General features: G+C 36.3%; 79 protein-coding genes, 1 tRNA gene and 13 pseudogenes (1 of these 93 running past the window's edge). 64 read left to right on the top strand and 29 right to left on the bottom strand.

The window, feature by feature from the left end:
• The 12 genes and pseudogenes from HX13_RS17870 to argS all read left to right on the top strand — a co-directional run.
• A protein-coding gene (locus tag HX13_RS17870; RefSeq protein ID WP_128572490.1) for a SusD/RagB family nutrient-binding outer membrane lipoprotein crosses the window boundary here: on the top strand, positions 1–16 show its end. Its footprint begins 1,610 nt before the window's first position; 16 of the gene's 1,626 nt are visible here — the last part of the coding sequence; its start codon lies beyond the left edge, outside the window; its stop codon occupies positions 14–16.
• Between the two features lie 406 nt (positions 17–422).
• Positions 423–3,350 (top strand): SusC/RagA family TonB-linked outer membrane protein, encoded by a 2,928-nt coding sequence (locus tag HX13_RS17865; RefSeq protein ID WP_050022188.1) that lies wholly within the window; start codon positions 423–425, stop codon positions 3,348–3,350.
• A 6-nt stretch (positions 3,351–3,356) separates the two neighbouring features.
• Positions 3,357–4,949, top strand: a complete 1,593-nt coding sequence (locus HX13_RS17860) for a SusD/RagB family nutrient-binding outer membrane lipoprotein (protein ID WP_053327243.1) — start codon at positions 3,357–3,359, stop codon at positions 4,947–4,949.
• Between the two features lie 420 nt (positions 4,950–5,369).
• On the top strand, positions 5,370–7,151 hold the full coding sequence (locus HX13_RS24775; protein ID WP_238555477.1) for a TonB-dependent receptor plug domain-containing protein: 1,782 nt from the start codon (positions 5,370–5,372) through the stop codon (positions 7,149–7,151).
• Positions 7,081–8,370 carry a TonB-dependent receptor domain-containing protein gene (locus tag HX13_RS24770; protein WP_410493159.1) on the top strand — a complete coding sequence of 430 codons (1,290 nt, stop codon included), beginning with the start codon at positions 7,081–7,083 and terminating at the stop codon, positions 8,368–8,370. The genes HX13_RS24775 and HX13_RS24770 overlap by 71 nt, the downstream gene beginning before the upstream one ends.
• A gap of 11 nt (positions 8,371–8,381) precedes the next feature.
• The gene (locus tag HX13_RS17850) at positions 8,382–9,806 is read left to right on the top strand and encodes a SusD/RagB family nutrient-binding outer membrane lipoprotein (protein WP_050022186.1); all 1,425 of its coding nucleotides are present in this window, start codon (positions 8,382–8,384) and stop codon (positions 9,804–9,806) included.
• Positions 9,807–10,128: 322 nt separating this feature from the next.
• Positions 10,129–10,620 (top strand): TonB-dependent receptor plug domain-containing protein, encoded by a 492-nt coding sequence (locus HX13_RS17845; protein WP_050022185.1) that lies wholly within the window; start codon positions 10,129–10,131, stop codon positions 10,618–10,620.
• Between the two features lie 58 nt (positions 10,621–10,678).
• Positions 10,679–10,999: a hypothetical protein gene (locus HX13_RS17840; RefSeq protein WP_128572489.1), complete on the top strand. Its 321-nt coding sequence runs from the start codon at positions 10,679–10,681 to the stop codon at positions 10,997–10,999.
• On the top strand, positions 10,947–12,281 hold the full coding sequence (locus HX13_RS17835) for a hypothetical protein (protein WP_128572488.1): 1,335 nt from the start codon (positions 10,947–10,949) through the stop codon (positions 12,279–12,281). The genes HX13_RS17840 and HX13_RS17835 overlap by 53 nt, the downstream gene beginning before the upstream one ends.
• Positions 12,282–12,304: 23 nt before the next feature.
• Entirely contained in the window at positions 12,305–13,192 is an 888-nt protein-coding gene (locus tag HX13_RS17830; protein ID WP_050022182.1) for a hypothetical protein, read from the top strand.
• Between the two features lie 10 nt (positions 13,193–13,202).
• Entirely contained in the window at positions 13,203–14,774 is a 1,572-nt protein-coding gene (locus tag HX13_RS17825; protein ID WP_157837466.1) for a SusD/RagB family nutrient-binding outer membrane lipoprotein, read from the top strand.
• A 133-nt stretch (positions 14,775–14,907) separates the two neighbouring features.
• A pseudogene (gene argS, locus HX13_RS17820) lies at positions 14,908–16,669 on the top strand (arginine--tRNA ligase).
• An 87-nt stretch (positions 16,670–16,756) separates the two neighbouring features.
• On the opposite strand, the gene HX13_RS17815 reads toward argS, so the two are convergent.
• The 5 genes and pseudogenes from HX13_RS17815 to ccoN form a co-directional block, all read right to left on the bottom strand.
• A complete protein-coding gene (locus tag HX13_RS17815) occupies positions 16,757–17,707 on the bottom strand; it encodes a YihY/virulence factor BrkB family protein (protein ID WP_050022180.1) in 951 nt (316 codons plus the stop codon).
• A gap of 11 nt (positions 17,708–17,718) precedes the next feature.
• Positions 17,719–20,047 (bottom strand): annotated as a pseudogene (locus HX13_RS17810) (BamA/TamA family outer membrane protein).
• Positions 20,047–25,070: pseudogene (locus HX13_RS17805) on the bottom strand (translocation/assembly module TamB domain-containing protein). The pseudogenes HX13_RS17810 and HX13_RS17805 overlap by 1 nt, the downstream one beginning before the upstream one ends.
• A gap of 287 nt (positions 25,071–25,357) precedes the next feature.
• Positions 25,358–26,245, bottom strand: a complete 888-nt coding sequence (locus HX13_RS17800) for a cbb3-type cytochrome c oxidase N-terminal domain-containing protein (RefSeq protein ID WP_050022179.1) — start codon at positions 26,243–26,245, stop codon at positions 25,358–25,360.
• Positions 26,246–26,264: 19 nt separating this feature from the next.
• Complete coding sequence (ccoN, locus tag HX13_RS17795) at positions 26,265–28,544, bottom strand: cytochrome-c oxidase, cbb3-type subunit I (protein ID WP_050022366.1); 2,280 nt, start codon at positions 28,542–28,544, stop codon at positions 26,265–26,267.
• Positions 28,545–28,726: 182 nt separating this feature from the next.
• Here ccoN and HX13_RS17790 point away from each other — a divergent pair, with 182 nt between their 5' ends.
• From HX13_RS17790 to HX13_RS17670, 25 genes and pseudogenes are all read left to right on the top strand, one after another.
• Complete coding sequence (locus HX13_RS17790; protein ID WP_050022178.1) at positions 28,727–29,020, top strand: helix-turn-helix domain-containing protein; 294 nt, start codon at positions 28,727–28,729, stop codon at positions 29,018–29,020.
• 452 nt (positions 29,021–29,472) lie between these two features.
• On the top strand, positions 29,473–30,417 hold the full coding sequence (locus HX13_RS17785; protein ID WP_050022177.1) for a hypothetical protein: 945 nt from the start codon (positions 29,473–29,475) through the stop codon (positions 30,415–30,417).
• Positions 30,418–30,501: 84 nt separating this feature from the next.
• Positions 30,502–31,566 carry a DUF5074 domain-containing protein gene (locus HX13_RS17780; RefSeq protein ID WP_128572487.1) on the top strand — a complete coding sequence of 355 codons (1,065 nt, stop codon included), beginning with the start codon at positions 30,502–30,504 and terminating at the stop codon, positions 31,564–31,566.
• A gap of 39 nt (positions 31,567–31,605) precedes the next feature.
• Positions 31,606–31,740, top strand: a complete 135-nt coding sequence (locus HX13_RS25700; protein ID WP_262483569.1) for a hypothetical protein — start codon at positions 31,606–31,608, stop codon at positions 31,738–31,740.
• A gap of 64 nt (positions 31,741–31,804) precedes the next feature.
• Positions 31,805–32,209, top strand: a complete 405-nt coding sequence (locus HX13_RS17775; RefSeq protein ID WP_157837465.1) for a sensor histidine kinase — start codon at positions 31,805–31,807, stop codon at positions 32,207–32,209.
• 62 nt (positions 32,210–32,271) lie between these two features.
• Positions 32,272–32,886 (top strand): response regulator transcription factor, encoded by a 615-nt coding sequence (locus HX13_RS17770; protein WP_050022174.1) that lies wholly within the window; start codon positions 32,272–32,274, stop codon positions 32,884–32,886.
• Between the two features lie 178 nt (positions 32,887–33,064).
• Positions 33,065–33,994 (top strand): hypothetical protein, encoded by a 930-nt coding sequence (locus tag HX13_RS17765; RefSeq protein WP_128572485.1) that lies wholly within the window; start codon positions 33,065–33,067, stop codon positions 33,992–33,994.
• Between the two features lie 240 nt (positions 33,995–34,234).
• Positions 34,235–35,656, top strand: a pseudogene (locus HX13_RS17760) (amino acid permease).
• A 263-nt stretch (positions 35,657–35,919) separates the two neighbouring features.
• Positions 35,920–36,531 carry an HdeD family acid-resistance protein gene (locus HX13_RS17755; protein ID WP_238555475.1) on the top strand — a complete coding sequence of 204 codons (612 nt, stop codon included), beginning with the start codon at positions 35,920–35,922 and terminating at the stop codon, positions 36,529–36,531.
• Between the two features lie 199 nt (positions 36,532–36,730).
• Complete coding sequence (locus HX13_RS17750) at positions 36,731–37,690, top strand: hypothetical protein (RefSeq protein WP_238555474.1); 960 nt, start codon at positions 36,731–36,733, stop codon at positions 37,688–37,690.
• Positions 37,691–37,940: 250 nt separating this feature from the next.
• Positions 37,941–38,813, top strand: coding sequence for a hypothetical protein (locus tag HX13_RS24765; RefSeq protein ID WP_050022172.1), 873 nt, complete (start codon positions 37,941–37,943; stop codon positions 38,811–38,813).
• 89 nt (positions 38,814–38,902) lie between these two features.
• The gene (locus HX13_RS17740) at positions 38,903–39,889 is read left to right on the top strand and encodes a hypothetical protein (protein ID WP_050022171.1); all 987 of its coding nucleotides are present in this window, start codon (positions 38,903–38,905) and stop codon (positions 39,887–39,889) included.
• A gap of 6 nt (positions 39,890–39,895) precedes the next feature.
• On the top strand, positions 39,896–40,381 hold the full coding sequence (locus tag HX13_RS17735) for a hypothetical protein (RefSeq protein ID WP_050022170.1): 486 nt from the start codon (positions 39,896–39,898) through the stop codon (positions 40,379–40,381).
• 100 nt (positions 40,382–40,481) lie between these two features.
• Positions 40,482–44,582 (top strand): SpvB/TcaC N-terminal domain-containing protein, encoded by a 4,101-nt coding sequence (locus HX13_RS17730; RefSeq protein ID WP_128572484.1) that lies wholly within the window; start codon positions 40,482–40,484, stop codon positions 44,580–44,582.
• Positions 44,536–45,153 carry a hypothetical protein gene (locus HX13_RS17725; protein WP_050022168.1) on the top strand — a complete coding sequence of 206 codons (618 nt, stop codon included), beginning with the start codon at positions 44,536–44,538 and terminating at the stop codon, positions 45,151–45,153. Before HX13_RS17730 ends, HX13_RS17725 begins: the two co-directional genes overlap by 47 nt.
• On the top strand, positions 45,089–46,144 hold the full coding sequence (locus HX13_RS17720) for a hypothetical protein (RefSeq protein WP_128572483.1): 1,056 nt from the start codon (positions 45,089–45,091) through the stop codon (positions 46,142–46,144). The genes HX13_RS17725 and HX13_RS17720 overlap by 65 nt, the downstream gene beginning before the upstream one ends.
• 34 nt (positions 46,145–46,178) lie before the next feature.
• Positions 46,179–47,075 carry an RHS repeat domain-containing protein gene (locus tag HX13_RS17715; protein WP_050022166.1) on the top strand — a complete coding sequence of 299 codons (897 nt, stop codon included), beginning with the start codon at positions 46,179–46,181 and terminating at the stop codon, positions 47,073–47,075.
• Between the two features lie 10 nt (positions 47,076–47,085).
• On the top strand, positions 47,086–47,403 hold the full coding sequence (locus HX13_RS17710; RefSeq protein ID WP_050022165.1) for a hypothetical protein: 318 nt from the start codon (positions 47,086–47,088) through the stop codon (positions 47,401–47,403).
• A gap of 2 nt (positions 47,404–47,405) precedes the next feature.
• Positions 47,406–48,077 carry a hypothetical protein gene (locus HX13_RS17705; protein WP_050022164.1) on the top strand — a complete coding sequence of 224 codons (672 nt, stop codon included), beginning with the start codon at positions 47,406–47,408 and terminating at the stop codon, positions 48,075–48,077.
• 450 nt (positions 48,078–48,527) lie between these two features.
• The gene (locus tag HX13_RS17700; protein WP_082129135.1) at positions 48,528–49,364 is read left to right on the top strand and encodes a hypothetical protein; all 837 of its coding nucleotides are present in this window, start codon (positions 48,528–48,530) and stop codon (positions 49,362–49,364) included.
• Positions 49,365–49,366: 2 nt separating this feature from the next.
• A complete protein-coding gene (locus tag HX13_RS17695; protein ID WP_050022162.1) occupies positions 49,367–49,852 on the top strand; it encodes a hypothetical protein in 486 nt (161 codons plus the stop codon).
• Between the two features lie 92 nt (positions 49,853–49,944).
• Positions 49,945–53,700 carry an FG-GAP-like repeat-containing protein gene (locus tag HX13_RS17690; RefSeq protein WP_128572481.1) on the top strand — a complete coding sequence of 1,252 codons (3,756 nt, stop codon included), beginning with the start codon at positions 49,945–49,947 and terminating at the stop codon, positions 53,698–53,700.
• A complete protein-coding gene (locus HX13_RS17685) occupies positions 53,687–54,508 on the top strand; it encodes an RHS repeat protein (RefSeq protein ID WP_050022160.1) in 822 nt (273 codons plus the stop codon). Before HX13_RS17690 ends, HX13_RS17685 begins: the two co-directional genes overlap by 14 nt.
• Positions 54,462–57,056, top strand: a complete 2,595-nt coding sequence (locus HX13_RS24760) for an RHS repeat-associated core domain-containing protein (RefSeq protein ID WP_157837464.1) — start codon at positions 54,462–54,464, stop codon at positions 57,054–57,056. The genes HX13_RS17685 and HX13_RS24760 overlap by 47 nt, the downstream gene beginning before the upstream one ends.
• Positions 57,057–57,498: 442 nt before the next feature.
• Positions 57,499–57,774, top strand: a complete 276-nt coding sequence (locus HX13_RS17670) for a hypothetical protein (protein ID WP_050022157.1) — start codon at positions 57,499–57,501, stop codon at positions 57,772–57,774.
• Positions 57,775–58,105: 331 nt separating this feature from the next.
• Here the strand turns inward: HX13_RS17670 and HX13_RS17665 are convergent.
• Positions 58,106–58,176, bottom strand: a tRNA-Gln gene (locus tag HX13_RS17665).
• Positions 58,177–58,332: 156 nt separating this feature from the next.
• On the opposite strand from HX13_RS17665, the gene HX13_RS17660 reads away from it, so the two are divergent.
• The 5 genes and pseudogenes from HX13_RS17660 (at position 58,333) to HX13_RS17640 (ending at position 62,426) form a co-directional block, all read left to right on the top strand.
• A complete protein-coding gene (locus HX13_RS17660; RefSeq protein ID WP_316931351.1) occupies positions 58,333–59,211 on the top strand; it encodes an AMP-binding protein in 879 nt (292 codons plus the stop codon).
• 132 nt (positions 59,212–59,343) lie between these two features.
• The gene (locus HX13_RS17655) at positions 59,344–59,688 is read left to right on the top strand and encodes a peptide chain release factor-like protein (protein WP_238555473.1); all 345 of its coding nucleotides are present in this window, start codon (positions 59,344–59,346) and stop codon (positions 59,686–59,688) included.
• A 92-nt stretch (positions 59,689–59,780) separates the two neighbouring features.
• Positions 59,781–60,425: a hypothetical protein gene (locus HX13_RS17650; protein ID WP_050022156.1), complete on the top strand. Its 645-nt coding sequence runs from the start codon at positions 59,781–59,783 to the stop codon at positions 60,423–60,425.
• A gap of 290 nt (positions 60,426–60,715) precedes the next feature.
• Positions 60,716–61,097 (top strand): annotated as a pseudogene (locus HX13_RS17645) (GreA/GreB family elongation factor).
• 354 nt (positions 61,098–61,451) lie between these two features.
• Complete coding sequence (locus HX13_RS17640; RefSeq protein ID WP_050022155.1) at positions 61,452–62,426, top strand: deoxyhypusine synthase family protein; 975 nt, start codon at positions 61,452–61,454, stop codon at positions 62,424–62,426.
• Between the two features lie 436 nt (positions 62,427–62,862).
• Here the strand turns inward: HX13_RS17640 and HX13_RS22845 are convergent, their stop codons facing one another.
• Complete coding sequence (locus tag HX13_RS22845) at positions 62,863–63,009, bottom strand: hypothetical protein (RefSeq protein ID WP_185113619.1); 147 nt, start codon at positions 63,007–63,009, stop codon at positions 62,863–62,865.
• Between the two features lie 95 nt (positions 63,010–63,104).
• On the opposite strand from HX13_RS22845, the gene HX13_RS17635 reads away from it, so the two are divergent.
• The gene (locus tag HX13_RS17635) at positions 63,105–63,401 is read left to right on the top strand and encodes an MGMT family protein (RefSeq protein ID WP_050022154.1); all 297 of its coding nucleotides are present in this window, start codon (positions 63,105–63,107) and stop codon (positions 63,399–63,401) included.
• A 169-nt stretch (positions 63,402–63,570) separates the two neighbouring features.
• Here HX13_RS17635 and HX13_RS17630 read toward each other — a convergent pair whose 3' ends face one another.
• Both HX13_RS17630 and htpG read right to left on the bottom strand, forming a co-directional pair.
• Positions 63,571–63,942 carry a helix-turn-helix domain-containing protein gene (locus HX13_RS17630; protein ID WP_050022153.1) on the bottom strand — a complete coding sequence of 124 codons (372 nt, stop codon included), beginning with the start codon at positions 63,940–63,942 and terminating at the stop codon, positions 63,571–63,573.
• A gap of 305 nt (positions 63,943–64,247) precedes the next feature.
• Positions 64,248–66,141 (bottom strand): annotated as a pseudogene (gene htpG / locus HX13_RS17625) (molecular chaperone HtpG).
• A 158-nt stretch (positions 66,142–66,299) separates the two neighbouring features.
• Between htpG and HX13_RS24755 the strand changes: the two are divergent.
• From HX13_RS24755 to HX13_RS17615, 3 genes are all read left to right on the top strand, one after another.
• Positions 66,300–66,950, top strand: coding sequence for a hypothetical protein (locus HX13_RS24755; RefSeq protein WP_238555472.1), 651 nt, complete (start codon positions 66,300–66,302; stop codon positions 66,948–66,950).
• 155 nt (positions 66,951–67,105) lie between these two features.
• Positions 67,106–69,193 carry an alpha/beta hydrolase family protein gene (locus HX13_RS17620; RefSeq protein WP_238555471.1) on the top strand — a complete coding sequence of 696 codons (2,088 nt, stop codon included), beginning with the start codon at positions 67,106–67,108 and terminating at the stop codon, positions 69,191–69,193.
• Between the two features lie 291 nt (positions 69,194–69,484).
• Positions 69,485–70,792, top strand: a complete 1,308-nt coding sequence (locus tag HX13_RS17615) for a hypothetical protein (protein ID WP_050022152.1) — start codon at positions 69,485–69,487, stop codon at positions 70,790–70,792.
• 244 nt (positions 70,793–71,036) lie between these two features.
• On the opposite strand, the pseudogene recA reads toward HX13_RS17615, so the two are convergent.
• The 3 genes and pseudogenes from recA to HX13_RS24745 all read right to left on the bottom strand — a co-directional run bounded on the left by recA (position 71,037) and on the right by HX13_RS24745 (position 73,524).
• Positions 71,037–72,043, bottom strand: a pseudogene (recA, locus tag HX13_RS17610) (recombinase RecA).
• 295 nt (positions 72,044–72,338) lie between these two features.
• Complete coding sequence (locus HX13_RS24750) at positions 72,339–73,004, bottom strand: oxygenase MpaB family protein (protein WP_238555513.1); 666 nt, start codon at positions 73,002–73,004, stop codon at positions 72,339–72,341.
• A 4-nt stretch (positions 73,005–73,008) separates the two neighbouring features.
• Complete coding sequence (locus tag HX13_RS24745; protein ID WP_238555470.1) at positions 73,009–73,524, bottom strand: hypothetical protein; 516 nt, start codon at positions 73,522–73,524, stop codon at positions 73,009–73,011.
• A 178-nt stretch (positions 73,525–73,702) separates the two neighbouring features.
• Between HX13_RS24745 and HX13_RS17600 the strand changes: the two genes are divergently transcribed.
• Positions 73,703–74,254, top strand: a complete 552-nt coding sequence (locus HX13_RS17600; protein ID WP_050022151.1) for a hypothetical protein — start codon at positions 73,703–73,705, stop codon at positions 74,252–74,254.
• A gap of 97 nt (positions 74,255–74,351) precedes the next feature.
• Here the strand turns inward: HX13_RS17600 and gap are convergent.
• The 5 genes and pseudogenes from gap to HX13_RS17570 all read right to left on the bottom strand — a co-directional run bounded on the left by gap (position 74,352) and on the right by HX13_RS17570 (position 80,539).
• Positions 74,352–75,357: pseudogene (gene gap, locus HX13_RS17595) on the bottom strand (type I glyceraldehyde-3-phosphate dehydrogenase).
• 33 nt (positions 75,358–75,390) lie between these two features.
• Positions 75,391–76,317 carry a 6-phosphofructokinase gene (gene pfkA / locus HX13_RS17590; protein WP_050022150.1) on the bottom strand — a complete coding sequence of 309 codons (927 nt, stop codon included), beginning with the start codon at positions 76,315–76,317 and terminating at the stop codon, positions 75,391–75,393.
• A 144-nt stretch (positions 76,318–76,461) separates the two neighbouring features.
• Positions 76,462–77,334 carry a DUF4846 domain-containing protein gene (locus tag HX13_RS17585; RefSeq protein WP_050022149.1) on the bottom strand — a complete coding sequence of 291 codons (873 nt, stop codon included), beginning with the start codon at positions 77,332–77,334 and terminating at the stop codon, positions 76,462–76,464.
• Positions 77,335–78,409: 1,075 nt separating this feature from the next.
• A complete protein-coding gene (locus HX13_RS17575) occupies positions 78,410–78,958 on the bottom strand; it encodes a TIGR03915 family putative DNA repair protein (RefSeq protein WP_238555512.1) in 549 nt (182 codons plus the stop codon).
• Between the two features lie 321 nt (positions 78,959–79,279).
• Positions 79,280–80,539, bottom strand: coding sequence for a putative DNA modification/repair radical SAM protein (locus HX13_RS17570; protein ID WP_050022365.1), 1,260 nt, complete (start codon positions 80,537–80,539; stop codon positions 79,280–79,282).
• 155 nt (positions 80,540–80,694) lie between these two features.
• On the opposite strand from HX13_RS17570, the pseudogene HX13_RS17565 reads away from it, so the two are divergent.
• The 5 genes and pseudogenes from HX13_RS17565 to sucC all read left to right on the top strand — a co-directional run bounded on the left by HX13_RS17565 (position 80,695) and on the right by sucC (position 86,252).
• A pseudogene (locus tag HX13_RS17565) lies at positions 80,695–82,024 on the top strand (hydroxymethylglutaryl-CoA reductase, degradative).
• Between the two features lie 166 nt (positions 82,025–82,190).
• Positions 82,191–83,261, top strand: coding sequence for a hypothetical protein (locus HX13_RS17560; protein ID WP_050022147.1), 1,071 nt, complete (start codon positions 82,191–82,193; stop codon positions 83,259–83,261).
• A 1-nt stretch (position 83,262) separates the two neighbouring features.
• Complete coding sequence (locus HX13_RS17555) at positions 83,263–83,649, top strand: DUF423 domain-containing protein (protein WP_050022146.1); 387 nt, start codon at positions 83,263–83,265, stop codon at positions 83,647–83,649.
• A 2-nt stretch (positions 83,650–83,651) separates the two neighbouring features.
• A pseudogene (locus tag HX13_RS17550) lies at positions 83,652–84,930 on the top strand (chloride channel protein).
• Positions 84,931–85,061: 131 nt separating this feature from the next.
• Positions 85,062–86,252 carry an ADP-forming succinate--CoA ligase subunit beta gene (gene sucC, locus HX13_RS17545; RefSeq protein WP_050022145.1) on the top strand — a complete coding sequence of 397 codons (1,191 nt, stop codon included), beginning with the start codon at positions 85,062–85,064 and terminating at the stop codon, positions 86,250–86,252.
• A 204-nt stretch (positions 86,253–86,456) separates the two neighbouring features.
• Here the strand turns inward: sucC and HX13_RS17540 are convergent, their stop codons facing one another.
• Positions 86,457–87,317 (bottom strand): mechanosensitive ion channel family protein, encoded by an 861-nt coding sequence (locus HX13_RS17540; protein WP_238555469.1) that lies wholly within the window; start codon positions 87,315–87,317, stop codon positions 86,457–86,459.
• A 122-nt stretch (positions 87,318–87,439) separates the two neighbouring features.
• Here HX13_RS17540 and HX13_RS17535 point away from each other — a divergent pair, with 122 nt between their 5' ends.
• Positions 87,440–88,075 (top strand): peroxiredoxin, encoded by a 636-nt coding sequence (locus HX13_RS17535; RefSeq protein ID WP_050022144.1) that lies wholly within the window; start codon positions 87,440–87,442, stop codon positions 88,073–88,075.
• Positions 88,076–88,167: 92 nt separating this feature from the next.
• Here HX13_RS17535 and HX13_RS17530 read toward each other — a convergent pair whose 3' ends face one another.
• The 4 genes from HX13_RS17530 to HX13_RS24735 form a co-directional block, all read right to left on the bottom strand.
• The gene (locus tag HX13_RS17530; protein ID WP_050022143.1) at positions 88,168–88,761 is read right to left on the bottom strand and encodes a hypothetical protein; all 594 of its coding nucleotides are present in this window, start codon (positions 88,759–88,761) and stop codon (positions 88,168–88,170) included.
• A gap of 298 nt (positions 88,762–89,059) precedes the next feature.
• Entirely contained in the window at positions 89,060–89,575 is a 516-nt protein-coding gene (locus HX13_RS17525) for a hypothetical protein (RefSeq protein ID WP_050022364.1), read from the bottom strand.
• Positions 89,576–89,660: 85 nt separating this feature from the next.
• Positions 89,661–90,785 (bottom strand): TonB-dependent siderophore receptor, encoded by a 1,125-nt coding sequence (locus HX13_RS24740; protein ID WP_238555468.1) that lies wholly within the window; start codon positions 90,783–90,785, stop codon positions 89,661–89,663.
• Positions 90,748–91,776: a TonB-dependent siderophore receptor gene (locus HX13_RS24735; protein WP_238555467.1), complete on the bottom strand. Its 1,029-nt coding sequence runs from the start codon at positions 91,774–91,776 to the stop codon at positions 90,748–90,750. The genes HX13_RS24740 and HX13_RS24735 overlap by 38 nt, the downstream gene beginning before the upstream one ends.
• 354 nt (positions 91,777–92,130) lie before the next feature.
• Between HX13_RS24735 and HX13_RS17515 the strand changes: the two genes are divergently transcribed.
• On the top strand, positions 92,131–93,186 hold the full coding sequence (locus HX13_RS17515; RefSeq protein WP_050022142.1) for a Gfo/Idh/MocA family oxidoreductase: 1,056 nt from the start codon (positions 92,131–92,133) through the stop codon (positions 93,184–93,186).
• A gap of 108 nt (positions 93,187–93,294) precedes the next feature.
• Here HX13_RS17515 and HX13_RS17510 read toward each other — a convergent pair whose 3' ends face one another.
• Positions 93,295–95,190: an ABC-F family ATP-binding cassette domain-containing protein gene (locus HX13_RS17510; protein ID WP_050022141.1), complete on the bottom strand. Its 1,896-nt coding sequence runs from the start codon at positions 95,188–95,190 to the stop codon at positions 93,295–93,297.
• 257 nt (positions 95,191–95,447) lie between these two features.
• On the opposite strand from HX13_RS17510, the gene HX13_RS17505 reads away from it, so the two are divergent.
• Positions 95,448–96,152, top strand: a complete 705-nt coding sequence (locus tag HX13_RS17505; RefSeq protein ID WP_050022140.1) for a carboxypeptidase-like regulatory domain-containing protein — start codon at positions 95,448–95,450, stop codon at positions 96,150–96,152.
• Positions 96,153–96,226: 74 nt separating this feature from the next.
• Positions 96,227–97,105, top strand: a complete 879-nt coding sequence (locus HX13_RS17500; protein WP_157837463.1) for an alpha/beta fold hydrolase — start codon at positions 96,227–96,229, stop codon at positions 97,103–97,105.
• Positions 97,106–97,241: 136 nt separating this feature from the next.
• Here the strand turns inward: HX13_RS17500 and HX13_RS17495 are convergent, their stop codons facing one another.
• Positions 97,242–98,024, bottom strand: coding sequence for a glycoside hydrolase family 25 protein (locus HX13_RS17495; RefSeq protein ID WP_050022138.1), 783 nt, complete (start codon positions 98,022–98,024; stop codon positions 97,242–97,244).
• 119 nt (positions 98,025–98,143) lie between these two features.
• On the opposite strand from HX13_RS17495, the pseudogene HX13_RS17490 reads away from it, so the two are divergent.
• From HX13_RS17490 to deoC, 5 genes and pseudogenes are all read left to right on the top strand, one after another.
• Positions 98,144–99,440 (top strand): annotated as a pseudogene (locus tag HX13_RS17490) (NAD(P)/FAD-dependent oxidoreductase).
• Positions 99,437–100,108 carry a tRNA (guanosine(37)-N1)-methyltransferase TrmD gene (gene trmD, locus HX13_RS17485; protein WP_050022137.1) on the top strand — a complete coding sequence of 224 codons (672 nt, stop codon included), beginning with the start codon at positions 99,437–99,439 and terminating at the stop codon, positions 100,106–100,108. The pseudogene HX13_RS17490 and the gene trmD overlap by 4 nt, the downstream one beginning before the upstream one ends.
• Positions 100,109–100,476: 368 nt before the next feature.
• The gene (locus tag HX13_RS17480; RefSeq protein ID WP_316931350.1) at positions 100,477–101,418 is read left to right on the top strand and encodes an endonuclease/exonuclease/phosphatase family protein; all 942 of its coding nucleotides are present in this window, start codon (positions 100,477–100,479) and stop codon (positions 101,416–101,418) included.
• Between the two features lie 28 nt (positions 101,419–101,446).
• Positions 101,447–101,918 (top strand): annotated as a pseudogene (locus HX13_RS17475) (Lrp/AsnC ligand binding domain-containing protein).
• Positions 101,919–101,927: 9 nt separating this feature from the next.
• On the top strand, positions 101,928–102,671 hold the full coding sequence (deoC, locus tag HX13_RS17470) for a deoxyribose-phosphate aldolase (protein WP_050022136.1): 744 nt from the start codon (positions 101,928–101,930) through the stop codon (positions 102,669–102,671).
• A 59-nt stretch (positions 102,672–102,730) separates the two neighbouring features.
• Here the strand turns inward: deoC and dusB are convergent.
• Positions 102,731–103,727 (bottom strand): annotated as a pseudogene (dusB, locus tag HX13_RS17465) (tRNA dihydrouridine synthase DusB).
• Positions 103,728–103,849: 122 nt separating this feature from the next.
• Positions 103,850–107,080, bottom strand: a complete 3,231-nt coding sequence (locus HX13_RS17460; protein WP_082129129.1) for a hypothetical protein — start codon at positions 107,078–107,080, stop codon at positions 103,850–103,852.
• A gap of 154 nt (positions 107,081–107,234) precedes the next feature.
• On the opposite strand from HX13_RS17460, the gene HX13_RS17455 reads away from it, so the two are divergent.
• Positions 107,235–108,173, top strand: a complete 939-nt coding sequence (locus tag HX13_RS17455) for a T9SS type A sorting domain-containing protein (protein WP_238555465.1) — start codon at positions 107,235–107,237, stop codon at positions 108,171–108,173.
• Positions 108,174–108,364: 191 nt separating this feature from the next.
• On the top strand, positions 108,365–109,177 hold the full coding sequence (locus tag HX13_RS17450; RefSeq protein ID WP_228377688.1) for a lamin tail domain-containing protein: 813 nt from the start codon (positions 108,365–108,367) through the stop codon (positions 109,175–109,177).
• A gap of 90 nt (positions 109,178–109,267) precedes the next feature.
• On the opposite strand, the gene HX13_RS24730 is transcribed toward HX13_RS17450, so the two are convergent.
• The 3 genes from HX13_RS24730 to pyrF are packed head-to-tail and all read right to left on the bottom strand — an operon-like array spanning position 109,268 to position 113,526.
• Positions 109,268–109,915, bottom strand: coding sequence for a hypothetical protein (locus HX13_RS24730; RefSeq protein WP_238555464.1), 648 nt, complete (start codon positions 109,913–109,915; stop codon positions 109,268–109,270).
• A gap of 23 nt (positions 109,916–109,938) precedes the next feature.
• A complete protein-coding gene (locus HX13_RS17445; protein WP_238555463.1) occupies positions 109,939–112,113 on the bottom strand; it encodes an aminopeptidase in 2,175 nt (724 codons plus the stop codon).
• A 33-nt stretch (positions 112,114–112,146) separates the two neighbouring features.
• Positions 112,147–113,526: an orotidine-5'-phosphate decarboxylase gene (gene pyrF, locus HX13_RS17440; RefSeq protein ID WP_050022134.1), complete on the bottom strand. Its 1,380-nt coding sequence runs from the start codon at positions 113,524–113,526 to the stop codon at positions 112,147–112,149.
• A gap of 283 nt (positions 113,527–113,809) precedes the next feature.
• On the opposite strand from pyrF, the gene HX13_RS17435 reads away from it, so the two are divergent.
• On the top strand, positions 113,810–115,343 hold a 1,534-nt coding region (locus HX13_RS17435; protein ID WP_050022360.1), incomplete at its 3' end, for a T9SS type A sorting domain-containing protein.

The raw sequence follows: 115,343 nt of genomic DNA, 5'->3' as shown, positions 1-115,343 counted from the left end.
CTGGGCTAGAAACTAACATTGAGTTTATTATGCTTTAATATATTTAACCGCCTTCGGGCGGTTTTTTTTTGTGTCTTTTACTTCTTTTTAATATTGAAAGTAATATGCGCAGCATTGTTTTTTGTTGTGATTAATTTATTAAGTAAGGGTAAAAAAAGTCTTTTTATGTTGATTATTAGCTAGTTGTATGTTTTTTTTTAAGAAATATAGATAATGTCGATGTTAACGATTGTTATTGTTTCTTAAAAAAAAGTAACGTTTTAATATTTTGGTTTTGTTAAAAAATGTTTTTTTAACTTAATTTATTGTTTTTTGTTTAATTTTTGTTCGTAATTATTAAAAAAAGTATAAATTTTTTGTTTTTTTCTTTGTGTTGTTAAGAAAGTTTTACAAATTTGTAACAATACAAAATTAATTTGATTATGAAGAAACTAACAACAGGTCTTCTTGTTTTAGTATTGACTTCTTCTATAGCTGTTGCAAATGCCCAGCAAAAGAAAAGTGATACTGTTACAGAGACTAAGGAGATTGAGGGTGTAGTGGTGACTGCACTAGGTATTAAGAGAGAAAAGAAAGCTCTTGGATATGCTTCCCAGGAAGTAAAAGGTGAAATTCTTTCTGATGCTGGCCAAACTAATGCCGTAAGTGCATTATCTGGAAATGTTGCGGGAGTTCAGATTACAGCGCCAAGTACAATGGGAGGGTCTACCAGAATTACTATGAGAGGTATTAGTTCGATTACTGGTGAGAACCGACCGTTGATTATTGTAGATGGTGTGCCTTTGGATAATTCAAATGTTAACAATATTGATACCCAAAGAGGAGCTGGAGGTAGAGATTATGGAGATGCTTCTTTTGATATTAACCCTGATGATATTGAGAGTGTAACTGTATTGAAAGGAGGGCCTGCTGCTGCTCTATACGGTTCAAGAGCAGGAAATGGTGCTATATTATATACTACAAAATCGGCTAAAAAAGGTAGAACTGATATTCAGTTAAATACAGGAGTTTCCTTTGAAAATATATACATCAGACCCAGACTTCAAAACTTGTATGGAGGAGGCTCTCAGTTTACATTGCCGACTCAAACTATCAATGGTGTTACTTATAATATTCAGGAATATCAAACAGATGGATCATGGGGGCCGCGATACAATTCAAACTTAATGTATCTTCCTTGGTATGCATTTGATCCTGAATTTTCAAATGATTATTTAAAACCGGTTCCATGGGTAGCTCCGAACAAAGATGTTGATTCTTTCTTTAATACAGGGGTTACTTATACAAATAACTTGTCTGTTGCAAAATCTTTTGGGGATACAAATGTTAGGTTATCTTATACCAATACTAATATTAGCGGTATTATTCCAACATCGAAAATTAAAAAAGATAATTTTAGTATTAATTTGAATTCAAAATTATCGGAAAAATTAAAGGCTGAAGCTGTTATTAATTATGTTCATACAGAAGGATTTAATAGGCCGGAAGTTGGATATGGAGATAACTCTGTAGCTCAAAAATTCTATCAATTTGGACAAAGAAACCTTGATTTTGCTAAATTAAGAGATTATAAATTAGCAAATGGTGCACAAAGAACATGGAACAGAACCTCCTGGAGTAACGGAGCGCCTAAGTATTCAGATAACCCATATTGGACAATTAATGAAAATACTTCAGATGATAGCAGGAATAGATTCTTTGGTAATGCAGGGTTAACATATAATTTTAATAAGAATTTTTATATTGTTGGAAAAGTGTACGGTGATACCTATACTCAAAATATAAGTTCTAGAGTGGCAGTAGGTTCACAAGCAGTTTCAAATTATTCTATTGAGAAAAGGAATGTTTCTGAATTCAATTATGAAGGTAGGGCACATTATAATAATAATTGGGGCGATTTTAGTTTGAATGCTTTTGCCGGATTTAACATTAGAGATAATAAATTAAGCTGGTTAAGAGGTACAACGGTCGGTGGACTTATTATTCCAGGCTTATATAATTTGAATAATGGTAGGGAGAACTCCTTAGCAACTAATTATTCTGAACATTCATCAATAAAAAGTTTATTTGGATCAGTTTCTTTGGGATATAAAGATATGTTATTTTTAGAAGCAACAGGAAGAAATGACTGGTTCTCAATGCTAAATGATGATCAGTTTTATCCTTCTGTAACGGGTAGTTTTGTTTTTTCGAAAGTACTTCAAGCAGATTGGTTGTCTTTTGGTAAAATAAGGGCCGGTTGGTCAAGTATAGCTGCAGGAACAGCTCCTTATAGCAGGTTAACTTATACTGAAATCGGACTGCCTTTCAATGGATCACCACAATATTCGAACCCTAACACATCTAATGATCCAAACATTAAGCCGGAAGTTAAAACAACACAAGAACTCGGACTTGAGGCAAGTTTCTTTAAAAATAGATTGAGTGTTGATTTTACCTATTACGAAACTAAATCAAAAGATCTTATTATTGCACTTCCTGTAGATCCTGCAACCGGATTTTTATTTAAGAGAATAAATGCAGGGGAGATGACCAATAAAGGAATTGAAGCTATGGTGAATATTACACCAATTAAGAATGAAAACTTTTCATGGGATCTGACATGGAACTTTGCTAGAAACCGAAATAAATTAATGAACCTGTATCAGGACTTACAAAACTATGTACTTACAAATGCGCCATTTAGAGCTCAGTTGGTAGCACAGGTTGGACAAGCTTATGGGACGATTCTGGGAACAGACTATGTGTATGATAGTAATGGAAATAAAGTTGTAGATGAAAATGGCTTCTATAAGGCTTCTGAAATTAAATCTTTAGGATCTATCCTTCCTGATTATAATATGGGCTTTAGAAATACTATCAAGTATAAATCATTAAGTTTATCATTCTTAATTGACATTCAACAAGGTGGGAAATATTTCTCAACTACACATATGTGGGGAATGTATTCGGGTATGCTGGAAGAAACTGCATTAAATGGAAATAGAGAAGCTGGAGTTATTCTTCCTGGAGTAAAAGAAGATGGAACTCCAAATGATATTCTTCTGGATGCTCAAACTTGGGGTAGTACATATTATAATACGGTTGATGCTCAAAATGTTTTCGATGCAAGTTACATTAAATTAAGAGATATTACTATTGGCTATGATTTACCTAAGACGCTTATTGGTAATGCTTTCCAAGGGATCAGAATTTCTGCATTTGCTAGAAACTTATTTGCCTGGAATCTTGCTTTTAAAGGTGTTGACCCTGAGAATACATCTTATGGATCGGGTAATATTCAAGGTATGGAAGGTGGTTCGTTGCCATCAACAAGGACTTTTGGAGTCAATGTTAACTTTAAATTTTAATAAGAAATGAAAAAAATAATTTTAATACTATCTGTACTGACGATATCTGTTGTATCAAATAGCTGTTCAGATAAATTCGATGAAATTGATATAAATCCAAACTCGACAGATAAGCCACTGACATATGGAATATTTAACAGTGCTAATAAAGAGCTCATGGATAATACACGAGATGAATGGCAATCAGGTAGAATAACATTACCATGGGTGCAGTATTCTGCGCAGACTGGATATACTGAGGAAGATAGATATCAATACAGGTTATCAACAGGGGTCTCTCTATGGAGTTTTTCCTATAGAGTGGCTCAGGATTATAAGCAAATTATAGACTTGAATACGGATCCTGTTACAAAAGTACAGATGGCTAACTTTGGTCCAAATAATAATCAGATTGCTGCGGCAAGAGTCATGTTATCATATGTATTTCTTACTCTAGCGGATTCTTTTGGAGATATTCCATATTATTCATACGGAAATAAAGATGCTGATTTTCAGGCATTGAATATTGATGGAACTTTACAGCCAAAATTTGCAAGCCAACAAAAGGTGTATGCGGATATTTTAAAAGAGCTAAAAGAAGCATCTGAAATGGTAGATGTTAACTCACCTGTATTTACTTCTGGAGATAATTTATTTTCATATTTAGAAAATGGCGTAAGGGTAAGTAAAGGTATTAAGCTTAAGAAATTTGCCAATTCTTTGAGATTGAGAATCGCAACAAGAGTGAAGGGGATAGTTCCGGGAGCTGAAGCCCATATAACTGATGCTATTAATTCTGGTGTAATGACTTCTAATGCTGATAATGTTGGGCTTAAATATGAAGACAATCTTGTGAATCCATCTCCATTATTTGATAATTTCCGTACTAGAACTGATTTTGCAATTTCTAAGACTTTTGTACAGCTTCTAAAAGGGCAGACAGGAAATTATACATTGGATCCACGTTTATTTAAATTTGCAAGTCCTGTGGGAACCACTCAAAGTGATATTTTAGACGGAACATCTGTTGAATCTACAGACCCTGATGATTTTAATGGTATGCCGTATGGTATTCCTAGCTCACTAACAGCGAGTCAAACAGAAACAGCTAACTTCTTTAGCAAAAATATCCTAAAACCAGGATATACAGAAGTCTTAATGGAATATTCCGAAGTTGAGTTTTTACTAAGTGAAAAAAATGGTTGGTCGCAAGCAAATTATATAAATGGAGTAAAAGCTTCTATGGAAAAATGGGGTGTAGCTCCCGCGGATATCAATACATATGTTAGTGCCTTACCGGCTGCTTCTAAGGAAAATGTTCTTACGCAAAAATATATTGCTTTGTTTATGCAGCCTTATGAGGCCTGGGCGGAATATAGAAGAACGGGTTATCCAAATACTTTACTTAAGCCTGGGCAAACAGCTAATCTGAATGTTGCAACAACGGGCGGACAAACTACATATACATTTACATCATTAATTTCCGGGTTAACTGATTTACCTAATAGACTATATTATCCGACAAGTGTTCAAACATTAAATACAGCTAATTATCAGGCTGCATCAAATGCTATCGGAGGAGATAAGATGAATACCAAATTAATTTGGGATGTAAACTAAGACACATTTTTAATAACATTCATATATACCGCCTTCGGGCGGTTTTTTTATTATAAGGTGTTTTTTTTGGATTTTCTGTTGTTAAAAAAATTAATATGTATAGCATTGTATTTATAGTTTGTTTTTAACCTGTTTTATACTTTTTAATTTCAATGTGTTGATTATTAGTTTATTGTTTTGTTGACTTATTTTTTTTAATATAGACAATATCAATTTTAATAATCGTTATTATTTCTTGAAAAAAAATAATATTTATTTGCTTTATTTTTGTTAAAAAATATTTTTTTTAACTTAATTTGTTATTTTTTATATATTATTTTTTCATAATTATTGAATATGTTTCATTTTTTCTTAATTTTTCTTTGTGTTGTTGATAAAGTTTTACAAATTTGTACGGTACAAAATTAATTTAGATTAGATATGAAGAAACTAACAACAGGTCTTCTTGTTTTAGTAGTGTCTTCCTCCCTTGCTGTGGCGAATGCCCAGGAAAAGAAAGATACTCTTAAAACAAAAGAAATCGAAGGGGTAGTAGTAACTGCGCTTGGAATCAAGAGAGAGAAAAAATCTTTGGGATATGCTTCCCAGGAAATTAAAGGAGGTGCGCTTTCAGATGGGACGACAAATACCGGAAATATTGCCGCACAATTATCAGGTAAGGTAGCAGGGCTTAATGTTACGACTAATAATAATTTTGGAGGTTCTTCCAATTTGTTGATTAGAGGGATGAAAACGTTAGGAGGAGGAAACCCGTTAATCGTTATTGACGGATCACCTGTCAATAATTCCAATACTCAAGAAAAAAATATAGATTATGGTAATGCCCTTTCTGATATCAATCAGGATGACATTGAATCTATCAACGTACTGAAAGGAGCTGCAGCATCTGCCTTATACGGAGAAAGAGGTTTAAATGGGGTTATTGTAATCACCACTAAAAATGGAAAAGGAAAGGATGACGGGTCCTGGGGAGTGACCTTCTCGTCTGCCATTCAGGTAGGATTTATTGATAAATCGACCTTTCCTGAATACCAGACTAGATATGGGGCCGGTTATTCTCAAAAATTTGGAACACAGGCGTCTAACGGTTTAAACAATGCTAACTTTAATGCTGATGCATCTTGGGGACCAAAATTTGACCCTAATTTATTAGTTTATCAATGGGATTCATTTGATCCTTTTTCACCTAATTATGGAAAAGCAACTCCTTGGGTTGCTGCTAAAAACGGACCGATTAAGTTTTTCAATAATCCTGCAAGCTATATCAATAGTGTAACGTTGGAAAAAGGACAAAAAGGGAAAAATATTAGTTTTACTTACGAAAATATGATGTCTGATGGGTTAATCCCTAATTCTCATCTTAATAAAAATAATTTCTCTTTAAAGGTTAATTATGATCTGACCCCTAAGTTGCACTCTACTTTTTATTCTACAATGACTTTGCAGGACACAAGAGGCCGAAGCATCACGGGATATTCCAATAACCCGATGACAGGTTTCAGACAATGGTGGCAAACCAATGTAGATCTTAAAGATCTTGAGCAGGCATACCTTGCCAATATTAATCCTAATGTTGCCAGTGCAGCTAATAATTATGGTAACGTTACATGGAATAGAAAATCTGCTGCCAATGGGGCTGCAGCATATTGGAACAACCCATATTTTCAGGCTTACCAAAACTATACTTCAGATAGAAGGTTCAGAAACTTTACCTATGCTCAGGTAACCTACGATCTGTTAGATAATATCTCAGTTACCGGAAAAGTTTCTTATGATAGATCAAACCTTATGGCTGAGAACAGACTGGCTGTCGGATCCCTGCCACAGGCTTTCGGACAGTCAAATAATACCGTTGGTTCCGGTTATGCAAGACGTGATATACTAAGAACGGAGACGAACTATGACTTAATGGTGAATTATAAATTCGATATTACGGATAATATTAATATTTCCGGAGTTGTAGGAGGAAATATCAGAAGAAATTATTTTAATTCAATGTATGCTTCAACAGAAGGAGGATTAATAGTTCCTGGTATTTATGCACTATCAAATTCTAGAAAATCACCTTTGGCAACAGATGAAAATGAGTATACAACACAAACCAATTCCGGGTATGTTACTGCTTCATTAGATTTCTATAAAAAAATTCTATTTAGATGCAACATGGAGAGTAGATCAAAGTTCAACGTTATTTGCGGGTAACAATGTGTATAATTACCCATCTGTAACAGGAGCATTAATTATGTCTGAAATTCTGAATACTAAAAGTTGGATGAATTTCTGGAAACTAAGAGCGAACTACGCAGAAGTTGGGGGAACGGCTGATCCTTATCAGTTGGTGAATAACTATAGAGCAGCAGGGATTTTAAATGGAGTGGGAATCTATAATTCAATTTTAACGGAACCTTTTCTTAATCTAAAACCTCAAAGAGCAAAAGAATTTGAAATAGGTACTGAAGTTCATTTCTTGAGAGATAGAATAACACTTGACTTTGCTTATTACAAAACAAAAACTATTAATCAGATTCTTTCGCCACTTCCTACATCAGCAGCTATAGGCTATACAGGTAAAGTGTTCAATGCAGGTAGAATTGATAATAGCGGAGTTGAAGTGCAATTAGGTTTGGTGCCGATAAAGTCAAAAGATTTTACATGGAATATCGATGTCAACTGGTCTAAAAATAAAAACCAGGTAGTAAATCTGTATCCGGGTATTACCAATCTTTTAGTAAATAGTTTTCAAGGAGGAGTTTCTTTAAATGCTAGAGAAGGTGAAGCTTGGGGAACATTAGTTGGTTCTGATTATACTTATTTAAACGGACAAAAAGTTATTGATCCAAACACCGGAAAATATTTGCAAAATCCTAATCAGGTAATTGGTAACACTACACCGGATTGGATTGGAGGTATCAGGAACAGTTTCAGTTATAAAGGTTTTTCTTTAAGTTTCTTAATCGATATGCGTAAAGGAGGGGATGTATTCTCAACAGATATGTATTATGGATTATCTACAGGTCTTTATAAAGAAACAGCTATAGGCGACTATAGAGATAAAGATGTTGTTCTGCCTGGTGTTCTTCCGAATGGAACTCCAAATAACATCGCATTATCCCAATTTGATAATAGCAGCTCTAGTGGATATAAAACACAGCCTTCAAGTGCATTTATCTATGATGGTTCATTCATTAAGTTAAGAGAAGCAAGTATTGGATATACGCTTCCTAAGTCTTTATTGGCAGGGACCAAAATTTATGATGCCAAAATTTCGATTGTAGGTAGAAACTTATGGATTATTCATAAAAATTTACCATATGCTGATCCGGAAGCTATGGTAGGTGGAGGACTTAATTCTTATGGATGGTCTATTGGTGCGATGCCAACAACAAGAGATCTTGGGATCAATGTAACATTTAAATTCTAATTACTTTAAAAATGAAAAATATTATAAAAATAAGTTTGATGGCTGCATGTGTTGGGCTAGGGTTAACTTCATGTCAAAGTGATTTGACTTCCCTTAATGATGATCCTAAACACCCGTCAATTCTTCCGTCTGAAAATTTATTAGCCACGGCTATGTATCAGTCGTCCTACTATATGGATAATCCTAGTGTGAACTTTAATAACTACAGGTTCTTTACGCAGCAATGGGCGGAAACTCAATATCCGGATGAAACCCAATATAATCTGGTAACCCGTAATCAGCCTCGTAATCATTTTAACAGAATGTATGTTTACAGTATTAATAATATTAAACAGGCAAAAGCTAATCTGAAGAATGAGGTAGAGACAGATGAAAATGTACGAACCAATAAATTGGCAACTTTAGAGATTGAAGAAATTTTTATTTGGGAAAATCTGGTGGATACCTATGGTGATGTTCCTTATTCTGAGGCATTTAAGCCTGATGAGAACTTAACACCTAAATATGATGATGCTAAAACTATTTATCTTGATCTGATCAAAAGAATTGATGCAGCTACTGCAATGATAAAACCCTCAGTTACCGGCTATGCAGATTTGGTGTACGGAGGTAATATGAATAAATGGAAAAAATTTGCTAATTCCATTAAACTAAGACTAGGAATGAATTTAGCAGATGCTGATCCTGCATTAGCACAATCTACGGTTGAATCTGCAATTGCAGGAGGAGTTATTTCTTCTGATGATGAAGCCTACAAATTTAAGTATGATGGAAATACATTCTCAAATCCTGTATTTGATAACTTAGTGGCTTCCAACAGAAATGACTTTATCCCTAGTGAGCTAACGATTAAAACAATGAGTACACTTGCAGATCCGAGAATGGAAGTTTGGTTTACAAAAGTGAAGGGAGTTTACAAAGGCGGAGTTTTTGGAGAATTAAATGATCCTTATTCTGATTTTTCGCATTTAGGGGATTATTTTAGATCTCCAACTACTGCATCTAATTTATTGAGCTATGCAGAAGTTGCATTCTTAAAAGCTGAAGCTGCCGCAAGAGGATATTCAGTAGGAGGTACTGCTGCTGATCTTTATATTGCTGCTGTAACAGAATCTATGAGAGAAAATGGAGTAAGCCCTGCTAATACGGCCACCTATCTAGCTGCTAATCCACTTAATATAACCAACTGGAAACAATCTATCGGTACACAAGCTTGGATCGCAATGTTTAACAAAGGATTTGCAAGCTGGAACTTTACAAGACGTTTGGATTATCCGATTCTTGTAAATCCACCAAAGTCCAATTTATCTTCTGTTCCGTACAGAATGCCGTATTCTGATCAGGAATATGTATTAAATGGAGATAATGTGAAAGCAGCAGCTGCTAAAATCGGAGGAGACAAAGCAACAACAAAACTTTTCTGGGATAAATTTTAACACATATTTTAATAACATTCATGTATACCGCCTTCGGGCGGTTTTTTTTATTTCAGCAACCGTAGTTTCATATTTTTTTGTTTCTTATGCCCAAACAATATATACTGTTTTAGTCTCATATAAAGTAGTTACTGTATAGTTATTGTTTTTCATTTTTTAAATACTTGTGTTTTTTCATAATATTTTAGTTTTCGATATATTTTTTTAATTATTTATTATTCAATTGTCTGTTTTATTGAGTATTTTATAATTTTTTACTTTTTTCTCTTTGACTTGTTAAGAAAGTTTAACAAATTTGTGCGGATACAAAAATTATTTTGATATGAAAAAACTAAAAACAAGTCTTCTTGTTTTGGTGTTGACTTCTTCTATAGCGGTCACAAATGCGCAACAGAAGAAAGATACCATGAAAACAAAAGAAATTGAGGGGGTTGTAGTGACTGCACTCGGAATTAAAAGGGAAGAGAAATCTCTTTCCTACGCTAATCAAACAGTAAAAGCTAAAGATTTAAACTTAACACAAAATGTTGATGTTAAAAATTCTATTGTAGGAAAAGTGGCTGGTGTACAACTAAACGGCCAGGCAGGTTCTAAACTTGGAGAAACAGGCAAGCTAAGATTAAGAGGCGCAGTAAGTTTACTGAATGACGCAGACCCTATTTATGTATTGGATGGGGTGATTGTTGATCCCAATACTATTGATATGGATATTGTTGAGTCTGTAAATGTTCTGAAAGGGCCTAACGCAACATCTTTATACGGAGTGAGAGCTCAATACGGAGTCATCGTTATGACTACAAAAAAAAGGAAGTAAGAGCAGACTTAGTATAGAATTAAACTCTACAACTACTGTGGATATGGTTGCAAGAACAATGAAATTCCAAAATTTATATGGCCAGGGAGCAGCTGGAAATTCATCTTTTAAAACCTTTGTGTTTGATCCTGCAACAATGCCGGCAGAATGGGAAATATTTAATGGGAAGAGACATTTGGACGGTGATAATAATTATACTGATGAATCCTGGGGACCAAGAATGGATGGACAGGATTATATTCCCTGGTATGCATGGTGGAAAGATAGCCCGTATTTTGGAAAAACTGCAAAATATGAAGCACAGCCTAATAACGTAAAAGACTTTTATGATAAAGCTCTTACGTTTAAAAAATACGGTCTCTGTTTCTGGTGGCAGTGATTCTTTCACTGCAAGATTGTCTTTTACTAATTTAAACCAAAATGGTATTACGCCATATACTTCGTTAAAAAGAAACTATCTGAACCTTAATGGTACCTATAAATTTAATGACCGTTTATCTGTTGATGCGATTGTTAACTTTTCTGATGGGAGAGTGACAGGGGATTTTAATGATGGCTATAGTAACCAGACATCAGGTTCTTTTAATCAATGGTTTGGTAGGGATCTGGATATGAAAAAAATGAAAGAATTACAAAATTTACAAACTCCGGAAGGATATTCTGCCAGCTGGAACTGGTGGGGACCGGATGATTATTCCCCAACCGGTTATAAAGCCAAACCCGCATTTTGGATTAACCCTTATACCTGGATGAAACATTTCAGAAATTATACAGACAGAAATACTTTATTATTATCCGTAGCTCCATCGTACAGGATTGCTGACGGACTGACAGCCAGGGTATCTTTTTCAAGAACTCAGAACAAGTCCACAAATAGATATTTTATGCCTAATATATTGGCTAAAAATGGATCAGGAACAGGGTCATTAACGCCTGGAGGATATCTGACGTTACTTAATGGTTTTGGAGTAAGAGAAAATCAGTATACTGAGGATCAGTATGAAGGGCGTTTAACATATCAGAAGAAATTCGGCGAAATTGATCTTACAGCTATCGGTGGTGCTAATATTACTAACAGACGGTGGGATGGCAACTCCCAGGTAATGGATGTTACAGGAACAACACAATGGCTTTTAACCCCGGACGTCTTTAATTTTAAAAATACCAATATTCCTATTATAGCAAAACCGTATGATTATAAACAACAATACAAATCTTTATATGCATCGGCTTCAGTAGGTTTTAAAGATACTTATTTTGTAGAGGCATCGGTAAGAAATGATATCAATTCCGCATACTTGAATAGTGATAATTCATTTGTGAGCTATTCAGTGGGAGCCAGTTTATTATTGCATAATTTACTGCCGAAAAATGATATTGTAACCTATTTTAAGCTCAGAGCAGGTATTGCTCAAATTCCGGCTGATTTAACAGCTACCCTTACAAATCCTGAGTATAGAAACGGAAACCAGCCATTAGCTGTAGGGAATAATTTGTACCAGACAGCGTGGTTTCCTACCCGGATCATAGGTAAAGGATTGAAGCCTGCCCTTAACGACAATAAAGAAATAGGAGTAGATTTAAAATTTTTTAAAAAAACAGATTATCTTTTGGAGCCACCTACTATGATGAAACCAGGAAAAATGAGCCTATACCGGTAACACTAGCTTCTTCCAGCGGAAAATTGGATGTTTTAATAAATTCAGCCAACGCCAAAAGAAAAGGGATTGAATTAGCCCTCTCAGGGGACATATTTAGAAGTGATAATGGATTTAGCTGGACAACCTCAATTAACTGGGCAAGGAATAAATCAACAATTTCAAAGGTAAATGAAAATCTTGAATCAATCCAGTACGGTGATTCCAATGCATTCAATTACGTGTCTATACTTCAGAAAGAAGGATTGGAATGGGGACAGCTTTATGGAACGGGAATTAAAAGAGATGTAAATGGTAATCCCGTAATTAATTCCAGAGGTCTCTATGAATATGAACCTAATAAATCTTTTGGAAGTATATTACCGGAATTTACAGGAGGATTTTATAATACATTTAGCTATAAAGGAATAAGTTTGGGCTTTACAATTGATTTCCAAAAAGGAGGTAAGTTCTTCTCACTTTCAGAACAATGGGGAAATTCGGGGGGCTTGCTGGAGGAGACTGCTGCTATGAATGACAGAGGACATAATGTAAGAGATGCGGTAGCTGATGGAGGAGGAGTTCGGGTAACGGGCGTAGATAATACAGGAGCGCCAGTAGATATGTATGTAGAAGCCAGTGATTATTTTAAACAATTTCACGCCAATAGAATTGCTGAGCCATTTATTCACAATGCCAGTTATATTAAACTCAGAGAAATTGCTGTAAATTATCAGTTACCGAGATCACTTTTTGCCAATACAGGAATTTCCAATATGTCTATTGGATTAACAGCAAGAAATCCATGGCTGATTTCTGTTTCAAAAGATAATAAACATAGACTTGACCCTTCTGAGCTTTCACAAAATTTTGGAGAAGATGGACAATTACCATCAACCAGAGGTTTTGGGGTTAATGTTAAAATCAATTTTTAAAAACAGGAAAATGAAAAAACAACTTTTAAATACACTAAATAAAATAGCCCTATATTCATTATTAATCGGTATTACTGCTTCTTGCAGCAATGAAAATTACGGTGATGACTTTAATAAAGATCAATACGGAATATACTCAGCGAATTATAAATCTTTACTAGCTGGTGCTATTATGAATTTCGGACAAAACGGAGGGGATCGTAGCAATGCTTACCAAATGATGCCTATACTCTTTTCTCAATATCAATCGCAGGTTGTTTATACCACAGAACAGACTTATGGTGATACTCCGGGAGCGTGGGGAAGATTCTATGCTAATCAAATTATTAATTTGAATGAAATTATTTCTGCATATTCCAATAATCCTTCCCCGGAAATATTGCTTCAGGGAAGTGCAGAAAATATGATTGGAGTATCTAAAATTTTCAGAGCAATCATCATGAAAAGGCTTACCGATACCTATGGAGATGCCCCTTTTTCGGAAGCAACAAAAGCAACATCCGATATATTTCTCCCAAAATATGATACACAAAAAACGATATATGAAGGTATTATTTCAGATTTGAAAAGTGGAAGAGATATGTTAAATACTACATCAACACGTCCTGAGGGTGATATCCTATACTATGGAGACTTAAATAAATGGAAAAAACTGGCGAATTCAGTGCTGCTTCAGGCCACATTGCAATTGTCTAAAAAATATCCATCAGCAACGGGCTATGCTGCTACTGAATTTAATTCTGCCTTATCCAATTCAGCAGGGGTTATAGAGAAAGTATCGGATGAAGCATGGTTCACAATTTCTCCCGGAAACTCATACCCGAACCCTTTATCTGACTTTAGACCGGCTGATTATCGGATATCCAGAGAATTGGTGGAATCTATGAAAGGATCTGGTAATGCTTTTAACAGAACATCAAATCATACTCCTGATACACGCTTAACATTATATGCAAATTCCGGGACCATGTCTGCTGTTGGATTGCCATATGGTTATAATTCTAATGATTTGGCTGCCGCAGGATATTCAACAGCGGGGGTAACAACGATTAGCGTGAAGTTCAGAAGTAATAGCTCAGCTATTAACCTAATGACAGCAGGATATACCTACTTAAACAGAGCTGAAGCTGCAGCAAAAGGCTGGACCGGTGAAGCAGTCACAAATATGCTGACACAAGGAATTATACTGAATTATAATACTCTGGATACCCATTATGTTTTAAATACTGATGCCTACAGTTCCACCAATCCTTTTGGGGGAACTAAAATTACTCCCAATGCCGCAGCATATGCAAGCGCCAGAGCTGCTGATATAGCAACATTCGGTGCAGAAAGAGTAATAGGTGAAGAAAAATGGATTGCCTTGTTTATGAACGGGTTTGATGCATGGGCTGAATTTAGAAGAACAGGCTACCCTGCCTTATTACCCGCACCAAGTGCTGTGAATGGAGGAGTAATTCCAAGAAGACTGAGATATCCGATAGAGGAGGTTAATTTTAATAATTCCAATTACCTGAAAGGAGTACAAGGCCTGATGCCGGCTGAGGATAAAAATACTTCAAAAGTTTGGTGGGATCAATAGACCATATTTTAATAACATTCATAAAGGCCGCCTTCGGGCGGTTTTTTTATTTCCGTATATTTGTACTTCAAAATTATGGAATAAAGTATTGAAAAATATTGTATTTCTGACCATTAAAATTGATTATAAGAACATGAATATTAAATATATTATTGAAGAAAAACTTTCAGAAATCATTTTAAATGTATATCAGTTAAAAGGCATTACACTGGAGGTTCAGGAAAATAAAACGGAGTTTGAAGGGGATTTTACGATTGTAACTTTCCCACTGGTAAAGCAATTAAAGAAAAATCCTGAAAGCATTGGCGTTGAACTGGGGGAAGCTTTAACAGAGCAGACTGATTTGTTCGAAAGTTTCAATGTAGTGAAAGGATTTCTTAATGTTAAAGTTAAAAATCAGTTGTTTGTAGATAATTTCAGATCTGTAAGCAAGGATTTTTCAATCATAGAAAAGAAAAAATGCTACGGTAATGGTAGAGTACTCTTCACCGAATACCAATAAACCTCTACACTTAGGACATATCAGAAATAATTTATTAGGATTTTCTGTAGCTCAGATTTTAAAAGAGGCCGGATATGATGTAATCAGAACGCAGATTATCAACGACAGGGGAATCCATATCTGTAAATCTATGTTGGCGTGGGAGAAATTCGGAAACGGAGCAACTCCCGAAACAACGAATATAAAAGGAGATAAATTTGTAGGAAATTACTATGTGGAATTTGATAAAAACTACAAAAAAGAAATTGCAGCTCTTGTAGAGCAAGGAGTGGAAGAAGAGCAGGCAAAAAAAGAAGCCCCGGTGATGAAGGAAGCTCAAAAAATGCTTCTAGACTGGGAAAACGGAGATGAAACGGTAAGAAATCTTTGGTCAGAAATGAATTCCTGGGTTTATAAAGGATTTAATGAAACGTATAAAAGATTAGGAGTAGAGTTTGACCAGGTTCAATACGAAAGTAATACATACTTGTTAGGAAAAGATCTTATTCAGGAAGGATTGAATAAAGGTGTTTTGTACCAGAAAGAAGATGGTTCTGTTTGGTGCGATCTGACTGATGAAGGGCTGGATCAGAAATTATTATTACGTTCAGACGGTACTTCAGTTTACATGACTCAGGACCTGGGAACAGCTGTAGAACGTTTTAAACAAAATAATATTCAGAAGCTGATTTATACTGTAGGAAACGAGCAGGATTATCACTTCCAGGTTTTATTTAAAATTTTAAAGAAACTAGGGTATGAGTGGGCAGATCAATTGTATCACCTTTCTTACGGAATGGTAGAGCTTCCTGAAGGTAAAATGAAATCCCGTGAAGGAACTGTAGTGGATGCGGATGACCTGATGCAGGAAATGTATGAAACGGCAAAATCTAAAGCACAGGAACTTGGAAAACTGGAAAGCCTTTCAGAAGAAGATAAAGAAGCATCTTATGAAACTGTAGGATTGGGAGCGTTGAAATATTTCATGCTGAAAGTAGATCCTAAGAAAAAAATGCTTTTCAACCCGGCTGAGAGTATTGACTTTAATGGAAATACAGGACCTTTCATCCAATATACATATGCGCGTATTCAGTCTTTGCTATCTAAAGCAGGATATAAGGAACAGGAAACTGCTTCAATAATTTTAAATCAGTCTGAAAAAGAACTGATCATGCAGCTGGCCAACTTCAAAACGGTAGTAGCCAGGTCAGCGGAAACATTAAGCCCCGCTTTAGTAGCGAATTATGTATATGATCTTGTAAAAGCGTACAATTCTTTCTACCAGAATAATCCAATTCTTAATCAGGATGATGAAAATATAAAACAATTCCGGCTGAATATATCAGATCTCACAGGGAAAACCATTAAAAAATCGTTGGAATTACTGGGAATCGGAACTGTAAACAGAATGTAAAAAAAAAGCGCCTCCTGAACCTCAGGGGGCGCTTTTGTATTATGCAAATGTAAGGATTTAATACTTCGGAACTGCCGTAAGTATTGATCACTTATTTGAATCATCATCGTTCTGATCTCCATGCATCTGTTTCAGGCTGTCGGCATACAGCTTGGAAGCACTCCATCTTGCATGCTTGGAAAGAATAACCGGGTAACCTTTCTTGTAGGTATAGACTTTGGTAAACTTGGCTCCGAAAAAGATCAACATACAGGAATAATTAATCCACATCATAATCAGAATCACCGTTCCGGCAGCCCCGAACGCTGAAGTAGGTTTTACCTGGTTGAAATAAAGACTTAATAAAAATTTTCCCAATGTAAATAACACTGTAGTTAAAAAAGCACCCCGCCAAACGGACTTCCAGGTAATCTGTATATCAGGAAGTACTTTAAACATCAGGGCAAATAAGAGCATGACAAGCCCGAATCCGATTGAGAAATTGACGACCTCAACAAGCATATAGGTTTCAAATCCAAAATACTGGGTGATGATTGTATTAAAAAGACTGATTAATGAAGATAAGATCATGGTAATCATCAGCAGGAATCCAAGAATCAGGATCATTCCAAGGGAATTGGCTCTGTCTAATAAAAATTTGACAAAAGCTTTTTTGGGAGCAGCTTCTACATCCCATAGTGCATTCAACGAATGCTGAAGCTGAAAGAAAAGGGTAGTGGAACCGAAGACCAATGCGCCCACACCTACAGCTTTCATAAAGATATTTTTTTTGTCAATGAGTGCTCCGGCAAGCATACCTTCAATACTTTTTGCCACATCAGGCCCCATGATACCGCTGATCTGTGTACTGATCTGCCCGCGGATGGCTTCCTCTCCGAAAAAATTTCCCAGTACCCAGATAATGATAATCAATAATCCGGGGATTGAAAAAATGGCATAATATGCTAAACTTGCCGAATCTTTTGATGCAGAAGAATTATTCCATTCCGTAAATGTATCTTTCAGAACTTCCCAGAAAAATTTAGCATTATTTATCATATCAAATCATATTAAAACGGATATCCGATAGCAATATTAAGAATGAGGTTGTCTTTTCGCCAGCCTGGATCCCCGAAATTAATCTTATCAAAGGTCCACCGGTCTCCTTTTTCATAATAAGGAACCCTCAATGGCATGGCCAAGTCTAACCTCAAAATCAGGATAGAAAAATCAAGTCTCAGACCAACTCCGGCCCCTACGGCAACTTCGCTTAAAAAATCTTTTGAAAATTGAGCTCCCGGCCTTTCTTTATCTTTATTAATGAGCCATATATTTCCGGCATCAACAAAGGCGGCAACGTTTAAAAATTTATACAGGTTGGCCCTATACTCAGCATTTAACTCCAGCTTGATATCCCCGGATTGATCAAAAAAACCTCCTTCCGGTAAAGTTCTGGGATCAAAACTTCCAGGGCCTAATGTCCTTGCACGAAAAGCTCTGATACTGTTGCTACCTCCGGAAAAAAACTGTTTTGAGAAAGGGACATACTCTGAATTTCCATAGGGATAAGCAATGCCGGCAATCAGTCTTGTAGCAAAAGATGTTTTCTCTGTAAACTTGTGGTAGAACCTGAGGTCGTTTTTCAATCTTCGCATATTGGCTGAAAGGAATCCCGAAGATTTCTTTTTCTTTCCCTTTTTTTGCATTGGCTCCCGTAACAAGCCCCGTAATATTTCCAGCCAGATCCAGAGTCCCTTTGTAGTAAAAGGTATTCTTTCTCGGCAGCATGGTATTGGTGTAAGTATAAGAATAAGTAGGCCCGAAAATAAGCTGTTCGGTAACGACCCTTCTCATAGCATCATTATTTTTATATAATTCTTTATAGGTGTCAGTAACATTAGCGGGAGAAACTAACGTAATATCAATTACCTTCAGCTCATGCTCTTTTCTTATATTCTCTTTCCAGACATAGCCAAATGAACCTGTAAAGTTGTTGAGTGTGTAATATTGAGTACGGTTCTGGAATTCATATCCTAATGTAATATTCGTCCTCGGAACAAAGGCACTGGAGGAGTTAAAGCGGAATGGAGCCACAATTCTGGGAATAGAAAGCTGTACATTGGCACCGGCACGGAAAATATTATTAGCATCCTTGGGCCCGCCCATCTGGAAATCAAAAGCTCCGTAAATTGCGGCCTTGAATTGCTCTGCTCCCCTGAAGAAGTTTCTATGAGTCCAGTTCAGATTGAGCTCACCCCCACCATAATTGGCAGAGTTTGTTCTCCCCAAAGCTTCAAGCCGTAATGACTGAATTTGTCTTGGAGTCAGTAAATAATAAGCATCAAATTTGTGGTTTAAAGAATCTGATGTGATAAATTCATTTTTTACAAACTTGAAAACGCCAAGGCTGATTAATCGGTTTAAGGTAAGATTATGATTGGAGCGGTTATAAAGATCTCCTTTTTTAAAATACAATGCTCTGTCAAAGATTTTCGGTTTAAATTTATGTTGTGGATCTATGACATAAATATCATCAAAAGCATATTTTGAAAGCGAATCCTTATCCATCGGGATACTGTATTTCCCGTCCTTTACATCCTGAATATTATAATTGGGAAATACAACAACTTTGTCAATACTAAATTGCTGGGTTGCCAGATCAGGAGTGTTATCTTTAAGCTTTACATTAAGCTCTACCTTATGATTTTTGCTTACAGTACTGTCTGCCTGCACAATGATATTATCCGGATGGAAATAATAAAAACCTCTTTCCTTTAGGCCGTTATCAATTCTTTCCCTTTCTGCTTTGATCACGTCCAGGTCAAATGGTTTTCCGTTTTTAAGAAGTGTTTTATGGGCTAAGCTCTGAATTTCCTGATTCACAAGAGTAGAATCCTTCTGGAATTTTACTCCGTCGATAAGATATCTGGCGCCTGGCCTTACCGTATAAATGACCTGAGCTTTTTTATTTTTTGAAACCGTGTCATAGGTTGCCTTTGCATTGAAATATCCCTTGTTTTCAGAATAATTCACAATGATATCTTTATTGAATTCCCGGTCTACGTCCCCTAATAAAACAGGCTTTTCCCCGATTTTGTATTTAAGCCAGTAATTAAAACCTTTATCTTTTTTGGGTTCTTTGGCTATATTGTAGAAATACAGCTTTGGACGCAATCCCAAAAATGTAGAATTAGGTTTTGGAGTGAGATTGGCTTCCAATGCAGACTGAAGCTCTTTCTTCTCGTTTTTCGAAATCGTGTCATTTTCAATCTTTACCTCGGCTCCGGTATAAAGCATTTGACCTTCTTTCAAAAATCTTGTATTGCTACAGGAGATTACTGCTGATACCAATCCGGAAGCCAACAGATATTTACAATATGTATGGAATTTTTTACTCATTATTTAAATTCTACCACTTGATTGTTTGGATTCTTTTTAGGTTTCTTCTCTCTTGTTTTTTGGAAAATCTCCCGGAATTTGTCGTAATCCAGGGTAATGATAAATCCAAGGCCGGTTTCTATAATCTGTCCCTGCAAAGCTACCTGGTATTCATCTTTACGGTAAGCTCGCAGCATATATCTTCCATCTTTAGAAAGACTGTAATCTACAGAAACATTTCCTGCGATATTCGTCATGTTTTCATTCTGACGGGCTTGTCCTTCCAGTCCGAAATTACTCCCTACAGTTACTTTCAGCCGGTCATTCAGTAATTTTTTGCTGATATCTACATTCAGGTCGGTTCTTGTATTTCTCTGTCCGGTAGAATAGTCCTCTGAAGAATCAAGTCCAAAATTAAGATCTACTCCTTTGATCAGTCCTGCAGCAAGATTATTCAGCTGTTGAGATAATATCTTACTTACACTCTGTCTGGCCATGGTTTCTGCAGACATCCCTGCGCCACTTTCAAATGGATTTTCCCCGATGAAACGATTCAGGAGCAACAAAGCAAATACCTGCTTATTCATTTCAGACTCCTGGGTTCTGAGCTGGGCAAGCTTCTGATCGATCACATCCTTTACATTGGTTGATATCGAATTGTTCTTCTCTTCTGTGGTAATGTCAAAACTAAGCTGAGGTTTTAACAGCTCACCTTTCATTTTTAATAAAGTATTGAAAGGTATTCTCTGTTTGTACTGATTCATTTCTGAGGCGCTTTGTCCACTGATCTGCTGTTCCACAAGATCAATAGGAGGTGCTTCGGTTTTGTACACGGCGGTGATATCCATCATTGCCATGGTAGGTTCCCCTGTCCAGGTAATCGTGCTTCCTTTCTGGATATCAAATTTCCGTTTCAGAAAGCTTACCGTAAGGTCATAGCTTCCTTTATCAACTTCATACACGCCTACTAAAGTGGTCTTTCCGGAGGGATCAATTCCTCCCGTAAGCTCTGCCTCCCCCTGCAGTTGCACAAAATCTCCATTTGCTTTATCTATGATCAGGGAAAGCTTAGCTTCTTTACTTACCTCAATATTCACATTTACATCCATGCCCTTGATGCGGCTCTGTGTATTAAGGGAATCCGTTTTGATGGTTTTGTTTAAAACAACCTGGTCCTGATCGATAAACTCTACAATGCCGTCTCTTTCCTGTAACGAAGGAGTAGACTGAGGAAGAACAAAAGTGAAATCCGTATTATCAGCAACACTCAGCCTTCCGTCTACCTTTGGCAAATCCAGATTACCCCGGACACGAAGTCCTGCATCAATAGCAAGAATACCATACATCATAGCATCATTTGATTTTTCGGAATTCACCACCTTGAAATCCTTCGCATTGACATTCAGATTAAATGCAAAGTCACGATAGGTTTGAGTAAGGACCTGTCCGTCTACAACAAGAGCATTTCCGTCTTTATCGTTAATCTTAAACTTATTGAATTCAATGCCGCGGCTTGTGAAATCAATCCCGTCATTCAGCTTTCTGAAATCACTTCCTGTTTTCGCAATTTCCAGCCCGGCATCATTGAATTTAATGTTGCCCAGAATATTAGGTTTTTCAGTACTTCCTGTAATTTTTAAGTTTCCGGAGAGATAACCTTCGGTATTGGTGATGGCATTCATTGAAAACCCTTGTATACTTTTCATCTGAAGCTGGTTAATTGCCATATTCAGATCGAATGTACCGGAAGAAGTATTGTAATCCCCAAGGATTTTTACATCATTATTATTTCCGGAAAGGGCAATATCTGCATTTAAAATTTTAGGTGATGAATTATTCACTTTTACAGCAAGATTTCCAACAGGACTGCCATAGACAATCAGATCTGAAATATTCAGGTCAGAAGTGAAGGTCATATCCTTCATCATATTCCGCAGCTGTGCTGTCCCATTGATAGTTCCTCTTGCAAGCACCGTATCTTTCTTAATGAGTTCAGTAATGGTTTCAATTTTGAAATCTTTCAACGAAACATTTAAAGGGCTATTAGGACTGTTGGTTTCCGACTGGAGAGAAATCTCACTGCCTCCGTTGGTCAGGATGAAGTTATCCGCGAGAATTCCTTTACTGCTGATCTGGATTTTATTGTTTTCAGCAACATTCCAATCGGTGTAGTTCAGCTTTAATCCATTAGGATTCAGGGATACCTCCGTAATGTCATTCAATGATTTTGCTTTTCCGGCAACAAGGAACCGGGTTGTATTCTTTTCATCTTTCGTGGTGATGTTGTAATTAATCGTGTTGTCGGCAACATCTCCATCGATACTGATTTTATTTAAGGAAAAGCTTGAGCTTTTTAAAGCAGCTACATTCAGATTGTATTGTAGTGCCTGATTTTCATTGGTTACTTTTAATACTCCCGTTTCTATGGTATTTTCACCATACAATAATTGTGGAATCTGTCCGTCAATTTCAATTTTCTGGGAATCGGCGTCATAATTTCCGGTTAAATTAATGGTTTCAAAGCTTTTCAGGTCAGGAACAAATTTTCTGATGATATCATCATTCTTGATTTTTGCGGTAAAGGCAAAATGCTGTCCCGGATCAATTTTCTGGCTTTTACTCGGCTTCTGGAACTGGTAATACTGGTTGACCGTCTGTGTCAAAGCTCCAAAAATCTGGGTAAGTTTATATTTTCCTTTCAATTCCAGATCAGCGACCTGAGAATTCAAAATAATCTGTGTAGAATCTGTGGTGGATAAAGCTTTAAGGTTAACTTCCTGTACCGGATAAACCTCTTTGGTATCAGAAAATGCAAAATTCTTCAGATTTAAATATCCGTTTAAGTTATTCGGATCAAGACTCGTAAAATCACCGTCAATCTTGCCGGCAATGATCATCGGCTTTTCATAGAAACCAAGTTTGTTGACATCCAGTTTAATGACCTCTCCATTTATTTTTACAGTAGGGTTCTTTTCATTATACACCCCCGAAGCCGTGAGCTGTAAACTGGCATTAGGATCTTTTGAATCCAATATAACATGATAAGCTCCTTTTTTTATAGTACCGGTCAGATTCATATTCTGATACCGGTAACCTTTGTATACGGCGGAAGCTACATGTCCTTTCAGATCTGCATGGGCATTTTTAAAATCAAAACTCTCCCCTTTTGCAGCAATCTGTGCTGTAACCGGGCCGATGTCCTTATTCTGAATAATCTTTCCTACCTGGACACCCTGAAGATTAGCTTTTACATCATACAACTCATGATTTTTTTCTGCGCATATCTACTTTGGCTATCACGGCTGCATTGCCCAAAGTAGAATAGAGGTTAAGATCAGTGTTGATAACCTTAGTAGTTCCTTTTGCATTTCCTTTAATGCTGAAATGGGTTGGCAGAGAGATATTGGAAGGAATTGTATTTTTAGGAACAAGGTTAAAAATGGTCTTAGCCTCAGAAGAAAACTCCCCGATTCGCAAATCATAGTACAGCTGATCAGGATTCATGGCATTTTTAACCTTCCCTGAAGCGAGCACTCTGAGCTGATCCAGACCTGATACTTTAAGATCCTGAATGAGCAGATCATTCACACTGCCTTTTACATTGGCGTTGACATTAAGAATTGCATTCGGATATTTGTTGAACGGAACCGTATTCCTTAAAGTAGGTACCAGATTGAGAATATCAGAAAAACTGATTTTGGAATCTTTAATATTGGCTGAAATATTTACCGCTCCGGGATTGGAGCTCAGCTGATCTATGGAGTTGTAATTTAAAATAACTTCATTACGCAGTAAAGTTTTCGGTGTCTGAAGATAAAGATCTTTGAGGTAAGCCTCCTTTTCTGCATATACAAAATCTGTATTGAACTTTTGGATATCCAGTCCTCTTCCTTCTTGTATTTCTGCAGAATTAACCGTGCCTGCAAAAGTGTTGTTTTCCATTTTGAAACTTCTTACTTCCACATTCATTTTTGAAAAATTCAGGTGGTTGAAGTCTATCCCCTGTCTGGTGGGAGCAATCGCAGTATTGTTATAAGTGGCTTGTACATCATTAAGAACCAGCTTACCTAAAAGCAGCTTCATAGCCTTGTCCTGTTCTGAGGCTTTTGAAACTTCAGGTTCTTTGGCAGGATTGGCATTCCGGGCAGGAAGATAAAGATTGGCATTGATATCAGCTCCGGAAAGAAATAGGTTATCTACATTGTAAGCGTTGTTTTCAAGGTCCAGCTTGTTAACCCTGGTGCTTAATTCTTTGAATAAAACCTTGGCAAATGTTTTGGTATTTTCATCACCATAGTCAATGTTGAAATTGGTTAATTTGATTCCTCTCAGTCCAATACTCATAGGTTTTTTTTTGGTTGAGAGAATCGACTTTCTTTTCAACTTTTTTGGAAACTTCTTCTACAATATCCTGCTTCAGTTTTAACTTTAACCCGTCCAGGTTAATATCATTAACAGCGTACGTATTTTTATTGAGATCAAATTTTTTGACCCTGGTATCAAAAGACTTAAAATAGAGTTTAATATCATTCCGCGATTGCTGGTCGTTGAAAGTAACTCCGATATCTTTTAAATTAATTTTATCAAGAGAAATAATAAAAGGCTTGGAAGGACTTTCCTCTTTATCACTGGTAGCAAAGGCATCGATGATATAATCAAAATTGAATTTACCATCCGGCTTCCTTACCACGTTGGCCCTGGCACCCTCCATATTGACGGAGGTAATATCTGCTGTAGAGTTGATAAGCTTCAGCATATGTAAGCCTACGTCCAGCTTTTTGACCGCTAAAAGAGTATCTACATCCTGACCTTTGAGATACAGGTTTTCCATTACAAGACTGTTGGGAAATCCGATGTAAACCTTTTCAAGGCTTACCGGAGTTTTTATCTTTTTTTCAAGGTAAACAATGAGACGGTCTTTGATGAAGTTCTGAACCACAGGAAGTCTTAAGCTCAGTATCAACAGGGTAAGAAGAACCAATATTGAAATAAAGGTTATTACAATACGCCTTAAAAGTTTTCTTTTGTTGATTCTTAGTTTCAAATGGAATGGGTTTGTAACAAAGATAATAATACTAATTTATTCGTTCTCTGTTGTAGTCCCTTTTGCGAATGCAAAAATCCTGCCTTGGCTGCCTTATTATGGAATTTAGTTTGTAGTTGTCAAGTGAATAGTTGATGAAGACAGGCCAAGGTGCGGATTTTATGTTTTAGAAAGCCCCCTTTGTATCATTTTTTAGTGTTGAAAAGGTTAGTTAGCAAAAATGAAAATTCAAATGTTAGTAAATGTAAAGGGGGCGTGGCATGGTTTATAAGATTAGATAATCAGCTTTATTGATTTCCGTTTTCCCATTTTACTTCCTCTCCCTGCGGAGCAGCTCCACCTTGGGATTGGGTAACAGGAGGAGTTTCCTGGTTGATATGGTAAACATAGGCTGCAATTTTTTCGGCATCTCTTCCTGTAATGGTTCCTTCTTTGATGAAAGGCCTCATGGTAGGATTATTGGGAGAACCGTTTTCAAGCATCCAGAAAACATTCTTAAATAAACTTTTTTCTTTAATATTGATCCAGTGGGTGTCAGTAAGGTTGGGCCCAATACCACCTTTCCCTCCGTCTCCATGGCAGGTTACGCAATTGGTTTTAAAAAGCTCCTGGCCTTCTGCAATATTGTCAGCACTATATTTTGCACTTTCCAGATCGATCTGGGGAGCTGATTTCTCATATTCCTGAATGGAAGCCAGCATAGTCTTTGTTTCTTTAGTGTATTCGGCATCCGGATGGGCGTAATCGGTAAAAGCAAAAGCTGTAAGATATACTGCACAGAAAATACATCCGAACCAGAATAATCCGATCCACCATTTGGGAAGAGAATTGTCAAGTTCTGTAATTCCATCAAAGCCGTGGTCGATCAGAATATCTTTTTCTTCCGTAGCAGATTGTTTTTTGAATGCAGAATTCCATAGTTTCAGGTAGTAGGGAACATTTTTTTCTGCCAGATATTGTTTTTTCTCTTCTTCGGATAACCTGCTGAAACTTTCATTTTCAATAAGGTCTCCAATAGAATTCATAATGAGCAAAAGGATAATAGCAATCAATATCAATGCCCAGAAAAATGGTGAAGAAAAATAACCCGAATCACTGGCGAACATTTCAAAGGCCATGATCGTTAAGCCTATCGTTGTGATGATATATACTGAAATTGGTGTTCTCGTTTTCATTGTAATACAGTTTAAATGATTACTCTGTGCTTGCTGTTTGTATCTGTGTTGTTTTGATATCTGTACCCAATCTTTGCAGATAGGCAATCATCGCTACAATTTCTCTTTGCTCAAGAGGAATATAAGATGATCCTTTTGCTGTTTTCTCTTTGTTCATCTGATCTCTTACGTCAGTAGCTTCTTCGTAAATCCTTTTTACAATAGCTTTTGACTGGTTATCTGCCCATTGACCGGCAGAATCAATCTGAGCTTTTGTATAAGGTACAGCAAATGAATTTTTCATTAACTTCATTTTATCTGCCATTTGGGAACGATCCAGTTTATTGGTAATTAACCAGGGGAAACGTGGCATGATGGAACCAGCAGAAGTAATTCTCGGATTGTACATGTGCTTGAAGTGCCAGGAATCAGGATTTCTGCCTCCTTCTCTGTGAAGATCCGGCCCGGTTCTTTTAGACCCCCATAGGAAAGGCCTGTCATAAATAAACTCGCCTGCTTTAGAATATTGCCCGTTTTTTCCTTCAAATCTTACAACCTCATCACGGAAAGGTCTGATCATCTGGGAATGACAGGAGTTACATCCTTCACGGATATACAAGTCTCTTCCTTCCAGTTCCAGAGGAGTGTATGGTTTTACTGCAGTAATGGCAGGAACACTTTGTTTTAGTGATAAGGTAGGAATGATTTCTACAAGTCCACCTATAGCTACCGTAATGAAAGCTAATATTGAAAGCAGGGTAGGTGTTCTTTCCAACCATAAGTGTACTCCTTCACCTTCTTTTCTGGCGGTACCGATGTTAGCTAATGCAGGGGCTTCTGCCGGAACTTCTTTCTGGAATGAGCCGGCTTTGATGGTTCTGATGACATTGATTACCATTAAAATAGCTCCTGACAGATAAAGGACACCTCCTAAGAATCTCATTTTAAAATAGGGAATAATCGCTGTAACGGTATCCAGCCAGTTTTTCCATAATAAGGTTCCGTCCGGGTTGAACTGTTTCCACATCAATCCTTGTGTGAATCCGGAAATATACATCGGAACAGCATAAAAGATTATTCCTAATGTTCCTAACCAGAAGTGCCAGTTGGCCAGTTTTTTTGACCAGAGTTTGGTTCTCCACATGATCGGAACCAGGTAATATACGACCCCGAACGCCATGAAACCATTCCATCCCAGAGCCCCCAAGTGTACGTGTCCGATCACCCAGTCGGTATAGTGCCCGATTTTATTTAAAGATTTGGTGGCCAACAAGGGACCTTCGAACGTGGCCATCCCATAACAGGTAACGGCTACCACAAAGAATTTAAGAATTGGATTTTCCCTTACTTTATCCCAGGCCCCTCTTAAGGTAAGAAGCCCGTTCAGCATTCCTCCCCATGATGGAGCGATAAGCATGATAGAAAAGCCTGTTCCCACAGCCTGGGCCCATGCCGGTAATGCTGTATATTGCAGGTGGTGGGGACCGGCCCAAAGGTATACGAAGATCAGCGACCAGAAGTGAATAATGGATAATTTGTATGAGAATACCGGTCGTTGTGCTGCTTTAGGCATAAAGTAGTACATCAGGCCTAGTACAGGGGTGGTTAATACAAATGCTACTGCATTGTGACCGTACCACCATTGTACCAATGCGTCTTTTACACCTGCATATACAGAATAAGATTTCCAGCTTGTGAATGATAAAGGAACTTCCAGGTTATTAAAGATGTGAAGCATGGCTACAGCAATCCAGGTAGCCATATAGAACCAGATGGCTACGTATAGATGTCTTACCCTTCTTCTGGCAATGGTTCCGAACATATTAATTCCGAATATAATCCAGGAAAATGCAATCAGGATGTCAATAGGCCATTCGTGTTCGGCATATTCCTTAGAAGTATTGATTCCCATTAAGAAAGTAATCACTACAGTAACAATCATAAACTGCCAGGACCAGAAATGTAACCATGAGAGGGTATCGCTGTACATTCTTGTTTTGAGTAACCTTTGCATACTGTAATAGGCCCCACAGAAAAAGGAATTACAAACAAAAGCAAAAATAACGGCACTCGTGTGAAGCATTCTGATCCTTCCGAAGCCCATAGCTCCCTGGGTATTGATCAGTCCCTGGATATTGCCCGAAGCTAAACTTTTAATCGTTGTATCATCTGTCCCGAATAAAAATTCAGGCAATTCAGGGTAAAAAAGCATCAGTGCGGCAGTAAGCCCCAACAGAAATCCGACGAGTCCGAATACGATTGTAGCATAGAGGAATGCCCTGACAATATTATTGTCATAATTAAATTTTTGCGTTTCCATAAATTCCAATAGTGTTTACCGAAGTGATATTTTCCTTGAAAAGGTTTATTTTCTGCCTTTTTCCATAGTGAAAATAAATATCATGTAACGTGTATAATGTTTTGCCAAAGGTATTTATTAACTTTGTTGGAGGCTAATAGATAATCTTCTAAAATATACCGAAAACTACTAAAACAGAAACGATGAAAGTATGTGGACAAAATATCAGGAAAATCCGTAGGAGCAAGGATCTTACACAGGAATACATGGCTTTCGAAATGGGAATTTCCCAAAAGGCATATTCTGACATCGAAAACTCCAAGGTAAAAATCAACCTGGAAATACTGACTAAAATCTCCGGCATTTTAGATATCAGGCCTTCAGATATCTGCAGTATTTCGCATAAGTGCGGAATGGATGAGTATCAGGATAAATACCATAATCTTGTGGAATATATGAAAAACAGCAATATTCCGATTCCGGAAGATCTTCTATAAATTGAATTCCTTTTCTTCCTACATTTCAGTTATAATAAAAATAATAACCTTCTATCATTACTAAAGGAGATAATATTTACAAACCTTGTGTTTTTAGCTATATGCCTGAGTATAAGGTAATAATGAGGGGACATATATTGATCTGATAAAGTTGTTATAATAGATAAAATAGTAATAAATAATTATGTAGAAAAAAAATCACATGATTGTGGATAAATATTTACAATAATTTTAATTTTCTATGATATATTTGTGATGAAAATAATGCCTGATCAATTAAATGAAGCTTCTGTCCTTTATTTTACTGTGGTTCTTTCTATCCAGCAACGGACAAAGCTATACTACCCAATGGTATAACATGGATAATGGGCTGCCACAAAACAGCATCAAAGATATTGTAAAGGATCAATACGGCTTTATATGGTTGTCTATGGAGGGACGCATTTTGCGTTATGATGGAAGCAATTTTGTACAATACAAAGATTTTAAGCTTAAAAAATTTAAGTTTCGGTGATTTTTATGGGAACATAAAGAAAGACAGTATTGCCGTTTTCAATACTTCGGAAACGAAAGTTCTTTTGATTTCCCGCCGGAAGCCAGAGGTTATACCGGCTGATAATGAATTTGCGCCTGGTTCCGCAAAGGAAAAAAGGTATAAGAGGATTATTAAAAATAATATCACTACAAGATATGTTTCTCATTATATAGATTCCTATTTTGTTAGGCTGGATACAGGTTCTTATTATTTTGAAGATAACAGTATCGTGTATGTTGACCGGAAAAGTAAAAAGACAACAAAACTTGCTACAGATTTCCCATGGAGCAGGTTAAACAAGTTATTTGTTCATGGCGAATACATTTTTATCGGAGATCCTGCAAATAAGAGGATGTTGCAATTGTACAAAGGAAAGTTTTCGGTTGTTGAAGTTCCGTTGATGTATAACGATCCGGAAACAAAAATCTATTGGCAACAGATTACAGGACAGGTTTTTTTAATCAATCACGGAAAAATATACAGGAGCCACTTTTCAGAGGGAAATCTGCAGCTTACTTATCTTTTGGAATATAAAGAAATTGATAAAGAAATTTCCGGTGCCATGTTTTATGACGAGGCTTCCAATAAACTATACATTGGAAGTTCTATTAATGGGCTTAAAATTCTGAGCTTGTCTGATTTTTCCGTTTCCAGGAAGAATCTGCCCTATCAGGATGAAGTCTGTTATGCTGCAACTCCTTATGGAAGCAATTCTATTTTAACCCAGGAAGGGATAAGATATTATCATAATCAATCAAAAAGAATATACAAAGCCCCTCAATCCTATGACAAGCGGTACATTGTTCAGGATGATTCCGGAAATCTTATTTACAGAGAAAATAATTCGATCCATATAAGATAAAAAAATACAGGGTTTACAAAATATGATTCCATTACTTTTAAAAGAAAGGAGATTGACGGATTGTATAAAAGCGGAGGCTTGTATATGGCATCCGCTTTAAGTGGAAAGCAGGCTTACCTGTATATTTTTAATCATGACCGGTTTGAGGAAATACAGAAGGTTATTCCCTGTAAAGACAATATAGATGCTGTTTTAAGGTATAATGAAGATCTTCTTTATCTGGGAAGCAGTAATGGAATCTATGTTTTTTCCTTCACTCAGAACAGAATGATAAAGCAGATCGGTAAAAACCTTCCGGTGAAACAGATCATCAGGACAAAGGATGGAAATATCTGGTTTACTACCTATAATAGAGGTATTTATTTGTTGAAAGATCAAAAGGCGGTTAAAGTCCCTACTGATAAAAATGATTTTTTAGCCAATGCCCATTATATACTGGAAGATAGTAATTCCAATTTATGGATTTCTTCTGATAACGGGCTGTTCATGATCAATAAAAATATGCTTTTACAGTATATGAAATGCCCTAAAGGAGCAATTACTTATTACCGGTATTCTAAAAAGAACGGATTTTTAAACAATGAGTTCAACGGAAGTGCTAATCCTTGTGCCCATGTATTAGAGGACGGGCAATTTGTTTTTCCTTCTATGGCGGGTTTTGTTTTCTTTTATCCTGAAAAAGTAAGAACTTATTATCCGGGCGCCCACGATGTATATCTGGAACGGGCAAAAATAAAAGGAAAGATGGTGGAACTAAAGGACCACCTTTTCCTGGAATGCGGATATAAAGACGCTGAACTCTATATAGATATCCCTTACTATGCTGATTGGGAGAATATTTATATTCAGGCAAAACTTTTAGACGGAAAATACAGCCAATGGGTTGATATTAAAAGTGATAAGATTTTCAGGCTGGCCAATGTGGAACCAGGTAAATATACTTTACTGGTAAGATTTTTATCTTCAGAAAATGGAAAGTTTGTTTATAAAAGTCTTCCTGTTGAGGTAGAAGCTTATTTTTATCAGACCCTGATCTTTAAAATTTTGATTGTTGGAGTAATTATTCTTATTCTTATCATCATTATACAGGCCAGGACTAATTTTTTAAGGGTAAAAAATAAAGTATTAAAAAAATACCCTTATCCATAAAGATAAAGAGCTTCAGGAAACCAATACTAAGCTTAAAAAATGAATCGGACTACCAAAAAAAAGCTGGTGGAGAGCATCAGCCATGATATTACAACACCCGTTAAATTCATTGCTCTTCTTTCACAGGAACTTGCTCAATCAGGAGATATCAGAACACAGAAAAAAATACTTTGACAGCATTTATAAGACTTCTGAACAACTCTATAAATTTACTTTAAGCCTTAAAGAATATACAGAGTTGTATAAACAGGAAAGCAGTACTGAAGAGGAGTATCTGATATATGATTTAATTGAAACCAAAAAACTGCTGTTTGAGGAAATTGCAGCTCAGAAAAATACTTTCATCTATAATTTTTGTGACCATCATTTAAAAACAAAGGTGAATAAAAATATCCTTCTGGTAGTTTTCCACAATATTATAGATAATGCAGTAAAAAATACTTCAGATGGGGATATTATTATCACATCAGCCTGTACCGGAACCTATCTTGAAATCTGTATTACTGATACCGGAAACGGGATGTCTGATGAGCAGAGGGAATATTATTCGGGACTCTTCAGGAAAAGGGAGCACGGGCATCTGATATTAAAAAAACTATGGACTTGGCCTGCATATGGTGGTTCAGCTGGTGATGAAAATTAATTCCAAAATGACTTTTCATAAAAATACACCTAAAGGAACAATCATTAAAATCCTTATTAAATATGACAAGAAAAATATTAATTGCAGATGATCATCATGTGGTAAGAATCGGGACGGCCATGATTCTGGAGAAAAATTTTGATGATTTTGAGATTGATTTTGCAGAAACGTATCATGAAGTAAAACAAAAGGTGAAAACTGAGACATTTGACCTTGTCATTCTTGATATTGAGCTTCCGGGAAGTATTCTCAAGTCAATGGTCAAAGAGATTAAAAAAATTGATGAAAAAATACTGATCCTGATTTTCACCTCTCATACAGAAAATATTGCTATACAATACATTCAGGAAGGAGCTAATGGTTTCTTGAATAAGCTCAGTGATTCGGAAACATTTGTGAAAACAATTAACGCTATTTTTAAAGACGGTTATTATTATCCCCCTCAAGTTATGCATGAAATAGTGACAGGGATGAAAAAGAAAAAGCCGACAGAAACTTTATCAGAAAGGGAGCTTCAGGTTTTTAATCTTCTGGCTAAAGGAAATGGAAATCTTGAGATTGCAAATGTACTGGATATCCAGGAATCGACAGTCGGAACCTATAAAAGAAGAGTATACCAAAAATTAAAAATTACCAATCTGGTAGAATTGCTGAAGATTTACAACGAAATACATTAAAATCATTATAGGCCGTGTCATAATATAAGTACAGGTTTGTAGAAAAATGCGTACAAAATTCAGAACTTAAAAAATTTTTTTTTTGCTGTAAGTTGGCACTGTGAAAATAACCGTTGAATTAAATGAATGGTATATCGATGATTACAGATTCCTTAAGATTCTAAATACATTTTTGATTATGAGAAAAAGTTTATTTTTTGTTGCTTTATTGGCAGGGGTATATGGTATAAACGCCCAGACCGGTAATGTAGGTATTAATACACCAAGTCCTGCCAGCACCCTGACAGTGAATGGTTCATTTGCGGCAACGTACAAAACAGTGACCGCAAGCGGAACGGTAGGGGCTGATGATTATTATATGGCTTATAATGGAACCGGGATAGGAACTTTAACTTTACCGGCAGCGGTAAGTGGTGCAGGTAATTTTGCAGGGCGTACATATCACTTTAAAAATACAGGCCCCGGTATCCTTACCATAGCTGCCTCAGGAGGAGAGCTTATAGATAATCAGAACGGTCCCGGTGTTTCTTCTATCGATATTCCTTCCGGATATTATGCATTTCTGGTCAGTAAAGGAACACTTTCCGGGACAACATGGGAGCTGGTATTGTTTTCAAGTTCAAACAGTATGCCTTCCGTTTCACAAACTTACCTTTTCTCTTCAGCACAGCAGAATGCCGTTAAACAGAATTGTATCGCTACAACCGGAAGTGCATGGGTAAAAACGGAAATCAAATATCCTCAGGGCATGTCTATTAATACAGCAAATGGAGTGGATCTTTCCACAGGGCGGTTTACTGCTCCTACGGAAGGCTATTATATGGTATATGGCTCTGCTCAGTTTGATAATTCAGAGGTTGCAGGACAACCAGCTTTTACATGGTGTGTACTATATCTTGTGAAGAATTTTGCTACAACTCCGAATAATCAGCTTGTACAAAACTATCATACCAATCCGGGAATTTTTGCATCAGGCATCGTTTCCGCAGTTGTTCATCTGAATGCCGGAGAAACGGTAAGTATGGCTTCGGCAGCCCAATTGAATAACTTAGGTGCTCAGTACCAGGTGACAGCAACTTCTATTTATGGCTATAAAATAGCAAATTAGCTGGTTGCCGGATTCAATAACACAAGCCTTGACAAATTGTTGAGGCTTATTTTTATTCATTAAACCTTTAATTTGAAAAATTTTAGTGTAATTGTTTGGTAAAAAAATAATGATTAATAGAACCTTAGCAGATTACTAGTTTTTTTTATGTTTGATTCATTTCAAAATGTCAATTTGCCCCATGGAATGTGAATTTCTCTGAAAAGTTTTTATATATTTAGCGACCGAATAATTCATTCTATGGACAAAGAGAAAAAAACTGAAAAAAATGAAACTTTAGTTAGAGGATTAACGAATAGACATATACAATTGATTGCCCTTGGGGGTGCCATAGGAACAGGATTATTTCTGGGAATCGGACCTGCTGCAGTATTAGCCGGGCCCTCTGTTATTCTGGGGTATGCCCTGGCCGGGATAATTGCCTTTTTTATCATGCGCCAACTGGGAGAAATGGTAGTGCAGGAACCGGTATCGGGAAGTTTTAGTTACTTTGCTTATAAATATTGGGGAAATTTCCCGGGATTTGCTTCCGGATGGAATTACTGGATCCTCTATATTCTTGTAAGTATGGCTGAGCTTACAGCCATTGGTCACTATATTCATTTCTGGTGGCCGGAAATACCTCTCTGGGTTTCCAGTTTATTCTTTTTTTATAGTGATCAATGCACTGAATCTGGCCTCTGTAAAAGTTTATGGTGAAACCGAATTCTGGTTTTCCATTATTAAAGTAGTTGCCATCATAGCGATGATTGTCTTTGGGGTGTACTTACTGATCAGTGGGACGGGAGGAGAAAAGGCGAGTATTACAAACTTATGGAATGATGGTGGATTTTTTCCGAAAGGTCTGTTTAATAAAACAGAACATGGTTATTCCGGATTATTGGCAGCAATGGCCATGATCATGTTTTCATTTGGTGGGCTGGAACTGATAGGAATAACTGCTGCAGAAGCAAAAAATCCGGAAAAAACAATTCCGCAGGCTACCAATCAGGTAATCTACAGGATTTTGATTTTCTATGTGGGGGCTTTGGTAATCTTATTTTCATTAAGCCCATGGAGAGACATTACAGAAGGATCAAGCCCGTTTGTAATGGTCTTTCAAAATCTAAACGGTCTGGAATTCAGTCTTTTTGGAAAAATAATCCAATTCAATACGTTGATTGCCAATGTTTTGAACTTAATTGTTTTAACGGCTGCTTTATCTGTTTATAATAGTAGTGTTTACAGCAATAGCAGGATGCTTTTCGGATTAGCCCAGCAAGGAAACGCACCGAAATTTTTAAAAAAAATTAAATAAAAACTCTGTGCCTATTAATGCAATTATAGTGTCTTCATGCTTTGCAGGGATCTGTATTATCATCAATAAATTAGTGCCGGAAAAAGCATTTGAATACCTGATGGCACTTGTGGTTTCCACTTTGATTATTAACTGGCTGATGATATGTTATACTCATTTAAAATTTAAAAAATCGATCAGCAAATCCGGAGTTCAATCGAAATTTCCATCGATATTTTATCCGGTTTCCAATTACATTTGTATTGTATTTTTAGTCTTGATTCTAGGATTGATGAGCATTACAGGAATGGAAATACAGGTTATTTTAATACCGGTCTGGATAGGCTTTTTTATTTGTTATGTATAAGCTTTATAAACCTGAATAATATTATATAAACAGTACATTATATGTCTTGAAAGATGAAAGCTAGCTATTAGTTTTCATCTTTTTTATTTTCTTAAAGTAAATCCGGATATCATCAATAGAATTATTACTCTATTCTGAAACAAAATTTGGATATTTTTCGTACATTAGTAATGAAAATTATTTCCAATAAAAGGGAAAATTTTAATTTTTTCCTGTTGTTATTTCTTAAGGACACGCCGAACACCACTGTACAAAGTAGGCAAAACTAAAAAACACACACTTATGGCCAGTTTATTTCAGACTTTTACAAACAGCGTTAAGCATTGGTATATTCCATTGATATTTGGAATACTTTTTTTAATTTTTGGAATCTATGTATTTAGCGTACCTCTTGCGACATATGTGACACTATCTGTTTTTTTCAGTGTTTCATTTTTATTCTCAGGAATTACAGAAATATTTTTTTCTTTACAAAACAGTAAATCGCTGCAGGGTTGGGGTTGGTTCTTAGTTAGCGGGTTGTTGACAACTGCAATAGGGATTTATCTGATTGCTTATCCCCAAATTTCTATGACGATTCTTCCATTTGTTGTAGGTTTTACTTTATTGTTCCGTTCTTTTCAACTATTGGGATTTGCCTTTGACCTGAAAAGTATGAGGGTCATGAGCTGGGGAAATGCAGCACTGGCCAGTGTCGGGGGAATTATTTTTTCTTTGTTGTTAATATTCAATCCGGTATTTACTGGTATTTCCCTGGTTACATTAACAGGTGTTTCCTTTATTTTTTTGGGAATAGCTTCTATTTTTCTGGCACTTGATTTAAGAAAAGTAAAAAAAAATCCCAGGCAGGATAAATCAGGAATTAAGAGACAAAATCAGATCCATAGAGGATGAGATTGATAATCTGAGGAAATAGTGAATCTATATAATGTAAAGGGCTTTTTAGTCCTTTTTTTTATTGTGCACTGCTGAAGCAGGATTAATAATTTGTTACGTCAGCTGCTCAATGCTAAAAGTATTAAATCATGTTAATATGACTTAATATAAGAGAATAAAGTATTAAATTTGCGGTCTAAAAAAAAACTAATTAATTATGAAAACAAAATTACTATCGTTAGCCATATTGGCCTCTTCTTTAGCTTCTGCTCAATTGTATACACCGGGAGGTAATGTTCAAAGCTCTTCAAATAATAATATAGGTATCGGAACTAATGTCCCGGAAGGAAGTCTTGATATTAAAGCTAATGAAAATATTCCGATTATTAGAGGTAATGGAGGATATATCCCGACCGGATTGAGGTTTATTGATGATTCATATACCCAGGCCGGGCAGGTAAAGGAATGGAGTATATGGAAAGGGAATACCTTTAATAAGGGACTGTCATTTATGAGGTATGACGCTGTCAATCGTTGTGCAGGAGGAATCTGTGATGCTCCTTTATTCCTGGCAGATAATGGAAATATAGGTATACATACAAGTGCACCTCAGGAGAAACTGGAAGTTAACGGAAATGCTAAGTTCAATGATTTTATTAGTGGGGGAAGCAATTCCTGGATTTTTCATACTCCGGATGATGGTAGAAAGTCTTTGTATATTGCGCCAAAAAATGCGGGCAATACAGACTGGGATTGGACGAAATCATTCACAATTAACGGTGAAAATGGAAATGCTTTACTTAATGGTAAATTTGAGGCGAAAGAAATTAAAGTAACCTCATCACCCACAGCAGATTTTGTATTCGAAGAAAACTATAATCTTCCAACCTTAGAAGACATTGAAAAGCACATCAAGGAGAAAAAGCATCTTCCTGAAATTGCCTCAGCAAAAGTGATGGAAAAAGAAGGAGTGAATATCGGAGAATTTCAGATTAAGTTGTTACAGAAAATAGAAGAGCTTACCCTTTATTCCATTGAACAAAATAAACAGTTGAAATCTCAATCAGAACAACTGAAGCAACTTCAGGAAGAGAACAAAGATTTGATTTTACAGATTGAAGAAATCAAAAAATTGAAAGAGAGGGTACAGCAACTTTTAGGTGCTGGGAACAAATAGTACATAAGAGAATCGAAAATAAAAATTTATAACTATTTCAATTTAATAAAGAACATCAATAAGAATTGAATGTTTTTTATTCTTCTGATCCAGATTTCCCGTAAAACTTTTTGCCATTACTTTATGTAATAATAAAAAAATACGTCAAGTTTTGTCGTAAGGCAGAAATATATTAGGCTATATTAAAAATAATAACACACCAAAAAGTGTCAAAATTGGGAAAAGATTAAATTTGTACAAAAAAAGATATATGAAAAAAACTTTATCCATTATTGGATTAACTGTGTTTGGAATGCTTTTCTCCCAGGATATAGCTTTTAACAAATTATACGGAAATTCAGATCCTGTCAATTATTATCTGACTCATTATCCGGTACCGGGTTCAGATGGTTTAGATATCAAATGGTATGGAGGAATAAGGCTCCAGACAACAGGTTCGATATTACAGCTGCTGAATAACGGAAATGTAGGAATAGGAACTATTGAGCCTCAGACAAGATTCGAAGTTGCTAAAGAGAATAGTAATAATAAGAATGTAGTGATGGCCAGATTTTCAGCCTACGGTGCAACAGGAGGAAGTAATATGATCAGTATTGGATATCATAATACTGCTAACCTGGAATTGAATTCAGGATACACATCTTCAGGATTCAGGTATGGAGATTATGGAGATTTCAATATTGAAAATGATAATGAGTTTAATGCCAGTTTTGGAGCTATTAATTTTATTACCAATAAGAAAATACAACTGGCGATCAAACCTAACGGAAATGCCTTATTGAATGGAAAGTTTGAAGCAAAAGAAATTAAAGTAACTTCTTCACCTACTGCTGATTTTGTTTTTGACGAAAATTATGATCTTCCCAGGTTAGAAGATATTGAAAAGCACATTAAAGAAAAAAAACACCTTCCAGAGATTGCTTCTGCAAAAATGATGGAAAAAGAAGGAGTAAATGTGGGCGAATTCCAAATTAAACTGTTGCAGAAAATAGAAGAACTCACTCTCTATTCAATTGAACAAAATAAACAGATTAAACAGCTTCAGGAAGAAAATAAAACTTTAAAATCCGAATCTGAAGAGATCAATAAAAAACTGCACCACATCCTGTCCATAACAAAATAAAATATATAGATATAAATTTACGAATTATAGCTTTAACATAAAAAATTTCTATTGTAAAGGCTATTTTTGTTGCCTAAAACTTAATAACTATGAAACAAACACTATTGATTGCCGCAATGGCATTCTCAGGTTTAATCTATGCTCAGAATGCACCTGGATTAACCGTTCATGACACCAGAAATACCAACGATTTACCCTCTGCTTACAATCATGAAGTGAAGGCTGAGTTTAAACTCAGGGATGCGGTAGGAGTTCCCGGAAAAGGTAGTTATTCAGGGATGTTAACGATTGCTCCCTGGTTTGATAATTCCGGAAATAAGCGCCACCAGCTGAACTTTAATGATGGAGGTATTTTTTACAGAAATGCATTGTCGGCAGACCCTCAATGGGGAAGCTGGAGCAGGCTATTAACCCAATCAAGTGAGGGAAAAGTGAGAATAGGGGCATATAATGATCCTGGTTCCAATTCTGCATCTCTGCTAAGGGTGTATGATACTAACGATGTTATGATGGAAGTCACCAATTCATATGGAACATTCCAGATTGCTAAGTCGGGGTGTAATGGCTGCTATGGTGGAATGCCTGGTGATACGGTTTTAAGAAATCTTGGAAGCTCCCATAATATTATTATTGCACAGCCTAATGATAACGATGATGGTAAAACTTTTGTAGGGTTCCAGGATGCTAAAAGAGGGATCTGGATCAAATTCCTGAATAATGGAATTGCCAAGTTTGACGGTAAAATCCACGCTAAAGAAGTTGAGGTAAAAGCTAATGTCTGGGCAGATTATGTTTTCAAAAAAGACTACCAGTTGAAATCGTTGGACGAAGTAGAAAAACATATTTCAGAAAAGGGCCATTTGCCTAATATTCCATCAGCTGATGAAGTATTGAAAAATGGAATTAATGTTGCTGAAATGAACGCTAAACTTCTTGAAAAAATTGAAGAGTTAACGCTCTACTCAATTCAGCAAAACAAACAGCTTCAGGAAGATCGTAAAGTTTTACAACATCAATCAGAAAGGATTGAACAGCTGGAGCAGCACCTTCAGAAACTTTTATCAACTCAAAAATAATCAACCATGAAAAGAAAAATACTTTCCGTGTTTTCTCTGTTAATTGGTTTTCTGGGCTATTCGCAAACTGAAGTTTACTTCAAGTATGATGAAGCCGGAAACCAGCGATACAGAGGAACCGATGTGGCGGGAAAAAAGACCCAGGATATTGCCCTGAAAGAAGTTGCAGTCCGGGAAGAGGCCAAAGTAGCCACAGTTACCCTGCAAGCGCCTGCTATTGATGAAAAAACATTCTGGAAACAGATCAGACTTTATCCTGTTCCGGTGAATGATTACTTAACCATCGACTGGACCGAAGAAGTAGACGGATTAATAGAATCTGTTTCACTTTACCAGCATAGTACGGTCCACTGGAAATTCCAGCAACAAAACTCACCGGATTTAGGGCGTAAGATAAAAATTAATATGACCGGGTATGACTGGGGTGTTTATATTCTTCGCTTTACCTTAAAAGATGGAAGAGTCTTTGGAAGAAATGTGACCAAAAGATAAAAAACAGGAATAATCTAAAGATCAAGCATTGAAGGATTAAAATATTCTTTCAAGATTATAGAACCATTTCAATTATTAAATTATTAAAAACTAATAAACAATGAAGTTTTTTTCATCATTGATGTTGTCCTTGTGTTCGGTATGGGGCTTTTCGCAGACCATACTGTATCAGGCAGAATCTACCTCGCGGACGGTACAGGATCCGCAGACGGTGATCATGGCACAGGGATTTCATGTCAAATCGGATGTTTCGAATCCGTTTGTGGCGAAAATAGGTCCAGCCACGGAAAATCCGGGTGGAGGACCAACAAATTCAAATGCAGGAGCGAATAATCCTAGTGGAACATCTTCACCTACAGGTCAAAGTTTCCATGATACCAAAGGAAAAATTGAAGTAAACGGGGGCGGGCAATTACAATTTACTTTACCTATTGCCTTACCACCGGGAGTGAAAACAGTTGCCCCTCAGTTAAATCTTGTATACACCAGTGGTTCCGGAAATGGAATGGCGGGATATGGCTGGACCTTAATGGGAATAACTTCTATTTCCAGAATGGGAAGAAATATTGATAAAGACAAAGAAGCTAGAGAGATCAAAATGGATTATTCCGACTACTATAGCTTCAATGGCCAGAGATTGATTTTAAAGTCAGGGGAATATGGAAAAGATGGAGCAGAATATGTCACTGAAAAGTATTCAAATCTTAAAATAAAATCTCAGGGAACCCGCAATGGGGTTCAGGGTCCAATGCTTTTCCATGTGACCTTTGAAGATGGTTCCCAGGCCTGGTATGGTGACACAGTATCTAACGATCCCGCCCATGTAAGTGCAGCGAGAACGACTATGGAGTATAATCTGGTAAAATGGATGGATGCCCAGGGTAATTATATTACTTATGAATATGAAAGAAATACTGCTGTACCTACGCAGACTTCAACATCAGGAGAAGTAACCAAAATTAAAACTGTTAAATGGGGTGGTAATGAAAAATTAAACAAGCCTCATTTTAATGAAATTCAATTTAACTACGGTGTTGATAGAACTGTAAGAGAACTTTCGTATCATCAGGGATATTATTACAATCAGGATAAACTTTTAAGTGATATTGTTGTTAAAACCAATGCGACTGTTTTTAAGACGTATAAAATAGCATATACCAATAATAACACCAGTTATCAGTTTGTAGATACCATTACAGAAACCAATGCCAGCGGAGAATCTGCCAATCCTATTAAATTTGACAGGAAGATCGATAATACGACAATTAGGGGTGCAGAAATTTCCAATAATTTAAATTTAGATAATAAAAATATTTCTGATTTTGACGGAGACGGAAACCTGGACCTATTATTTTATCAACCGGCACGAGACGGATATTATGAGTGTCTGGATTATGATGATTATGGCCATTGTGATAGAGAAGGTGATTATATAGAGGGCACTGTTGCCGGTACTTATATTACCTACAATAATTTCTTTGGAGCCAATCCGGTAAGGGTTTCTGATCTTAATCTGACAGGTGCTTTAGCTATTAATGCTACATTAGCAAATAATAAAATGAGACCTGTAAAGTCTCTGTATACTCATAAAAAAGAAACCAATCAGATTAAATTTGATAAATATGTGCTTGATAATGGACAATATGTTCTGAACCAGACTAAAATTGTTCCTTCATCTTTGTATGACAAAACATATGTCCAGCCGAGAGAAAATCCAATGGACGGTTATTATGAGATAAGATCTTATGTTAAGGAATTCAGGGATTTAGATGTAAATGGAGATGGCCTTTCAGAAGTAATGTTTTCTGTAGAGAATATGACCACAATATACCCTTATACAGGCCCTATAATAGATCCGGTAACCGGTGAAATGGGGTTTCCCGATCCGAGTACTACTCAGCCACAATCCTCTAGCCAATTTGATTTTTATATCCTCAATCCGAATACTTCTGTAAATGATGCCTATTTGGTAGGCTCCGGGCCACGAGATCTTTTGAAAGAAGGTATAGCTATGGATTTTGATGGAGATGGTAAAGAAAATCTGGTAGAGGTTACAAAGAATTGGGTCAATAGTAATTTCTTTGTAATAAATGACGAGAATAAATATGTGATGCAGACCAATTATATTGGTTTTGACGGAGAAAAAGCAGGGATGGTTTTTGGAGATTTCAATGGGGATGGTAAAATGGACTTTATGGTTCCGCAGGGTACTGAAACATCCAATTGGAAACTATATATGAATCCGGGAAAAACACTTCCTGCCGGAAGTAGTGCACCAACCTTCAGGGTACAGGATTTTAATAATTTCTCCTATTATACTAAAGATCCTAAGATCGTTGATGAAACTTATAGTAGACAAGCAGCTATCTGGCATTTTGCCAAAGATTTAAATGGTGATGGTAAAAGTGACCTTGTTCGTTTTGAATCGCAGATCTTTAAAGCACACAAATGTTGTAAGGATATAGACTCAAGAAGAGGCTTTAAAATTATGGAATCAACAGGAGTTGATGCTAATGGAAATATTAAATTTGAAACCAAGTATGAAGAAGATTTATGGGGAATGTACTCCGAGATTGATTCTCATTGGATCCCGATGAATGTATCACTTCGTATCAATAAAGAAGACAATATCTTTTTTGTAAAAGCAGAGAACCATTTGTACCGCTATAGTTACTATGATCTGAAAAGCAGAGAAAGAATTTATGCCATCAACCAGGGAGGAATAAAAACTGAAATCGTATATAATGAATTGGATGCCAATGATACCGCAACAGCACAGTTCTATAAGCCTACCACCATTCAGACATATCCATACGTACAGGTTGAGCATATGCCACAGAACTTTATTGTTACCCAACTTAAAGAAGAAGGTAGAAAGCAAGATTTTAAATACAGGGATCTGATTATTAATTTACATGGCAAAGGAGTTATCGGGTACAGACAGGCAGCGCGTTCCACCTGGTACGCAGATGGTTTTGAAAATACCAAAATATGGTCTGGAGCAGAAATAGACCCTTTAAATGATGGGGTAACCCTTAAAGAATGGTCTATTAAAACTAACGATGATAATAAGATATTCCCGGCAAATATTTCTGAAAACAACAACGAGCTTTTAAATTATAAATCGATAAGCTATCTGAAAGATGAGTTGTTGAACGGACAGGTCATTACAGGCAATAGTGGGGTAGACAAAGCCAAAATTGTCACGGCAAGGGTTCCTAAAACTACATTGACTAAAGAATTTTTGACAGGAGTAACCAATTCAAGTACGATTACTTATGGCGATTATTATCTGCCAGCACAGGTTGTTTCTAACATCAATAATAATTATGGAATAACAACTTCGAATTTTGAGTATGATCATAATCCATCAGGTACAGGCTCTGATTATTTCATTGGTCGTTCAAAATCTAAAACAGATAAGATCCAGGCGTATGGAGATATCAAGTCAGCAAAAGTTGAATATACATACAATGGAAACCTATTAAAATCATCTAAAACATGGAACAGGGATAATTCCGAATATGTCCTGAATACCTATGATTATGATGGCTTTGGTAATGTGGTCAAAAAGGTTGTTGGTAACAGTGTAGATGCGATCACACAGACTACAATGTCAGCATATGATCCCAAAGGAAGATTCGTTATCAAGAAAACTGATAACCTGGGATTAGAAACCAATATTGATTATAACAATTGGGGACAAATTACATTGCAAACTGATCCTCTTGGAAATACCCTTGAAAACACATATGATAATTGGGGGAAACTCTTAAAATCTAAAACCAATATCGGAGGCACTACCACCTACCAATATACAAGAGATACAAATTCCAATATTGCAATTATTCAATATGATGCTGATGGAAATATTTCAAAGAAATATACCAACAGACTGGGGCAGGAATATAAGAAAGTAACAAAAGCTTTTGGGGCCAATAAATACATTGCAGTATATACCGTATATGATAAATTAGGAAGAAAGATCCGCGAAACAGAACCTTATTTTGATCAGGAATCAGGAGAATTGCCAGCTAATATTCAATGGAATGTTAATACCTACGATGATACTGTTTATCCTACAAAGGTTACCACTACAGGATTAGCCAAGATTGATGGCCAGGGGCTTATTACTTCATTTACAGGAAAAAAAAATGGAGTCTTATATCTCCGGAAATATTACTTCCGTAAAAGAAGTTAATGGGTATGGAAGAACCACTACCAAAACTATAGACGCATTAGGAAAAGTAGTTTCTACAACAGACAAAGGTGGAACTGTTATCTTCTCATACAATGCGGTAGGAGAACAAATAAAAGCACAATACGCTGAAAATATTGTCACTATAAAATATGACAATTGGGGACGTAAGTCAGAACTTAATGATCCTTCAAACGGAGTATATAAATATGAATACAACGGATTTGGGCAGACAAAGAAAACAATCAGCCCTAAAGGAACTAAAGAATTTACTTACAATAACTTCGGACAGCTTATTACACAAAAAGAAATCTCTACCGTGGATGGAGGTCAGGCTACCGATAAAACAATTACGTATACCTATGATAATAAAGGAAGAGTAATTTCCAAAAATGGAACTTCTAAAGGGAAAGCGTATGGTTCTACAGCAACATATGACCCACAAGGGAGACTTTTGGCTACATCAGAAAGCAGTAATGATAAGTATTTTATCCAGAAAGGAATTACTTATGATGAAAAAGACAGAATTGTTTCTTACGAAAAAAAGCTTATACTCTTCCGGAGTCCTGACTAAAGTAAATGTTGAAAACGTTTATAATGACTGGAACGGAGAATTGTATCAGATTAAGGATAAAAATTCGGGAAAGATCTTATGGGAATTGAAAGATGCCAATGAAAAAGGGCAGATTCTTAGTGCTAAACTGGGGGCAGCCACTATCAGTAACACTTATGATACCAATGGATTCTTAACAAAAGTGAATCATTCTTCACAAGTTAAATCCGGAATTCTTGATATAGGATATACTTTTGACGGCGTTAAAAATGAGCTGAAAAGCAGACGGACCACAGGTGACTTTAACATTATAGAATCATTCGATTATGATGATAATAACAGGCTGGTAAGCTGGACAGATCCCGTAACCGGGGCTAAGCCAAATAACCGGAATGTGTATGACGCTAAAGGAAGAATTCTGGAAAATGATCAGGTAGGTACCATAAAATATGGAAATACTGCCAAGATCTATCAGCCAACGGGAATGACATTAAATGCAGCAGGAACTCAGAATTATAATAATGACCTGATTCAAACCGTTATTTACAATGAAAACAATGATCCTGTATTTATTGATGGTGAAAAAGGAGATGTAGCATTCCAGTATGGTCTTACAAAAATGAGACAACGAGTTACCTTCGGAGGAAATTTCAATGCAGACAGCGATGGGAAGTTTACGAAGTTCTACAGTGAAGACGGAAGCTTTGAAGTGGTAAAAGATAACACCACCGGTAAAGAGAAACATGTTCTTTATATTGGGGGAACACCTTATGAAAGTAACATTGTTTATTTGAAAAACTACAATGAAACCGCAGGTTCGTATAAATTCTTGCATAAGGATTATCTTGGGAGTATCTTAGCCATCAGTGATGAGGTAGGAAATAAACTGGAGCAGAGACATTTCGACGCTTGGGGTAACTTTACTCATTTGCAAATAGGATCAGGAGCTATTATCACTAATAAAAAATGTTATCAACGCTGCTTCCTTATTATTAGAAAGAGGCTACACTAGTCATGAACATTTTGGAGAGATAGGAATTATTCATATGAACGGAAGATTATATGATCCGTTATTAAGAAGGTTCTTAAATGCAGATGAAAATATTCAGGATCCGACCAATACACAGAACTATAACAAATATGGATATGTATTAAACAATCCTTTAATGTTTAATGATCCTACAGGAGAAGAGCTTGTGACGCTATTTGCAATCTCTATGGCAGCTATTGTAAAAGCTATTATCATTGGAGCAGCTGTCGGGCTGGCAGCGTATACATTAAGTCTTGCCGTAACAGGTAACTTTGATCAATGGAACTTACTAGGAGCCTTTAAAGCCACCTTTACAGGTGCCGTCTCCGGAGCTGTTACATTTGGGATAGGAAGTTTATTCTCCGGCGCAGGCGGATGTATTACAGCGGCCGCGCAAATGATCAAAGAAACTGTTGGACAAATTGGTTTTGTGATGATTCAGGCGGGAACGCACGCTATTGCACAAGGGATCTTAAGCTCTGTACAGGGAGAAAACTTCTTGGCTTCAGCAGCATCAGGTTTCTTAGGAAGCTTAGGCGCAGCAGCATTTGGAGCTATAGCGAAAGATTTTGCACAAAAAGCAGCTGGTCAGATATTATTTGGAGCCATCTCCGGTGGAATAGGATCGGAGCTTGCTGGCGGAAACTTCTGGCAGGGTGCTATAATTGGTGGAATTGTTGCAGGATTAAATCATACCATGCATGATCAGAATCCATTTGGCTTTGGCGATGATGACGATGATGATAAAATTATCAGCAAATTAACTCCGGCTCAAAGAAAGCAGTTAGAACAAATTAAATCCGGTACTTCATTAACAAAAGATATACTTGAAGAAACAGGATTAGCTAAAATTTTAGATAACTGGGTAGAAAAAAACGCCTCTCGGAAAAAATCTAAAAATAGGTGTCCTTGATTATTTAGAAATGGGTGGTACCATTATTTATGATCACAAATTGTCTCAGTTTAACGGAATCACTAAAAATGAACTTAAATTCAGATTTGTTAAAACCACTTCTAAAGGTCTTATTACAGCACATTTTGGTAGCTTGGCAGCAACAGCTGCTACTGCCAAATATGGTGCTACAGTAGGAGGCTGGGTTGGATTTGCTGTTGGAGTAGGAATCGGATTTTATATGGATCAAACGTATTTTAGAGCTATTAAATATTTTGATAACTTTATGACTCGTTTTGGTGGTTACATACAGAGGCAAGCTGTTTATAATATGTATAGAGGATTTTAAAAATGGAAGTTAAAAAAGAAGTATTAAGAAAATTACCTACATCCGGGTTATTACAATACGTAAATAAAGATAGTAAGTATGTGTCTCTAGCCGTAAAGTATGCTTATGAGATATTGAAAACTGAAAGAAATGTGCAGTTTTCAGATGAAGAGATAAAAAGAATAGAAGAACTGATCGCTTACAAAGAGCGTCAGGAAAATGATCACTTTAAAGTAGATCAGAATATTTTGGAGAATAGTGCTGAAACTGAAAAATATCCTATTCTTTTCTCTAAAAATGATATTATATTGGCTTCAACTGTTATTAACCCGATAGTTGGCGGAGTTTTATTTTTTGTTAATTTGAACAAAGTAAATCAGGTAAAGCCAAAAAGTATCTTTTTAACCATCGGATATCTTATTGCCGCTTTTATAGCTATTTTATTGTATAATACTTACGTCTCAGATCTTATAAGTAATTTTATTATTGAAAGTCTGAGTGGTTATTCAAAAAACAGATACTCGGAATTAACATTTAAAATAGCCTTTAAAATGCTTATTAATTTTTTATTGATAAGTTTTTTATGGAATAAGATTTTTGATAAACAAATGAAGTATAGAATATATAGTGCAACAATTGGTATTGTCATTTTTGCTGTCATATATTTATTTATTATTCCTATGTTTTTACATTAAATCAATATGTTAATCATGGAATAAAATTTATGTAATTAAATAATATTTCTTATACCTTAACACTTAGAAGCTATCCACCGTAAAGGGGATAGCTTCTTTGTATATTTAAAACCAAATAAAAAATATGTTGGTACTTATCAGAAATAATCAAACCCACCTCATAATGAGATGGGGCCCTTATTTTTTAAAGGAAAAATGATTTGTATTAGTCCCATTAATATGATTTTATTAAATTGCACTCTGAAAAACTAATCAAAAACCTATGAGAACAAAATTATTAATAATCCCCCTGAAATTATAGCGAACAGCAGATACTAATGCAGCATAATATACCTTTTTCAAAAGATTAAGGCTCTTTCTCTTATGGATATATTTCTAATAAGAAGCTCCGGAATTAATAGAAAGAAAAGAAAGCTATTAAATACAACAACTTTTAACATCAAAAAAAACATGAAACAAAAATTATTAGCCATAGCTGTCTTGATTTCGTCATTGATGTTTTCACAAACAACATTTTCTGAAGTTACAGTACAAAGCTATTCACCTACATTGTATTTAAAAAGAAATACAGATATAGGTGGTTTTACAAGAGGTATTCAGACGCAGAGCCTCAATGGAGATAACGGGTGGTTTTTCGGAGACCTGCACGGTTCTCAATGGATAGTTTCTAAAGGAGATCATCAAAATCGCAAACTGGTAGTCAATGAGAATGGAGATGTTGGAATAGGAACATCCTCACCTTTAACCAGACTTGATGTCAATGGTAATGCCAGATTTTCGGATTTTATAAGTTCTGGAAGTAATTCCTGGATTTTCCATACGCCTGATGATACAAGAAGAACCCTTCATATTGCCCCAAGAAATACTGCTGATAATGATTGGGATTGGGGGAAATCTTTTGTTATGAACGGAGAGAATGGAAATGCTTTACTCAATGGAAAATTTGAGGTGAAAGAAATTAAAGTAACGCTAAGCCCAACAGCAGATTTTGTATTTGAAGACAATTATGATCTTCCCAAATTAGAAGATGTGGAAAAGCATATTAAACAAAAGAAACATCTTCCGGAAATTGCTTCAGCAAAAGTAATGGAAAAAGAAGGAGTAAATGTGGGCGAATTTCAGATTAAACTATTACAGAAAATAGAAGAACTTACCCTGTATTCCATTGAACAAAATAAAAAAATAAATCAGCTGCAGGAAGAGAACAAAACCCTGAAATCTCAGTCTGAAAAGATTAATCAATTAGAGAAACAGGTCCAGCAGCTATTGAACTTTCAAAAAAAATAACCATGAAAAAGAAATTACTATCCCTCTCTTCTCTTTTGATAGGCTTTTTGGGGTTTTCACAAACCGAAGTCTATTTCAAGTATGATGAAGCGGGAAACCAACGGTACAGAGGAACCGATGTGGCGGGAAAAAAGACTCAGGATATTGCCCCGAAAGAAGTTGCAGTCCGGGAGGAGGCTAAAGTAGCCACAGTTACCCTGCAAGCGCCTGCTATTGATGAAAAAACATTCTGGAAACAGATCAGACTTTATCCTGTTCCGGTGAATGATTACTTAACCATCGACTGGACCGAAGAAGTAGATGGATTAATAGAGTCTGTTTCACTTTACCAGCATAGTACGGTCCACTGGAAATTCCAGCAGCAGAATTCACCGGATTTAGGTCGTAAGATAAAGATCAACATGACCGGGTATGATTGGGGTGTTTATATTCTTCGCTTTACCTTAAAAGATGGAAGGGTCTTTGGAAGAAACGTAACTAAAAGATAAAAACAGAATAATTTACAGATTAAAATTGAAAGATTAAATATTCTTTCAAGGTTATCGAACTATTTTTCAATTAATTATAAAAACTAATAACAATGAAATTTTTCTCATCATTGATGTTGTCTTTGTGTTCGGTATGGGGCTTTTCACAGACCATACTCTACCAGGCAGAATCTACCTCGCGGACGGTACAGGATCCGCAGACGGTGGTCATGGCACAGGGATTTCATGCCAAATCGGATGTTTCAAATCCGTTTGTGGCGAAAATAGGTCCAGCCACGGAAAATCCGGGCGGAGGGCCAACAAATTCAAATGCAGGATCTGGTAATCCAAACGGAACATCTGCTCCTGCGGGAAAGAGTTTTCATGATACAAAGGGAAACATAGAAGTTACCGGAACAGGACAATTAGAATTTACTTTGCCTATTGCCTTACCGCCGGGAGTGAAAAGTGTGGCTCCGCAAGTAAATTTGGTATATACTAGTGGTTCAGGAAATGGAATTGCGGGGTATGGCTGGAATATTTCCGGAATTACGGCAATTTCAAGAATATCAAAGAATATTGAAAGAGACGGAGCTAGCAAAGGAATTCAGCTGGATTATTCTGATGTTTATAGTTTTAACGGACAAAGGTTAATTTTAAAATCCGGTGAATATGGAAAAGATGGAGCAGAATATTATACAGAAAAATATTCTAATGCTAAAATCAGATCTGTAGGAAATACGTTGGGAATATCCGGACCGGATTATTGGGAAGTGACTTTTGAAGACGGTTCGCAAGCCAAATACGAAAGAACATTCTCAGACGGATTTATAGGTGGAGGATCTACTCCAACTTTAGATTATAATATTACCAAATGGAAGGATGCACAAGGAAATTATATTACCTATAATTATGAATATAATGGTAGTAATGGGGGCTTTAGAGAAGTAACAGGCGGCGTATCGAGAATATCCTATATTGCTTGGGGAGGAAATGAAATCTTGAATAAACCTCATTATAACGGAATTCAATTCAATTATAGTGACAGAGGATTTACTGAAGTGAATTACCTTCAGGGTTATAAATATAACCAGGATAAGATATTAAAAGAGATTATTGTCACTTCTAATGGAAACCCATTTAAAAAATATGGAGTAGAGTATACTGATAATGGTACAAGCTATCAGTTCGTTAATAAAATTACTGAATATAATGCAGCTGATGAAGCTGCTAATCCTGTAGAAATTGTGTATGAACCGGCAGCTGCTGGAAATGAAGAAAATAGCAGAGAAAGTGATGTAGCCACCACAAATACAAAAAAATACGGGGATTTTAATATGGATGGGATTACTGATTATTTAGAATTTTTACCCAATCCGGGATCTACGCCATCAGGACCGGTAGGATCATTGATTTTTAGAAGTTCTGTATATAAATCTGTCCCTCCGGTTCCATTACAGTATCCATTGGGAAGTTTTACCGAAGCTGAATTTGCTAAAGGAGCACCTATTGTTTTTAAGAAAAATAATATGGTGAAAAACAGTGTTGGAATTGTAATTCCTCATAAACTAAATACTCCAAGTGCGGCTAAGTCTGATTATGAGTTGCAGGTGTATTCTGTGGATCTTCAAAACTATAAATTCAATCTTGAGTATACCAAGCGTCTTTCTTATGACCAATATACAATGAATGATGGTGACGAAGATGATCCGGGATATTGGTGTACCTATTCAGGAATTATGATGCCTGAATTTACAAGCTATGATTATAATGGAGATGGAATATCAGAATTACTGATTAGTTTTTCGAGATCAAAAACATGTACAGACCCTGATATACTTAATCCTGTAGATCCTACTGTTCCACTAAAAACAGGGGGTACTTTAACAGAAGAACCGGCTCCTCATATTTTAGAACCATCTATCGATTCTACGAATACAGAATTTACAGGTAGTGTTCAACCGGAGAATTCTGATAACGTAAAAATCATAAATCCGGGAGGAATTACCACGACGCAATATGGCTCTTCTATTTTATTTGATCTTGATGAGAATTTAAGTTCAGATCAAAGTATCTATAAATATGAAGAAAGGTATGGTACAGTGAATAGAAAAGTACAATTTGCTGATCTTAATGGAGATGGGATACAGGATATCATCTGGCTAAATTTATCAAATGGAGAGATGACCAGGGTATTCAATATCCAAAAAACAGAAGCTGGAGCCTATACAACAGTCAATGTTGCCAACTTTACAGGTCAGACATTAAGCGGGTTTTTCCATGGTGCTTTATATGGAGACTTCAACGGGGATAGTAAAGTGGATATATTGGTTCCGCAAGCTAATAAATCCTACAATTGGAATTTATTTATTTCCGATGGAAAGCAGCTGAAGCAATCTTATATTAATAATTTTATTTTCTATTATTCAGGAACAGAAACAATTAGTAAAGATACGCATAATACCTGGTTTGAGAAAAGCTGTACCAGCGGAGTCAACAGATACTTCCAATACAATACGGCTGACTTGGATGGAGATGGAAAATCTGAAGTATTGGTTTCTAACGTTCTTATCAATGATCATCAATGGAATGCACATCATGACCAGGAATGGACTAAAACCCATGTCACAGTATATTCAGTAAATAAACTACCGGGAGCATCCAACAAGGGAATTGTTTATAATCCTCCTGTGGGAACAAGTTGGCCTTGGAACTCAATTCCTTCTAATGATAACATAGAGAATACTGCTATAATTGAAACAAACAGTAATATTAATTTTTACAGAACCAGAGACTGGAAGAAAAACTTCAATGAAAAAGTAATTCCGTTTAGTACCCTCTCATTAAACAGGGATAATCAACAGATTATCTTAATGGGAAGACCAGATGACTGTGCTGGTGTAGTAGGATGTCCTTATAATCATGTTATCCAGTATAATTATCCTTATGTCCCGGCTCTTGCCAGAGTTAAAAATATCAAGCAAGGAGGAGTCATTACAGAGTTGGTTTACCAGGAATTGAATTCAAAGGCTGATGCTAATTTCTATAAACCTATCAAAAAAGAGTTATATCCTTATTATGAATTGGAGCAAATGCCATTATCTTTGGCAGTATCCCAGCTGAAGCAATATACACCTGCGGGAGTATTGATACAGGATTTCAGATACAGGGGATTTTTAACTCATTTTACAGGAAAAGGAATTGTCGGATTCCGACAGTCAGCCCGTTCTTCTTTGTACGCGATCGGTAAAGAAAATACAAAAATCTGGACCGGACAGGAAATGGATCCGCTTAACGATGGAGTGCCTGTAAAAGAATGGTCGATAAGAACTAATGATGATTCAAAAGTATTCCCGGATGATCTTTCTGAGAATAATACTCAATTGTTAAGCTTTAAGTCTACAGTATATAAAACGGATAAGCTAATCAATAATCAGGTAGTTGCTAATATTCCTGCAGCCGATCAATCCAAGGTAGTAACGGCTACTGTACCTGTTGCGACAAAGATTAAAGACTTTTTGACCAATGTGTTGACTACCAATACAATTTCCTATGGAAATTACTACCTGGCTTCACAAACCGTATCGAGTATCAATAACGGTTTTGCAACAAAAACAACACAAATTGAATATGCACATAACCCGAATGGAACAGGAAAAGACTATTATATTGGCCGTTTATCTAAAAAGACAGAGGAAAATGCAGCTTATTCCAGTACCGCTAAGAATATTGAGCAATATACTTATGAAGATAATAAGCTGAAGACCTTAAAGACAAGTGTTGGAAACGATTCCAATAATTATATGCTGGAAGATTATGTCTATGATGGTTTTGGGAACGTGGTAGAAAAAAAAGATGACATCGAATGACGGCCAAACTCAGACTAACAAAACCCAATATGATGCTTTAGGAAGATTTGTAATAAAGAAAACAGACAACTTAGGTTTAGAAACCAATATTACTTATAACGATTGGGGACAAATCCTTACCCAAACAGACGCACTTGGAAATACATCAGTAAATACTTATGACAAATGGGGTAAAATACTGACTGCAAAAACAAACTTGAATGGGATAACCAATTATCAGTATACCATGGATGATTATGGAAATGCAACGGTTATTCAATATGATCCTAATGGAAATATCTCAAAGAAGACTACCAATAAGTTGGGCCAGGAGTTTAAGATTGTAACAAAAGCTTTTGGACAAGGGCAGTATGTTGCTAAAGATATTCAATATGATATCCTTGGAAGAAAGGTAGTAGAAACTGAACCCTATTTTGAAGATCAGTCTCCGTCTCAATGGAATACTATAGAATACGATGATTCCGTATTTCCCGCCAAGACAACACTCACTTCATTCACTGGTAAAAAGGTAATCAGTACTGTAGCAGGTCTGACAACAACTGTTAAAGAGGATAATGGTTATGGAAGAACGACAACGAAAACATTAGATGCTTTAGGAAATGTAATTTCGACCTCTGATAAAGGTGGGGTTATTAACTTTACTTATAATGCAGCTGGAAAGCAGATTAAAGCCCAGTATGCAGAAAATATTGTAACGACAAAGTATGATGATTGGGGTAGAAAAATAGAATTCAATGATCCATCTAATGGTGTCTATAAATATGAGTATAACGGTTTTGGGCAGACTAAAAAAAATAATAAGCCCTAAAGGAACCAAAGAGTATGTTTATAACAATTTAGGTCAGCTTATTTCTCAGAAAGAAATTTCTACTGTAGATGGCGGTCAGACTACCAACAAAACAGTTTCGTTTACTTATGATGATAAAGGAAGGCTGATTTCAAAGTCAGGAACTTCCAAAGGCAAAGCTTACAGTTCGAATATAGCTTATGATCCGCAGGGAAGAGTTCTCTCAACATCAGAAAGCAGCAATGAAAAATATTTCATTCAGAAAGGAATAACCTATGATGATAAAGGAAGAGTAATGTCTTATGAAAAACAATTGTATTCTTCCGGAGTCCTTACAAAGGTAAATCTTGAAAATGTTTATAGTGCCTGGAGTGGAGATTTATATCAGGTAAAAGATAAGAATTCTGGGAAAGTATTATGGGAGCTGAAGAGCACTAATGCAAAAGGGCAGGTTCTTCAATCCAGATTGGGAGCGGCAGATGTTAACAATATGTATGATAATAATGGGTTCTTAACAAGTGTTAATCATTCTTCACAGGTTAAACAAAACATTTTACAACTAACCTATTCATTTGATGCTATTAAAAATGAATTAAAAAGCAGGGTTACCGGAGGAGACTTTAATATTACAGAATCGTTTGACTATGATGACAACAACAGGCTGGTTAACTGGACGAATCCTGTAACAGGAGTTAAGACGCAAAATGCATTGCTAAATGTTTATGATGCCAAAGGGAGAATCCTTGAAAACGATCAGGTTGGAAAAATTAAATTTGAAAATTCTGCGAAGATATATCAACCGACAGGAATGACCCTTAATGCTGCAGGAACTCAGAATTATAACAATGATTTAATTCAGAATGTTGTTTATAATGAAAATAATGATCCTGTATTTATTGATGGAGAAAAAGGAGATGTTGCCTTCCAGTATGGATTAACATCAATGAGGCAAAGAGTTACTTATGGAGGCAACTTTAATACTGATGCAGATGGTAAATTCACCAAATTCTACAATGAAGACGGAAGTTTTGAAGTAGTAAGAGATAATGCAACGGGTAAAGAAAAACATATTCTTTATATTGGTGGAACACCTTATGAAAGTAATATTATTTTTGTCAAGAACTATACAGAGAACAACGGTTCTTATAAATTCCTTCATAAAGATTATTTAGGAAGTATCTTAGCGATCAGTGACGAAGCAGGAAATAAATTAGAACAGAGACACTTTGATGCATGGGGTAACTTCACTCATCTTCAGATAGGAAACGGACCAATAGAAACCGATATTAACAGAATTAAGGAGATTGCTAATACTGGAGGATTATTATTGGAAAGAGGGTATACTTCGCATGAGCACTTCATGGAAGTAGGAATTATCCATATGAATGGAAGATTATATGATCCTTTATTGAGAAGATTTTTAAATGCAGACGAGAATATTCAGGATCCTTATAATACTCAAAATTATAATAAGTATGGATATGTAATGAACAATCCTTTATTATACAATGACCCTAGTGGAGAAATTTTCGGATTAGTGCCATTATTGTCAGCTGTGATTATTGGAGCATTTGTAGGAACAGTTGCTTATATTGTGAGTTCTTTAATTACAGGACAAAGTATTACTTTGCTGGGAATTTTTAAATCCACTATATTTGGAGCCATATCAGGAGCCGTAACCTTTGGAATAGGAAGCATATTCTCCGTTGTCAAAGAAGGTGTGCAGGTTGCTACTGCGTTAGCAGATAGTTTAGGAAAGGTAGGTACCGTATTTGTACAGGCTGCAGCTCATGGTATTGCACAGGGAACATTATCATTGATGCAGGGAGGTTCTTTCCATCAGGCGCTTATTTCAGGCGCGTTAGGAAGCTTAGGAGCTAGCGCATTTGGAGCCGTTGCAAAAGATGTGGCAAACTCTGCATTAGGAAAAATTGCTTTTGGAGCAGTAGCTGGAGGAATTGGCTCTGAATTGGCTGGAGGAAACTTTTGGCAAGGAGCTGTTATTGGAGGAATTGTTGCAGGACTAAATCATGGATTACATGAGATGGATGGCCCAGGAGATGATAAACCAAAGAAAGGTTCAAACTATAAAATTCCTAGAACAACTGTGAATTTTAAAGTAGAGCAAGGTGCTGCGCTATTTATTCAAAAAGATAGCAGAAGTGTATTGGATATGGATGTATATACTATTAAGGGCACCATGACACTTCTAGGGAATGAGTTAACAGTAACAGCAATTGGAGCTACAACAAACTTGCAAATTAGTCCTTACTTTTTTGGAGAAATTAATGTCACTGGAAGCAGCCCATATGGGCTATCTACATTTAATGTTACGATACCTTTATCGAGAAGTTATGGTTATAGAGCTATAGAATCTGGTTATAGAGAAATCGGAACAGCAAAATATACACTTCCAAAAGGAACTAGTAATGTAGATGTTAGAATTAAAGCTGGGTATATCTTTAACTTACCTGGTTATGGTGTGGGAACACCTTTTCCAAAGACAACCGATTATAACTATCATTTTGGTAAAGGAGTAGGCCTTAATCAATATCCAATATTTCAATAATGATATATAAAGATTTATTTAAAATAAGCATAAACTTTATTGCAATAAAATTATTTATAGATTGCATTTCTATCGTTCCTGAAAAGATTCATGAATCTTTTCTGAAAGGAAACTGGATAAATAATGTAATAGTATATCTTCTTTTAAACTTTATAATTATTTTTCTACTGCTTAGATGTAATAATTATTTAGTAGATAAAGTTTTTCCGAAGAAAGAGAATTATTTAAGTAATAAAAATTCTTTATCAATTATTAAAGTCTCAATCATTATTTGTACTTATTATATTATTTTTACAACAGGTTTTTCTCTGATTAGTAGTATGATATTTACTAATGGAATTACTTTCAATATTATAATAGAAAAATTAAGTAGTATTATCATTTCTTTTTTTGCTACTCCAATTTTCTGATGTAATTGCTGAAAAAATAAAATCATTTATAAATGGATAATAAGGATTATAAAGAAAATCAAGAAAATGATTTTTTGGATGAATTTGAAGATTGGCATTCCCGCAAGTATAGCGATGATTATAGATTTAGAAATAAAACACCTTTCTTTGTTAAAAATCCTAATCGCTTAATTAATGGGATTTTATTTTTAACTATTCCTTTTTTAAGCTTGATAGTGTCTATTGTTTTAGGCCTTGGAGTAGGTTTCTATTTGTTTTTTTTTAATAGCTTGTATTCCTGGGAGCTATTTGATCATAAAACATTTTAGGCCCTGACAATATAGATATAACAAGCAAACGTTTTTAAATAAATATTACTAAGACTGTCTCATTGAGACGGTCTTTTTTTATAAAGAACGCGTTATTTATTTGGATGTGAAAGATGTAAAATAACGGATCAATTTCAAAAGTTGTGGAGTTTGGAATATTAAATCTAGTTAATTATCAATTTCACACAAGGATTTTTGTCTGGTGTTGATACTATAAAGCGAAGACTGTGTCAACTTTTGATTAACCCAAATTTCGAGACTAATCCAAAATTGAATTAAAATCATGTTAGAATAAAAAACAAAAAAACCACCCTTTAAAAAGGATGGTTTGTAGACCCACAGGGATTCGAACCCCAGATGACTGAACCAAAATCAGTAGTGTTACCGCTACACCATGGGTCTCTGTTTGTTTTAGTGGTGCAAATTTAAAGCTTTTTTCTTTATTTACAAGAACTTTTTGAAATTTTTTTTTAAATTTACTGTAGAATTTATTCATGGAAAACATGCTGATAGACTTCAATAATCTCAATATTAATCAATTATCTTTCAATACCGGATTTGAAAAAAAAAGTGGAGGCATTCCTGGAAGAATGGTACTCTGATGGAAATACGGTAAAAGTACAGACCTCAGGCTCTACCGGAACTCCTAAAATTTTTGAGATTGAGAAAAACAAAATGATCAATTCAGCAGTGATGACCTGCAATTTCTTGGACTTAAAAAAAGAAGATACAGCATTATTATGTTTGCCGGTAGAATATATTTCAGGGAAAATGATGATCGTGCGATCTATTGAACGGAAATTAAGATTATTTATTTCAGAACCCTCTTTACGGCCTTTGGAAAACTTGAAAGATGAAATAGACTTTTGTGCCATGACACCTGTCCAGGTGGAAAATTCCCTGGACAAGCTTTATCTGATCAAAAACCTGATTATTGGAGGAGCGGCCGTTTCTGAAAGCCTGAAAAATAAAATTCATCAAATGAAGCTTAGCACCTCGAATCGTATTTTTGAAACGTATGGAATGTCAGAGACCCTTTCTCATATTGCTCTAAAACAATTGATGCCGGAACCGGAAGAATATTTTACAGCTTTTGAAAATGTATCTGTTTCTTTAGATGAAAGAGATTGTTTAAAAATATTTGCCCCCAATGTAAATGCCGAAGTTCTTCATACTAATGATTTAGTTGAAATTAAAAATAATAATCAATTCAGGTTTTTAGGACGAATAGATAACGTGATCAACTCAGGTGGAGCGAAAATTTTTCCGGAAGAACTTGAAGCTCTGGCCAAAAGAGAAATTTCAAATGAAGTTGTTTTTGTTGGAGTAAAAGATGAGAGTTTGGGACAGAAATTGCTGGTGGTCATAGAAGGAAGTGAATCAGAGTCTGTCAGAAAAATTATTTCTGAACTTCCATTTGAAAAAAAAATTTCATAGACCAAAAGAAATTATTTTTATCAATGAAATGCCAAGAACTCCTAATGGGAAAGTCAACAGAATTGAACTCCATAAAATTATTAATGAAAACAGATAATTTCATTTAAACCACTGAATTCAAAATCTGATACAATGAAAAACTTTTCAAAAGAACTTAGTTTTAAAACTTCCAGAAGCAGTGGTGCAGGAGGGCAAAACGTCAACAAAGTGGAGACCGCTGTTACCGTTCTTTGGAATGTCGAAGCATCTGAATTTTTCAATGAAGAAGAAAAACTATTAATTCAGCATAAACTTAAAAACAGGATCAATGCAGAAGGTTTTTTATTCCTGAACGTTTCTGAAAGCAGAACCCAGCTGATGAATAAAAATAAAGCGATTGATAAGATAATCGAACTGGTTAATAAAGCATTGGTTATTCCTAAAAAAAAGAACCGCTACAAAACCTTCAAAAGCCCAAAAACAAAAAAGATTGGATAACAAAAAAAAGCTTTCTGATAAAAAGGAAAACAGAAGATTTAAATTGTAGTAACTGTTTAATAGAAAATCTTATTTTTGTCGAAATTTTCAAAATGATAAAAAAACTACTTCTATCAGGAGCTATTTCGACTTCTTTATTTTCTTTTGCTCAACAAAAATTTTCATTCATCCCATCAGTAGGATATGGATGGAGAATTGCAGAAACTCCTTCCGGACTTTCAAGAGAAGAAAGAAATTATATTAAAGGGTTAAAAAGTGGTCTTCATATTGATCTTTCTGCTTATTATCACCTTAGAAATATTGGAATCGGATTAAAATTTTCCAACTACAGTGCTTCAAGCAATGGAATATTATCTGCACGCAATTCCCAGGGATATTATGTTGCTGTTCCGGTGAGTACAAATGATAATATTACATTCTTCGGGCCTTCCATCATGTATTCCAACTATAATGAACCTACCAATCATAAATTGTTTTTTGATGTAGCATTAGGGGTTATTTCCTATACTACAAAAACCGGAAATGTAAAAGGTACTGGCTCTAATCTTGGCCTGGATGCCGGTTTGGGTTACCAATATGCACTTTCAAAAAATATTTTTATAGGACCAAAACTGAGTGTAACGGCAGGAACATTAAATAAAATGACGATTAACGGGACAACCGTAAACTTTGGTGATAAGGAAAAAGAGGGATTAACCCGTGTTTCCTTAAGCGGAGTCGCTACATTCCATTTTTAAGTTCTATATTTGTTAGAATTAAAATAACAATATCATGACAGCAACAATCTTTTTTTCGGCAGAACGCAGAGGAACGGGGTTGTTGCTGTCATTGCTCTATTTACACACAGATTCTTTCCTGAAAAGTTCTAAAGACTTTATCAATTAAGCCCTGTCAGGATCCAAGGCAGGGAATCATTCCGGATTTTTTATTTATCATTTTGCGGTTTTCCAGAGAAGGAGGTTATTAATGCCTGGCTTCTACATTGGATCATCGGAAATATTCGCATCCTCATTTAAAAACTGAACAAATGTCAGATCATATTATTGTAACTACCGGGATTTACGATGCTATTAAGGATACATTAAGAAGGAAAAAAGTTAGCATTGAAGAAGAAAAAAAGACTTACAGAAGAATTAAGGAAAGCCAGGCAGGTACTGAGAAGGGAACTGCCTGAAGATATCGTTACAGTTAACAGAAAAGTAACTTTAAAAGACCATACCCTGGGCCAGGAGCACGAATATATTTTTGTACCGTCTACCAAAGAAAAGCTTAAGAAAAATAAACACTCTATCCTTTCCAATATTGCACTGGCAGTAGTGGGATATAAAGTAGGGGATATTATCAATTGGCCTTTTAAAGATGGCGAGAGAAAAATTGAAATTGTAAAAGTAGAAACCTGGGAAGGATAAACTTTCCTGAATGCTACATATAGGTTGAATTTATGAGAAAACGTAGTCCATTTGGACTGCGTTTTCTGTTTCCGGGATACGTATAAATATTGAAAAATGAGTAAAGATTTCAAATATGATCATTTTAAGAACACAATATTTTCTCCTTGATAAAATTGAGCGCATAATATATTTTATCATATCTGTTCAATCTGTATCTGGGAAAAATAAATTAATATCGTTATGTTCCATTTTATTGGTCTTAGCCTCGTCTCATTTAACAAATGATAAAAAATAACTCCTCTGTGAGACTTTCTGCAAGTGCATAAGCCGCAATCCATTTTTAAGTTTTATCTTTGCAAAAATTTAAAAAAAATGAACAAACCAATTTCTGAATTTATAGAGAAATATTACCTGCATTTCAATGCAGCAGCGTTGGTAGATGCTTCAAAAGGATATGTGGCACACCTTAAAGATGGTGGAAAAATGATGATCACTCTGGCAGGGGCAATGTCTACTGCTGAGTTAGGTAAAATTCTTGCAGAAATGATCCGTCAGGGTAAAGTAGACTTTATCTCTTGTACAGGAGCTAACCTTGAAGAAGACCTGATGAACCTTGTGGCTCATTCACATTATGAAAGAGTTCCTCATTACAGAGACCTTACTCCGCAAGAAGAATGGGATCTGTTGGAAAGAGGACTAAACAGAGTTACAGATACCTGTATCCCTGAAGAAGAAGCATTCAGAAGATTACAAAAACATATCGTTGAAATCTGGAAGGATGCCGAAGCAAAAGGAGAAAGATATTTTCCACACGAATATATGTACAAAATGATCCTTTCCGGAGTTTTAGAGCAGTATTATGAAATTCCGAGAGAAAACTCCTGGATGATTGCTGCTGCCGAGGCTAATTTACCAATCGTAGTTCCGGGATGGGAAGATTCTACCATGGGTAATATTTTCGCTTCTTACTGTATCAAAGGAGAGCTTAAGCCTTCTACCATGAAATCAGGTATTGAGTACATGACTTATCTTGCAGATTGGTATACTAAAAACTCAGGAGGTAAAGGTGTTGGATTCTTCCAAATCGGAGGAGGTATCGCAGGAGATTTCCCTATCTGTGTAGTGCCAATGCTATATCAGGATATGGAAATGCATGATATTCCTTTCTGGTCTTATTTCTGCCAGATTTCTGATTCTACAACATCTTACGGTTCATACTCAGGGGCGGTTCCAAACGAGAAAATTACTTGGGGTAAACTGGATATCACTACACCGAAATTTATCGTTGAAAGTGATGCAACAATCTGTGCGCCATTGATGTTCTCTTACATCCTGGAGAATTCTTAAGAAGAGACTCTTTGCGAGACTATAATAATAGCGTTTCCATTTCTGGGAGCGCTTTTTTTATTTCCAGACTTTCAGTTTTTATCTCTCGCAAATTTTACAGATTAGGCAGATTCTGTGATAAGGTATAGAGGGTTGGAAATCGCAAAGGCGCCAATTCTTTTACATGCATAATGTTTTAAGGCGCAAGGATTTTATCTTCGATAAAATTGCATACCGCTGAATAATATTGCCATGCATACACAAATACATTATAGATGTTTATTTGTGTGTATAAAAATGTTATTCGTGCATTAGTGTCAATATGCATGATATTGGTCGAAGTCCTTTGCGCTTTTATGATTTCCAACAAATCTGTGTAATCAGCAAGATCTGCGAGCAAAATATTTAAGCGTCATTTGGATCTGTAAAAACCTGTGTCATCGGCGGAAAAATAAAATCAATCCAATGAATTAACCAGTACAAAATAACGGTAGGCCAGAATTCCTTTTTCTAGCTTTGTCAGCTTATTGGGATCTTTCTTACTCAGCTTCGGAAGAACCTTTTTATTCACAGCATTAAGCAATCGGAAAAATGATTTTTTCATATCTTTATTCTTTTAATGAAACATCATTGAATAGATGAGAGTCCAAAAAATGATGCAACATTTATTAACAATAACTTGATATAATTCCTAAAAGCATGGATGAAATTTTCAAACAACAGGTTTATGAGGTAACAAGGCTTATTCCCAAGGGCAGGGTTTCTACGTATGGCGCTATAGCCAAAGCGGTAGGTTATCCTAATCATTCACGGCATGTAGGGAAAGCAATGGGCGGTTGTCCTGAAGATGTACCTGCCCACCGTGTCATTTCCAGCTCAGGAACATTGTCTGTTCCGGAATTCCAGAAGCGGCTGGAAACTGAAGGAATCACTGTGGAAAATCTAAGGATTAAGAATTTTAAAAAGCTGTTCTGGGATCCGATGAATGAACTATAAAATTTTTTCATTAACCATTAGCCAGCATATCGGCATAAATTTGTATACTAGTAGCAAAAATGGAGTGTTTTTGTAAACACAAAGTTCTTTAGTATTATCAATAAGAATATATAAAAAAATCACTCATACCATTGATATAAGTGATAATATTTCAGAGTCTGAAAATATATTATTTCTTAGTTCTTGAAGGGATTTGAGAACCTTTCAATTCCTCTTTCAGTTTTTCATTTTCTTCTTTTAATAAAGCGATATAGCCCTGAAGGTTCTCAATAATTGATCCGGGAATATTATTAAACTGATTAAAGTTTCCATTTCCTCCTGAAGAACTGTCATTAAATACTGGATGATCATTATTAACAACAACCTTAGGTTCCTCTTCTTCATAAATTTCCTCTAGAGGCACATCCAAAAAACGGGCAATTTTCTCCCATTCATCAGGGATGATCCTTACATCACCACTTTCTTTTCTGCTGTAGTTTGACACATCTGTCGCAATAAAATCAGCAACCTGCTGTTGCGTATATCCTTTTTGCTTTCTGATGAAACGTAATTTTTTCTTTTTGCATGACCGACATTTTTATACAAAAAATGGCAAAAAAGCATAATCTATACAATAAAAAATAGAAAAAATATCTTTATAGGGCTAACTGTTAAATAGATGCACGGGAAAAATTCATAATATTAATGCTTCATGTAATATTATTGAATATTTTCCACGTTTTACACCAGTCCAAAAAGCGCATCATACAAAGTTATAAATAACCCAGTCCAGATAAACAATGTGATTTGTTTTCCAATTTTCTCACCATAAAAAAAGACTGCTTCGAATGAGGCAGTCTTTAGTAATTATTTTTCAAGTTGCTTGTAACTTCTCTGTATAAAATCAGTAAGGTCTTTTCCTTTCAACAGATTCTGAGAAAGTTTCGCAAGGTCCAGCGCATATTTGATCAGGCTTTCTTTCTTTTCGGCATTTTCAGTTTTTAAAATCTGATTGGAAAGTTCACTGTTGGAGTTCACCACAAGATTGTACATCTCCGGGAAACCTCCCATTCCAAACATGCCACCTCCGCCTGTTGCCTGCATTTCTTTCATTCTTCTCATAAATTCAGGCTGGGTAATGGTAAACGGCGCATCATTACTGTCTAAATCTTCAAGTTGTACAGTGAATTTAGTATCCTTAATGGCTTCTTCCACATTCTTTTTCAAAGATTCTTTTTCAGTTTCAGTCAATTTTGAGATAACCGGTTCATCTTTTTTGATCAGGTTATTGATATGATCTGCATCTACTCTTGCAAATGAAATATTTTCCTTGGAAGTTTCCAGTTTCTGGATAACGTGTGAAATAATCGGAGAATCTAACAACAAAACTTCATATCCTTTATCCTTGGCAGACTGAATGTAGCTGTGTTGTTCATCCGCATTCGTAGCGTACAGGATAACCAGTTTATTATCTTTATCCGTTTGTACAGGCTTGATTTTTTCAACCAATTCATCCCAAAGGAAATATTTTCCGTCTGTCGTAGGGTATAATGTGAACTTATCCGCTTTTTCCGCAAATTTTTCTTCCGTTACAATACCGTACTCGATAACTACTTTGATGTCGTTCCATTTCTTCTCATAATCTTCACGGTTTTCATTGATCAGAGAAGACATTTTGTCGGCTACTTTTTTAGTGATATAGGAAGAAATCTTTTTTACAGCACCATCTGCCTGAAGATAAGAACGGGACACATTCAACGGGATATCCGGAGAATCAATTACTCCTCGCAGAAGCATTAAGAAGTCAGGAACGATACCTTTTACTTCATCCGTTACAAATACCTGGTTTTGGTAAAGCTGGATTTTATCCTTATCAATATTTAAGTTGTTACTTAATTTCGGGAAGAATAAAACTCCGGTAAGATTGAACGGATAATCAACATTCAGGTGAATATGGAATAGAGGCTCTTCAAACTGCATCGGATACAGTTCGTGATAGAACTTCATATAATCTTCATTCGTAAGCTCACTTGGTGCGATAGTCCATGCCGGAGTCGGATTGTTGATAATATTATCTACTTCCTCAGTTTCAGCAACGGCACCTTCCGGAGCATCTTCCGGTAATGGTAACGTATGTGTTCTTGTTCCGAATTTGATTGGAACAGGCATGAATTTGTTATATTTTAAAAGCAACTCACGGATTCTTCCTTCTTCTAAGAATTCTACAGAATCTTCTGCGATGTGAAGGATGATTTCCGTACCTCTGTCAGTTTTGTCGGTTGTTTCTTCAAGAGTAAATTCAGGACTTCCGTCGCAGATCCATCTTACTGCCGGCTCATCTTTATAAGATTTTGTCAGGATTTCCACTTTTTCCGCTACCATAAATGCAGAGTAGAATCCAAGTCCAAAGTGTCCGATAATCCCGGAATCCTTTGCTGAGTCTTTATATTTTTCCAAAAATTCTTCAGCCCCGGAGAAAGCAACCTGGTTGATGTATTTTTCAACTTCTTCACCAGTCATCCCGATACCCTGATCGATGATACGTAATGTTTTTTGCTCTTTATCAATTTTAACTTCAAGTTTCGGGTTTCCGTATTCAACTTTTGCTTCGCCGATACTTGTTAAATGTTTCAATTTTAAAGTAGCATCCGTAGCATTGGAAATTAATTCTCTTAAGAATATTTCATGGTCACTGTAAAGAAATTTTTTTAATAAGCGGGAAAATATTTTCCACAGATACATTAATATTTCCTTTAGTCATAATATTTTAGATTTTTATTTTTCAAATCTTTCTCAAAAAAAAATACCATGGAAAATAAAGTGACAGAATGGCATTTTTTTTGTGTATAGAGAAACAGGGATATCATATGAAAATTGTCAAAGAAATATCTTACTTTTAATTCTTAAAATTTTTTAGAAATGAAGTTGAAATGTACAATTTTTATTCTGCTCATCATAACCTGCTGGATGTATGGGCAGAAAAAGCCTTTAGACCATTCTGTCTATGACAGTTGGCAAAATATAGGCACAAGAAAAATCTCAAATGATGGGAAATGGATTGCCTATTCTGTAGATGTTCAGGAAGGAAATTCTAATCTTTTTTTATATTCCGTTAAGAATAAAACTTCAAAGAAATTTGCAAGAGGAACAAAAGTAGATTTTACGAATGATTCCAGGTTTGCTGTTTTTCAAATCCGTCCTTTGTATAAAGATTTAAAAGCAGTAAAAGACAAAAAGCTCAAAAAAAGCAAACTAACAAAAGACAGCCTTGCAATCGTTGATTTTTTGAATGGTCAAACAGAGAAAATTCCTAATGTAAAAACATTTAAAATTCCTGAAAAAGCAGGATCTTACGTTGCTTATCTTCTGGAAAATCTAAAAGATAAATCTTCAGACGATTCTGATAAAGAAGATGGAGAAGAAAATAAAGATGAAGACAAAAATGCAAGGCCATTGCAGTTGGTTGTGCGGAATCTTTTGGACGGGAAAAGTACAACCTATGATAATGTAATCCGCTATGAATTCAGTAAAAATGGAAAGCAGCTTGCTTTTATTACTAAAAAAACCTGAAGAGAAAGCCAAGGATAAAAAAAACGGAAAAAGATGCTGACGATGAAAAATCAGCGGATAAAAAAGATAACGACAAATCAAAACCAAAGAAATATAGCCTTCAAACCGTACAATTGGTTGATCTGCAAAAAAGAACTGTAACTAAAATTTCGGAAATGGAAGGAGATTTTTCACAGCTGTCTTTTGATGAAGAAGGAAATCAGTTGGCATTTGTAGGAACTTCTTCTGCACAGAATGATCTGGTAAAGCTATATCAGCTATATTACTTTAATTGTAAAACGAACAAAAAGGAAATCATAACCAATGAAAATGCCCAAATGAAGAAAGATTGGGTAATCTCCGAAAACCGTTTACCTCTGTTCAGTAAAAACGGGAAGCAGCTGTATTTTGGGGTTGCTCCCAAACCGATTGCCAAAGATACTGCCATGATTGCCAATGATCATGCTGTTTTGGATATCTGGAATTACAAAGATGATTATCTGCAAACGGTGCAGCTAAAGGAATTAAAAAATGACTTGAAGAAATCGTATGCGGCAGTAATGCAAACGGAAAAACCCGATTTCTTTAGAAATATTGATGGGGAAGACCTGGATACTTTACGATTGGTGAATGAAGGAAATGCCGGATTTGCATTAGGCATTACCAGTTTGAACAACCGCATTTCCTCGCAGTGGGAAGGTTCAACAAAGAAAACCTATTTTCTTATCGATAATAAAACAGGAGAAAGAACGGAAATCGTTAAAAATCTGAACGGCTCGGTTGCTGTATCCCCGCTTGGGAAATTTGTCGTGATTTTCGACAGGGAAAAAGGAGTATGGCTAAGTTATAATGTTAAAACGAAGCAAACATTTCCACTCAGCACAGGACTGCCTGTTTCTTTCGTGGACGAAGAGTTTGATATGCCGGATTTCCCAAATTCTTACGGTATAGCATCCTGGACGGATAATGATGAATCAGTAATTATTAAAGACCGTTTCGATCTCTGGGAGTTTTTCCTGAACAGTTCAAAAAAACCAAGAAATATCACGAATGGCTATGGACGTAAACATAAAATAACATTCGATACTTACGACCTGGATAAAGATATTAAAAGTTTAAACCGAAAATCTCCTATTTATTTATCGGCGTTTGATAATACAACCAAGGCGAACGGGATTTTTAAAACATCTGTTCATTCAAATGCTGATCCTGTAAAAATCCAAATGGAAAATGTCTGGGGATACCGCAGTATTCAAAAAGCAAAAAATGCAGAAGAATATATGGTAATAAAAGAATCCTACACAGATTCTCCCAATATTTTTTCGACATCAGATTTTTCAAAACAACAAAAGCTGAGTGATACTAATCCACAACAAAAGCTTTACAATTGGGGAACGAACGAATTGGTGCATTGGACTACGCCAAAAGGGAATACTTCTACAGGAGTTTTATATAAGCCGGAAGATTTCAACCCCAATAAGAAATATCCTATGATTGTCTATTTCTATGAAAAGCTTTCAGATAATCTGAACCGCTATGTAGCACCGGCTCCCACGCCCTCAAGATTAAATATTTCTTATTTTGTAAGCAACGGTTATCTGGTCTTCACACCTGATATTTCGTATACAGACGGTTCTCCCGGAGAATCTGCAATGGAATATATCAATTCCGGGGTTGAAAAGCTAAAACAAAATTCCTGGGTAGATGGTACTAAAATCGGGATCCAGGGACAAAGCTGGGGAGGGTACCAGGTAGCCTATCTGATTGCCCATACCAATATGTATGCAGCAGCCTGGAGTGGTGCTCCTGTTGTCAATATGACTTCCGCCTATGGAGGAATCCGATGGACTTCAGGAATGAACAGACAATTTCAGTATGAAAAATCACAAAGCAGACTGGGGAAAAACTTATGGGAAGCACCGGATCTTTATATTAAAAATTCACCACTTTTTACGATTGATAAGGTAAATACTCCGGTTGTCATTATGAGTAACGATAAAGATGGAGCAGTGCCCTGGTATCAGGGAATTGAAATGTTCACAGCATTGCGCCGCCTCGGAAAACCCGCATGGCTTCTGAATTATAATGGCGATGATCACAATCTCATGAAACGCCAGAACAGGAAAGATATCCAAATCCGGGAACAGCAGTTTTTTGATTATTACCTTAAGGGAGCTAAAGCTCCGGTCTGGATGACAAAAGGTATTCCGGCCACCCAAAAAGGAAAAGACTGGGGATTTGAGCTGACAGATGATAAACCTTAATATTAAAACCCCGGCGGAGCCTATGGCTCCGCCGGGGTTTTGTTTTAAAATAACTCTTTAAAAAAAATCAGAAAATGTCACAATGGCATTTTTTTTTATGACGAGCCTATTCATCGCTTTTATTATATTTACCGCCAATTATCATAACAATATGGGAATCTTTGATTTTTTTTAAGAAAAAAAAGTAGCGGACAGGAGAAGAGCAGTACCCCGGTTCAACAGTATGGAGCAACAAATGTAGAGATTGCAGAACCAGAAATAGAAGAGACAGTAGAAGAAGTTATACAAACAGTGCAGGAAGTTTCCCTCCAACCTGCAGAAGAGAAAAAAATAAATGAGCAGTTTGAAAAAATCAGGATTTATAAAGATTATATCGTATATTCTATTGCGCTTCAGCTAAGAGGGGAGTATATGCCTCTGGCGGCTTTTGAAAAAGGGGATGGAATCGTTGAGGGATTTGCATATACGGTAACTGAAGATGCCTATGCATTTTCTCCACAAGATGCGGTAGGGAAGATGGAAGAAAAGTTTGAAAACGAACTTCAGGAAGGGAAAATAAAATCTTATGTAATTCTGTATCATTCTCAGTTTAACGATAACGGTAATCATACTCCGGCAATAAAAGAAGGAGAATTTAAAGCGATCTCACTTTCTTATCATTTTAAAGGGAATGGCAAGAAACAAATCGGACTTCCGTATATTTTCGAAAACGGGAATATTACCTATAAAGGTTTTGCTGGGTTTTCTCACGAAGAAAATAATGAAATCATGAATCATCAGCTGATAGATGGTAAAGAGTATTTTCCCAATACAGAAGGAATTACAGCTCCTGAGACAACTAATGAAGCGGGAATTATCATAAGAAAGTCAAATGTTCATAACCTTGTGAATACATGGAGTGGTATTTTTGGCCATGAGAATTTTCAGACTAAAGATTACGGACAATACCTGACAAACGTTTTAATGCAGTCTGCAGTCCCTGATCCTTCCGGAGAAAGTAATCATAAGACGGAATTTGAAGATGTAAGATTTAAAACCATCTTTACAGAAGAAATGAGTACAATAATCCCGGAAGTAAAAACTGATTATACTTTAGATTTTGAAACAAGATCGATCAGGGAATGGGAAAATGCATTGAATCTGAATGCGATTGTAGCCGGCCCGGCCCGGGATACTTTCGGAGTTTGGTTCTTTGCAACCGATTATGCCGAAAATAGGAATACATATCTGACACAACCACATCTGAAGGTGAATGTGAGCGGAATTGTTTTCATTCTTGATGTTCATACGAATACGGATTTACCTGATGGTACCAAAATGAATGAAGATTTCACAACGTATGTACCAAGCCAGGACCTTCCTAATTATGCATGTTTTGACTTCATTGCCCAGCTTGTAGACTTTAAAGAAACGACATTGCTTGAAGACAGAAGCATTAAAGGATATATCCTGAAGCTGAAACTGATCACCCATGAAGAAAATGAAGATTTCTTCACTATTGATGCTTTTGTGAATAAAGAGAATATGAGATTCGATACGTTAACAAAAGGAATGAAGGTTACTGGAGCTTTACAGCTACAAGGTAAAATTGTAGAATAATATCAAAAACATAAAAATAAAACGAGACTGTTCCAAAAGAGCAGTCTCGTTTTAATATTCCTTTATTTTTAAAATCTGTTTAACCGCTCCATAGGAACAATATGTTCATAGAATTTATACATTGTTGAAGAGGAGCTCCGTAGGAGCGACCTGTTAATCAATCTTAAAATTTGTTGAAAAATTACGGATTTATAAAAATAAAAAAGGCAATCCTAAGACTGCCTTTCCATTATTTTTTGAAAACTTATTTGTTGTTTTTCAGTTCTTCCTTGATTTTGTTTTCCAATTCCTCGGCTAATTCAGGATTGTCTTTTAAAACATCTTTTACAGCATCACGCCCCTGACCTAATTTAGATTCTTCGTAGCTGAACCAGGAACCGCTTTTCTTCACAATTCCCATATCTACTGCCGTATCAAGAATTTCTCCAACTTTAGAAACCCCTTCACCATACATAATATCAAATTCTGCCTGTTTGAAAGGTGGAGCTACTTTGTTTTTCACAATTTTCACTTTCACACGGCTTCCGATGGCTTCATCACCTTGCTTGATTGGTGCACTTGCTTTTCTGATATCAATTCTTACAGAAGCATAGAATTTAAGAGCATTACCTCCGGTAGTGGTTTCAGGGTTACCGAACATAACACCGATTTTTTCTCTTAACTGGTTGATGAAAATTACCGTACACTTCGTTCTTGAAATGGTAGCAGTCAGTTTTCTTAATGCCTGAGACATTAACCTTGCATGAAGACCCATTTTGGAATCTCCCATTTCACCTTCAATCTCCGCTTTTGGAGTAAGTGCTGCTACAGAGTCGATAACTACGATGTCAATTGCTCCTGAACGGATAAGATTATCCGCAATTTCCAGCGCTTGCTCACCGTTGTCCGGCTGGGAAATGATAAGGTTTTCCAAATCAATTCCTAACTTTGCAGCATAAGTTCTGTCGAAAGCGTGCTCAGCATCGATGAATGCAGCAATACCACCTGCTTTCTGGGCTTCAGCAATAGCGTGAAGCGTTAAAGTTGTTTTACCTGAAGATTCAGGACCATATATTTCAATGATTCTTCCTTTTGGATATCCTCCTATACCTAATGCGATATCTAATCCTAAAAGAACCGGAAGGAATTACCTCTACAGTATTGTCTATAGATTCGTCACCTAAAGTCATTACCGTTCCTTTTCCGTATGTTTTATCTAATTTGTCAAGCACTAATGCGAGTGCTTTTTTTCTTATCATCAATGTTACTCATCTCTATTAAAATAATTTCTCAAAAATACACAATTTATTGATCAAAAACTAATATTATTTGCCCTTAAAACTGGTTTTTAGAGTTAAAAAATGATAAAGTTTTAGAGCAGATGTGATTCATAACGAAGCAGATGCAAAACATAGTATGGGTGGCGGAAAAAAATAATATCTGTTGATTAGGATAGATGCTGAAAGCTGGAAGAAGGAAGTTATTGAAGCCTGTAAATGTATTGTACTTAATTTTATTACTCTTGCTAAGTGAGGTGTATCATCCAACAGAAACTTTACTGCCTACCCTAATGAAAATTTGAATTTTTAGTGATATTCAGGTAGTCTCCCAATACTTTCATCTGATCTTTGTTTCCTCTTTTTATTCTGGAGTCCCGGCTTACTAATTTGTCATAAATTTTGTTGAACAATATTTTAGACTTTGGGAATAGTTTTTTATTGGAAACTTCAGGGATCTGAAGCCTTTTACAAACTTCATCATCCAATAAGAACCACGTACAGCAGATATGAAGATACCTTAAGCTCTTCCTTTGGACCTTAAATTTTAAAATAGGATTCTCCAATGATTCGTTGAGAAGGGAATGAGCCAGAAGAACAGAGTCTTTATCAGAAGGCGGTTGAACGGAGGTCCATAAATAAAAATATTCTGTAGCCTGTTTTTTATTGTCAGGAAGAAGCTGTTCCGGTATACCCAACAAGTATCCGACGTATTTCCATAAGTGAAAAATCCCATGTTCTTCTTCAATCGAAAAAGTGTTTCCCAGTTTTTGAAGGCTATGAAGGAAAACAAGGCTGAAACCAATATAGGTGGCCATCATATCCCAGGAATTGATGGGCTCTCCCCAGTTTTCAGTGTCCCAGTTTTTATAATGCTTTTTGATGGAAAGCCTTGCATAGGAATGGATGAGACGGGTTTTTATGGCAAATTCATATCCTTTGGCATGAAGTTCCAGGGCACTATAACGGGTAACATTTACCCAAAAGTCTAAGGTCTCGGCAAGACGTTTTTACAGCTCCTTTTTTCAGAGCTTCGGTAACGATGAGCGGTTTGTTGAGGTAAGCATAATCATACCCTCCGATCAGGCAGTAATCCCGTAAAGAAATTAAAGAATCAAGATTGCTGCGCATACAAAGCTCAGCGCCGCTTTTCAGTAAATTGTCATCAAGCCATTCAGGAACTTTTTGTGTTTGGGTAAACAATTCTTTTATACTTTCCGGAACGGAATCTGTAGCTGAAACACCGTTTCGGATATATCCTTCAATTTCACGGGAAGCTTCATGGAATTTCTTTGTAAAGTAAACTTCCCTTACAACATCATCTCCGATTTCGTCAACATGGTAGAAATAAAGGGCAAATTTTTCAAAGTCTTTACAACTCACTTCAGCACCGGAAAAATCAATCAGTTGTCTTCCGTTACCATTCTCCCAAAAGTTTTTGAAATGAGGTGCATCTTTAAACCGGGGCTGTATCATTGTTCATTCCTTTGTATATAAAAATACAAGTTTTGCACCGGAATTCACTGGTGAGATTTATCAGTTATCCATATAATTTCTACAGTAGTCTGAAAAATACCACAAACGGGTAATTTTTTTGTGTCGTTTAATTTCCAACCTTTGTTCTAAGCAAGTACAACCCTTAAAAACTATTGTCATGAAAAAATTATCAATTATTACTTTTTTAACACTATTTATCATGTGTTCAGCTCAAAAGGATTATGAAGTAAAACCTTATACAGCTTATTTGTCTGAGTATAAACCATATTATACGATGATGTATTCAGAAATCCAGGAAATGAATATTCCCTTGTCTGAAAAATTAAAACTATTGAATGATGGTCTTCTTAATTTAAAAACAAAATTTAAAAAAGATAGAAAAAGTGAATTTGAAAGCAAATCCGTAGAGCTGGCTGTTACAAATTGGTGTACCAGCAAAAGTTCCGGAGGTAAAAAGAATTGTGGCTATTCCTATGTTTCTGCTCCTTCACCTGCTTTTTATACAACCAACGGATGGATTAGAGTAGTCGGCACAAACAAAGGGACATCAGTTGCTGCTGATGGAAGTTCTGCCGGATTAAAAATGACTGTAGCAGGCAAGGGTAAAAATAAAGGAACACTATATGCTGTTTTTAAATACAGACCAGACTACACTGTTAAAGCGGTAGAAGACGACACAGACAAATTATTTAGTCTTATCATTAATTAAAAGGATTAAATTTTAAAGACTCATTTTCCTGAAAGTAACTAAAAGTAAAAGCCTCCCCATCGGGAAGGCTTTTGTATTACTCATTGCTGATTATTTATTATAAAGAAGCAGCGTGTACAAGCATATCTACCAACTTGTTGGAATAACCCATTTCGTTGTCATACCAGGAAACAAGTTTCACGAAGTTAGGAGAAAGCATGATACCAGCATCTTTGTCGAAGATAGAAGTTCTCTTATCTCCTACGAAGTCCTGAGATACTACTGCATCCTCAGTGTATCCAAGGATACCTTTCAATTCACCTTCTGAAGCTTCTTTGATCGCTGCACAGATTTCATCATAAGAAGTTGCTTTTTCTAATCTTACTGTAAGGTCAACTACAGAAACATCTACAGTAGGTACTCTGAAAGACATACCCGTTAATTTTCCGTTTAATGAAGGAATTACTTTTCCTACTGCCTTAGCAGCACCTGTAGAAGAAGGGATGATATTGTTCAAAGCAGCTCTACCACCTCTCCAGTCTTTCATTGAAGGACCGTCAACTGTTTTCTGAGTTGCCGTTGTAGCGTGTACAGTAGTCATTAAACCTTCTACGATTCCGAATTTATCGTGGATAACTTTAGCTAAAGGCGCTAAACAGTTTGTTGTACAAGAAGCGTTTGATAAAATTTTGATATCATCTGTAAGTTCCTTGTGGTTTACTCCCATTACAAACATTGGAGTATCATCTTTAGAAGGAGCAGAAAGGATTACTTTTTTTTGCACCTGCATTGATGTGAGCCTGAGCTGAATCTTTAGATAAGAAAAGACCTGTAGATTCTACGATATAGTCAGCTCCGATTTCATTCCACTTTAGGTTATTTGGATCTTTCTCAGCAGTTACTCTGATTCTTTTTCCGTTTACCACAAGATCGTTTCCTTCTACAGAAACTTCACCCGGGAAAATTCCGTGTACAGAGTCATATTTTAACATGTAAGCCATGTATTCTGCATTGATCAGGTCATTGATTCCTACAACTTCAATGTTGTCTCTTTCAGTCATTGCTCTGAAAACAAGACGTCCAATTCTACCAAAACCGTTGATACCTACTTTGATTGTTGACATAATAGTTTGTTTTTATTAGATTTATAAAAATAATTAAATTGCTAAAATTTCTGAAATCAACATCAGATCTTTGTTGATTTCGTTATGTTTTTTAATAGCTTCTTCGATAGGCGTATATACCAGATCGTTGGAACGCATCCCTGCCATTACATTACTTTGTCCTTCCATTAATCCTACTACTGCACCAAATCCGAGTCTGCTCGCTAATACTCTGTCTGCACAGCTTGGTGATCCTCCTCTCTGGATGTGACCTAAAACCGTTACCCGGATATCATATTCCGGGAATTCTTCTTTAGTCTTGTTGGCAAGATCATAAATGCTTCCTAATTTTTCACCTTCTGCCACCACTACAATACTGGATGCTTTTCCTGTTTTTTCAGCTTTTCTGAAGTTTGCGAAAAGGTCATCCATGCTGTCTTTTTTCTCAGGGATCAGGATATCTAAAGCTCCGGTAGCCAATCCGCTGTTTAAAGCAATAAATCCGGCATCTCGCCCCATTACTTCTACAAAGAAAACCCTGTTGTGGGAAGTTGCAGTGTCACGGATTTTATCAATAGCTTCCATAGCAGTATTCAGTGCCGTATCATATCCGATGGTATTATCGGTTCCGAAAATATCATTGTCAATAGTCCCCGGTATTCCGATCACTCTGATGCCGAATTCTTCATTAAAGATTTTTGCTCCGGTAAAAGTACCGTCTCCCCCGATACACACCAAACCGTCAATACCAAGCTTTACACAGTTGTCATAAGCTTTCTGGCGGCCTTCTTTCGTTCTGAACTCGGTGGATCTGGCAGACTTTAGAATCGTTCCGCCCTGGTTGATTATATTTTTTACGGAACGAGGGCCCATTTTCAGAAAATCACCGTTGATGAGTCCGTTGTAACCTTCTCTAACTCCGTAGCATTCGATATTATAGTAATTGGCGGTTCTTACTACCGCTCTTAATGCAGCATTCATACCTGGAGAATCTCCTCCTGAAGTAAGAACTGCAATCTTTTTTTACAGCACTCTCTTTCATCTAGTAAAAAATTTCGAACACAAATTTACAAAAACAAGTTCAGATTATTGCAGTAACTTTTCAATAGTTTTGAATATATAGAATTAAAAGCTTCTGAGATTTGTCGGTTTGAAAATATACCGTGCTGTTTTGGTTTCCTGAGCATGGATATCAAGATCATACCATGGCGAAATATTTTTATTAAAAGGATTGGACAGTAAGTGTACAGACTGTGCCGGAGTAAAGCCTTCGCCCAATAAAAACAATCTTTTTCCTTGTTTATTCTTACATGTTCCTGCAATAAATACCACATGTCCCGGACTTCCCGGAGTAATCAGAATATCCCCGGTTTTTATATCCGGATTTTGTGCAACCGGTTTTGTTTCCTTATTTAATGAAATGGTTCCTGCATAATTAAAGATGAGGTCCAGGTAATTCCTGAAGTTTTGATAAGAATCATCAAAATTGGCCGTTTTTCTAAAACTTACGGAATTACCACTGACAAAAGCTCTGGTTCCATTTTTATAATCATTCCAGCTCAGCAGATCACCGCTTGTAAAATGAAATTTAATTTCGTCATACCTCTTTACTTTATACAAATATTCAGCTCTCAGACGGATAACAGCATCTGCGCATTGTTGTAAATCTTTATTTCCCGTATCGATATCAAATACGGCTTCGTGAAGATGTTGAGTGGAAACTGGTGTTCCATCATATTTTAGAACCGGACTTCCATAAGATTTAAGTTTAAAATTTTCAATGAAGTATCCGAAAGAATCTGATTTTTCATCGACCCATTTATAATCCTTAGGAGGAGAAAATCTTTCTTTAATGGTAATTTTATGTTGATTGATCTTCACCAGACTTTCAGCAGCCTTATCTTTTGTATCCTGAGAGTTTCGGTTTGATGATGGAGTTTTATCATGAGTACAGCTTAAAAGAAGCATAGCAATCAGTCCTGAGCTAATTCTTTTCATATTCATTTGATTGGGTTACAAATATGGGATTTTTTGTGAAATTTGAAGTATTGAAGCAAAGCTATTCGTCAAAAAAAAAACTCTACGAACAATCCGGAAATAAAAGTTATCCACAATTTGATAGCGTAAATTGTATTTTGTCTTGTAAGATTTTGATAATGAATATGTTTGTTTTATCCTTTGTACAGGGCATTTATGTTAATTTATCTTGCCCGTCGTATATGAAAAAGTTATCCACAATATGGAAGTGTGAGTTGCACTTACAAGGTAATGGTATGATAATTAATTTATTATGTATGGCCTTTGTATAGCGTATTCATGTTATTTTAATCTTGAAAAAGTTATCCACAATATGAGTTTTGTCGATGAAACAGTCACCATAAAAGACATACAAGTTTTTTACTGCTTCAATTATTTTTTTAGCTAAAACATAAAAACTCGAAAAACACTTACGTCAAAAATCAAATACTTTCTGCAGTATTGGCATAATCTGCAGGTAAGATCAACATTTGTGTCCATTTTTATTATGTCTTGAAAAAGTTATCCACAATATGGGGAATGGGAATTGTGATTTTTATGTAAGTGAATGGTAATTAATCTATTGTGTAATCCTTTTGTAGAGCTGTTTCACAAGGGTTTTCACGAGCGATAATTCATAAAAAAGTTATCCACAAAGTGAAATTGTTGATTGTGATTATGCTGGGAATTAGTGATAAACAATTAGCTATGGGTAATCCTTGTATAGGGGATTTGGATTCAACCATGCTATAAAAAAATTATCCGTAAACATCTGTGGATATCTGTGTCATCAGTGGTTACAATTAAAACCACAAAAGTCACAAAAGTTTTTTAGACACTTTAGTTTTTTTAAAGTTAACAGTATAATGTTGAGAAGCGCGCAGAAGTTAAAATCTGCGTGCCTAAAATCAGGCGAATATTTATAGTTAATAAAGAAGTTATCCACAAATAAATATGTATAGCAACCTATTTATTTTCCATATATTTAAATGCCTTTATAGGAAAAATAAAAAGTTATCAACAAACTAACAATCACAGATAAAACTATAAACAGTTCTCACCACTTCTCGGTCAGATATTTCCAGTATCTTTTGGGAACATGTTGTACATGGAGTTTCAGATTCTTTCTTTCCACAATATTGGTTTTGGTAAAATACCGTTGCCAAAGTGTTTGATAGTTCCTTTCCTCATCATGAAACTTTTCCTGATAATTTTTACCATCTAATTTTTCTTCCGGATAAAAGAAATCAGAAGTTTCCAGATCATAAAAGATCCCATAATTTCTTCGCAGATCATAGATCATCCATTTTTGATCCTGGTAACGGTCGCTGAAATGTTTTCTGATTAAAGGAAGAACATTGAAGTCAGGATCTATTTTTGAAAAGAAAATACCATCCTGCATTTTCTCAAAACGGACGAATGCTGTCATCCTGTGACTTTCTCTATCTACAGATTTACAGATTTTGGATATTTTCATGATATCAGAGTCGGCATAATTTTCCAGAATATTTTGTTGAGGATTCTTTACAGATTGTTTTACTGCTGATAGTGTTACTTTTTCCAATTCAGGATCTTCAGATAAAAAGACTTTTAAAAGCTTATATATTCCTTGTTTTCCCAGATTTTGTTCTAATTTTTTTTAAGACTCGCTCAGATTTATCAGGCTGAGTAATCACTTCATGAATCTCTGCAAAAATATTTTCCTGATGAAACCTTTCCCTACTCACAATTTCCACATCTTTATAGCGATATTCAAAAATTTCGAATATTGCTGTGAAAAGTCCGTCAAAACTTCCGTCGTAGAGTAGAGTGGTCATCATTTAAAAATATAATAAAATTGACTTTTTTGTCATGTTTCCGGTTACTGATGTAGAAGAACCCTGAAAAAAATGTTTTATTTCTGATAATATATTAATTTTAACTCGTTTTAAAATAAACTCAGTTGTTGAGAAAATTGATTGTGAAATTTTGATGAACTTCCACCAACCAGCAATTTCCTAAGGTTTTTATCTGTCAAATATTTCAGATAAGCATTCCCGGCATTAAAATCAATAAAATATTTCGCGCGGTTTACAGCGGCTCCTAACTTTTTCAAATGATCCATATGTAAAATTTGAAACCGCCTTGCGCTCACAATTTTCTGAGCTGTTTTTACTCCAATTCCCGGGATTCTTAAAATCATTTGATAATCAGCGGTCTGAAGATTGACGGGAAATTGGTCCAAGTGTCGCAATGCCCAACTTAACTTCGGATCCACTTCCAGATCAAGGAAAGGGATGTCAGGATCTAAAATTTCCTCTGCTTTAAAACCATAAAATCTCATCAACCAGTCAGACTGATATAGCCTGTTTTCACGAAGCATCGGAACTTCTGTAGTTAATGAAGGAAGTCTTTTATCCTCCAGCACCGGAACATATCCGGAATAATAAACCCTTTTCAGGTTGAAATTTTTATAAAAATGGTCAGCCACTTTAATGATTTGAAGATCATTTTCGTTGGTAGCACCTACAATCATCTGAGTAGATTGCCCTGCCGGGGCAAACTTGGGAACTTTCTTTAAGATTTTCTTCTCGTCCTGATACTGCGTAATCCCTTTTTGGATGTATCTCATCGGACTGATCATATCATGTCTGTTCTTTTCCGGAGCCAATAATTTTAAACCGCTTTCTGTTGGGATTTCAAGATTCACAGATAGTCTGTCTGCATATAAAGCTGCTTCCTGCATCAGTTCATCACTCGCCCCGGGAATAGATTTTAAATGAATATAGCCATTAAAATTTTCTTCCAGACGAAGTTTTTTAGCTACTCGTACCAATCGTTCCATCGTGGTATCTGCATTTTTGAAAATTCCTGAACTTAGAAATAGTCCCTCAATATAGTTTCTACGGTAAAAATTAATTGTTAAATCTACTACTTCTTCTACTGTAAATGCTGCCCTTTTAATGTCATTTGAACTTCTGGAAACGCAATAAGCGCAATCATAGATACAATGATTGGTCAGTAAAATTTTAAGCAATGAAACGCATCTTCCGTCTTCGGTATAGGTATGGCAGATGCCGCTTGCGGAGCTATCACCTAAAGCTCCTTTTTTATTTTTCCTTGTCCCTCCGCTGGATGAGCAGGAGACATCATACTTTGCTGCATCGGCAAGGATTTCAAGCTTTTCTTTAAGACGGTCAAAATTCATATTCTTAATAATTGATACATTTTGTATCGGATGTGTATTTAAATATTGTCCAAATTTAGTTCCAAAATTGATAAATGTCAACCTTTTTTCATGGAAGTTATCAACAAAAAAGAGTCTCAAAATCATTATATTTACGGCTCATTAAAGTTTCTATTATGAATCATAAACCGATTGAAGGTTTTTCCAAGCTTCCAAAGCAGGGGAAAATCGACTGGCTTGTAAACGAATACCTTGAAGGAAATCAGGAATATCAAAATATATTAAAACAATATTGGAACGAAGATGCCGACCTTCAGAAACTTCACGAAGAGTTTTCTGAAAATACGATTTCCAATTTTTATATGCCTTATGGAATTGCTCCAAATTTTCTGATTGACGGAAAACTATTGGCTCTGCCAATGGCTGTTGAAGAAAGTTCCGTAGTCGCTGCGGCCTCTAAAGCTGCAAAATTCTGGATTGATAAAGGTGGTTTTAAAACAACCATTATCAATACGGAAAAATTGGGGCATACCCATTTCATATTTAATGTAGAATCTCATAAATTATTACATTTCTTTAATTTTAGTCTAAAGAAAAAATTATTGGAGGCTACAGAAGATATCACTGCCAATATGAGAAAACGTGGTGGAGGAATCTTAAACATCAGCCTTGTGGATAAAACAGCAGAAATGCCAAATTATTACCAGCTGAAGGCAAGCTTTGACACGGTAGACTCGATGGGAGCCAACTTTATCAATTCATGTCTTGAGCAGTTTGGTAAAACACTAAGACAGGAAGTTGCCACGAGCGAGGACTTTACCCAGGATGAAAAAAACTCATTGCAAATCGTGATGAATATTCTTTCCAACTTTACTCCGGATTGTATCGTAAGAGCTGAGGTTTCCTGTAAAATGGAAGATTTAAAAGATGACAGCGGAATTTCTCCTGAGGAATTTGCATCCAAGTTTAAACAAGCTGTTACCATTGCTGAAATTGAACCTTACCGCGCAACTACTCATAATAAAGGAGTAATGAACGGAGTAGATGCAGTGGTGATTGCAACCGGAAACGACTTCAGGGCAACTGAAGCCTGTGCTCATGCCTATGCTGCAAGAGACGGAAAATACCGGTCTTTGACCCACTGTACTACCGATAACGGCGTTTTCAGGTTCTGGATCGATCTTCCGATTTCTGTAGGCGTTGTAGGAGGTCTTACCAATCTTCATCCATTGGTAAAATTCTCTCTGGCTTTACTGGGAAAACCTTCCGCACAGGAATTGATGAGTATTCTGGCTGTTTCTGGATTAGCCCAAAAATTTTGCAGCTCTGCGTTCATTGGTAACAACAGGTATTCAGAAAGGTCACATGAAAATGCATTTATTGAATATTCTGAATCAATTAGGAGCTACAGAAGAGGAGAAACAACATTTTGTGACTTACTTTAAAGATAAAACGGTAAGCCATCACGAGGTAATCAATGAGTTTAACAGAATGAGAGGGAACTAATGCTACAGATTATCTTGCCCATCATATTTCTCATCTTTGGATTCTTTTTGAAGAAAACAACATCACCGGGATTCCAAAGTTCCAAGAGATTTGCCAATATGTTTATCATACTGGGCATTTCTACTTTGGTGGCTAAATTTATTTTAATGTACCTAAAATCGAAATAATGAAAAAAAGTGTTCTGCTTTTCTTATTGATTTCCGGTGTAAGTTTTTCACAACAGAAAAATTTAAAAATAAGCAATTTGCCACCAAAGACTGAAAACTTTGTGTTTCCTGTGATTTCTTATCCGGACCGTCCGGAAGTAGAAAATAAGATCAATACATTCCTGCAGGTAAAAGAACTGGAATACATCCCGGGGACAGGCGGAGATCCTTCCAAATTAGTCTCTACAGGAACGACTTCATACTCCAATTATATTTACTATTATGATTGGGAAAAGCTGGAGACACCTAAGGATATTCTAAGTATAGGAATACATGGAGAAGCTATCGGTGCATATCCTGAGGAATTTGCAGACTGGAAAAATTTCGATTTAAGGACAGGGAATTATATCAATGCTGAAGCTTTATTTCAAAAGAGTACTGCTAAAATAGTTGCAGGTTTGATTCAAAAAAGAATAAAAAAAAGAGTTGATGACTTTCTTGTTACATTAAAATCTGAAAAAAATCCTTCAGAAGAAATTCAGGATCAGATTGATTTATATGAAGGGTGTTTCATGGATTATACTTTGAACGGTATCAGGTATTTTTTTGGAAAGGACAAGCTGACTTTTGTAGCAGGCAGATGCTCCAATCATGCAATGCGGGCGCTGGATGATTTGGGAAGCCACGAACTTGAATTTACCTATAAAGAACTTGAAAAGTACTGGAGCCCTTATGGAAAGAATCTAATATCCAGTTCTGAAACAATTGGTCAAACCGGTCCGGGAAATAAATTGTATAAAGGCAAAATTAATGGAAAATATCCCATTACGGTTTTATTCAACGAAATTAATGAGGATAATTCTTTTTCAGCTGTGTACTGGTATGACAAGAATAAAAAGCTGATCCATTGGAGAGGAAAGTTTGTTCAGGATCATTTCTCTATCATAGAAGATGATTATCATAGTGAAGAATTGAAAGCATGGATACCAAGAGCTCTGGTGGAAGCCGATGTAAAAGGAAATAAAATCGTCGGGACATGGCAGGATTATAGAACAAAAAAATATTTAACCCTAGAATTAGAAGAGTTATAAAATGAAAACAATTACTTTAATTTTTGGAGCGGTGTATGGAATGCTGTCAGTAATACTCGGTGCATTCGGAGCACATGCCTTGAAGAAGATATTGTCCGTAGAAAGACTTGAAAGTTTTGAAACGGGAGTAAGATACCAGATGTATGCAGCTTTTTTTCTGCTGATTATCGGGTATATTTTAAAATTTGAAACATCAACGGAAAAATGGACGTCCATTTTAATGATTGCCGGAACGTTTTTATTCTCAGTAAGTATCTATTTCTTAAGTATGCAGGATTATTTAGGAGCTAATCTTAAATTTTTAGGACCTATTACCCCGCTAGGAGGTTTATTGATGATCCTAAGCTGGGGAATGCTGATTCTTTATTTTGCTAAAAATAAGATCTGAGAATGAAAATTAACAGGAGAAGACGGCTTATAAGAACCTTTAACTTATTGGACCAGCCGATAAGATTTAATCCTTTTGTGTTCAGCCGTACTTTTTTTATGTGGGCTTTTACCGGTTTGGTAGGCGGTATTATTGCCGGTGGATACTGGATCGTACTGGAGCATTTCACGGAGTTTCTTGCTGAATTTCAGGGGTGGGAAGTAATTCCTACGATGGCGGTCTGCGGATTGCTGGCAGGATTAGTGATCCATTTTATTGGTGATCCCGGGGAAATCCATCTGATTGTTAATAATATCAGATTTAATAAAGGAAAGCTGGAGCCAAAGAACAATCCATCCATGATTCTTTCGTCACTTTTTTGTGTGGCATCAGGGGGAAGCTTAGGTCCAGAAGCACCTTTGGTACAGGTAACCGGATCTACAGGAACCTGGTTGGGGAAAATCTTCAGGCTGAAAGGTGAAGAACTGCGTTCCTTAAGTATTGCCGGAATGGCTTCCGGATTTACAGCATTGTTCGGAGCTCCACTGGGAGGAAGTCTTTTTTCATTGGAAATCCTGCATCATAAACATGCTGTAGAATATTATAAAGCTATTATCCCTGCATTAGTAGCAAGCTGCTTCAGCTACCTGATGTTTGCTCTGATCATTCATTTGGGTATTGGAGCAACCTGGGATTTAAAGGCTTACCATTACACGGGAGTATATGATTTTTTATATGCCACATTATTTGGAGTTGTAGGAACATTCTTCGGATGGATTTTCATTTTTGTCGTGAAATTTTTTTAAAAAACTTTTTGAATACAGAAATCTTCCCATCTATATTAAAACCTTGGTAGGAGGGATCATTTTAGGCGTTATTGCTTATAATTTCCCTATTACAAGATATTTTGGACATAACGAAATCAACCAGTTGATTGGTGGGAATTTCGGATTGAATTTTCTGATCCTTGTCCTTGTTTTTAAAATAGTAGCCATTGCCATTACCGTAACTTCAGGGTGGAGAGGAGGCTTCATCATTCCCCTTTTCTTCGTGGGAACCACATTAGGATTAATTATCCACAATTTATTTCCCAATGTAGACACCACGCTTGCCATTGTAAGTTGTATGGCAGCAATCAATGCCTGTGTAACGAGAACTCCGATGAGTACAACGATCATTTTAGGAACATTAACAGGGTTTACTTATTTTGTGCCGATATTGTTCGCCAGTCTTACAGGATATTTCCTGGCACCAAAAATTCCGTTTATCGGATCACAATCAGAGAAATTGGCGGAAGAATAAGGGAAAATCAAATGATATGTTAAAAATCAAGTCAACAGGACTTTAAATTTTAAGTCAATAAACTTGAACTTCCGTGTCTTTTTAGTAAATTTGTCAACCTTTAAATATTTAAATAAAATAATAAAAATAATATGAATCTTCACGAGTATCAATCAAAAGAGATTTTATCAAAGTACGGAGTAGCTATCCAACGTGGTTTCGTAGCGAATAACGTAGATGAAGCTGTAGCTGCTGCAGAAAAACTAACTGCTGAAACCGGCGCTCAGGGATGGGTAGTAAAAGCACAGATCCACGCAGGAGGTCGTGGTAAAGGTGGTGGTGTAAAGTTCTCTCCAAACATGGATAAACTTAAAGAAAACGCTCAGAACATCATCGGAATGCAGTTGGTAACACCACAAACTTCTGCTGAGGGTAAAAAAGTAAATTCTGTTTTGGTTGCAGAGGATGTATATTATCCAGGTGAATCAGAAACTAAAGAATTTTATGTTTCTATCCTGTTAGACAGAGCTGAAGGTAAAAATACAGTTGTATATTCTACTGAAGGAGGTATGGATATCGAGCACGTTGCTGAAGTAACTCCTCACTTGATTCACAAAGAAATCATTGATCCAGCTTTAGGTCTTCAGGGGTTCCAGGCTAGAAAAATTGCTTTCAACCTAGGTCTTGAAGGAAATGCTTTCAAAGAATTTACTAAATTCATTACCTCTTTATATAACGCTTACGTTGGTATCGATGCATCGCTTTTCGAAATCAATCCTGTGTTGAAAACTTCTGATAACAAAATTATCGCCGTAGATGCTAAAGTAACTTTAGATGATAACTCATTATTCCGTCACAAAGACTTAGCGGAATTAAGAGATACAAGAGAAGAAGATCCAATGGATGTTGAAGCAGGTGAAGCGGGTCTTAACTTCGTAAAACTGGATGGTAACGTTGCTTGTATGGTAAACGGTGCCGGTCTTGCTATGGCAACTATGGATATCATCAAATTATCAGGTGGTAACCCTGCTAACTTCCTTGATGTAGGGGGTACTGCAGATGCTCAGAGAGTACAGACTGCTTTCGGAATCATCTTAAGAGATCCAAACGTAAAAGCAATCCTGATCAACATCTTCGGAGGTATTGTAAGATGTGACAGAGTTGCTCAAGGGGTTGTAGATGCTTACAAAGCTATGGGTAGCCTTCCGGTTCCATTGATCGTAAGATTACAGGGAACTAACGCTGTTGAAGCTAAAAAATTAATCGATGAGTCTGGTCTTCCGGTACACTCTGCAATTACTTTAGAAGAAGCTGCAAACAAAGTAAAAGAAGTTTTAGCGTAATCTAAAATTTTCAAATAAATAAGAAAACCGTTTCACACTTGTGGAGCGGTTTTTTGTTGGCCAATGCAAGGGCAAAATTTTGTAAATAATTTCAGCAAAGTTATTTAAACCTAACAGGTTTCAAAAACCTGTTAGGCTTCTCAAAAAAAGCTATAATGAAAAACCACCTTAGTTTTGAAGTGGCCTTTATTTTATAGATATTTATTATTTATCCTGATGACTTTCGGGTAAGCTGGAATCTCCATTCATAATACTGATACTCGTTGGTGTTACAAGTTGAATTTTATCCTCATCAAAACGTTCTTTAATGTTTAAATAGGCCTTACTTCTCACCTGAGCCAGGTTAGCCCCTACTTTAATCCAGAATTTGACCTGAAGGTTAAATGCCCCTTGTTTGAGGTCTGTAAAAATAACCTCTGCCGTATCCAGCTTATCCACATTGTCAAGATTTTTAATCACATTAAGAATACTTTTTTGTGCTTTGCTGATATCCTCATCTGCAGGAATTTCAAAGTTTAATATAATTCTTCGTTGTGGTGATGCTGTAATATTATAAAATGGTGCATTAAAAACTACCTGATTAGGAATATATGCTTTTTTGCCATCATCTGTAAGAATCTTTGTTGTTAAAAAACCGATTTCCTGTACGGTCCCGGAATGAGTTCCGATGGTAATATAATCTCCCACTTTAAAAGCCTTATCAATTCCGATCAGCATTCCCGAAAAGATACTCGATACAAGGTCTTTCAAGGCAACCCCGGCAATAACCCCGGCCACACCTAAACTTCCGATAAACTTCCAAAGAAAGCCGCTGAATCCCATAATTTCGAGGGAGATAAACGTTCCCATCAGCATAATCAGAAATCTGAATACTCCGATTAACGTAACCAGAGAGCTTTCTTTCTGGCTTTTCGGGAAAAATTTATGAAAAAGCTTTACTGCAATTATGCTCAGGTATTTGCTGGTAAGAAGAAAAAATGTGAATACCAGGATTCCGACAATCAGCTTTGGGGTAAGCTCGGCAAAAGTTACATACCAGTTTTTCCAGGACTTTGTAAACAACATCAATATAACTGATTCCAGTTTTCTGCATGAATATTTTTTTAGTTAAAGATATAAATTTTCAGCAAAAAAATTTGTCAGTTTCAAAAAGTCTACTAAATTTGTAGACTATAAAACAAAATATTATGTCAATCAGATTAGGAGATACAGCACCCAACTTTCAGGCAGAATCATCTTCAGGCGTGATTAATTTCTATGATTATCTCGGAGATTCATGGGGGATTTTATTTTCACATCCGGCAGATTATACTCCGGTTTGCACTACGGAATTAGGATACACATCAAAATTACAGTCTGAATTTGAGAAGAGAAATACAAAAGTTATTGCCCTGAGTGTGGATGGAGTAGAGGACCACCAGAACTGGATTAAGGATATTAATGAAACCCAAAATACAGAGGTCCGGTTTCCGATTATTGCAGACAGAGATAAGAAAATCTCAGAACTGTATGATTTCATACATCCTAATGCTTCAACTACAGCTACCGTACGTTCTCTATTAATTATAGATCCTGCCAAAAAAGTAAGATTGATTATTACCTACCCTGCTTCTACAGGAAGAAATTTTAATGAAATATTGAGAGTATTAGACTCTTTGCAGTTAGTAGATGCCCATACGGTTGCCACTCCTGTGAATTGGCAGTACGGGGAAGACGTGATTGTTCCTCCATCTATTTCAACGGACTATGCAAGAAAGATATTTCCTAAGGGCGTTACAGAAATAAAACCCTATCTGAGATATACTCCACAACCGAATACATGATTTATTTGATTTTTTATAGTTTAGTTTTAATTTGTACGAAAAGCGCCCCGGAATAAATCCGGGGCGCTTTATTTTTTTTATGAGTAGTAAGATTACTTAACCTCGTTGATAACTTGCTTAGCTTTAGAAGTTGGCAAATAAATACTAAATCCTAAATTAAAGGTAATGTTAGATGTTAAACCTTTATTGCCGAAACCTGTTACACCTGCATATTTTACTAAACCTTCCAGACCAATGTTTGGTGTGATAAAGTATGAATAACCTGGACCTACACCAAAGTCAAGACCTGTCGTAGAGTTACCTCCATTGCTGATAGAATAACCACCTACACCTAAGTTACCCTCGAAGAACCATCTACCGTGATGTAATAAGTTGTCCACACCTTTTTCTCCAGGAGAAAGATAATAACGTCCTAAAGCACCTACACCATAATCAAATCTTGTACTCGCCTCCTTAGAAGATTTACCGATACCTAATGTTACATATCCTCCAACGGCTAGATTATCTTCAATGAAATAAGCTCCTTTGGGTTGTATGTCAATTTGATATCCGCCACCTGTATTTAATCCGAAATTACTTGATATTAAACTGCTTCCTACCATCCAATTACCTTTTTGAATCTGAGCGTTTGCAGTTGCTGTTAAACCTGCTACAGCTAATATCCCTGTTAAAATAAGTTTTTTCATAATTTATTATTTTAATAATTAAATGTTTATTATTCACGAATTATAGAAAAAACAATAAATGTGCCAGAGTCTTAATTTTAGACAAATTTTCAAAAAAAGTGTTAAATTTCATGCAATGTACTTTTTAATTTTTTAACAATTCTCCTGATAATTTCGTAACTATAAAAATAAAAAACTGAGATTCACTAAGCATAATATGGAAGTCGTTGAACTTCAAAAAGATGACTGTCTTCCACTTTATTGATCTGATAAATCAAGCGGAAGACAGTCATTAATTATATAATCTGAATTAAGGTATTTAAATAAACAGAAGAATAATTGAAACAATCAGCCCTGCAATGGTAAACCTGATCCCACGTTTGAAGGCTTTGGTTTTAGGATTGAACATCCAGAAACTAGAGATAACAAAAAAGAAGAGTGCCACTCCGAAAAATACGCTTAAAGGGGCAATAGCATCCTTAGACTGTGATTTGTGAAGCGAAACCATTTTATCCAATACAAATGGCAGTTCCATTTTTGAATATTTGGCTACTCCGGTTGCAGAATCATAAGTTCCTTTTTTAAAGTGAAGAACGGTGCCTTCTGTTTTTTCCACTTCAAGGCCTTTCATCTTCAGCTCCTTTTTCAGTTCTTTTTCAGATAGGTTGGCAGATAAAGTCTTTTCATATTTTTTTTCACTTTTCAGGAAATCTGTGTCCCTGTAGACCAAAATAACTCCACTTACGGCATACACCGCCATAATACCCGCAAGGAAATATCCAAGATAACGGTGAGTGACTCTCATGAAACTTCTTGTGTCTTTAATCTTATCCATATCGTATTGTTTTGTTTTAAATTTCAAAAGTGGAAGCTGCAACAATGCAATTTCCACTTTAATAAGAGTAATTATATATTTAATTCTAAAGCCTGTATGTCAATGTAAAATAATAATTTCTTGGAGTAATCGGGTTTACTGAATAATTTTCGTGAACGTTGTAGTTTACAACATCAAACAGGTTACCCACTCTTCCCTGGATAGAGAACTTCTTCCACTCGTAACCAACTGATAGAGAAACGGTAGTATAATCTTTTAGATCAAACATTCTAGTTACATTGTTTCTGCTTACGTTGGTAGATTTAGTATCATTCCATCCGGCGATTCTGTCTCCGATGTAATAAATTCCAGCTCCGATCTTTAATCCTTTTACATAGTTCGTAAATTTATAGAAAACGGAAACATTTGCTGTTGTAGCCGGTGTTCTTACCAGTCTTTGGTTTTCAACATATCCTTTTTCAGGAGTGTTAAGGTATACAGAATTATTATAAGAAAAACCTCCGATAATAGATAGGTTTTCTGTAGGATTTCCCGTAATGTCTAACTCCACACCACGGCTTCTCATATTTCCTGCAAATTCTTTAAGGTTGGTATCTGTTGAATTTACCGGTGCTGCATTAGGCGTAGTTGTAGGAATAAACCAATAAGTTTGATAATAATTGTTGTACATAATCTGGTAAGCCGTTAAGTTAACCGCTAACGCATTGTTCCAGAAGTTCTTTTTTACACCAATTTCGTATTGATCAACTGTTGATGGTTTTATGCTTTGTTTTGATAACCCGGTTAGCTGATTTTGAATTTGAGTTACAGTTTGATTGGTATTTACTGTACCAAACTGATCTGAAGTATATCCTGCATTTGAAGCAAATGAATTCGTGTACGTTGCAAATACCGAAAGATTTTCATTCGGAGCATAAACCAACCCCACTTTTGGAGAAAATGCATTATCAGATGTTGAAGAATTGGCTACTTCAAATTTCTCATTTGATGCAAAACGGGTTGTTAGTGTAGGCATATTTTCTATATAAGACCATCTTAATCCAGCAATTACTTTTAGTTGCTTCGTTAAGCTGATAAAATCTTGTGCATAGATTCCAATTCTTCTTGTATTGATTCTGTTTCTTGTATTAAGGGTAGAATTAGGCATGCCAATACTTCTCCATGTTGAAGGATCATCTAAATAGAGAAGATTTTTTTGGATCTGTAACATTATATGCATAAGCATCTGCTTGGCTGTAATCCGCATCTGAACCAATTAATACCTTATGGTTGATTTTTCCGGTATTGAATTCACCATTGATGTTTACTTGTGCAGAAGTATAATTTTGTTCGTTATACGTTTTACCAAAAGGTCTTTTCCATGATAACCTGTTGGGATCTACAGTTTTATCTTTAGTGTCATAGATCCATTGTACTCTTTCAGAGGAAAAATAATCTTTCGTATAGTTTTGATAAGAAGCTGTAGCATTTAAAGACCATCTTTCGTTAAACTGATGATTGAAAGTTACATTCGTAGAAGTTTGCTGTACATTTTGATATTGCCAGTCAGTTCCGAAGAAAACGTTTCTGGAAAAACTATCATTCAATCTGTAGCTTTGGTCTTTTTCAGTAATAGACCCAAGTCCGAAATCCGGGGTAAAGTTATTTTTAAGATAATCTGCCTCAACAATTAATTGAGATCTATCACTTAAATTAAATAAGAATGACGGATTGAAATAATATTTTTCAGATTGTACAACATCTCTGAAGCTTTCAGCATATTCGTATGCACCGTTTACTCTGAAAGCAATATTTTTAGATAAAGGGCCATAAACATCAATTGTAGGCTTATAGGAATTCCAGCTTCCGCCATTTAATCCTATGCTCCCCCCAAAATTGAATTTAGGTTTTTTTGTAATCATGTTGACAATACCACCGGCAGCAGTATTTCCGTAAAGCATTGCGTTTGCTCCCTTTAAAACTTCTACTCTTTCCAGACCACTTACTTCAGGGAAAACTCCACTGTTTATTCTTGATCCATTCTTGAAAATATTATCATTTCCTAAAATAAAACCACGCCCACCAAAGCTGTCCTGAGAATTTCCCCTGGATGAAGTTACATACATCCCGTTTACGTTTTGTAGAACATCACTCAATTGCTTGGCCTGTTGCTGCTCAATGATTTCATGGGTAACAATAGCAATCGGCTGCGGGTTTTCCATTACCGTAAGGTTTGACTTTGTAGATAAAGTTCTCGCCTGGTTAGGATTTCCCGTTTTATGAAGGTTGATATCCTCAATCGTTTGGGTTCTGATAGTATCTGCTTCAAAGTTTTTTTAACTGCGCACTTAATGAAACAGCAGTAAATAGAAGACCTAGGGAAAGTAATTGTCTTTTCATTTTATTTTTATGTAGAACAGTTTTAAATAACGCGCAAATGTAAGTATTTGTTTAGAATAGATAAAAATAATTTCATGATTTTTGTCATGCTTTCAGGATGGGGAAATATTATTTCTATGGAATCCAGACAGACTATCATCCGGTTTTTATGAATATATTTGTTAAAAATTAAGATTATGCAATTGGTAAGAGCAGGATTGTGTGCTTTTGGAATGAGCGGAAAAGTGTTTCATGCGCCATTTTTAAAAGAACATCCCGGATTTTCTATTTCAGGAATAGTAGAGCGAAGCAAGGAGGAATCTAAAGAAAAATATCCTGAAGCAACGATATATCGCTCTGTAGAAGAAATGCTTCAAAATGCAGATATAGAATTGGTGATCATCAATACTCCGGTTCAAACGCATTATGAATATGCCAGGAAAGCTTTGGAGGCTGGGAAAAATATTATTGTTGAAAAGCCATTCACGGTGAACGTTGCAGAAGCTGAAGAACTGGTTAGCCTTGCAGAAGAAAAAGGACTGTTTTTAAGTGTATATCAAAACAGAAGATTCGACAGAGATTTTTTACAGGTTCAAAAGGTTTTAGCTGAAAAAAAACTGGGGATTATTAAAGAAGCGGAAATACGTTTTGACAGGTTCAGGACCGCCCCTAGTGGAAAACAACATAAAGAAAATCCGGATCAGTCCGGATCAGGTTCACTTCACGATCTTGGCGCCCATCTTGTGGATCAGGCGGTACAATATTTCGGCTTCCCTGAAAAGCTTTTTGCAGATGTATTCTCTATGAAAGGTGAAGAATTTGCGAATGATTATTTTGAGATTTTACTGTTCTACAAAAACAACCTGAGGGTAAGACTGAAGTCTTCAGTTTTTACCAAAGAAGACCATTATGCTTATAAAATCCATGGAGACAGGGGGAGCTTTTTACAGGAAAGAACCGATAATCAGGAAAGTGAACTGGTGGCAGGTGCTATTCCGGTATACGGTAAAGAGTGGATGCTACCCCTAAAAGAAGCTGATGGCATTCTGAACTTTTTAAATGAAAACTCCGAAACGGAAAGAATTCTGACTTTCAGTGACGCGGGTAATTATATGCACTACTATCAGCAAATCTATGAACATATTGTTTTCGGACACACCTTACCTTCTCCGGGAAATGAAATTATCCTGAACATGAAAATCATCGATGCTTCATTGAAAAGTGCCCAAGAAGGAAAGATAGTATCGTTATAAAATTATAGTGAGTTATGAATGAGCTAAGTAAGGTTGAAGCTTAATGGTGGCAGAAGTACACTTTCTGCCCTTTATCCTAAAGCCCCAAGTCTCATTCATCACTCATTTTTACATGATTTCCTGAAGCTCAAGCCATCTCATTTCATGATTTTCCAGTTTTTCGGAAACGGCCTCCAATTCCGCTGAAAGCCTGGCTATTTTTTCATAATCTGCTTCATTATTGAGTAATTCCAGGATCTTTGCACGTTGCTCTTCCAGCTCCGGCATTTCTTTTTCTATAGTTTCCAGTTCTCTTTGTTCTTTGAATGTCAGTTTTCTTTTTTGAGAATTGGATGATGGTGTATTTTCTGTAGCAGCCATCGTTTCTTTTGCAGGCTCAGGTTTTATGGCTGTATTTTTTTCCAGAGCTTCTTCGCGGCTTTTAGCTTCACGGTATTCGGAGAAGTTTCCTACAAAATCCCTTATTTTTCCATCGCCTTCAAAAGCCAGAACATGGTCCACGATTCTATCCATAAAATATCGGTCGTGGGAAACAATAATTAAAGATCCCTGGAATTGTTGCAAAAAGTTCTCGAGAACCGTTAAAGTGGGAAGATCGAGATCATTGGTAGGCTCATCAAAAATCAGGAAATTAGGATTCTGGTATAAAATATACATCAGATGAAGTCTTCTTTTTTCACCACCTGAGAGTTTTGATATAGGAGAATACTGCGTCTGATCATCGAATAAGAATAACCTTAAAAACTGCGATGCAGACAGGCTTTTTCCATTGGCCAAAGGATAAAACTCTGCAATTTCCTTAATAAAATCTATAACACGCTCATCTTCTTTATAGGTAAGACCTTTTTGAGAGAAATAACCGAAAGAAATGGTTTCTCCTGTTTCTATTTCACCACGATCGGCTTTTTCAAATCCCTGGATGATATTCAGAAGGGTAGATTTTCCAGCTCCGTTTTTCCCGACAATCCCTACTTTCTCACCCCGCTGGAACTGGTAGCTGAAATCTTTTAGTAAAACTTTATTACCAAAACTTTTGTCAATATGTTTCAGTTCAAGAATTTTATTTCCCAGGCGCTTCATTTCAAAGTCCAGTTCAAGTCCGTCTTTTCTGGTGTCGGTTTTGGCTATTTTCTCCGTTTCATAAAAAGCATCGATTCTGCTTTTGGATTTTGTAGTTCTTGCTTTGGGCTGTCTTCGCATCCATTCAAGTTCTTTCCTGTAAAGGTTGTTTGCTTTATCAATGGTGGCATTCAGGTTTTCCTCACGGATCATCTTATTTTCAAGATATGTGGCATAGGAGCCGTTATGGGTATAAAGAGCTCCGTCTTCCATCTCCCAGATAATGTCGCACACACTGTCCAGGAAATACCGGTCATGGGTAACAAGCAACAGGGTTATTTTTGCTTTATTCAGATAGTTTTCAAGCCATTCTACCATGTCCACGTCCAGGTGGTTGGTAGGCTCATCCATAATCAGTAAAGTATGTCTGTGTTCTGCTCTGGTTTCTGTTAAAAGCTTTGCCAACGCTACACGCTTGATCTGACCTCCGGAAAGGGTTCCCATTTTAGCGTCAAGATCGGTAATTTTAAGCTGGGAAAGGATTTGTTTCATTTCATTTTCCAGATCCCATGCTTTGTGCACTTCCATATCGGCTAATGCTTTTTCAATGAAATTATGATCAGTGGAATGTAGTGACTGATGGTAATTCTTCAAGGCAAGAATCGGTGCAGAATCCAGGGTCATCATAAATTCCTCAACACTGAGGTTGGGGTCATAATCAATCTCCTGGTCAAATAAAACCACCTGGATATCCTTATTAATGACTACACTGCCACTATCAGCAATTTCTTTTCCCATTAGTATTTTCAGAAGCGTAGATTTTCCACTTCCGTTTTTGGCGACAATAGCTATTTTGTCTCCTTCATTGATGTGAAAAGAAATGTTTTCGAACAACACTTTTATACCATAAGACTTGGTAAGGTTTTCAGCAGAAACGTAATTCATTAGAATTTAATGGTTTGTTTTGAATTGAATTGAGCGGCAAAAGTACGAAAATGTAACCATACAATTTTCCGGAACGTGCTTTATAAAAATGAATATTTATGATTTCTTAAAAAAGAGGATAATGTTTAAGATTTTTAGGACTCATAGACTGGAACTTAATTTTTTAGTATAAATTTAACTAAAGAGCCATTAAATTTAATAATACCTTATGAATGTTGATAGTGATAAAGTAGATAAGTTTGCATCAAACTTTTACCATGAAAAAACTCAGCGTTTTATTCCTTATTCTTACAGTTTCAGCTTTCAATGCACAGGTGATTTCAGGAACCATTATTTCCAAAAATGAAAATCAGCCCGTTCCATATGTAAAGATTGGAGTGGAAAAGGAAACCAACGGAACCATCTCTGATGGGAAAGGGAACTTCGCAATAGATCTTACCGGCCTGAATCCACAGCAGAAAGTAAAAATAGAGGTTCCGGGATATGAGCTGTATGAAGAAGCTATACAGGATTTCAAAAAGCACGATCAGCAGAAGGTATTCTTAAATGAAAAAACTAAAACAATTAAAGAAATTGCTATTAAGCCTAAAAAACTGGTTGATAAAAATTGGGGGGTAACAACAAAAAGCAAAAGTGTCTTATATTTCGTTAATCCGACGGGAGATAAAGCACGTTTTCTTGGTGAAACAGCTTTGGAGTTTAACACTAAGAAAAGATCCAAAATCAAGAATATTAATCTGAATATCGCCCGATATATTTCCACAGAACCGGTTCTTATGCGGTACAGTATTTACAGTGAAAAGGATGGTTACCCTGATAAAAATATTCTGGATGAAGAAATTACAGTAGAGCTTACTGAAGATATGATTAAAGACGGAACTTATAGGCTTGATGTTAATGACTATAATATTTGGGTGAAGGGAAAGTTTTTTTGTTGGCATTCAATTTTTAAAAGCATTTAACGGGAGCATTAAAATCAGTGCAGCATTGTTTAAAACGGGATTTATCAGAGAATTCTATGGAGACTGGAAAAAAAATGTCCATTGCTGCACCTGCCATTAATATTGATGTGAAAGTGGATAAAAGCGGAAAAGATATACAAGATGCTGGTGTGTATGCAGATGATGATATCTCTCAGAGTTGGATAACCGATAATTCAAAGAACATAGAGGAAGCCAATCAGTCTATATATGGTAAAAATGACTCTGCCGGAAAATATTTAAAGCTGAAAGATACTGATCTTTATTATGAAGTATATGGAGAAGGTAAACCTTTAGTATTACTTCACGGAAATTCAGGCAGTATCAAAGATTTTTACAAGCAAATTCCAGTTTTATCTAAGCAGTATAAGGTTATTGCGGTAGATACAAGGGGGCAGGGGAGAAGCAAAGATACCTCCAAAAAAGATTTTACCTATAAATTATTTGCAGATGATGTAAAAGCATTAGCAGACAACCTGAAGCTTGATAAAATTAATATTGTGGGATGGAGTGATGGTGGAAATACAGGACTTGAATTTGCACTGAAATATCCTGATCGTCTTAATAAATTGATAACCATCGGGGCGAACGCTTTTCCTGAAGGAGTGGAAGATAAACTTATTGAACGTTTTACCAATCAGATGAAACAGCTGAATGACATAGCAGCTAAAGAAACTTTGGGAGAACGCAGGCTTTTAAAGATCATGCTTACGGAGCCTAATATCAGTAAAAATGATCTAAATAAAATAAAAAGTCCGGTTTTGGTTATTGCGGGAGACAGGGATGTTATCAAGCCGGATCATACAGAATTTATTTCCCAGCAAATTCCCAATGCTGAAAAGAAAATTTATAATGATACTACTCACATGGTTCCTTATGAAAAACCAGATCAACTTAATGCCGATATACTGAGTTTTCTTGAAAAGAATAAATAGGAAGATAGAGGCTCGAAGTTATAGATTGCTTCTTTTAATTTCAACTTTGAATTAAAAGAAGTGTTTTTTTAAAATCACTGATAATCATTAAAATAAACTTATAATTACTATTGGGAGCTTAGAAACCTTCCTGCTATTAATCCAACGTCAACCTTTTCAGAGACCAGGAATTACCATTGTAAATATCAAGATCTACTTTAGTATTAATTCCGTGAACAATCCCATTTTCTGTAAACTGCCAGAAATCCCACTGGTCATCCGGAGATGGTGACGGAACATCATTGTAATTGGCGAGCCAAAGCGGATAACCATCAAATTCACCTTTCAGGAAATCTTTATAATAATGATAATAAGTATAAATAATAGGCTTTTCACCATAAGTTTCCTCCACGATTTTACACCATATTTTTAAATCTTCAATAAGCTTTTTGTTGGTTTTGCGTTTAGGAATTTTTTCAATATCTAAAATAGGAGGAAGATCTCCACTTTCCAGTTTTACATTAGCTAAAAAATTATTGGCCTGAATAACAGGATCTTCATCGGCCCTGTAAAAATGGTAAGCTCCGCGGATAAGATCATGTTTTTTGGCTTTTTCCCAGAATTCATCAAAATGTTTGTCAGCACTACGGTTTCCCATAGTAGCCCGCATTACGACAAACTCCAGCGGTATCGTTTTATTTCCGATGCTGAGACTGTCCCATTTGATATCTTCCTTATTCTGATAATGGGAAACATCAAAACCGTAGGTTTTATCAAGATTGCTTGCCAGTATCCGTTGAATCCTTGAAGCTTCCTTTTCACTGTTATGAAGTTTTTTATGAACAAACTTATTAAAGTATAAGGCATAATAATAGCTGACAGATTGTTTTAAATAAAATCCGGTCCCTATTAACGCAATTATTAATATCGCCAATAGCATCCATCTCCGGAAAAAATACTTCTTCCGTCTCTTCCTGTGGATTTGTTTGGCAGTTTTTTTTGGTGTACTTTTTTAGGTGTCATAAAAGTTTTGCAAAAACTAACTTTTTTCACTGCTAAATGCTAAATAAAATCAGTAAAATTTGTGTACTATGGAAACACGCGAAAAAAATCATCATTATAGGAGGAGGATTTGCGGGGCTACAGCTTGCAAAAACATTAAACAACAAGAATAAAAAAAGTAATTGTTTTGGACCGGATGAATCATCATATGTTTCAGCCGCTTTTTTATCAGGTAGCCTCAGGAAGGATAGAACCTTCTAATATTTCTTTTCCTTTCAGAAAGATTTTCCAGCAATCCAGAAATACACAGTTCCGGATGACAGAGGTGAAAGAAATTGATCCCGCACACAATAAAGTGATTACTGATGAAGCGGAATTTACCTATGATAAACTAATCATCGCAACCGGCTGTAAAACTAATTTTTTCGGTAATAAAGAACTCGAAGGAAAGGCATTTGGAATGAAAAATACCCAGGAAGCCATCAGTATCAGGAATCATGTTTTGATGACATTTGAAAAACTGATCCTTGAAAAGAGCAGAAGCGATGATGGAAACTGGAATATTGTTATTGTAGGGAGCGGACCCACCGGAGTAGAACTGGCAGGTGCTTTTGCAGAAATGAAGAAAGATATCCTTCCCAGAGATTATCCCTATATGAATTTTGACCAGCTGAAAATTATTCTTGTAAGCTCTACCGATAAGCCCCTTGCCGTAATGAGTACTGAAGCACAGGATAAATCTGAAAAATACCTTAAAGATCTTGGGGTAACCTTTCTGAGTGGGGAAGTGGTTACCGATTATGATGGCGATAAAGTTCATTTGAAAAGCGGGCAGACAATACCTTCCAATAATGTGATCTGGGCAGCCGGAGTTACAGGGAATGTTGTAGGCGGCTTCCCGGAGGAAAAATTGGTTAAAAACCGATATATAGTAGACCGGTATAATAAAATAAAAGGATACGATAATATATATGCCATTGGTGATATTGCCTATATGGAAACCCCTAAATATCCGCATGGCCATCCGCAGGTTGCCAATGTCGCTATTAATCAGGCGAAAAATCTGGGGAAAAACCTGCTGAAAAAACGCACTGCAGAATGGAAAGAATATGAATATGATGATAAGGGTTCACTGGCAACAATAGGAAAGCACAGAGCAGTAGTAGATTTGCCATTTATAAAATTTCAGGGATTTTTAGCCTGGTATTTCTGGATGTTTCTCCATTTAATGTTAATTTTGAGCGTTCGGAATAAATTGGCCATATTCTTCAACTGGATGTGGAGCTATATCAACAAAGATTCTTCCCTACGATTAATTATTATACCTACAAAGAAAAACGGAACATTACAATGAGAATTGATATAATAAGCGTGCTTCCTGAATTGATGGAAAGTCCGTTCAAAACTTCTATTCTAAGAAGAGCAATGGATAAAGGGCTGGCAGAAGTACATTTTCATCACCTGAGAGACTGGGCCATCAACAAGCACAGGCAGATAGATGATGAGCCTTATGGAGGCGGGGCCGGAATGGTTATGATGGTAGAGCCATTGGATAAATGCATTTCTGAACTTAAAGCCCAGAGAGACTATGATGAAATTATTTATCTGACACCTGATGGAGTGACGCTGAACCAAAAAATAGCCAATACCCTTTCTATTAAAAACAACCTGATTTTCCTGTGTGGTCATTATAAAGGCATCGATCAGAGGGTAAGGGATCTCCATATTACCAAAGAGATTTCTATCGGAGATTATGTCCTTACCGGCGGGGAACTGGCAGCATGTGTATTGGCCGACTCTGTTATCCGTTTGCTTCCCGGAGTTTTAAACGATGAACAAAGTGCGCTGACAGACAGTTTCCAGGATGATCTGCTGTCTCCTCCCATCTATACCAGACCCGAAGTTTACAAAGGATTGGAAGTTCCTAAAGTTTTATTAAGCGGGAATTTTGCAAAAATTGAAGAATGGCGTCATGATGAAGCGGTAAGAATTACCAAGGAAAAACGTCCGGACCTGCTTTAGAAACTGCAGGGACTAATTTTACTGTTCTTTTTTTCATCTGTTTCATTGATTATCTATTGAAATGGAATAATATTTGTTATTAGTGTAAGCAAGAAGGAAAAAGTAAATTCTTTTTGTTGAAAATTAAAATTTTATTCTCATTATTTTGAATTTCACATATTGATTTTATTCTGATTTATGGGGTGATAACTTTAAATAATTGAAAAATTAATTCACTATGGGTCGGATTATTGATATTTTTTGTTATATTTGAAATATTTCTTAGTTGAAATTGATTTGAAAATATTACAGAAAAATCAATAAATTTGGAAAAAAATAATAAATTTACATTTGAAAAAAGGACACAATACATATAAAGAACGAATTTTATGCTGATGGAATTGTTTTCTTTTTACAATGTTGAAAATTTATTTTTACCTGATCCCAAGCCAATCCATAAATTGGATCCAACGCAATCAGGTTTAAGAAACTGGGATGAAAAGAGATATAAAAACAAGCTTTTTAAAATCTCGCACGTATTTCAATTGATGAAGGAGGAAAATGGTGTAATGCCATTCATAATCGGATTATCTGAAGTTTCCGGAAGGAAAGTTTTGGAAGATCTAGTGAAGATGGAACCTTTTAATTCAGAATACGGAATTGTACATTACAATTCTATGGATGAAAGAAAGGTAGATGTAGCAATGTTATATGACAAAAATAAAGTAGAGGTTATTGATTCTGAAACCATTACTTTCTTTTTTGAAATATTGAATAAAAACACAGGAAATTACGATACAACCAGGGACGTACTTTTTTCAAAAGTAAAATATGAAGGAGAATTGATTAATGTCTTTATCGCGCATCTTCCCTCTAAGCGGGAAAAAGACATCAACCAACCCAAAAGAACCTTTATACTGAACGAGATCCGGGAACGGATCATGAAAATTGTGAATGCTGAAAAGGAACATGTCATATTGTGTGGTGATTTTAACGAAAACCCGGATGATGAAAATTTAGTAAAAATTCTCTATAACAATGATCATGAGAAGGTTTTGATGAACCCTTTTCTTGAATTGTTTTCTACAAGAAATTATTCTACTTTTCATTATAAGTCTGGCTTACTGTATGATCAGATTATTATGTCGAGATCATTTCTCAACAATAATACGCTGGTTTTTCAGGATGCTCATGTGTTTAATTCTGAGAAAATCAGAAGCAGAACCAGGAAATTTGAAGACAGACCTTTTCGAACTTATGCCGGAACACGGTATTTAGGTGGGTATAGTGATCACTTTCCTGTTTTTGTAAAATTTAAAAGACTACCATAAAAAACATAAATAATAAAAAAAGTAGAAAATGAAAAATTCGAGCAACACAAGCTACCATTTAGATTCGATCGACAAAGAAATCATCTACATGTTGATGGATAATGCTAAAACTTCTTTAGCCCACATTTCGAAAAATGTCGGGATTTCCACAACAGCAGTACATCAAAGAATCAAAAAACTTGAACACGCAGGCGTTATTGAAAATTCGATTTCATTTCTTAATCCTAAAAAAAATTGGATATAAAGTGATTTCGTATATCGGAGTATTCCTGGACCAGCCCAGCCATTATCCGGAAGTGGTGAAATCCCTGCATGACATTAATGAAGTGGTGGAAGCCCACTATACAACAGGAAATTATACCATCTTTCTTAAAGTCCTTTGTAAAGATAATGACCACTTGATGCAGATTCTTAGTAAACTTCAGAAGCTAAAAGGAGTGACAAGAACAGAAACTTTTATATCTTTGGAACAAGGTATTTACAGACAATTGAAAGTATAACGAAACGATATGAATATAGCCAGATATTTGGATTCAACCTACCTGAAGACACCTGAACAATCAGGAATTTCACATGAGGAAACGCTTCAGAAAGATAAAGAACTTGCTCAGGAAGCTATTGATAACGGGATTTTTGCCGTGATGATCCGTCCGGATTATGTCTCTGAAATTAAAAAGTATATCCAGGAAAGAAATTCAAATGTGGCAGTGGGAACTGTAATAGGTTTTCATGAAGGAACCTATTCTGTTGATGATAAATTGGCAGAAGCATCAAAGGCAATTGAAGACGGTGCAGATGAATTAGATTTTGTAATAAATTATGAAGCCTATCTTCAGGGAAAAACAGAATTAGTAAAAGATGAATTTGTAAGATGCTCTCAACTTGGCTTGAAGCACAACAAAATCGTTAAATGGATCATTGAAATTGCTGCTTTAACAGACGTACAAATCGCTGATCTTACTAAAAATATTTCCAATTGGGCGGAAGAAAATTTCCAGGAAAATGATTTATCCAGGATTTTTGTGAAATCGTCTACCGGCTTCTATCAGACGCACGATGGTAAACCTAATGGGGCAACATTTGAAGGGATCAGGATTATGCTGGATAATGCAGGAAAGCTGCCTGTAAAGGCTGCCGGAGGAGTAAGAACCCCTGAAGATGCTGAAAAGATGATTAATCTCGGAGTAAAAAGAATCGGAACTTCTTCAGCATTAGCTTTACTTAAAAACCAATCATCATCAGAAGAATACTAAAATTAAAATAACTTATTAAAATGATAAAAGCCATCAGATTTATTTGATGGCTTCATTTTTTATATCTGTTCCTGATATTCTTCGTAAAATTGTTGGGTTTCTTTAATTAAGCTATCCATTTCTTCCAGCGTAAAGACTTCCAGGAATTTTTTTCTGAATTCTTTGAAATGAGGAACACCACGGAAATAGTTGCTGTAATGCTGTCTCATCTCAATCAGTCCCAATCTTTCTCCTTTCCATTCCGCACTCCATTCGGCATGTTGACGTACGGCAAGTAAACGGTCTGAAATAGTAGGAGCGGGTAAATGTTCCCCGGTTTTGAAGAAATGTTTGATTTCGTTGAATATCCAGGGATATCCAATTGCAGCACGTCCGATCATAATCCCGTCACATGCATACTTTTGTTTATATTCCAAAGCTTTTTCCGGAGAATCTATATCACCATTTCCGAAAATAGGGATCTCAATATTGGGATTTTGCTTGATCCTCGAAATATGCTCCCAGTCGGCCTCGCCTTTATACATCTGTGCGCGGGTTCTTGCATGGATTGTTAAAGCTTTGATTCCTGTTTCCTGCAGACGTTCTGCCACCTCATCTATATTAATGGAAGTGCTGTCCCAGCCTAAACGGGTCTTGACCGTTACAGGCAAATGAGTAGAGCTTACCACCGCTTTGGTAAGACGTACCATAAGGTCTATATCTTTCAGCACACCTGCTCCGGCTCCTTTACAAACCACTTTTTTTACAGGGCATCCGAAATTGATATCTACAAGATCCGGATTTACTGTCTCAACAATTCTCGCAGACATGGCCATTGCTTCTTCATCTCCACCAAAAATCTGAATACCTACCGGTCTCTCATAATCAAAGATATCCAGTTTTTTTGCGGCTTTTAATGGCATCACGGATTAAGCCTTCGGAAGAAATAAATTCCGAATACATCAAGTCTGCACCGTGCATTTTACACAAACGTCTGAATGGAGGATCACTTACATCTTCCATCGGGGCCAGTAAAAGCGGAAATTCCGGCAGTTCTATATTGCCTATTTTTATCATGGTGCAAATTTACAAAATTCTGAACATAAGAAAATATGATATTATCTATCAATGTGATGTAGCGAATTGAGCGTTTAAGTATGGAGCTCCGGAAGTATAAGAGTAGTCTTAAGCTTTGAAATCTAGAAGCTTGCCTTTACCTGCATGCTTCCGATATGAATCGTTCTGTCTCCTGAATTTCTTCCTTCATAATTTAAATTCAGCTGGATGAAAGAATTGATAGCCTGTTGGATAAATACACTCCATACCTGGTTTTTGCCGGGCTTCAGACCATCCAGCATCTGGTTTCCGACAATGCTGAAATTGTTTCCGTTAAAATTATTGCTGATGAAGGAGAAATTTCCACGGATAGAGGTCTTTCTTCGCTCCCATTGAATAGTTCCTGTGACATCGAATGCTTTCAGGAGTTCTTCACCATCTATCCTTTGTTTCTGACGGAAAGCGGAAGAAAGCTCTGCTTGTATGGCATCTGTGAATTTATAGGTAGCCTTCGGCTTGGTTTCAAAATTATTCAGACGGTAATCTCTTGTAGCAAAAAGCTGTGAAGAATTTTTGATATCATGGACAGAGTTTTCCCAATCGACTCTGAATTCCTTGTTGAACCAATAACCGATATTTATAAAATGGGAGGTTTGTTCCCTTTCCTCATTACTGAAATTGGCATTGATGAGATTGTCATTTGAAATAAACCGGTAGTTTCCATTCCAGCCGGATTTATCGGTCGGATTAAATTGTACTGAGGCCAGGATATTCTGGTTCTTTAAAATCTGATCACTGTTTTTCTCAAAAGGGTTCAGAACCAGTACCTTATCTTTTTTGTAAAAAGAATTTTGAGAGTTTAAAGAGACATTGAAGTTCCAGCGCTTTAAAAATGAATTTTCCGAATTGAAAATAATGGCCGGATTGACAAATAAGGCTAGCTGTAATTTATTCTTATTGGAAGGAATATAACGAACAGAATTGGTGTATACCCTTATATATTGTGCCAGGTCGGAATATTCGGCAATTTCAAATTCGTCAAGCTGCTGTATTCCGTCCCCGTTATAGTCGGTCCATTTGTAAATTCCCTGCCCGTCAGTAACTTTAATGTACTGGAATTCTCTTTGGGCTTCCTGTCCGTTACCTAATTCATAGAATGCCTGAAGACGCATCCCGTTTCTGAAAAGCTGCTGATTATAAAGAATGTTTCCTACCACAAAATCATTATTTCTGGTGGCAACACCTTCCTCTATATTCTGATAGAAGAATTTCCTGTAATGAATTAAAGCATTCAAAGTGGTTCTTTCCGTTTTGATGATCTGGCTTTCGGCCATGATCCCAAGGATATTATTCATATTTTGAAGCCTGTTATCACGGACCGAGTCGTTATCCCTCATGTAAACTTTTGCCAGTAATTTGGTACGGGTACTGTCACCGATTTTCTTTTGTACAAAAATTTCCTTCCAGCTGAAACTGGTAACATCCATAAGCTGGGAATCATTATATTTTTTTTCATTATGCTCCATGCTTCCCCCAATCGCCCAGCTTCCTTTTTTGCCGGTAAATTCTGTAGAAACCCCACCACGGATGAATTTGGTATCCTGAAGGGTGGCATTGGTGTTCAGGTAGGAAAGATTTCCTTTGGTGAAAAACTTTCCGCTGATCCATCCGAAATCCAGGTCATTTTTTATCCCTTTGTAAGAATCCTGCTCATTTAAATAATTTACCCGGTAATTGAATGTTGATTTATTATTCCATTTATTCAAGAAACTGAAAATAAACCTGTTTTGTGTCTTTTTATTGAACTCCTGTGCAAGGTTGAAGTCTCTGGAAAATTCCACATCATTGATACGGTCTAAAATATGGAATTGTCTGTCGATATACTGATATTCAAAGCTGGGAGTTCCTTTCCAGTTGTTTTTTGTAAAGCTTTTATTTCCGAAAATACGCCATGCGTACCCGATGTTCTGATCGGAATCTTTTGATGAGAATAAATTGACATCATAATTGCTAAGTGAAATATCCGTTCCTATTTTTCCTTCTTTCAGCAGGTATTCTGAATTTAGGGAAAAAACCTGGGATTTCTGGGGGGAAGGCAGCTTTCTCACTGCCCTGTAATCACCTGCATTCGGGCCTACATATTCAAAAACACGTCCGTTATTGGTAGTCTGGGCTGTTTTATAGTCTCCCATGTTTGCTCCGAAATAAGTAAAAGATACCTGATAAAGCGTTTGGGTGGCATCTGTGGAAAACTCATAAAAGTTTCCATTAGGATTCAGTCGGTACAATATTTTATTGACATCATATTCGGTGACAACGCCGGATGGGGCATACATCAGGTTAGGATCATTTCCGGCATCGGCCAGGATCTGTTCATCTTCTTTGGAAAGGTTTAAAGAAAGTGGAGCATTTTTATTGTCATTCTCCATAAACCAATTCAATCCAATTTTGAATTTTTCCCTCTGATGTTCCAGTTTTCCTGTAAATAAATACCGGGAATAATTTCTGTTGGCGTAATTATAGGAAATGGTAATAAAATTTTGCTGGAAAATAGGACGGAAACTGGTAAAAGTAACCTCTCCGGTATTGTAATTAATGACATAATCCTGGTTTTCTCCCCGTTTCATTAAAATTCCATCGATAAAAACCTGTTCAGAACCGGAAATCAGGGTAATAAACTGTTCGCCGTTTTTTCCGGTAAGACGGTAGGGTCCCTGGTTTCCTTCTACCCCCTGAAATCGGACCCTGTGGAATTCACTTCGTGCAACTCCCATAGAAACATCTACCAATGTTTTATTTTCTTTCCCGAATTCCGTCTGGAATTCAAGTCCCATACTTCTTCTCTGGTATTTGGCAAAATAGTTTTTAGCTTCTACAAGATCCAGGTGCCCGGCTCTGAGAATAGATTTATCCTTAATATTGAGCTGCATATATATTTTGTCAAACTCTTCCAGGGTTTGTGTATATCCATCTGCCTGGATAGGGAGGTTGTGATCTGAAATACTGGCTAAAATAGTTACATCCTTGGAAAGACGTCCTGAAATCTGGAGATCCATAGAACTTTGTACAGACTGCCCCTGGTTGTTACCAAATGTGATTCCCCGGATGATCGAGCCCTTGGAATTGAGCTCCCCTAAAAATCTTTTTTTATCATTTTTAGCGAGTACGGCTTCGTCTACAACAATTTTATTATTGGTCTTTACAAAATCCAGGGTGTCTTTAACGAAAATATCCTGCTCAAGCCTGGCGGCAAGAATACTGTCTCTTTTGAGACTGTCTTCGGGAACGTTTGGATTTTTCCATGAAAATACTTGGGCATTTCCTGAAAATATGCCTAAGAAAAATAATGTAAATAGAATAATACAATTCCGCAAGCCCTACAAATAATTCGTAAAAATAATTAAAAAAATGTTAATACCAGTGGGTTTAGGATTATTAACAGAAATTTAATCTAATTATTATTCTGAAAGGGAAAATACATGGTATTTTAGTGACCTAAAAAGTATTAATAACAATAAATCTTAAAACATGAAAAAACTTTATTCTTTAGCAGTGCTTTGTTTAACGAGTTTCGCATTTGGACAAATTAGCTTGCCCACTATGAATACTGCGTATACACAAAATTTTGACGATCTTGCCAATACAGGAACAGGCTCCTTAAATTTATCCGGCAGCCTGACAGGTTGGAGCATTTCAGAAACAGGTGCCAATGCCAATACAACATATACAGCTGATACAGGAAGCTCAAATGCAGGTGATACATACAGCTATGGTTCTGCAGGAAGCCCCGACAGGGCACTGGGAGCCATTGCAAGTGGAAACTTGTTATCAAGATGGGGGGCACAGTTTAAAAACGATACAGGAAGCGAAATTACCAGCTTATTGGTATCTTATACCGGAGAGGAATGGAGATTGGGATTCACGAATAGAGGGACTAATGATCAAATAACATTTGAATACAGTACCGATGCTACATCACTGACTACAGGAACATGGACAGCTGTATCTGCTTTAACCTACAACAGTACGAATATTACCGGAACTGCAGGAGCAAAAGATGGGAACAATGCTAACTTCAGAACAGCACTTAGTGCAACGATTACAGGATTAAATATTCCTGCAGGACAAACGTTTTGGATCAGATTTGTTGACGTAAATATTTCCGGAACCGATGATGGTCTTGCTATAGATGATTTTTCTTTAACACCTCAGTCAGGATCTTCACTGGCTACCATTGACAATAAGGTTTCCCATGCAACTTTTGTGAAAAATACAATTGTTGGAGATGAAATATATTTTGGCACCCATTCAGATGTAAAAATTTTCAATATGTACGGACAAGTTGTGAAAACAGCATCTGTAAAACAAAATGGAAGTATAAACGTAGCTGATCTGGCCAAAGGAAACTACATTGTAACAGGAACTATTAACAATGCCCCGGTATCCCAGAAGATATTGAAAGACTAATCTTCTGCTATTAATGTCAATCATACATATAAGTCCGCCGTTTCTCCGAAACGGCGGACTTTTTACCAGAGAGTTATCATGGATTTATTGTTGGAAGATATAAATTTCCGTTCCTCTTTCTCTTTATTTTTCCTTTTACATGGTATTGTTTTTGATGATTTTTATTATACATTTATGCCTAAAATTATAGAATGATGAAAAGAATCTTTACTATTGCAGGATTGATATTGATAACTACTTTTTCAAACGCACAGATCGTCATCAATGAGATTTACGGAGGCAATGAAAATTCGGGTGCCGTCTTAAAAAATAATTATATAGTTCTGAAAAATATAGGAACAAGCCAGGTTACCTTATCAGGAGCTACCATACAATATGCACCGGCAGTGGGTGCTTTTACAGAGTACCATGTCCTGCCGGATATCACTTTGCAGCCTGAGCAGACTTACCTGATTCAGGAAACAGCAATAAATGGTGGAACAGTCAGTTTACCGACTCCGGATTTTGTTGCAGGAACCGTATTTAATTTTGATGGCACATCCAATAAATCTATAGGCTTAAGATTGTCGGGGGCTTCCGGTAAAATTGCCCTTGCAACCAATAGAATACCAGTAGCAGGACCGGATTCATCCAATGTTATCGATTTTGTTGGCTATGGTGCCAATGCAGACCAATTTAAAGGCGATGGACCGGCACCTTCTCCAACGACGACCACAGCTATAAAGAGGGCTGTGAGTGATAGTAATGATAACAAAGCCGATTTTTCCATTGAAGGGACAGCAAAATCCGGTTTTGTACAGAATCCCTTTATAAAAGATGGTAAAATTGTTTTTGGAACAGAGATCAGGGACGTAAAAGTATATGACAGCTTCAGGCAGGTGGTGAAAAAAGCTCCCGTAAAAATCGTCTCTGCATTGGATATTACAGATCTTCCTAAGGGTACGTATATTGTGACAGGAACAATTAATAATATCCCTCTTTCACAGAAGATCATAAAAGATTAATATTCTTAATAATGAAGGGCAGCGTATGATTATAGCTGCTCCTTTTGTCTTTATGATGAATTGTAATGGAAATTATCAATTATCAATCAGCTAGTACCAGCCTCTTCTTGCAGCATTGATGATTGAGCCCAGGTTAAGAACCAATGTATATCTGATACGTTTTGCATAATCCTTGAATGATGGTTCAAATCCTAATGAAGATTGTATCGGGAAATACACCTCCAGGAAATCCGGGATAATTCTGACTTTAATTCCACTATCCCAAATAAATTTAGCCGGCAGGTTTTGATTTTTATATACTCCTGCATCGGCATAGACATGGAATATCTTCCAGACACTGGAATCCACATTGAAAGAAGTAATCCATTGGTTAACGGTTCCGGGGATAAATGATTTAAAACCTCCATCCGCCAGAATAAACTGCTGTGAAAGAATACCACTATTGGCACTTTCTCCTAATAGGCTATAAGAAAATGCATAATTTGAAACCCTTGAGATTCCGTAATTAAATAAATTATTCCGGGTATCGTTTCTTAGAAAGTAGCCGGCAAATAACCTGACACTTAGCTTTTGTCTTGGAGCAAATTCCCATCTGTAGAAGCCTTCGGCGGTAATTTTGTTAAAATCCTCCATTCCCTGTGTACTCAGGCTGAAGCTTTTTTCGTGGATCATCTGACTGTCACTATATCCGTATCCTAAACTCCACAGATTGTATTTTTTTATAGTCGTTGTTGGCAACCATAAGAGGGCTCAGGTCTCTTTCAAAATAATTGTAAGACAGGGCAATACTCCTGCTCACTGTACTTCTTGGGTTCTTTCTGAAACTGAGTGTGGAAAATAATGAGCCTTTTTTGATAAGCAAGATTATAATCATAATGAAAATAGGATCCCGAAACACCGAAGGTAAGGCTCCGGATGAAACTTTCAGCAGGAAGGATAGAATAGGAAACAGCACCGGAACCCGTCAGTTTCCCTGTACCGGTACTATACATAGGAGTAAATGAATACAGGAACTTCTCATCAAAAAAAGATTGATTTTTTAAATTAACCCCTAAAAGAAACTTGTCATACGTATTGTTGAAACGGATTCTGGGGCTTATATAAATTTCATTGTATTCCGGGTCTGGAATATCCTTGATAAGCTTAAGTTTAATCTTTTTCGTGTTTGAAAACAATCCTTTGGCATACAGGAAATTATTCCTGTATTTCGATTCCGGGAAAATATATCCGCTATTTAAGGTAACTTTATAAATATTATCTGTGGCCGGAAGGGAGAGTGTGGCTGTCCTCTCATTTTCTTCAGTTTCTATCCAATATGCTTTTTTCTCCCCGGATTTGGTTTGTGCTTCCAATTTTACAGGAATAGCCAGGTTGGTATTTTTAATGACTTTAAGCTGTAAAGAGTCATTTTCTTTTTTAATGTGTCCCAATTTGAAATCAACCCTGTTTTTTTGTCTGAAAAAACCTGAAAGATAACTGTTTGTCTTATCTTTTCCGGCAATAGCATTCAGAAATTCTTCAGGATTTATTTTTTTTCCGGAATTTTGGGAAATATAGTTCCTTACCGTAGTATTGAAGGTCTCATAGCCCATCTTATCTGCGGAATAATTGAACAGACTTCCTGTTTCAAAGCCGCTGATGGTCATATCATTGAAATTACTCAATACGGCAAAATCCTCACCTATTTTTTGATCAAGATTTTGAAGCATGATATACTGATAGGCTAATCCATAACGGTCCAGCAGCTTAACTTTTGAGGCGTGGAATATTTTTAAAGGTTTAATACCAAATATTTGTGTTTCCGGAAGCTTACCCAATAATCTGGTATTACTGTAAAACTTCTTCAGGTACTGCATCTCAAGATAGGATTTCAGCCCGTTTTTAAACCAATGATCCTTTTGCTTATCAGCAATAATACTTTCGTCAAGAATTTTTTTGGTGATGATTCCGAAGTAATCCAGGTCTGTTTTTTCGGCATCAGTAAACAACTGAAACCTGAATTTCCAGAATACAATATCATTATTCCCGAAAAAATCTTCTTTGGCTCTGAATTTATCAGAAATAAACAGGCTTTCCGGCAGGAATCCGATCTTTTCTTTAATAAATTTGAGCTGTAAGGGGAGGTAGAATTCAAGATTTTGTTTTTCTTCAGGTTTCAGCTGATATCCAAATTTGATATCGGTACTGTTGCCGTCAACATCCACTTTAATGGACGGATATTCGTTTGAGGAAATTAAAAATTCAGGATCAGATTCCAGATATCCTTTAAACGAGTTCATCTGAATCTGTGGCAGGTTACCTTCAATGAAACTGTTCACAGGGATATCGAAGTTGATAGTCCAGTATGTATTGAAATTTACCTGTTCTTCAATATCATGATAATTTTTCCTGGTAATATTGTCCGGATCAAAATGATCCGGAACAATAAAGAAATATTTTAAAGCTGTATTCTGACCGGATGTTCCGTATCCCGTAAACTTCTTGTCGGGAAGCTGCATCCTGTATTTCAGCTGCAATGTAACGCTTTCGTCTGGCTTTAATGCTTTTTCCAATGGTAGAAAAAGACTTTCGTCTGAGAGCGTATTGATTGGGATGGTCTGGTCTTCGGGGCCTTTAACATTCAGCTCCAGAAGTTTTCCCAGTTGATGAGGCTGGGCAAAATGCAGGTCGTTGTTCCTGTCTTCCAGTTTTCTGTAGACCAGAGAAGTTCCCCGTTTATTATACGCAGAAACCCAATTCAGGAGTTTTATGGTACGAAGGTCTTTATCAGAACGGTTATGATAAATAATTTCCTGATTGACCTCAAGGAATTTTCTGTCAGAAGATAGCCTGGCTTCAATGTATATGCTGTCTTTCTGTGCAGAAACCTGCACAACTCCCCAAAACAAAATAAGACAAATGCTGAACTTTTTCAAATATCTGTGATAAAGTCTCAAATATAGCTTATTTTGTATATATTTTATAGCATTTTAATTTTGAATTGCTTTTTTTTCCAAAGATTTAATATAGGCGTTCCATCCTTCATTTTTATATGTAATGGCAGAAGCTTCAGGATCATCCGATTTATAAATTCCTCTTCCTACGATAATGAAATCCGTATGAAGTGTTGTAAAGACGTGTTCGGGAGTATTGTACTGCTGTCCTTTTCCGTCCCCTGAATCAGCTAAATTAACCCCTGGTGTAAATAATAATAGTTCTTCAGGGATCTTATTCTGTGACACTCCCCCGATAACGTTAGGGTGGGATAAGGCAACTTTTAATGCTTCCTCACGATAGCTGGCGGTAGTTAAGGTACCTTTTGAAGACATACCTACAATGGCTACCACCCCTACATTCGTGAAACAGTCTAAGGATTCAAAACCTCCGATAACCTGTGAGGTTACAAAGTCTGCCCAGTCTGTAATTTTAAAAACACCACTGGTAAACTGAAGTTCCTGAGTATTTCCGATATCTGCAAACTTGCGGTCTTCCATTAATAAGAACTGGTGTTTTGCAGCAATCGCTTTTAAAGGAAGGATTGTTTTTTCATATTCAAAATCCGAAATAATATCGATGTGCGTTTTTAATGCAATAATATGCGGACCGACTTTTTCAGCTAAATCTAATAATTCCTGAGTTGTGGTAACATCCGCAGAAGCAATCAGGTTGGATTGTTTTGCCAGGGCTGTTTCCAGTAATTTTTTCGAAACCGAATGTTGTGCGTTTTGAAGCTTTTGTTCATAAGATGGTCTGATTTCTTCTTCAAACTGAATGTGGTTTCCTTTAAGAAAATCCTGGATTCTTGCAACCTCTTCATCAGATAATTCTCCGTTTTCCTGAAGAATTCCACAAACTTCTGAAATGTTGAAAAGGGTATGTACTCTGTATCCTTTGCTTTCCAATAGTTGTTTTCCTCCCTGTTCTCTGTCCAGTACCACAACGATATCAGAAACCTTAAGATCTTCCTGTTCAACTTCAGCAATGGTTTCCACCAATGATTTTCCGGAAGTGATCACATCTTCTACTAAAAGGCAGTTCTGGCCTTTTTGATAGATTCCTTCAATCAGCTTTTTAGTACCATAACTCTTCGCTTCTTTTCTTTTAATAATTAATGGAATATAGCTCTCCAGTGACATAGCAGTGGCCATTGGAAGGGCAGCATAAGGAACTCCACAGATTAAATCAAAATTATCCAGCGGAAGCATTTCCAATAAATAATTAGCAAGATTTTTTAAGATTTTGGGATCTGAAGCCAACGGTCTTAAATCTACATAAAAAGGACTTTCAATGCCGCTTTTCAGGGTAAACCTACCGAATTTGATGATGCCTAGTTTGTAGCATTCCAAGAAGAATTCTTTTTTACTTTCCATTCTTTTTTATTAGATGCTGCAAATTTAAGGATTTGAAATAAGGCATAAAAAATTTATTGTCTACTTGTTAGAACAAGTGTATAAAATCTTTGATTTTGAGTGCAAGTATTTTTAATACGACAGGTTTTGTCGTTCTGACGAAATATCTTTGGACAATATACAGGCAATACAGCATATTTAGTACGAAAACGATATCCTAAATCTTTTATTGGTGAGATAAAAAAGATATTTTTGCAGCGTTTAAAAACGGATCAATTAATAACAACCTAAATAAACACAAAGTATGAAGAAATTCTACATGAGTGCATTTACCTTATGCATAGTTTTTAGTGCGTCGGCCCAGGAAGTGGTCTGGCAGAAAGACATCAAAACCACAACCCAGGATTTCCTGAGCCAGGTGACCACCACAATAGACCAGCAGTACCTTATCACAGGCAGCAGTATTCAGGCAGGAAGCCGGAAGCAGGGAGCAAGAAATGCTGCCAGCCAGAACAACGGCTATGATTTCCACCTGGTAAAATTAAACCAGCAGGGAGAACAGGTCTGGGAGAAGTATTTCTCAGGACAAAATCATGATTATTTGTCAGCCACTGTAACCACGCAGGATGGGGGCTTCCTTTTAGCTGGGACCTCCTATTCCGGGAAAGGGCTGGATAAAAAGGACGATTCCAAAGGCGGCTCTGATATCTGGCTGATCAGGATTAATGAATTCGGGGATGAGCTATGGCAGAAAACTTTGGGAAGCTCTTCTGATGAAGAAGCCAGGGCAGTGATTCAAACCACCGATTCAGGATTCTTTGTAGCGGGAAATGTACAAAACTCTTCTAAGGGTTACGGTTCCAAAGATGTCTGGATAATAAGACTTGATAAAGAGGGAAAAGAATTATCACAACTGATTTTAGGAGGAAAAGGTTTAGACGAAGTTGAAAAAATGATTCCCACGAAAGACGGTGGGGCTTTGTTAGGCATCTATTCCAGAAGTGGAGTTGTTAATATGAGCAACAGTCAATCAACAACCAATACTCCGGATTTATCTTCCAAAACTGCGGGTTCTGTAGCCAGAAGCCAAATGCCAAAAACCAGCAGCAACTATGGTGAAGGCGACTACTGGATTGTAAAACTGGATAAAACCGGGAAGGTAGAATGGGAAAAGAACTATGGAGGTAAAGGAGATGATCATTTGAGGACCCTGGCATTGACCTCCAACGGCTATCTCATCGGAGGAGAATCCAGATCGGAAAGATCAGGGAACAAAACAGTAGGAATAGAGGAAGGAACAGACCTTTGGCTAATTGCCCTTAATGAGAGAGGAGAAGAAGAGTGGCAAAAATCTTACAACTTTAAAAACCGGGATATTCTGATGGGAATGAGTGTGATAGGCGGGGAGCTGGAAGATGGACGCGGGAAATCTACCAAAGGAATTTTATTGGGCGGCTATACCCAGGCAGAAGGAAGGATTGAAAAGGACGATGAAACTTTCTGGATGCTGTACCTGGATGGAAATGGCAATGAGCAGTGGAGAAAACATGTGGGAGGAGAATCGAGGCAAAGAGAGGAAAGGCTCTCGGATTTAAAGCTCAACAGGGATGGTTCTATTATCCTTGCAGGAACCAGCGCAGAAGAGCTGGGGAAAGAAAACTGGAAGATTGTAAAATTGGGAGACAAGCAGGTTGATCAGTTAATTGAAAAATATGACATTAAGATTTATCCTAACCCGGTATCAGATTATGCGTATGTGGAAATCGGATTCGACTTTAAAGAAGCTGATATTATGTTGTATGATATGAGCGGGAGACAGCTTCAGAGTTTGAAAACAA

Source organism: Chryseobacterium sp. P1-3, from assembly GCF_000738495.1.
Classification (GTDB): domain Bacteria; phylum Bacteroidota; class Bacteroidia; order Flavobacteriales; family Weeksellaceae; genus Chryseobacterium; species Chryseobacterium gallinarum.
The sequence above is the reverse complement of the archived record's forward strand: the minus strand, read 5'-3'. Positions and strand labels throughout refer to the sequence as shown.

Excerpts from the sequence above, each read along its gene's own strand:
- HX13_RS17455 (WP_238555465.1), top strand. The coding sequence starts at position 107,235 with ATGAAAAAACTTTATTCTTTAGCAGTGCTTTGTTTAACGAGTTTCGCA.
- HX13_RS24760 (WP_157837464.1), top strand. The coding sequence starts at position 54,462 with ATGAGTATAACGGTTTTGGGCAGACTAAAAAAAATAATAAGCCCTAAA.
- HX13_RS17655 (WP_238555473.1), top strand. The coding sequence starts at position 59,344 with ATGAAAAACTTTTCAAAAGAACTTAGTTTTAAAACTTCCAGAAGCAGT.
- HX13_RS25700 (WP_262483569.1), top strand. The coding sequence starts at position 31,606 with ATGAATCGGACTACCAAAAAAAAGCTGGTGGAGAGCATCAGCCATGAT.
- HX13_RS17500 (WP_157837463.1), top strand. The coding sequence starts at position 96,227 with ATGTCCATTGCTGCACCTGCCATTAATATTGATGTGAAAGTGGATAAA.
- HX13_RS17720 (WP_128572483.1), top strand. The coding sequence starts at position 45,089 with ATGATGAAAAAGACAGAATTGTTTCTTACGAAAAAAAGCTTATACTCT.
- HX13_RS17495 (WP_050022138.1), bottom strand. The coding sequence starts at position 98,024 with ATGCTATTGGCGATATTAATAATTGCGTTAATAGGGACCGGATTTTAT.
- HX13_RS24745 (WP_238555470.1), bottom strand. The coding sequence starts at position 73,524 with ATGATACAGCCCCGGTTTAAAGATGCACCTCATTTCAAAAACTTTTGG.
- HX13_RS17570 (WP_050022365.1), bottom strand. The coding sequence starts at position 80,539 with ATGAATTTTGACCGTCTTAAAGAAAAGCTTGAAATCCTTGCCGATGCA.
- HX13_RS17640 (WP_050022155.1), top strand. The coding sequence starts at position 61,452 with ATGAACAAACCAATTTCTGAATTTATAGAGAAATATTACCTGCATTTC.
- HX13_RS17705 (WP_050022164.1), top strand. The coding sequence starts at position 47,406 with ATGGAAGTTAAAAAAGAAGTATTAAGAAAATTACCTACATCCGGGTTA.
- HX13_RS17835 (WP_128572488.1), top strand. The coding sequence starts at position 10,947 with ATGATAAAGCTCTTACGTTTAAAAAATACGGTCTCTGTTTCTGGTGGC.
- HX13_RS17450 (WP_228377688.1), top strand. The coding sequence starts at position 108,365 with ATGATGAAAAGAATCTTTACTATTGCAGGATTGATATTGATAACTACT.
- HX13_RS17710 (WP_050022165.1), top strand. The coding sequence starts at position 47,086 with ATGGGTGGTACCATTATTTATGATCACAAATTGTCTCAGTTTAACGGA.
- HX13_RS17530 (WP_050022143.1), bottom strand. The coding sequence starts at position 88,761 with ATGAAAAAACTTATTTTAACAGGGATATTAGCTGTAGCAGGTTTAACA.
- HX13_RS17525 (WP_050022364.1), bottom strand. The coding sequence starts at position 89,575 with ATGGATAAGATTAAAGACACAAGAAGTTTCATGAGAGTCACTCACCGT.
- HX13_RS17535 (WP_050022144.1), top strand. The coding sequence starts at position 87,440 with ATGTCAATCAGATTAGGAGATACAGCACCCAACTTTCAGGCAGAATCA.
- HX13_RS17505 (WP_050022140.1), top strand. The coding sequence starts at position 95,448 with ATGAAAAAACTCAGCGTTTTATTCCTTATTCTTACAGTTTCAGCTTTC.
- HX13_RS17700 (WP_082129135.1), top strand. The coding sequence starts at position 48,528 with ATGAAACAAAAATTATTAGCCATAGCTGTCTTGATTTCGTCATTGATG.
- HX13_RS17840 (WP_128572489.1), top strand. The coding sequence starts at position 10,679 with ATGAAATTCCAAAATTTATATGGCCAGGGAGCAGCTGGAAATTCATCT.
- trmD (WP_050022137.1), top strand. The coding sequence starts at position 99,437 with ATGAGAATTGATATAATAAGCGTGCTTCCTGAATTGATGGAAAGTCCG.
- HX13_RS17860 (WP_053327243.1), top strand. The coding sequence starts at position 3,357 with ATGAAAAAAATAATTTTAATACTATCTGTACTGACGATATCTGTTGTA.
- HX13_RS24765 (WP_050022172.1), top strand. The coding sequence starts at position 37,941 with ATGAAAAAAACTTTATCCATTATTGGATTAACTGTGTTTGGAATGCTT.
- deoC (WP_050022136.1), top strand. The coding sequence starts at position 101,928 with ATGAATATAGCCAGATATTTGGATTCAACCTACCTGAAGACACCTGAA.
- HX13_RS17635 (WP_050022154.1), top strand. The coding sequence starts at position 63,105 with ATGGATGAAATTTTCAAACAACAGGTTTATGAGGTAACAAGGCTTATT.
- HX13_RS17685 (WP_050022160.1), top strand. The coding sequence starts at position 53,687 with ATGACATCGAATGACGGCCAAACTCAGACTAACAAAACCCAATATGAT.
- HX13_RS24775 (WP_238555477.1), top strand. The coding sequence starts at position 5,370 with ATGAAGAAACTAACAACAGGTCTTCTTGTTTTAGTAGTGTCTTCCTCC.
- HX13_RS17715 (WP_050022166.1), top strand. The coding sequence starts at position 46,179 with ATGAACGGAAGATTATATGATCCGTTATTAAGAAGGTTCTTAAATGCA.
- HX13_RS17560 (WP_050022147.1), top strand. The coding sequence starts at position 82,191 with ATGAAAAAAAGTGTTCTGCTTTTCTTATTGATTTCCGGTGTAAGTTTT.
- HX13_RS17740 (WP_050022171.1), top strand. The coding sequence starts at position 38,903 with ATGAAACAAACACTATTGATTGCCGCAATGGCATTCTCAGGTTTAATC.
- HX13_RS17480 (WP_316931350.1), top strand. The coding sequence starts at position 100,477 with ATGCTGATGGAATTGTTTTCTTTTTACAATGTTGAAAATTTATTTTTA.
- HX13_RS17790 (WP_050022178.1), top strand. The coding sequence starts at position 28,727 with ATGAAAGTATGTGGACAAAATATCAGGAAAATCCGTAGGAGCAAGGAT.
- HX13_RS24740 (WP_238555468.1), bottom strand. The coding sequence starts at position 90,785 with ATGTTACAGATCCAAAAAAATCTTCTCTATTTAGATGATCCTTCAACA.
- HX13_RS24735 (WP_238555467.1), bottom strand. The coding sequence starts at position 91,776 with ATGGAAAACCCGCAGCCGATTGCTATTGTTACCCATGAAATCATTGAG.
- HX13_RS24755 (WP_238555472.1), top strand. The coding sequence starts at position 66,300 with ATGAAGTTGAAATGTACAATTTTTATTCTGCTCATCATAACCTGCTGG.
- HX13_RS17735 (WP_050022170.1), top strand. The coding sequence starts at position 39,896 with ATGAAAAGAAAAATACTTTCCGTGTTTTCTCTGTTAATTGGTTTTCTG.
- HX13_RS17515 (WP_050022142.1), top strand. The coding sequence starts at position 92,131 with ATGCAATTGGTAAGAGCAGGATTGTGTGCTTTTGGAATGAGCGGAAAA.
- HX13_RS17825 (WP_157837466.1), top strand. The coding sequence starts at position 13,203 with ATGAAAAAACAACTTTTAAATACACTAAATAAAATAGCCCTATATTCA.
- HX13_RS17555 (WP_050022146.1), top strand. The coding sequence starts at position 83,263 with ATGAAAACAATTACTTTAATTTTTGGAGCGGTGTATGGAATGCTGTCA.
- HX13_RS17850 (WP_050022186.1), top strand. The coding sequence starts at position 8,382 with ATGAAAAATATTATAAAAATAAGTTTGATGGCTGCATGTGTTGGGCTA.
- HX13_RS17865 (WP_050022188.1), top strand. The coding sequence starts at position 423 with ATGAAGAAACTAACAACAGGTCTTCTTGTTTTAGTATTGACTTCTTCT.
- ccoN (WP_050022366.1), bottom strand. The coding sequence starts at position 28,544 with ATGGAAACGCAAAAATTTAATTATGACAATAATATTGTCAGGGCATTC.
- HX13_RS17765 (WP_128572485.1), top strand. The coding sequence starts at position 33,065 with ATGAGAAAAAGTTTATTTTTTGTTGCTTTATTGGCAGGGGTATATGGT.
- HX13_RS17780 (WP_128572487.1), top strand. The coding sequence starts at position 30,502 with ATGGCATCCGCTTTAAGTGGAAAGCAGGCTTACCTGTATATTTTTAAT.
- HX13_RS17770 (WP_050022174.1), top strand. The coding sequence starts at position 32,272 with ATGACAAGAAAAATATTAATTGCAGATGATCATCATGTGGTAAGAATC.
- HX13_RS17510 (WP_050022141.1), bottom strand. The coding sequence starts at position 95,190 with ATGAATTACGTTTCTGCTGAAAACCTTACCAAGTCTTATGGTATAAAA.
- HX13_RS17750 (WP_238555474.1), top strand. The coding sequence starts at position 36,731 with ATGAAAACAAAATTACTATCGTTAGCCATATTGGCCTCTTCTTTAGCT.
- HX13_RS17650 (WP_050022156.1), top strand. The coding sequence starts at position 59,781 with ATGATAAAAAAACTACTTCTATCAGGAGCTATTTCGACTTCTTTATTT.
- HX13_RS17670 (WP_050022157.1), top strand. The coding sequence starts at position 57,499 with ATGGATAATAAGGATTATAAAGAAAATCAAGAAAATGATTTTTTGGAT.
- sucC (WP_050022145.1), top strand. The coding sequence starts at position 85,062 with ATGAATCTTCACGAGTATCAATCAAAAGAGATTTTATCAAAGTACGGA.
- pfkA (WP_050022150.1), bottom strand. The coding sequence starts at position 76,317 with ATGAATGCTGCATTAAGAGCGGTAGTAAGAACCGCCAATTACTATAAT.
- HX13_RS17800 (WP_050022179.1), bottom strand. The coding sequence starts at position 26,245 with ATGAAAACGAGAACACCAATTTCAGTATATATCATCACAACGATAGGC.
- HX13_RS17725 (WP_050022168.1), top strand. The coding sequence starts at position 44,536 with ATGGAGTCTTATATCTCCGGAAATATTACTTCCGTAAAAGAAGTTAAT.
- HX13_RS22845 (WP_185113619.1), bottom strand. The coding sequence starts at position 63,009 with ATGAAAAAATCATTTTTCCGATTGCTTAATGCTGTGAATAAAAAGGTT.
- HX13_RS17695 (WP_050022162.1), top strand. The coding sequence starts at position 49,367 with ATGAAAAAGAAATTACTATCCCTCTCTTCTCTTTTGATAGGCTTTTTG.
- HX13_RS17815 (WP_050022180.1), bottom strand. The coding sequence starts at position 17,707 with ATGATAAATAATGCTAAATTTTTCTGGGAAGTTCTGAAAGATACATTT.
- HX13_RS17600 (WP_050022151.1), top strand. The coding sequence starts at position 73,703 with ATGAAAAAATTATCAATTATTACTTTTTTAACACTATTTATCATGTGT.
- pyrF (WP_050022134.1), bottom strand. The coding sequence starts at position 113,526 with ATGGAAAGTAAAAAAGAATTCTTCTTGGAATGCTACAAACTAGGCATC.
- HX13_RS17690 (WP_128572481.1), top strand. The coding sequence starts at position 49,945 with ATGAAATTTTTCTCATCATTGATGTTGTCTTTGTGTTCGGTATGGGGC.
- HX13_RS17540 (WP_238555469.1), bottom strand. The coding sequence starts at position 87,317 with ATGTTGTTTACAAAGTCCTGGAAAAACTGGTATGTAACTTTTGCCGAG.
- HX13_RS17845 (WP_050022185.1), top strand. The coding sequence starts at position 10,129 with ATGAAAAAACTAAAAACAAGTCTTCTTGTTTTGGTGTTGACTTCTTCT.
- HX13_RS17755 (WP_238555475.1), top strand. The coding sequence starts at position 35,920 with ATGGCCAGTTTATTTCAGACTTTTACAAACAGCGTTAAGCATTGGTAT.
- HX13_RS17730 (WP_128572484.1), top strand. The coding sequence starts at position 40,482 with ATGAAGTTTTTTTCATCATTGATGTTGTCCTTGTGTTCGGTATGGGGC.
- HX13_RS17785 (WP_050022177.1), top strand. The coding sequence starts at position 29,473 with ATGATGGAAGCAATTTTGTACAATACAAAGATTTTAAGCTTAAAAAAT.
- HX13_RS17585 (WP_050022149.1), bottom strand. The coding sequence starts at position 77,334 with ATGAAAAGAATTAGCTCAGGACTGATTGCTATGCTTCTTTTAAGCTGT.
- HX13_RS17620 (WP_238555471.1), top strand. The coding sequence starts at position 67,106 with ATGGAAGGAGATTTTTCACAGCTGTCTTTTGATGAAGAAGGAAATCAG.